Here is a 115,343-nt window from a genome sequence, read left to right as displayed (position 1 = left end):
GTAAATAATGTGGTCTTCACAGACGCCCTTCCTGCCGGCACCACCTTTGTGACAGGCAGCGTGCTTGTGGACGGTGTGCCTCGCACAGGAGTTAGCCCAGCTATTGGAGTGACCCTAGGCAGCATAGCACCCGGTGTAACCGTAACTGTTGCTTTTACCGTAAATGTAGTTTCACTGCCGCCTACTGGATTGTTAAATAATCAGTCAACAGTCAGCTTCACCTCAGGTGTTGTCTCAAATGTAGCCTTCTCAAATATCGTCACGACGCCTGTCTATCTGCCTATCCTTGCAGCAGCAAAAAGCTCCAATTCAGTCAATGCTACCGTTGGGGATACGATTACTTATACTATAAATGTGACCAACACAGGTAACTACGGAGCTTTAGCAACCCTGAGTGACACCATTCCAGCGGGTACAACGTTTATTCCAAACAGTGTACTCATTCAAGGCGCTCCTGCTCCAGGAGCAGACCCAGCTGCCGGGATCTCACTGGGGGTAATCTCCGCGAATGGAAGCCTGTCTGTAATGTTCTCAGTGCTTATCACAACATTGCCGGCAAGCCAACAGCTGCTCAATCAAGCTTCCGTCGCGTTTGCATACACACTTCCAGATGGACGGACATTTAACAATTCGATCAATTCCAATACAACAACAATCTCAGTATCCTCACCGAACGTTATCGTCACTAAATCTTCGACAGCTACCGATGCCGTTGTTGGGGATACCATCACTTATAACTTCACTGTTACCAACAGCGGAATAGCAAATATCAGTAACGTTAACCTCAGTGATCCAATACCTGCAGGCTCTAGCTTTGTCGCTGGCAGTGTGACCGTAGATGGCACTCCACGCCCTAGCGCCAACCCAGCGAACGGGATCTCGCTCGGTACACTTGCACCGGGAGCATCTTTCCAAGTCTCGTTCAACACGATTGTCAATGTGCTTCCTAATCCTGCAACGCTTAGTAATCAGGCTTCCGTCAGTTTCACCTCCGGCGCATTCTCAGGATCTTCTTTCTCAAATACACTTGTTATTCTGGTATATCAACCTATCATTGTAGTTGTCAAAGGGGCGGACAGAACCGCCGCAACTGTCGGAGATACGATTACTTACTCCTTAAATGTGACGAATACTGGTAACCTCATAGCAAATGTAGTTATTACCGATACCATTCCGAACGGAGCTGTCTTTGTTCCAAACAGCGTGCTCGTGAATGGGGTACCACAACCAGGATCAGATCCATCTACTGGCTTAAGCATTGGGGCGGTAGCTCCGGGAAGTACAGTAACAGTAACGATTACCTTACAGGTTACTATTGCGTCCCTGCCTTCACCGCAGCAGTTGGTCAATCAAGCTACAGCAAATTTCACATTCACACCGCCAGATGGACGTTCACTCACGGGCTCCTCTGTCTCAAACGTCCTCATTATCCCTGTATCTTCTCCGGACGTAAGTGTGGTTAAGAGCACTACTTCTATTGATGCGGTTGTTGGCGATATCATTACCTATACGATAGTTGTCACCAACTTAGGGATTTCACCAGTCAATAACGTCATCATGGTTGACCCTATTCCAGCTGGCAGCCAGTTCGTAACGGGAAGTATTACCGTAGATGGAGCCCCTCGTCCTAGTGGCAGTCCGGCTTCGGGAATCGTAATTGGTACAATTGCTGCAGGTGCTTCTTCAACCATTACCTTCCAGGTTCAGGTAGTAGCGTTATGATTCCCGGCTCACGTACCCAACCTGTCGTAACCAATCAATCCATGGTACTCTTCAATTCGGCAGCGGGTGTTGACGGAATTGTCTATTCCAATACCGTTAACACCCCGGTCGTGGGCCCCGTGCTTTCATTGCTGAAGAGTACAGATAAACTCCACGCCTCTTTAGGCGACACTTTGGTGTATACCATTACAGCCAGTAATAATGGAAATACAGATGCTTTTTTGACGGTGTTTGACATTCTTCCAGAAGGTGTATCCTTTATTTCCAACAGTGTGCTCAGAGACGGTGTGCCTCTTCCGGGGGCTACACCGTCTTCAGGCATCCCCCTTGGTTCTATTGCACCGCAGAGTCAAGTGAGCATCGCCTTTCAAGTCGTCATCATTTCCCTGCCGTCTTCCCTAGTGCTGCAAAATAAAGCGCTAGGCCGTTTTTCTTTTTCCACTCCGGAGGGAAGAACCGTTAAGGGTGAGCTTGCGTCTAACTCTGTACTGGTTTCTTTACGCTCCTACCAGCTCTCGACCTCCTTGTCTGCAAGTACTCCGACTTCTTTTATAGGGGATGTAGTCACTTACACCTTGCGGCTTACAAATGAAGGCAACAGCCTTTTAACTCAAATCAACGCAATAATTTCTATTCCGGACGGGGCGGTGTTTATACCGGGGAGTGTCATTGCAGGTGGGATTTATTACCCAGAATCGGACCCGGCGCAGGGGATATTACTCGGTTCGCTGGACACAGACCTAAGCGTTGATATTACTTTTCGTGTCCGAGTAACAGAGTTTTCTCCCTCGTTGGCCTTAACCAACAACGCGGTTGTCACCTATTCAGTCGATGAGCATACAATTATGACCGAAAGTAACACTGCGGTTGTCTCACTTGTCCAAGCGGGGGTCAACATTAGTAAAAAAGTGGATCATGTTACAGCAGCTCCGGGCGATAATTTGAGATATGAGCTTACGGTAACGAACAACGGGAATCTGGCTGTAAATGCAGTCCTAACAGATGCTATACCTTCAGGTACTCTTTTCGTATGGGATAGTGTTCTCTTAAATGGAGTGTTGCAAAAAGGTGCACGACCAGCGGAAGGCATCCAGTTAGGTACTTTAAGAGGCGGAACTACAGCAGTTGTAGTATTTCAAGTGAGTATACCTGCAGCCATTAACATTCATGAAATCGCAGCCGTACAAAACCATGGTAGTGTTCAGTATACCTTTGTGCTTCCAGACGGACGGACCGTACGACAAACCTCTCGTTCCAATACAGTTACCACCTTAGTAGTCACACCTGTCATTTCACTCGTAGTCCATGCAAAACCAACTATTGTAGAAGCAGGAGAGCGAGTCCAATGCTGGATCTCACTAACCAATAGCGGAAATTGGCCTGCGGAAATATCTCTGAATCGGCTAACCCCGGAAAAATGTTTTCTTGATCCCAACAGCATTGTGATTGATGGAGTTCCGAATCCACAATCTTCATTTGCCGGCACCTTGCCGCTGGGGGTAATTAATGCTGCATCTATGGTTAACATTCATTATTTTGTCCAGGTAAGTGAACAGGTAATGGGTCGTTTCCTTAAGGGCTCCGTGAATGCTCAATACTCTTTCAATATGGATGGACGTGACTACTCTGGCGAAAGTCAATCTAACAGTTATGTGCTGACCGTAGATGAGATCAGTGAATAAGAAATCACATATCCCTCATCCCCATGAATATACTTTAGTTACAACCCCAAAACATCCCCACAAGGTGAGGCTTTGCTCTCTATGCGTACTCAGGTACTTTGCGGGGGATCCAAATATATGCTTTGCAAAAGATTTCTTCAATCAACATTCATATTCCATGGGAGGTGGTCATCCTGTCGCAATCATCCGGTCCCTTTTCCTTCGTAGTCTCAAAAGAAGATTGGTCCCTTCATCGTAAAGGTCATCAGGATCAGGAACGCCATCAGCAAAAGGTCAGAGAAGCCATCAAGGATAATTTGCCTGACCTCGTTACCGAAGAGAATATTATTTTGTCAGGCGGTAAGCAGATTGTGAAGGTTCCGATTCGCAGTCTGGATGAATACCGGATTATTTATAACTTCCGTAAACAGAAGCATGTAGGACAGGGGGACGGAGAAAGCCAGGTCGGAGATGTGCTTGGGCGCGATTCACAATCGGCACAGCCAGGCAAAGGAGAAAAAGCAGGCGATCAGCCCGGTCAAGACACCGTGGAAGCAGAGGTCAATCTGGAAGACCTGGAGGACATTCTATTTCAGGATATGGAATTACCACATTTGAAGCCTAAGAATAAGGAAGAGATCGAGGTCAAATCCATTATTTTTAACGATATTCGTAAAAAAGGGATGATGTCCAACATCGATAAAAAACGTACGCTGCTGGAGAATCTTCGGCGCAATGCAAGCAGCGGCAATCCCGGCATCCACAGTATCAGCCCAGATGATCTGCGCTACAAAACATGGGATGATATTAGAACCCCTCATTCCAATGCGGTCATTATTGCCATGATGGATACGTCAGGTTCGATGGGTTCATTTGAAAAATACTGCGCCCGCAGCTTCTTCTTCTGGATGACCCGTTTTCTGCGCCGCCAGTATGAGAAGGTAGAGATTGTCTTTCTCGCCCACCATACGGAGGCTAAGGAAGTCAGTGAGCATGATTTCTTCACCCGTGGCGAAAGCGGGGGAACGATTTGTTCCTCGGCATATCAGCGAGCGATTGAAATTATCGATAGCCGCTACCCGCCTGCGCAGTACAATATTTATCCATTTCACTTCTCCGATGGTGATAATCTCACCTCCGACAACGAACGTTGCGTGAAGCTGATCGGAGAACTGCTGAAACGAAGCAATATGTTCGGCTACGGTGAGGTGAACCAATACAATCGAAGCAGTACCTTGATGTCAGCTTATCGCCATCTGAAACATGAACAATTCATGCATTACGTCATTAAAGACAAAAAAGAAGTGTATCAGGCGCTGAAGACCTTCTTTAGTCCAAAGGGTACGGTTAATTCTTAATCCCCCACTCCAAAACGCGGGTATCCCAAAAGCCAAAAATGGCTGATGGGACATCCGCGTTTTTGGCGTTGCTCCTTCTTGAACAAAACAACAAACTTCGTAAATTGCGTCATCTAAGGCGAATCGCTTCATCTGGGTCCGTAAGATCGAGGGATGGACGAATAGCGTCACCTGGGTCCGTAAGATCAAGGGATGCGCAGAGTAGTATATTAGGGCAACTGAGGGATTACTGGGGGATCGGCGCTTTCGGACACAGATGACCTTATAAGTAGCTTTAGCGCACATTTGGATTGCTATCGGACCCCATAGCTGCTATAGGCATGAAAAACACCAAAAACGAGCCTCATTCTGAGCAATAGCTGCACTGGGGTCCGATAATACGCTCCAAAGGCGATAAATTGCTAAATAGCGTCATCTAGGTCCGCAAGTATCGGGGGATGGGCAAATAGCGTCATCTGGGTCCGAAAGTACCGGGGGATGGACGAATAGCGTCATATGGGACCGCAAGTATCGGGGATGGGCAAATTGCTCATCTGAGTCCGTAAATATCATAGAATGTAGGGCAACTGTGTGGGATTACTGTAGCGCTCGGCGCTACGGTATAGATTAAAAAATAAGCCAGTGAAATTAAACTAACTTTCTTTTTTCAGTTACATAATAACTCCTACTATACACCTAATTTCACAATTTGGATCGGCACCGATAAACTTGTACTCCCCACCCATGTCAGCTTGTTATCGTAAGCTATGACTGCTGTTTTGTTTTTCCCCGCTTAGATTTCCACCATGCAAATAACCTCCAATCTCAAACTCTGGAATGCGGAGGTTATTTATAGTTAAAAAGCTTTCAACGCTACAGCCTAATGAACCTTCTCTCTATCCTTGCCTTTATCAGACTCACCAGCATTTTTGTTCGCTGCTTCCCGGTCCTGCATCATCTCATCCACCGTCTTCACCTTCAGGCGAGCAGCGCCCTCGTTGTTAGCGTTCGTTGGGATAAGCTCTCCTGAAGCCAAACGTTCCTTGGCCCTAGCAATAGCTTCGCTGTATTGAGGCAGCCACTGTTCCCCTGCGACGAGCATCTCATCGACCATCTGCCAGATTTCTTTTGGATTACATACAGCACCAACGAGTGGGTCCATCATAAATGCCTGACGCAACAGCTTATCATCGCCGTGTACAGCTGCTTCAACCGCCAGACGTTGCACTGAAATGCTCACGTTACATACGGCGGCAGGCCCAAGCGGCAATTCACCTACCAATGGCATGGAGATCCCGTTCCGGTCTACATATCCCGGTGCTTCGATAATGGCGTCCTCTGGTAAATTAGAGATTACGCCATTGTTCACTGTATTAAAGTGCCCCCGGTACACTCGTCCCGTTTCCAATCCTTCTATAATATAAGAGCCGTGCTCTTCCCCGCGATTCTCCTTCGTATACTCCAATGCCGGGTCTTTCATCCAGTTTGGAAAATCGGTCTCGAACCAATTCCGACCTTCCGTGCAGACACGCAGATAACCGCCTGTTTCTCCGTTAATCCAGCTCCCCAGATCGATCCAATCCATAATTTCATCACTGCGTTTACGATACCATGGCACGTACTCACTTAAGTGTCCATTGGATTCTGTACTATAGTATCCAAAGCGACGAAGCATATCGATGCGCACTTTTTCCGTACGGCTGAATTCCGGATGTTTCTCAAAAGCCTCTAAAAGACCTTCGGTCAGATCCTTCCCCTCATGACTTGCTGAAATATACCAGGTCTGGTGATTGATGCCCGCACAGATAATATCAACTTCGGATTTCTTAAGCCCATACACATCCGCAATTTGTTGGTGCCCATGCTGTACACCATGACATAGACCGATGGTCCGAACACCACCATATTTATTGCAGGCCCAGGTCAGCATAGCCATCGGGTTCGAATAGTTAAGCAAAAGCACATCCGGTGCTGCCATCTCCCTAATATCACGGCAAATATTCAGCATCTCCGCAATTCCGCGTTGCCCGTACATGATACCTCCCGCACACAGAGTATCTCCCACACACTGATCGACTCCGTATTTTAAGGGAATGTCCACATCCGTAGCAAAGGCTTCAAGCCCACCCATCCGAATAGTACAAAATACGTACTTAGCATCCTTCAGTGCTTCTCTGCGATCCGTTGTCGCCTGAATTTGTATATTTAAACCATTCTCCTTAATATCACGCTGGCATAGCTCCGTGACCATCTCCAGATTGTGGCTGTTAATATCCATAAATGAGACTTCGATATTTTTAAATTCCGGTACAGTTAGTAAGTCCCGCAACAATCCACGGGTAAATCCAATGCTGCCTGCCCCTATAAAAGACACTTTAAATGACATGGTTATCATCCTCCGGTAATGAATTGGTTGTTCCTGTCCATTGTAGCAAGGGACCTGAGGAAAGCGTAACCAATATCATGACCTCTTTTGAAAGAAGGTGTCAAAAATCCTAACCTATCTACTAAAAATCATGCTCTTCATAACTCCAGGCGTGACGCTCAATGGAATTGCGGAATTCTACAGGCGTGCAATCGGCGTATTTTTTAAAAAGAAGGTGAAAATATTGCCTGCTGCTAATTCCTACGTAATCTGCAATTTCAGCAATCGGGATGTCGCTCTGCCCAAGCAGCATCTTCGCCTTCTCCATTCGCAGCATATTCAAGTAATCGCTGAGTGTCCGACCCGTATGGCTCTTAAAAATTCGATGCAAATATCCGGGATGCAGATTTACTGCGGCAGCGATGTCCTTAACCTGAATGTTCTGGTCATAGTTCTGATGCAGAAATTCGATGCTCCGGCGCACATAAAGCTGCGAGGGCTGTTGGCTGGTATGAAGCTGCTCTTGCCGAAGTCTGGATAATCGCAACAGAAGCTCACAAAATAATAAATCAACCATACTTCCCCCCTTCCCGCCGCTCTGATCAAGCTCTAACACAAGTCCCTTTAGAACATGATAGATTTCCTCCGGATCAGGCATTACTAAACTGGAAAAAGGAAGCTGCAGCATTTCTGCGAGCGCCGTTTCTTCACGGGCTAGCTTGCCGACAGAGGGTGCAACCCCTCTATATTCCATGAAGCCAAATTCCACATTTAGCATCCGACAAGGTGCCCCCTCTTCAACAATCAGCCTATGCGGAACATTCGCGTCTAGGATGATCAATTCTCCCCGCTTCAGCCGAACTCTCTCTTCTCCTCCTGAGCTTGGACGGACATCTACGATACAACTTCCTGAGATCAAATACATGATTTCCGTTGAATTATGCTGATGGTAAGACATATTGTAGTTATTCCACTGTTTATAATAGTAAGCAAAAAAATGAGGACTATAATCTCCCTCGATTAAAACCTGCTGAAAAAGACTCCCGCTGGGGCTCAGATTTAAGTTCGTCAATGGATCACTACTTTCTTCATTTATTACTTAATACAAGTGTATCTCTTTAGCCACTTCGAAGACAAGATAACGTCCGATAGCAATCAAATCAACAAAAACGAGCAACTCTCCATTATATTGGAAAATTGCCCGTCTCTATTAGAATAATATTGTCATACTTGAAAAGAAACCAAAGAGTGCTTAAGATCGGCTGCCAAACCCTCCAGCTTTTCCGATAGGGCAACCAATTCCTCACTAACCGTGAATTGCTGAGATGACATAGAAGCTACCTCCTCCGTCGAAGCAGTGGTTTGCTGGACGATGGAGCTTACGCTGGCCATGGATTCACCGAGTTGACGCTGGAACTCAATCAGTTCGAGGACAGAAGCAGAAGATTCACTAATATGTTTCATGAAATGTTCCATTTCCTCTTTGACACTCGCGAATATCGTTGACGACTCTCTTACAGAAGAGATTTGTTCACGGAACTTAGGAGCGGCTTCATTGATATCCTTAACGGTGTTCTCGATATGTAGACCAATCTCTTCCGTGATCTTGGAGACCGATTGAATCGATTCATTCGACTGGTTAGCGAGCTGCCTGATTTCATCAGCAATCACTATGAACCCTCTACCTGCCGCACCTGCTCTAACTGCTTCTATGGTAGCATTTAGTGCCAAAATATTGGTCTGCTTATTCACAGCAATCATAGGGCTGAGTATACTGCGAATTAAATGAGTGCTTTCTCTGAGCTTAGTAGAATTATCTTGAATTCGATTGATCACCTCTACCGTAGACTCACTCTGCTCTACCAGCAGCTTCATCAGCTCTGTACCTTGATTGCTAACCTCAATGACCCGTTCTGCTGAATGGTCCATCACTGTATTTATTTCCGTCACTTCACTCATTTTGTTGCCGATAATCTCAACATTGTGATAACTGCGTTCGGCTTCAACAGCGAGGCTGGCTGACCCCGCTGCAATCTCACCGGTAGCGGTCGCAACCTCTCTGGCATGGAGGGAGATTGTACTTGATGCTTGTACTAATTGTTCCGAAGTAAGGAGGACCTCATCTGCCGAATTCCCGCTCTGCCTTGCAAGTAAGGAGATCTGCTCCATCATTTTGTTGAAGCTTTGACCCAAGCGGCCAATCTCATCTTTGCCCTTGAAATTGGTTCGTACCTGTAGGTTCCCACGCTCTCCTTCCTCCATCAAGATTGCCAGCTTACCCAGCGGGCGCCCTACCAATCGAACAAGAATATAACCAATTAGCAGTGCTATTAAGGCTGCCGCCAGCACCACAGAAAATGTGATATATAAAAGCTTGTCCGCAGACTTAGTAAAATCACTGACAGGAGCATACCCCATAAGCATCCACTTGGCAGTCGCCAGGGGCTGGTATACAACAAGCTGAGAACTTCCGTTCTCATCCTCCGCTGTAAATGAATGATTTTGCTCTTTCCCTTGTTCTTCTGAAACTTTTATGTAAGAGGATTGACCCAGCTTGGCATGATCCGCACCATACACAATGCTGCCATCCGCACTCAAGATACGAATTTCACCGGTCATCCCAATCTGAAGGTTAGACAGCATTTCAGTCATGGCCTTCCCTTTCACTTCGATTAGCATGTAATACTCCGCTTCGGGATGTAAAAGATTACGTAGCAATCTCCCCATAGTTAAGGATGGCTCAGTATAAGCATCAAAAAAGCCTTTCTCACGAACGGGAAACCAGACTGGCTCTCCTTTAGCTGCGGCAATTTGCTCTAATCTTGCGGAAATGCCTTCATCACTACGAATCCCACTTATGCCAGCAGACTTATAAGATTCTGAGTCTACCAAGCTCTTGGATACCAGCCTGACGCCATACATCCGCTCATCAGACCCTTTTACCAAGTCCAGCTTTCTGCGAATCCGATCTTCAGCACCGGCTTTGTCCACAGTTGTAAGCTCGCCACTATTTATTTTTTCTAAATCACCCTTTAACACAGAGTCGAGTGCAAACTGCCTTGATAGTGCCTCATACTCTGCCAGCACAAAATCCAGCTTGTCCGCTGCCTGAACTACAGATTGTGTGGAGGCTGCAGCAACCTCATTCGTAATGATATTTTTAGCGGCAAAATAGGAAGTCAATCCTAGCACGGAGGATAAGAGAACTATAGAACTAAATAAAATAACGAACAGTTTAACTCCAACAGATTTAAAATATAGAGTCCAGGACTTTTTCATTAAGTTCACTCCCCGTGACGAAATAAGGGTACAGCCCTCCATTTCTGTATAAAGGCTGTACCCTGATCATTTATTAGCATGAAGCGAGCGAATGGGTTTACCCCTTACTAGCTCCTGCTGTCAAGCCATCTACTAGCAGACGTTGCAAGAATACAAACAAAATCATAATTGGAATGGAGATCAAAACCGCACCCGCAGAGAACAAGGTAAAGTTCGTGTTTTGGTTCGTGTTAACCATATCCCACATTCCGACTGCGACCGTCCAGTTCTCCTTCGTCCGCAAAATAAGTCTGGCGAAAATGAAATCCACCCAAGGACCAACAAACTGAGTCAGCGCCATGTAAGTGATCATAGGACGTGACAAGGGTAAGATGATCCGCATAAATATCCCGAAATTACTCGCCCCATCTATTCGAGCCGCCTCATCCAAAGAACGAGGAATCGTATCCAGGAACCCTTTAGCGATAAAGGTCCCACCCAGCGGTGCCCCCGCCGCATAAACGATAATTAACGCAATATGTGTATCCAGCAAATTAAACTCTTTAAGCAGCATATAAATAGCGATCATACTCATAAAACCAGGGAACATACCAAGAATCAATACGGTGGATAACGCTGTTTTACGCGCTTTAAACCGGAATCTGGATACGGCATAACTGGTTAACAAAGTAAGAACTACCCCGATAAGCATCGAGAACACAGCTATTTTCAAGGTATTGGCATACCAAGTCCCAAACATATAGCTGGGTGATGTGAACAATTCTCTGTAATGTGATAAAGTGAATTGCTCGGGAATAAACGTTTTGCTGTACAATGATTTACCAGGTCGGAAGGAAGCTAAGAGAATCCAAAGGGCAGGATAGAGTGCAGCTATCGACAAAGCAATCAAGATAATATAACTACCTGCTAAGCGAATAATGTTCGCGACTTTTCTGCTCATTGGATCATATCCTCCTCTTTAAATGACTTCGTCCGGCGGTAATTGTACAGGGAGAATGAAGCGACAATGATAAAGATAATAATCCCTATTGCCGAAGCCATGTTGTTTTTATTCTGATCAAGCGTTAATTTGTATAACCAGGTTACTAGCAAGTCCGTAGAACCGGCATATTGATAGTCACCATTTACCGGACTACCCCCAGTTAATAGGAAGATTGCGTTAAAGTTGTTGATGTTACCTGCAAACTGCGTAATCAAGGTTGGTGCTGTGGAGAATAATACCATCGGCAACGTTACGATACGGAACTTCTGATAACCCGATGCTCCATCCACCTCAGCAGCTTCATACATATCCCGTGGGATAGTAGTCAGAACGCCCATGATAAGCAGCATAGAAACAGGAATACCTACCCACATATTAACGATAATTACGGTAACCTTAGCCCAGAATGGGTCAGTCAGCCACGGTAATCCATCCAATCCAAAATACCCCATGTATTGATTGATAGGCCCGAATTGACCGTTAAATAAGTTGCGCATGAGCAGAAGCGAGATTAACTGTGGCACCGCGTAAGGCACAATCAGAATTACTCTCCACATTCCTTTGAAGCGAATGCCCTTCTGACTCACCAGCAAAGCGACCAACAGTCCTCCGAAGTATGTAGTAATGGTTGAAAGAACTGCCCATATAATTGTCCATGTTAATACACCATAAAAAGTGTGGCTCCATGTCTTAAGGACCAATAAATTACGAAAGGTCTGAAATCCAACCCAGTCCACCAATTTGGCGGGTGGAAGATGATCAGGTGCGGAATAGTTCGTAAAGGCCAACAGGATCATGAAGATAATAGGCATAATAGTAAAGAATAGAACACCGATACCCGGCAAGACTAGAAACGCTTGAGCAAACTTGTAATCCAGGATATAACGAACACTTTGTTTAAAAGTGTTTGCCTGAAGACCGTTATCACGTTTTTCTCCAATCTTGTAAGCATCTCTGATATTCAAATACCACGCGATAATCAATAGAATAAGAATAAGGATGGTGATCAAGCTTTGGATCATAATATAAATCGAGTGATCACCGGTAACCATCTTGGCGATCCCCTTCACTTTAACCAGACGACTCGGATTCTCTCCTAGTGTTACAATGCCCCATAAGGAGTTGGCAAGATTCTCAATAAAATAAAAAACGGCTACAGCTTCTACGGCTAAATATAATATTCCTTTAACGAATTGGCGGTTATATATTTGTCCCAATCCCATAAAAATCGTCGACAGTATTGCGGCCCTCGTGCGATGTCGTTGCATTTCGCTTCCGTTCTCCTCTCCGAGTGAAAATAAGAAGCTGCCAGCCGCTAAACATGCGGCGGGCAGCTTGATTCACTGTATGCTGTTAAGACAGTGAATTATGATCCTTATTGAGATGCACTGTTATTCAAATCTTTGATTTGTTGTACAGCTTTGTCCATTGCTGCTTTTGGATCCCCATTTTTATCCCAAATTTCTGGAAGGGCAGCATTTACTGGACTCCATACGTTACCCATTTCAGGGATAGAAGGCATCGGTTGGGAGTTCTTAGCTTGTTCTGCAAAAACGGACACATAAGGATCGCTAGAGATCTGTGGATCAAGAAGCGCCTCGTTGTTTGTAGGAACCGAACCAATCGTTTTGTTCAGTAACAGCTGAGCGTCTTTGCTTGAAGCAAAATTCGCATACAATTTAGCAGCATTCGGATATTGAGTAAACGAGTTAACTGCGAAAATTTTAATACCAGAGAATGTAATTGCTGTTTTGCCATTCACTGTAGGGATTGGAGCAATACCAAGGTTGTCACCAAGAGCTTCTTTGTATCCTCCAAGCTCCCATGGACCTGTGATATCCATAGCTACATCACCAGAGTTGAACAAGCTGCGTTTGATATCACTGTTGATATCACCACTCTTAATTGGCAATGCTTCCTTCAATTTCACAAATTCTTTAAGTCCTGCAATTGCGCCATCGTTAGCAAGACCGATATCATCTTTATCCGTACCATCCTTACCGAAGAGGTATCCGCCATCGGATGCGATAAACATGTAGTTGAAGTACACGTTTCCTACTTCCCACATAATTCCATATCTATTTTTCGATTTATCCGTGAATGTTTTGCTGAATGCAAGAACATCATCGAATGATTTAGGTGCTTCTTTAACAAGCGATTTATTGTAGAACAATGCATAAGTTTCTGCTGCTCTTGGGTAACCATACAATTCGCCTTCGTACGAAGATCCGATAATCGAAGCTTCAGTATTGTTAGCTTTTGTTTCTTCACCGAAGACATCGTTAGGAAGAACCAAGCTCGCGCTTGCCGCTTTACCTAAGTTATCGTGAGGGATAAGAATAACGTCTGCCGCTAATCCTGAAGGACCATCTTGAGTAAGCTTAGTTACTTGATCCGGGGGTGCCAATTCTTCAACCTTGACTGGAACGTTATATTTTGCTGTGAACTGTTTAGCAATCTCATCTGCAAAAGGTCTTTCTTCTTTACTTTCCCATACCACTAGAGTTGCGCCATCTTCAGGTACGATTTCATCTGTTACTGCTGCATCTGTGCTCTCTGGCGCTGCAGTCTCTGTAGTAGCGTTGTTAGTAGCTTTTGCTGCGTTGTTGCCCCCGTTATTCGTACTGTTGTTGTTCGAACCGCATGCTGTAACGGACAGAGCCATTGAGAAAGCTGCGGTGATAACCATCATTTTTTTCAATTTCATTACTTTAACCCCTCCCAATTTTTAAAAACGTAAGATGGAAAATAGTAGTGCTGCAATCTGCGCAAACGATTTCAGAAAGGCTAAAAAAAAAGTTCTTCTTTTAGCTTGCTCCTTCTGTATCTGCATTTCACAGGTACGAAAGCGCTTCATTCATGAGTACATCATACAACAGTAACGATTGTTTTTAAAAACGTTTGCATATACTGTATTGGGTCATTTTCCATTAATTGATATACATTATAGGCATATATCTCCATTTTTCACATGATATCTTTTAATTAGTCGATAATTCATGTGTTTAATATTGGAATATCTATTTTATTTGCCCCTAATATGCCACATTTTCTCTATTTCAAGAGATTTCTCATAAATTAACGTTCACAATGCTCGTTTACTTTAGTGAAATTTAGTGCAATGGTTTGAACAAGAGTATTGAAAGCCCTTTTATTCCATGCTATAATCCAAAACGTTAAGAGGCTGTCCAGCATGAAGCACAACATCTCTTGTCTGCCTCCTGTTCTATACAATTAAAAGGCAATGTTACTTATCAAAGGTACAACCTCGGGCAAGCTACTTCGCGGTGGCTGTGCCTCTTTGTTATGTGCTACTCTGCTACTGATTTAGTGCATGTTGCATAAAAAACTGTGCAACCAATAACAATAGCGACATTCTACATTCCACGCGCTCTGTGGAGTATCGTCCGGGAATAGTTTATGCTTTCGATGCGGTTTTGCCGAAGTGTCCGAGGAAGTAGCGCTAACAAAACTTAGCCTATGCTTTCGATGTGGTTTTGCCGAAGTGTTCGAGGAAGTAACGCTAACAAAACTTTAGGAGGATTTATCATGTTACTGGAAGCAGTGTATCATCGTCCGCGGTTAAATTGGTCTTATGCCTATAATGAAAGTACGATTCACCTGCGTCTACGCGCTAAAAAAGGGGATTTAACCGAAGTGTTCGCCTTTGCTGGAGATAAATATGCTTGGGATACCACAAAAGAGCTAATTCCCATGACCCTCTTCACCTCCGATGCTATGTTTGACTATTGGGAATGTGCTTCAGTACCTCTCTACCGCCGCTTGAAATACGGCTTCTTACTTCAAAAAGATAACGAACGAATTTGGATGACCGAAAGTGACTTTCAAACGGTGCGGCCGGAAAACCCAAACAAGCTGTTCGAATTCCCCTTCATTAACCGCGTTGATGTATTTGCTCCGCCTGCCTGGGTAAAGGACGCTGTTTTTTATCAGATCTTCCCAGAACGCTTTGCAAATGGTGACCCGAGCCTTGATCCGGAAAATGTTCAGCCATGGGGCTCCGAACCAACACCAACCAATTTTTTTGGCGGCGACCTGCAAGGGGTTATTGATCATTTAGATCATCTTAACGAGCTTGGGATCACTGCTATTTATTTCACACCTATCTTTGATGCAACTACTAATCACAAATACGATACAGAAGACTATATGAAAGTCGATCCGCATTTTGGAGATATTGAGACTTTAAAAAAGCTCGTCGATAGCTGCCATAAACGTGGGATTCGTGTCCTGCTAGATGCCGTATTCAATCATTCTGGCAGAACCTTTGCCCCTTTTGTGGATGTTCAAGAAAAAGGAGAGGCTTCCGCCTTTAAAGATTGGTTCCATATTCGCAAGTTTCCACTTCAAATTGAAAACGGTGTCCCTACTTATGACACCTTTGCTTTTGAACCGCTAATGCCAAAGCTAAACACAGAACATCCTGAAGTTAAACAATACTTACTGAAAGTCGCAGAATACTGGATCAAAGAAGTTGGGATCGATGGCTGGCGTCTGGACGTTGCCAATGAAGTGGATCATGATTTCTGGCGGGAATTCCGCAAGGTGGTTAAACGTGCTAATCCTGAGGCTTACATATTGGGAGAAATCTGGCATGAATCTGCACCTTGGCTAGAAGGCGATAAATTTGATGCCGTTATGAACTATCCTTTCACTGACGCTGTCCTTGACTTCTTTGTGCATGGCACTCTTGATGCTGAAGAATTCGCTAATTCCATTGGCAAACAGTTATCGCGCTATCCGCTGCAGGCAAGTGAAGTTGCTTTTAATCTGCTGGACAGCCACGATACTCCACGACTGCTTACGCTGGCTGCTGGAGACAAAAACAAGATGCGATTAGCAGCACTGTTCCAATTCACCTTTATGGGCACTCCCTGCATCTATTACGGTGACGAGATCGGCATGGACGGTGAAGGTGACCCTGGTTGCCGCAAATGCATGGAGTGGAACCCTGAAAAGCAGGATCGTGAGCTCTTCGAGTTCTATCGTCAGCTTATTCAAATACGCAACGATCACCCTGCTCTCCGCACAGGTACATTTACCTTCCTTGAGGCAGGACAACAAGGCAGCAAGCTAGCCTATGAGCGCCGGCTGGATCTGCAGACAATTGTCGTACTAATCAACAGTGAAGAGACCGCTCAGACCTTCCGTATTGACGTAGACGAGCGGGATTGGGAGAACTTGTTTACAGGCGAAACACTGCGCACAGAACGCAGCAAGCTGAACGTGAAGATGCCAGCCTATGGATTCGCAATCCTAAAGGCAATCATCTAAAAGACTTCTTTTCTTCCCACTGCTCAGCCATATAGCATAACAAAACAGGGTATCTCGCAAGCGATAATCGCTTCGGGATACCCTGTTTTCTTTTGGAGAATACTAAAATGCTAACCGCTGCTCTAACTAAAGGGTGCCAGAGTTCAGCACACCTTAGTTTAGCCTACTTGCTCAGCAGCGTATAAATAACCTGTGCGCTTTCTGCGCGGGTCATCCATGCTTTTGGAGCGAATCGATTGTTCTCTCGGCCTTGCAGGAGTCCTAAGTCTGCTGCAGTCTTCACATAAGCTTCCGCCCACTTGCTAATACTTGAAGCGTCAGTAAATGCCGTAGAGGCTGCTACAGGTTCAAGCTTCTTACCAGACTTCACTTCAAGTGCGCGGATCGCCATAACAGCCATTTCCTCACGGGTAATTGATGCATTCGGCGCAAAAATATTATTACTCCGTCCACTAACAATACCCAGCTTAGCAGCTGTGGCTACATATGAGGCATACCATGCATCTGACCTGATGTCAGTAAACAGGACCTGCCCTTCCGCTTTTAAGCCAAGTGCACGTACTAGTAGTGCTGTAAATTCCGCACGGCTAACATTACTTTTCGGATCAAACTCAGAGGTAGTAACCCCTGACACAATTTGTTTGGCGGCAAGTGATTGAATCGCCTTAAATGCCCAATAGGTTGCAGGAACATCTTTGAACGACTTATCGATTTCAAGCACAGCATACTTACTGAAGTGTGTGACTTGTGCCGTGATCACCTCTCCATTCAGCTGTCCTCCCACGTACTCTAACCCGCCATTATCACTTAAATAATAGATTCCGATTAAGTCTTTGTTGAATTGCCCTTTAATCTTAAATGAGATCGTAATCGGCTCATCGAACTGCTTAATTACAATCCGAGTACCGTCTTTCATCAGCACGCTAAGTCTGAATTCAAATACATCGGAAAGAGAGCTAGCATGAGCACTATCATTGTTTAAACCGTCTACTATGGCTTTCGCAGCAGACTGCGCCAGTGGCTTCAGTTCAAGCAAGATTTGGGCACCTACCCCATCAATACCTGAAGCTAAACTTGGCATTGTACTTAAAAGCTGGCTAGGGATAGTAACTAACAGATCTCCCATTTTAAATACAAGATCATTAGTTCCTAGTATTTGTGCAGCTTGTAAAGGTAAGCGTACCGCTGTCTTACCGGCAGCAACATCAATTTGCACCTTGCCTTCTTTACCATTCTTCAAGCTATCCTCATTCACAACCTGAGTATCCGCTGGCGGTGTAGGGCTAGGGTTAACAACAACTCCAGAGGTTGGTGCCGCTGTGGCTTCTGGCGTTGGTGTCACCTCAGGCGACGGTGTTACTTCTGGTGCCGATGTTGGCGTCGATGTTGGCGTCGACGTTGGTGTTGGCGTTGGTGTTGGTGTCGGTGTTGGTGTTGGTGTCGGCGTTGGTGTTGGTGTCGACGTTGGTGTCGGTGTTGGTGTCGGTATAACATCCGATACCTCAGCCAAAATAACCGTACCTCCATCATCTCTACCTGGCAGATCAATATTTACCTTTTGATCCTCGGAAACCATGTATGTTTTACCGCTGTATTCATCGGTTACCGATGAATTAGCAGCAAACGGTACTGGAATCGTTACAGAACTCTCACTAGTTTTAGTATTGATTACCGTCACTACGTTCTCATCTTCATAAGATTTGTTGAAAGCCAAATAACCTGAATCATCTGAACCTGCGAGCTTCGTGCGCGCACCTTTGGAATACACTTTGGAGTACTTCGCACGGATATTCAACAGCTTTTGATAATGGTCATGTAGTGGCTTCTCTGCCGTCAATTGATCCCAAGGCATATCCTTACGGTTCTCACTGAATTGACCTTCAGACATATTTCCAGCATTGCTGCCTGAATTACCCAGTTCTTCTCCGTAGTATATTACTGGCTGTCCTTTGGCGGTAATTTGCAGAGCTGCAGCAATCTTCAGCTTGCCTTTATCGCCTCCCACATAATCAGACAAGAAACCATTCTCATCATGACTGCTCAGGAATTGAGCCATCATCTTCGTATTGTCGATCTTCAATTCACGTTCCTGCAGATAAGCATCCACACTGTTTACCTTACCATTTGCAAAATCTCTGGCTGCATCTTTAAATCCAAAATCAAGCAGCCCATCCATCTGGCTAGTTTCGAGCATTCCACCATTGTTATCAATGGTTCCACCGAAGTATTCGCCGGTCATTTTGAAGTTTGGATCCATCGCTGTCAGTGCATTTTTAAAGGCTTTCCAAGTCGTATCGTCCACGTGTTTGACCGTATCCACACGGAAATAATCAATCGTGTCTCCACGTTCCGTACGTGCGTTGTCTAACCAGCCTGTTTGCCAAGCGATAATTTTTTCACGAACGGCTGGATCTTCCGTCTTGAAATCTGGCAGGAAGGCAAGTTCACCCTTAATTGGATCTGTATCTGCGGATACACCATCCGTGCGCAGCATCCCTTCGAAACGTGCTTTATCCTCAGCTGTAATTGTCGGATAGGTATCCTCAGCTTTCAGACCGTAACCCGTATGATTGAGTACAACGTCAACCATGATCTTGATCCCTTTGTCATGCGCCTTTTCGATCAGCTCCTTGAAGGTGGCCATATCGCCAAGATGCTCGTCGAGCTTGGTGAAATCTTTTGCCCAATACCCATGGTATCCATATTGTTCGCTGCCAAAGTCAACGCCTTTGTTAAAATCAATATTATCTACGATTGGCGTGATCCATAACGTGTTAATTCCTAGCTCTTGCAAATAATCGAGATTGTCGATCATCCCCCGGAAATCTCCACCATGATAAGCTTCCAGATGATTTTTATTCACATTCTCATTATTCGTTGGGTCACCGTCTTTAAATCGGTCTGTAAGCGCGAAATAAATTCGAGCCTCATCCCAATCAAAATCCAGCTTATCCCCTGTATAGGTTCTTGCTTTTACCTCAAGTGTAGCCTTTTCCTTATGTGCATTGCCGTATTGGTCTACGAGCGTAATCGGAATATCCTTGATGCCCGCTGACACCGTGTCTTCCACAGCAACCGTTTGTTTCAAGAGTTCCGTATCCAGCTTAACTTTGCTAGGGCCCCCAAGATTAGTTAAATCCATATATGCTTCAGAGTAAGTTACTTCTTCCGAAGAGGAAGCGTGGATGGTTACAACAGCATTCTGATTGGATGTGACTGCCTCTGGACTTACGGATGTCGCAATCTTAACGACAGGTTGATGATAATCAATAACAGATTCATCATTCACCGTATTCTTTGGATCTGTAATTTCGGTAGTGACGCCGTCTTTTGTAATCAAGAAAGTATATTTATACATACCTTCTTTTAAATCAGCCAGTGTGTAAGTGAACCACTCGTTAGCCGGATCATAGATCATTGGATACGAAGTGCCGTTCACTTTTACTTTAGCAGCTGTTATTGCGTCCATATTTCCATTACGGAACAAAGCGTCGTCGCGGTATCTGAAAGTAATCGTTCCATCTTTTAAAATAGGGCCGCTAATACTTGGTTTGATATCAAGCTCTTTAACCATACTGGTTACATACACCTTAGTGAACGGTTCACCAGGGGTCAACGGAATAACACGATCGTCTGGGTAGTCTAGTTTCCCCGTGTTCCAATCCGTACCTTTGCGCAGGACAAATCCAACGCTTGTTGCATTCTCCGCAACCTCAATCAGAACGCTCGCTGTGCCATTCTTAAAGGTTGTGAAATCAATCTGGTCATTTTTAGCTCCAGTGTTCCAAACCCAGATATTCCAATCCTTATAGTCCTTATCGCTACGGGTATAAGTGAATTGAACATATCGTTTGTCAGTAACATTAACAGTGACGGTTGTAGAAATACCTTCATAAGAAATAGTAAGGGTTGCCGTTCCTAGCCCAACCGCTTTGACTAGACCTTTATCAGTTACTGTAGCTACTTCAGGTTTATTGGAGAGGTAAGTAGCCTTCTTAGTAACATTACTTCTGCTATTGTCATCATATTTCGCAAAAACAGCGGTTTGATGCGTATTTCCAGCTGCCAGCGTGTAGCTTGCACTATCTGTTTCCAAAGAGTTCAGCGTAACTGGTGCAGCTTCCTTTTGAATAATCACGGCCGTCAAAGGCTCTAGTGTAATTGAATTTGCTGTCAAAATAAAACCTGACTGCTGTGCAGCCGGTATCGCTGTAACACCAGCTTCATCGTTGTCCACAAGCACCTGACCGCCCGTCAAATCCTCAGATAAGGTCAGTTTTCTAGTTGTGCTGTCACCATTCATGAAGACATAATAGATGCCAGTGCCATCTGTTGCTTTGTTGGAATAGCCGATGACAAGATCGTTATCCTTCATTTCTGGAGCAGGGATCAGGTTAATGTTAGAGTCAACCAAATCCTTATCGCCCAATCGGAAGGCATCCGTTGATTTTCTCAGCTCCATCAGACCCGACGTATATTTTCTTGTCGTGTTCTGTACTGGGAACTTAGATTCATCTGTTGCTTTGGTCCAATCAAACATGTTAACTGCATCCGATGAATCGTAAGAATCATGAATGAAATAGCCAAACGATTGGTTGTTGTTGTCGAACATCTCTGTGAATTTATCCTCAGGATCCGTTGTGCCCTTCCACTGCTTAGTCCGCCCATATTCCTGACCGGCATGGATAAAGGCTGTACCTTGAGAAGTTAATACGAGCATATTTCCTAATCTGATCCGCTGCTGAATTTCAAGCTCATTCTCAGCAATATCCGGATCCTTCTTGATCGATTGTGCTATGACATCATGAAGTGTCAGATTATCATGAGCTTCGATATATGGGACGATATCACCCGGATCATCTGCTGGTGTATTCGAAGGTTGAGCTTTGATATTGTCCAGGATTGTAGCGATCGGACGTGCTCCACCTGTAATAAATCTAGGCTGACCTTCGGAACCATAACCAGACTTCAATTCATTACGGAATTCATCGGAGAAAACACCGACACTATCCGTTTTATCCATCCAATCCTGATCTGCACCTTGCCCAGCGAGAGAAGGATCAGCCGCGGCGCCGCCGAATGTTCTCCAGCCTTCACCAATAAAGAGTGCCTTCGGATTCACTGCTGCTGCGGCATCATAAGCATGCTGAACAGCATCAGCTGTCGCATCGCCCATCATATCCCAGCGCATTCCATCAATCTTGTACTCTTCAAACCAGTATTTTACCGAATCAACCATCAGCTTCTCAGCCATTTTATGGTTGGTGGCTAAATTGTTGCCGAACCCCCCGATAAAGTTACCGTTTGCATCTTGGAAGGCATAGTAATTAGGTACGATGTCGTTTAAAAATTCTTTTTTAGCCATATGAGTATACACTACGTCCAGAATGACACCCATTCCAGCTTCATGCACGGCATCAATCAAACCTTTTAATTCTTTAATCCGCTCTTCTGGATCGGCAGGGTTCTGTGAATAGGCCCCGTCCGGTGAAAAATAGCTGTGAGGATCATAACCCCAGTTGTATTCATTGTTTTTTGCGGAATAATCCGGCTCTCTAGTCCCCATCTTCGTCTCATCCCCGTAATACCAAGCCATCACAGGAAGCAACTGAACATGCGTTACACCAAGAGATTTAATATAATCAAGTTTCTTTTCAAAAGCGCTATAAGAACCCCATCTTTCCCCACTCAGACTATCCTCGATCGATACATCCGATGTAAAATCTCTCACGTGGACTTCGTAGATGATGGCGTCCTCACGTTTTTCGTAGCCTTTTATATCAGCATACCCAAAGGTATCTGGGTTCGTCTGGCTTAAATCAACAATAGCCGCTTTGCCCACTGTATCCACGCCAGCACCAGCAGCACCTGTGGTATCCACAGTAAATACCGCCATTGATTTAGCATAAGGATCAAGAACCTTATGGGTTACACCGTCATTCGTTACTTCGTATTGATAAAAGAAGCCCCTTACATCTGTTGCCGTTGTGCCTGTCAAATCAGCTGGCTTCAGCTGGACTGACCAAACCCCTTGCTCGCCGAGCGTTAAAGCAACACTGCCCACTTGCACGTTAGAGTCATTCTTATCGTAAAGATTCACAACGACCGAGCTTGCTTTAGGTGCCCATAATTTCAATGTGGCTGTTTTGTCAGCATTATACGTAGCTCCAAGATCGTCTCCTGTATAGTTGTACATTTCATCAAGCATTCTCCAGCCACTTGCGGCTGAGACCGTTTTACCTGAATAGGTAACGCTAAGCGGAACTTTTTCCAGATCAAATGCTTCTGTATCCACTTCGATTGAAGTTTTGCTTGTAAGGGTTACAGCAGTAATCGGGATTGCAGCACCCTCTTTATCCTTAACTGTAATTGCTGTCTTTAAGGCTGCTGGATCCAAACCGTCAGTCAGTGTGAAGCCGAGAAGGATTTTGCTCGTCGACAGCACCTCTGCGGATACTAAGCCAATAGGTGTCTCACCAAACGGAGAAACATAAACATTGTTGTCTCCTTCTTTAACCCATAGCTGATTGTATCGATCCAGCAGGCTAAAGGTTTTATTGTCACCGTCCTTATCACCGTTCGAAGGTTTCATCACAATAAAGCCGATTTTCTTCGCATTCTCAATAAGCGGAACATCAACATATGCACCATAACGATCTGTTTGATCTGCTACAAAAGGAGTAGCTCCAGACGGCCAATTTTCGGATGGGGCTACGACGTCATCCCACAGCCACAGTCCATATTGATCATGATTTGTATCAGCTCTGGTATAGTGAATTCGCACTGTATTAGGAGCAAGTGTAACTGGTTCATACGGTGTTACATCATTTGAACCCTGCTTGATCCAAATTTCATTCGCCTCAGGCGTGTTAATGGCAAAGAGTTTATCCCCTTCATCCTTGGCCTGAGTGACTCGGTTTACCACAAGGAACGAAATTTTCTTAGCTCCATCCTTCACTGGCACGTCAACATAAGCACCATAAGAATCGATTTGCCCTTCAGGAAATGGAGTTGCACCTGTAGGCCAATTTGCGGAAGGGGATTGAGCATCATCCCATGTCCATAATCCCTGATTTTCATAGTCACCAGCTGTCCGATTGTAGTGAATACGGATGTGTCCAGCCGGAACAGGAGTAACCTCAACAGGTTCAGAAGGAATTTTATATTCTGCTGTCACACTGCCATCCAGTGGATTAAATTTAAAGGTAACCAGAAGATCTGAAGGAAGACTCAGATTATTAGCAGTTTCGGGATACAATTGATCCCCGGCTTCACCGTCTCCTGGAACAGAAACTTGGTAGGTGTAATCTCCCTTAGGAAGGGTAGCCACCGTACTGTAAACATCATCAAAATCAGGATCAGATAATACGGTAAGTGCTTCTGCCGGCAGGTTTCCTGTCAATCTTGGTAGTTTAGCGGAAGCAATCGGTGTGTAATACGTGGAATCAGCTATTTTATGAGTTAAGTCATTATAATAAAAGGTTACGGCAGTCTCTGTTTCCAGCTTGATATGGATATTCTCCCCATCATTTGTTCCCTGAGGATTGGTGTAACTTGTGAATCCATAGTTCTCGTCCCATAAATCATTAAGAGTAACCTTGTAGTTATATTCTCCTGCCGGCAGAGTGCCTGTAAAAGAATATAGGCCATTATCTGAATAGGTCATTTGGGTAACTACTGATGTCTCATCCCAATCCTTACCCGGCGTTTCCGCACCTGTCGATGTAAATTTAGACTGCAGATCCCCAACCAATACAACCTTCGTCGTTGCTGCTGTAACATTAACAGGATGTAGTCCAAGACCAGAGAACACGAGAGCAATAATCATAAAGATCGCAAATGCCCTCTTCCCCCATAAAGTTATTTTCATTTTTGCAAAACCTCCCATAATTATGAATTCCCTTTTTGCAAGCGGATACATGATTTCACAAACCCCACCAATTTATGAGATTATAAATCATGCTATTCCTTCTAAAGTTGGAGAAGGTCTATATGTATGGCTCGTCAAGCCAATTCAACGCTGTCACCATCCTTTTATCAAAGTAAAAGCTTGATACATCATGTCGAAATTAGTGCAATCGTTTGCAAAAAGCTATGCACAAACACTAGTCCATAAAACCCATTCGTTAGTGCAACTGGTTCAACCTAAAAACGCCCAATGAAAACGCTTGCTGTATTTTGATTTACATACTAATGCCGAATTTGCGGTATTGTCAACCAGTATTTTCTAAAATAAAAGCTCAATTTAAAGCCGCAATAAAAACGAAACTTGTTCTTCCCTTCCTTTCAGCTAAGTTCTTGCATCATTTAAGCCATACGTTTGCATTCAGCGAATACTCTTTTCGCAAAATCCAGACCGCATTTATACATATTAAGATCAAAATTCCCGAATCATTCATACTTTTTTGGTGAAAAGCAACAATATTACATTGAAATTTCTTGTGTTCCTTCCAAAAGTAGCAATTTCCCCCTTTTGAATGACTTTATCTATTTACAATTTAGAACTCTTAGATTAATATTACTGTGTAAAGCAAACGGTTCCATAAGGAGGTTTCAATGACAGTTACCATTAAGGATGTGGCCAAGAAAGCGGGAGTATCTCCCTCCACGGTATCCCGGGTATTGTCCAACCATCCCAGAATCAGCCTGGAAACTTCCCGCAAAGTTAAAGCTATTATGGAGGATATGGGCTATACCCCTAACATGATGGCTAAGAGCTTGGTGTCGAAAACTACTAACAGCATCTGCTTCAGTCTTCCTAAACCTGCTGAAGAGCTGTTCTCTAATCTATTTTTTATGGAATTAATTCGCGGGATCGTTACACAAGCCAGCCGTTCCGGTTACGATGTGTTAATAAGCTCCGGAGCGAACGAGAAAGAAGAACTGGAAGCCGTTTCACGACTTCTGAAGGGTCGCCGTGTTGACGGCGTTATTCTGCTTTACTCTCGTACGGATGATGCCGTTATTGATTTTCTAGAGAGCAACGATTATCCATTCGTGCTTGTTGGCCGAAGTGATAAATATGAGAATATTTTATCAGTCGATAATGATAATGTGATGGCAGCGTACGATGCTACGAACCACCTCATTTCCATGGGGCATAAACGTATTGGCTTCGTAAGTGGACCACCTAATCTAATCGTTTCTCGTGACCGTCTCGCCGGATATCGTAAAGCATTGCAGAATAGCGGTTTAGAAATGCGGGATGAATGGATTGTAGAAGGTGAATTTCTACAGGATAGCGGCTATAGAGCGATGTCCTTTTTCATGAATTTGCCGAATCGCCCCACTGCGCTGGTAGCGGTGGATGACATGGTATCGTTCGGAATTTTGCGCGGGTTGAATGAACTGAAATACAAGGTTCCAGACGATCTCGCCATTGTAAGCTTTAACAATATTCCATTATCTGAATTATCTAGTCCTCCGATCAGCAGTATTGATATAGGAATTTATCATCTTGGCTACACCGCATCACAAGTACTTATCCAAAATATCAAGAGTCCGGATAACGGTTCAGGTCATACCAACCGATTTGTTATTCCCCATCGTCTGATCGTGAGAGAGTCATCCATGCACTCTCTGGCAAAGCATAAAACCGAATGAATAAGTGAAGCGTTTAACCGCTTCATTTATTTTTTGAAAATCTGTACAAACGTTTGCGCTAAATCATACAATACTTATTGATCCAGTTCTTTATGGGTGATTTCTAGGATCTTAGGTTAGGATAAACTTACACATCTTAATCAAAGTTTAAACGGTTTAATAAGATTCTAATACGGCATCCGCTGGATCACGACGCTGTCAAAACTTTTAGGAGGTACTACAATGTCGGAAATTAAAGCCTGCTTGTTCGACTTGGACGGAGTAATCGTCGATACAGCAAAATACCATTATATTGCTTGGAAAGAGCTTGCAGATGGACTGGGGTTTCTATTCACAGAACAAGATAACGAACGCCTTAAGGGAGTCAGCAGAACGGCTTCACTAAATATTTTGCTGGAAATCGGCGGACTAACGATTGACGAAGAAGAGAAAGCTAAGCTTGCGGAACAGAAAAATAATCGTTATGTCGAATATATTGCGAAAATGGACAGTTCTGAGATTCTGCCAGGTGCGCTTGATTTCCTAAAAGAGTGCCGTGCGAATGGCATCAAAGTTGCTCTCGGTTCTGCCAGCAAAAACGCTATGACGATCTTGAATAATACCGGATTAACCCCTTACTTTGATGCAATCATCGACGGCACACACACTAGTGCTGCTAAACCAGATCCGGAAGTGTTCCTATTAGGAGCCAAAGCACTGGATGCCGCACCTGAACATTGTGTAGTCTTCGAAGATGCAGAAGCGGGAATTGAGGCCGCTAGCCGGGCCGGTATGTTCAGTGTTGGCATTGGTTCGCCGGAAACCCTGAGTGCAGCGAATATTGTTGTCCCATCGCTTGCTCATATGAGTGTGTCCCTGCTCAAAGAATCTTTTGCATAAGTTTATTGAACATAATTAACTCAAATAGTACTGATTTGAGTTGTTGTGGACATTCCAACCAAAGATTAAATGAACTAATAATTAATCGTTAGCCTTCTGGTGATGAAGTGACGGAGAGGAATTTTGGAACTATAGAAGCATAACGTTCGCCTTTATAATCAGATTTCATCCGCAAAATGTGATCGAAAGTCCAAAGATTCCGCGCAGTCACTTTTATATCACCGAAAGTTTAACAAGGGATTTGTTCATTTTATATATCCCCCTAACATATTTAAAGGAGCGGTTATCGTGAAACAATATTTAACAATTGATGAATGGTCCATTATTGAGGAATCCTTTGATCCACAGACGCAAGAAATTTCTGAAAGCGTATTTAGTCTTGGTAACGGATTTATGGGTGGCCGGGCCAATTTCGAAGAGCAATATAGCGGTAACAGCCTGCAAGGCAGCTACATGGCTGGCGTCTACTACCCTGACAAAACACGTGTCGGCTGGTGGAAAAACGGCTATCCTGAATATTTTGCCAAAGTACTTAACAGCACGAACTGGATCGGTATTAACATTGAAATCGAGGGTACACCCCTTGATCTGGCAAAGTGCACCGTTTCCGAATTCCGCCGGGTACTTAATATGAAAGAAGGAACGCTCTCCCGTAGCTTCACTGCCACACTCGAAGATGGTAAGGAAGTTAAAGTAGAAAGTATCCGGTTCGTAAGCATGACTCGTCAAGAAATCGGCGCGATTCGCTATTCCATCATTCCTGTCAATTTCTCAGGCAAGATTACGATTACTCCTTATCTTGATGGTGATGTGAAGAACAAGGATTCCAACTATGACGAGAAATTCTGGAATGAAGTTGAGAAACAAGCGGGACCTGATCATGGACATCTCACCCTAAAGACTAAGAAACTCGACTTCCATGTCACCTCTGCTATGGCTTTTGATATCCTTGTCAATGGTGAAAAGGTAACTGCCGAAGCAGAAGTCATCGAACAAGAGAAATATGTAGCCAGCAAACTGGACGTAACCGCACAAGCGGGCAATCAAATCGTCATTTATAAATATGTAGCCAATGTTACTTCTCGGAATCACGGTCTGGGACAATTGGTCGACGCCGCCCAAACTGCTCTGCAAGCTGCTAAGGAAGCTGGGTTCGTAACCCTTTTGACTGAACAAATTGAAGCTTGGAGAGAAAAATGGAAAGAAAGCGACATCATTATTGAAGGTGACGTTTCGGCTCAGCAAGCGATTCGCTTTAATATTTTCCAACTCAATCAAACCTATAATGGTGAAGATGACCGCCTGAACATTGGGCCTAAAGGCTTTACCGGTGAAAAATACGGCGGCAGCACCTACTGGGATACAGAGGCGTATTGCGTTCCCTTCTATCTCAGTACGGCGGACTCCTCCATTGCCCGCAATTTGTTGATCTACCGTTACAAGCACTTAGAGAAAGCTAAAGAAAATGCCCGTAAGCTTGGATTCAAAAAAGGTGCGCTGTACCCAATGGTTACTATGAACGGTGAAGAATGCCACAACGAGTGGGAAATTACATTTGAAGAAATTCACCGGAACGGTGCCATTGCCTACGCCATTTACAACTATGTGAACTACACCGGAGACAAAGCTTATCTGGGACAATATGGCCTTGAGGTTCTCGTGGAAATCTCCCGCTTCTGGGAAGGACGTGTTCACTACGCATCACGTAAAGACAAATACGTAATGCTCGGCGTAACGGGCCCGAATGAATACGAGAATAACGTTAATAATAACTGGTATACAAACCGTATGGCTTCGTGGACTATGGAATACACCATGGAAGCACTGGCATACTTGCAAGAGAATGAGCCTGCTCGTTATGCAGAGCTAGTTGACAAACTAGGGCTGCAAGAGAGCGAAACTACAAAATGGAAAGACATCATTGCTAAGATGTATTATCCTGCGGATGAAGAGCTGGGTATCTTCTTACAACAAGATGGCTTCCTGGACAAAGAGATCATTCAAGTCAAAGATCTGGAACGTGAGCATCTGCCACTTAACCAAAAATGGTCATGGGACCGTATCCTGCGTTCTTGCTTCATTAAACAAGCAGACGTTCTGCAGGGATTATATTTCCTGGGTGACCGTTACGATCTGGATACAAAAAAACGCAACTTCGACTTTTATGAACCGATCACTGTTCATGAGTCCTCCCTTTCCCCTTGTATCCACTCCATTCTAGCCAGTGAGCTGGGATATAAGGATAAGGCCTATGAAATGTACTTGCGTACTTCAAGACTGGATCTTGATAACTATAACAATGATACAGAAGACGGGTTGCACAGCACTAGCATGGCTGGTACTTGGATGTCGATTGTACATGGTTTCGGCGGACTCCGCGTACATGACGGCAGACTGACACTGAGCCCATCTAACCCAGGTCACTGGACTGCTTACTCTTTTAAAATTATGTTCCGCGGCTCCCGTCTGAAAGTAAGCGTTACGGATGCACAAGTTACTGTTACGAATGAAACTGATATCCCTGCTTCTATTACTATCTACGACAAAGAATATACCGTAAACGGACTAAGCAGCATCACTGCTGATAGCAATTCCGTCACAGTATAAAACTTACACCCAAGAGACCCTTGAAGCTTAAAGCTTTTGGGGTCTCTTTATTTTTTAGGAAGCTAACTTATAAAAGGAGTGATTATGAATGAACAGAACCTTTTGGAAAGAAGCCGTTGTCTACCAAATCTATCCCCGCAGCTTTCAAGATAGCAATGGTGACGGGATTGGAGATCTGCAAGGAATCATTTCACGTCTGGATTATTTGCAAAAGCTAGGTGTCGACGTAGTTTGGCTGTCACCTGTATATAAATCGCCAAATGACGATAACGGTTATGACATCAGCGATTATCAAGATATTATGGATGAGTTCGGCACATTGCAGGATTGGGAAGAATTACTGACTGGATTGCACGCCCGTGGCATAAAACTGATGATGGACCTTGTAATCAATCATTCCTCAGATGAGCATCCTTGGTTCGTAGAATCCCGTTCTTCAAAAGATAATCCATATCGTGATTACTACATTTGGCGTCCGGGTGGACCAGATGGTGAGCGCCCCAACAATTGGAGTTCTGTATTCAGCGGCCCGGCTTGGGAACTGGATGAAACTACTGGTGAATACTATCTGCATCTGTTTTCGCGCAAGCAACCGGATCTCAACTGGGAGAATCCGCAGCTGCGTGAGGAGTTATACAAGATGATCACCTTCTGGCTCGACAAGGGTGTGGATGGTCTACGAATGGATGTAATCAATATGATTTCCAAAGTGGAAGGTCTCCCTTCCTCCCATAGAGACGGCCTCGCTCCCGGGGAACTTGCCTGGGGTGGCGAATATTATATGAATGGACCACGTGTTCATGAGTTTTTACATGAAATGAATGACAAAGTGTTATCCAACTATAACATTATGACTGTCGGCGAAACTCCTGGCGCTACAGTTGAAGATGCTATTCTTTACACGGACGAGGAACGCAAAGAGCTGCAAATGGTGTTCCAGTTCGAGCATATGGATGTGGACTCGGGTCCTGACGGCAAATGGGACGTAGCCCCGTGGACGTTGTCGAAGCTGCGCGATATTCTTCATAAATGGCAAGTGGGTCTGGCGGATAAGGGTTGGAATAGTCTTTATCTTAACAATCATGACCAGCCACGTATGGTCTCAAGATTCGGGGATGATGGTAAGTATCGCGTGATCTCTGCCAAAATGCTCGCTACCTTACTGCACACGCTGAAAGGGACGCCCTATATTTATCAAGGCGAAGAAATCGGGATGACCAATGTAAAGTTCACAGCCATTGAACATTATAAAGACATAGAAATCCTCAATATGTATCGCGAAAAGGTTACCGAAGGCGGCGCTGATCCTAACAGCGTTCTAAACGCTATTCATATCAAAGGCCGTGATAATGCGCGCACTCCGATGCAATGGGATGATTCTGCGAATGCCGGCTTTACTGAAGGGGAGCCGTGGCTCAAAGTTAATCCGAACTACAAGGAAATTAACGTGGAGCAGGCGCTGGCTGATTCGGATTCTATCTTTTATTATTACCAAAGGCTGCTTGCTTTGCGCAAAAAAAATCCGATCATGGCTTATGGCGAATACAAGCTACTTTTGCCAGAGCATGAGGACATATATGCCTATACGCGTACTCTGGATGACGAGAAGTGGCTGGTGCTGCTCAATTTCAATGAGGTTCCACAGACTGTTGATCTTTCCGCAGAGCTAAGTAAGGCTACGGAACTTATTATTGGAAATTACCCTGATGATGCACCCACACGGGAATTATTACGACCTTATGAAGCAAGAGTGTATCGATTGAAAGACTAACTTTGTCTATCTTCCTGAGTTATACTATTTAGGATGATTTTTTATGAGATTATCCTTCTGCCTGCTACCTGTCATTAGAGAGCACGGAATAACAGGATTTTGCAAATGCAGCCTGATAGTATGAACTTAAAGGGAGATGACGGACTTGGAATGGCTTATCCGCATGAAAGAAGCTTTAGATTATATGGAGAGCAAGATGGAGGAATCTGTGACGATTGAAGAAATCGCCAAGGTTGCTTACTCCTCCCCCTTTCATTTCCAGCGCATGTTCAATATGCTTACCGGAGTATCTATTAAAGACTATATCCGTAAGCGCAGATTAACTCTGGCTGCACAGGAGCTTGCTATTTCTAAAGTTAAAGTGCTAGATGTTGCACTGAAATACGGATATGACTCGCCCGAGTCGTTTGCCAAAGCATTCCGCAAGGCACATGGAATTACTCCTTCTGCTGCGCGGGAGTCAGGGGTACAGCTCAAGGCTTTCCCTAGACTCTCCTTCCATCTATCACTGAAGGGAGATAAAGAAATGGACTACAGAATTGAGAAAAGAGACGCCTTTAATGTTATCGGACTAGTAGAGGAAATGACAACGAAAGATGGGGAGAATCTGCGCCGCATCCCTCAGTTGTGGATAGAAGCTAATGAAAATGGTACGTCGGATAAGCTGATTGAGCTCGGTGGAGATAAGGATTTATTAGGCATCTGCTCTGACATGAACCATGATAAAGAAACCTTCTCCTATTGGATCGCTGTCGAAGCTACTCCAGAGACTGATGCACAGGGCTTTGCTTCTACAACAATCCCAGCTGCAAGTTGGGCTGTGTTCACCTCAGTAGGGCCGATGCCTGATGCTATCCAGCAGGTATGGGCACGCATTTTCCAAGAGTGGTTCCCTTCCACAGGCTACGAGCATACAGGCGGGCCTGAGTTTGAGCTATATCTTCCGGGGAGACCAGACGCAGAGGACTATCGCTGTGAGATATGGATCCCTGTTACGAAAAAAGAATAGAACTAGAAAGACTATCGAAACCTCGATAGTCTTTTTTCTTGTGATTGCCTACTATTTCATTTTGAGAATTGGCATAGTCTTGGTATAATAAATAGATTATATAGTTCTATAATGATTATTGATTATTGTCATCCGAATTATCGGTGAAGGAGAATTTCATGTCTACTGTAAAAATATTTTCAGACAGCACTTCCGATTTACCTCAAAACTGGAAGGATACTTATGACATCGGCATCGTTCCTCTTTATGTAGTATTTGAAGAAGGTACCTACAAAGATGGTGAAGATATTACACCCGAGGAAGTGTATCGCCGTGTAGCCGCTAGTGGAGTATTGCCGAAAACGGCAGCACCTTCGCCAGCAGATTTCATTGCTGCATTTCAACCCGTGATTAGTAGCGGACAAGATATTGTATATATCAGTCTCTCCTCCTCACTATCCTCTACATATCAGAATGCACTTTTGGCTGCCGGGGAATTTCCTGAGGGACGCGTACAGGTCATAGATTCGCAAACCTTGTGCGGAGGCATTGCCCTCCTTGTTATGAAGGCTGTCAGAGCTGCTGAAAAAGGCCACACTGCCGTAGAGATTGCAGCCATGCTGGAGCACAGCCGCAACCTTGTGGAAACTGAATTCGTTGTGGATACGCTAGATTACTTATATATGGGTGGACGCTGTTCAGGCATGCAGAACTTCATCGGTAGTCTACTCAAAATCCGTCCTGTTCTTAGACTGGTAGATGGAAGCATCATACCTACTAGCAAAATCCGTGGCAAAAAGGAAAAAGCTGTGGAACAAATGCTCCAGAACGCTTTGGTTCACATCGATCGAATGGATAAAGAGTTGCTCATCGTTGTCCATACCTTGGCGGAAGAAGATGCACTCTATCTGGAGTCAGCACTACGAGAGAAAACTCAAGTTAATGAAATAGCAATTCTCCATGCTGGTTGTGTAATTGGCAGCCATTGTGGGCCGCATACTGTAGGTCTCATGTATATGCTTCAGGACTAATAACACACAAATCTCCGGCCATTGCTTCTTAAGCAAATGGACCGGAGATTTGTGTGTAACCCCCCTAGTTTGAAGTTACTTCCAGCTCTATATCTTCTGCTCTGCAAGGCAGCATAAAACGAAACGTAGAACCTTGATTCTCTTCACTTTCTACAAAGATCGTCCCACCCATCAGCTCAACGAGCTGCTTGCAAATCGCCAGTCCCAAACCTGTGCCTCCATATTTACGGTTTATGGACGGATGCAGCTGTGAGAAAGATTGAAACAACAGATTGAGTTTGTTACCGGCAATTCCTACACCTGTATCCCGCACTGAAAATTCCAACAAAAATTCTTGTTCATCAGATAGTGGAATGTTCTTCACCGATAGGGTCACGCTCCCACGTTCAGTGAATTTCAGCGCATTGCCTACCAGATTCACGACAATCTGCCGCAAGCGGATCGGATCAGCAATGATTATGGTTGGAACGCTAGTATCCATCCACCACCGTAATGCCAGCTTCTTCTCTTCCGCTTTCGGTGCAAATAAATCAATGACGTCTGAGATCATTTCGCGGAGATCAAACTTCTCGGATTGCAGTGACATTTTACCTGCTTCCATTTTGCTGAAATCAAGAATGTCATTCAAGATCTGCAATAACGTATAACTACTGCTGCGTAAAATCTCGGCATAACCTCGCTGCTCTTCTCCAAGCTCAGTATCCAACAATAGATCAGCCATTCCGATCATCCCGTTCATCGGCGTCCGAATTTCATGGCTCATCATCATTAAGAAATCAGATTTGGCTTGCGCTGCCTGCTCTGCTGATTCTTTGGCACGAATGATTTCTCGCTCATTCGTAATATCACTGAAGGCAATAACCGCACCTGCGATCAGCCCTTCATCAATAAGAGGTGCCACCCGGTAATTAACAAAAAAACTGGTGCCATCCTTACGCCAGAAGATCTCATCATCTTTTTTACGGATGATTCCATCCTCTATCGTAAGACTAATCTGGCAATCAGGCGTCGAATAGCGCGAACCGTCACCTTGGATATGATGGATATAATCCATAAGCTTCAGACCCATCAATTCTGTAGGTTGATAGCCTAGCATATCTGCTGCCTCACGGTTAATAAAAAGAGTTCGCCCCGTTGTATCGAGCACAAAGATTCCCGCAGAGACAGAATTCAGAATGAGACTCGATTGTTGATCCTTCACAGCTACTATTGAGGTATCTTTGGAGCTTACCTCCGCTTCTCCCTTGGCAGGTATTTCAGTGTCCAAGGTGTCTGCCAATTCATCCAACCAGTCTTGTAACAATTCCGCATGTAAAAGAGCGCTTCCGTTAGCTACTTTGGTAATCGCGAATACCCCGGCGATCCCTTCTTCCGTTCTGATCGGTAAAAGTTTAACGCCTACGCAATTCGAGCCTTTTTTGGGATTCTCTAAATCTTGTAGCTCAAAGCTTGAGGAGTTCCCCTGCAGAGCAGCCTCAAAACTAGCAATATTGCCAAGTTTTTTTCTCTTTGCTGATATCGGACTTGTATTTTGAAACTGCGCTTCTGCGCCGGAGCCTAGATGGAACGTTAGGTTGGTTCCTACGCAGCGACCTTGTCTATCCAGAACGAATATCAAATCAGGATGATGGTCATATAACGATTTATAAGCGCTCTCTTCCGAAAGCAACCGTCTCAGAATGGACGTCCAGTCTTTATCCACAGTTCACATCCCCTCAGGCTCTCTCATCCATTATCATTACCCCTAAACGGGCAATGTTCATCTAAAATTTAAAATATATTTCATATCTATTATATCAAAATTACGGAAATCAGTCGTAGATAAACGTCAAATCCCCCCTTTATAACCCCAATCACGATGCTTTTTCATCGTTACAAAAGGGTTATAAAAGGGTTATAAAAGGGTTATAAAAGGGTTATAAAAGGGGGGAATTCCGAAGCTATTAGGCGATATCTTTATGTTCAATGTTGCGAATGGCCATATAGGCAATGGCTGCTCCTAGCAAACCAAGTGAGATCGACACCGCCGCTAAATTACCTAAACGCGCTTGATCAAATCCCCCAGAAATTAGGGAGGTAACTAACACAGCTGAGACGATGGTGGCCGGGACTGATTTCTTCTTCATCCCAAAGTACAATGGAATTAGAGCGATACCCGCGGCATAAAATGCGTTTGCGCCTAACTTAATCAGCTCTGATGTGATTACATGAAGGGTCAGTTCACCCGGAATTAGCCCTGCAAAGGAATTGAATCCTATTAGGATAGCGCCGACTACAATGTCTGCCACGATAATGGCAACAAATGTGAAGGCGAACACTATCAATATTTTCGCAGTCATTAGCTTTTTACGTGAGATAGGATACATGAAGAGAAGAGTAATGGTGTTGTTCTTATACTCATCAATCACCAGCTTGCTAATAATAACCGAAGCGAAAATAATATAAGCAGCCTTTACAAAAACGAACACACCCTCAAACAACTCTGCATAAGAAGCAAACGACGGTTCGCTCTCATTTTGATCAACGAATAAAACCATAATCATAAAAGCAAGAATCGCAAGATTAACGATTGCAGCACCTGTAAGAAGCGTTTTTAGCTTATTCTTCCGAATCTCCAAAGATATTAATTTAAGCAATGCTTTCACCCCCAATCAATTGCAGAAAATGATCTTCCAGCGTATGTTGTTTTTTGCTGATACTCTCAATTTCCACATCTGCTAGCACTAACGCCTTATTCAGATCACGCTGTGAGATTCCATCGTCATATATTCTTACTGTAATATGGTCCAGCACTTTGAAATTATTAAGCCCAAGCTTATGCTCCAACACATACACTGCTTTATTAATCTCGTTCGTAACCACTTCGATATATTCAGTATTTTGGCCACGAATGGAATCCATCGCCACTTCTTCTACCAGAGCACCCTGCCGGATCACACCGATCGTATCAGCAATCTGCTCTATTTCCCCCAGAATATGACTAGATACAAGTAACGTCATTCCATATTCACGGCTAAGCATCCGGAACACTTCACGCATCTCCTTGATTCCCACAGGATCAAGCCCGTTAATCGGCTCATCCAAAATGAGCAGCTCAGGTTTCGTCATGAAGGCTCTGGCAATACCCAGTCGTTGCTTCATCCCAAGTGAAAATTGCTTCACCGGCTTTTTATCGACACCTGTGAGCTTTACGAGCTCCAGCGCTTCACCAATCGCTTGCGGATCATAATAGCCCATGTACTCTCCGTGCAAAATCAGATTTTCCTTGGCTGTCAATTTATCATAAAACACGGGATATTCAATGATGCAGCCCATCCGCTTCAGCATTTCGTAAGAATGCTCTGTCATTTTTTCATTAAAAAATTCAATTTCTCCACTCGTAGGTTTAACGAGGTTCGTGACCATTTTCATCACGGTAGTTTTGCCAGCACCATTGGGTCCAAGAAACCCGTAAATTTCACCTTGCTTAATATTCATATTCACATTGCTTACGACTTCTTTACCTTGATAGGTTTTCGTTAAATTTCTTGTCCGAAGTATTGTAGTCAATTCCGCGCTCCCCTTTGTTTTCGTCTCGTCTTCCTTAGTTCTTATTGTACACAGCAGAATTTTCTTTTTTATTACTCGTTTCTTACGAAAATCTTAAGCTGCGCACAATTCTATTCCTTAGAAGCGTAATCTGCGAAAAGAAAGGGTAAACACCGTTCTCACATACGGCTGACTAACCAGTGTAATCGTTCCATTCATTTGCTCCGTTAATCTTTTGGTGATCGTCAGACCTAGACCGCTGCCTTGATAAGCCCGGTTTCTTGAATCCTCCAGCGTATACAGACGCTCAAATACTTTATCTTGGTGTACTTCACTAATGCCCTTTCCCCGGTCCCACACCTCTATGTATACTTTGTTCTCATCACTATAGAGCTTTAATCCTAATACGCCCCCCGCGTCGCCATAAGAAATTGCGTTCGACAACAGATTGGACAATATTCGATCAAGAGCCTCTTCATTTCCCATGAAGTAAACAGCCCCATCCGGAATCTCAATCTCCACCTCACTGCCCTTAGCACTGAGGATATCATAGAAAGAAAGGATGTTGCGTCTGCATACTTCACCTGCCTCAACTCGCGAAAGAGCAACTTCCCGATCTCCTGATTCCAGCTTGGACAAATCAAAAAACTTGTTCATCAGCTGGATCACTTCATTGGCTTTTTGATGAATCATCTTCATCATCCGTTCCCGTTCCTCAGCCGGCAAATGCTCATCCTGCTGAATGGTCTCAATATAACCAAGCACAACCGTTAGCGGAGTCTTAAGATCATGAGAAATATTAGACAGCATATTACGCATGGATTTCTCCAGCCTCACACGCTCAATGCTTCCTTTATGATTGATATCCAGCAGCCGGTTCAGGTCAATCAGCACGTTTTGCAGCTCCAAATTACCGCTGAACAGCAGCAATCTTTCATGTGAGCCTTCTTCCATAATGCTGCTTAACTTGTCATGCATATATCGCAAATCATTAGAAGCTTTACGCGAATTCTGATATTGCCACACAATGACGGCCAGTAAGAGCACAATGACAATACCTAGCACCGCAATCATTATAGCTGTTCTCCCAGCTTATACCCGATGCCCCATAACGTCTTAATGTATTCGGGATGGGAGGGGTCGTCTTCTATTTTTTCACGCAATCTTCTCATATGTACATTAATGACGTTCTCATCCCCGAAATAATCATCCTCCCATACGCTCGCATAAATCTGCGCTTTGGTAAATACTCGGCCCGGATGTGTCACAAACAGCTTAAGAATATGAAATTCCTTCGACGTTAGCTTTACTTCTTCCCCATTCTTCAACGCAGAGAAGTTATCTAAATCTACAGTCAATCGGCCAATGGAGATCATTTGCTTCACCGGAGCTTGATCTTCCACTTGGATACTGGGAGATGCATAACCTGCACGACGGATCGCTGCCTTCACCCTAGCCGCTAGCTCAATCATAGAAAAGGGCTTCGTAATATAATCATCTGCCCCAAAGCCTAACCCAAGCGCTTTATCTACATCACTGTCTTTGGCGGACATGATCAACACTGGAACCAGACTCCCCGCACGGATAGTCTGAAGAATGTCAGTCCCGCTACGCTTCGGCAGCATAAGGTCTAACAGTACAAGATCAAATGGACCCCCGGTCCGAAATGTTCTCTCCGCTACTTCACCGTCAAATACAGCTTCAATCTCATAACCTTCTTTTACCAAATAAGACCTGACCATTTCACTGATTGCTTCGTCGTCCTCAATCAGCAGCACACGCTGTGGCATGTCCAAACCTCCCCGTAGTCGAAAACCTCTTCGTTAAATTATACCAATTTCCCGGAGCGCTTACTATTTCAGTTTTTATTTCAGTTTCATTAAAGGTAGCCCAGGTATTATGGCCTTAACAACTTACAAAAAGAGGTGATGCTTCAATGTTGAACAAGAGAAGTAAACAAGCCTGGAGCTTCAAACGAAAACTGCTGATCGTCATGATCATTGTCCTCCTGCTTCTCGGCACAGTGATATATAGTCTGGCAGATCGTTACTTAATCGAACATGTCGAAGTCGTGGTTGCGGATGATGCAGCTACAACTAGCAGCTCAGGAGCTACAGCCGTTACAGCTGCCGAAGTTAATGCAACCTCTGATGACTGGAATTACTCCAGCGATGATATTCAGATCCAGGTCGATCAAGTGCAGACCGGTTCCGGATCAGACCAAATCACTTATTTTGTCGCTGATGTCGTCCTCAAGGAAGCGAGCAGCCTGCGCACTGCCTTTGCCGACAACAGCTTTGGAACAAACATCACTGAGGATACCTCGGACATTGCTTCCGCGAACAATGCGATATTTGCCATCAACGGGGATTACTATGGCTTCCGCAATGACGGAGTGATTATCCGTAACGGCACGGTGTATCGTGATGATCCTGTGCGGGATGCAATGGCGCTGTTCGATGATGGGACAATGCAAACCTATAACGAGGAAGAGATTTCTTCCTCTGAACTGCTGGCGCAAGGGGCCACCGATACCCTTTCCTTTGGTCCGATTCTGATTCAGGACGGGGAGATTGCCAGTAGTTTCAGCAATGTCAAAATCGATACCAACTTCGGCAACCATTCCATCCAGAATGCGAATCCCCGCACCGCAGTTGGTATGATCGCACCAAACCATTATGTGTTTGTCGTAGTTGACGGGCGCAATGAAGGGTACAGCCGTGGGATGACCCTTACTGAGCTAGCCGATGTAATGTCCGACCTTGGCGCCACAGAAGCCTACAATCTGGACGGCGGTGGTTCATCCACTATGTACTTCATGGGACGGGTCGTAAATAATCCGCAGGGCAAAAACAAGGAGCGGGGCGTCAGCGACATTCTTTATATCAAGGAGGGTGCAACATCATGACTATACTGATCCCAGCCTATGAGCCAGATGAACGACTGCTCGATTTGATTTTACAGCTGCATAATTTCCAGCTTGAACCTATTGTTCTTGTGGATGACGGCAGCGGCCCGCACTACCGTGGAATCTTCGATATGGCCGAAGCATTCGGCTGCACTGTCCTAACCCATGAAGTCAACCTCGGAAAAGGACATGCTCTGAAGACAGGGTTCCAGTATATTCAGGAGGTTGGGATGCCGGACTATGTAGTCTGCGCGGATAGCGACGGCCAACATCTGCCTTATGATATTAGCCGAATTGTTGAATCTCTGCGGAACCAGACTACCCCGGGAATCGTACTCGGCAGCCGCCGTTTCACCGGAAGCATTCCACTGCGCAGCCGCTTCGGCAACTCGGTAACCCGGACGGTCTTTTCCTTAACTACAGGCACTAAGATTTATGATACACAGACTGGCTTGCGCGGCTACCCCATATCAATGCTTGATTGGCTATGCCATATTCCCGGTGAACGGTTTGAATATGAAATGAACATGCTGCTGACCGCCCATAAAGAGGGGTACACCATTACGGAAGAGTACATCGATACCGTCTATCTGGACGATAATAAATCATCCCATTTCCGGCCTCTGATGGACTCCTTCCGGATTTACCTGCCGATACTAATGTTCAGCACTTCTTCGCTGCTGTCTGCCCTGCTCGACTTCACACTCTTATTCCTGTTCCAGAGTCTCAGCCATAACCTATTCCTGTCCGTCGCGGCCGCGAGATTGTGCAGTTCTGTCTTCAACTATTCTATGAATCGAAAATATGTCTTCACGGGCAGCAAACGCTCCAAGATTCAGGCGTCGCTTCCCAAATATTTTGCGCTGGTGATCCTCGTGTTGTTGTTCAACTATGGGCTACTCTATTTCTATAATGAAAAGCTGATTATTCCGCTTGTCGCCGCCAAGCTACTGACCGAGGCTTCAATCTTCTTATTCAGCTATTGGGCGCAACGGAGGTTTGTGTACTGAGGGTTTGTGTATCGAGGGTTTGTGTACTGAGGGTTTAGGAACTCTGGGGAAGGTTACGTTCTCTGAACCGCTTATGCTCGTGTGGTGAGCAATCGGGAATTTGTGAAGCACTAATTGGACATTTGTGGAGTACTTTTCGAACACTTATGGAGTACTAATCGGATACTTGTGGAGTACTATGGGTACCTATGGAACTGCTCCTCGAACTCATATGGAGCTTCTATCGGATACCTATGGAACTGCTCCTCGAACTCATATGGAGCTTCTATTGGGCACCTATGGAACTGCTCCTCGAACTCATATGGAGCTTCTATTGGGCACCTATGGAACTGCTCCTCGAACTCATATGGAGCTTCTATTGGGCACCTATCGGACACAGATGACACTAATCGCAGTATTATTCCACTTTTGGTATGCTAACGGACCCCATAGCCGCTATTGGCAAGAAAGACACCACATATGAGCCTCTTTCTGTGGGATAGCGTCTGTGGGGTCCGAAACCCTGTTCAAAAGGCTGGAAATTTGCAAATAACGTCATCTGAGTCCGAATTCACCGAGAAGGGTACCGTTGATAGAATCGCATACAAAAAAAGCTAGTGCGTCCTTCCAATAATGTATGCAAAATCACATTATCTTTGCTCAGAAATTCAGAACGTCATACACTCATCTACTCTCCCATATATATAAATGGAACAGTCCCGGACGTTGTCGCGGAACCTTTGCAGCCTTGTCAGAATAGGTTGCAGCATAAGCCCAAGCTGGAGGGAGAGAAAGATTCATGCCAAGCGAAGAAATTAATGCGCTAGAGCGGGCAATTGCCGAGATTACGGAAATAGCCACTGGCTTCGGTTTAGATTTTTATCCCATGCGTTATGAAATATGCCCCGCAGATATCATTTATACATTCGGCGCTTATGGAATGCCTACACGATTTGGACACTGGAGTTTTGGAAAAACCTTTCATAAAATGAAATCCCAATACGATTTCGGACTGAGCAAAATATACGAGCTCGTTATTAACTCCAACCCTTGTTATGCCTTCCTGCTGGATGGAAATTCACTGATTCAGAATAAGCTGATTGTTGCCCACGTGCTAGCGCACTGTGATTTTTTCAAAAATAATATGCGTTTCTCCATGTCCAACCGAGATATGGTCGAGAGTATGTCAGCTACAGCAGATCGGATTGCCGGTTATTCTGTAACCTACGGAACTGATGCTGTGGAGAGCTTCATCGATTCAGTGCTGGCTATCCAAGAGCATATAGACCCCAGTCTGATCCAACCACGCAAGCTGGGCAAAACTCACCTGCTGGAAGCTAAGATGAAGGAGCTCAAAGATGCCCCTCCAGGTGGCTCGAAATCATCCAATCCTTATGACGAATTATGGAATCTAGATAAAAGCACTACCGGTCCGCAGGAAGCACCCTCTGGAAATCGTGCTTTCCCCCCAGAGCCAGAAAAAGATATGGTCTGGTTCATTCAGCAATATTCCACTGTTTTGGAGGATTGGCAACGTGACATTATGACGATGCTCCATGATGAAATGCTCTACTTCTGGCCACAGATGGAAACAAAGATCATGAACGAAGGCTGGGCTTCGGTCAGCTAAGGTGCTTACGCAAAAAGGCTCTCCATGAACGATATACATCGTTTTGGAGAGCTTTTTAATGGCCAATATTCTGGTACAATAAGAGGACAAACCCGATTGGAGGTGCCAGCCATGCAATGGGAAGAGGTTCGGAAGATTTACCCCAATCAATACGTCAAACTGCAAATTCTTGCATCACATACCGAAGGCAACACCAAGTATGTGGATGAAGTCGCACTGATTCGTGCTATTCAGGACCCGAAAGAAGCAACCAAAGAACTGCTTCAATCTAAGGATGGCGTGATTGTGTCACACACCGCAAACGATGAACTGAAGGTTGAGATTCGTACTCTTCGTGGCTTGCGGGGAGTAGTCCAGCATGAGAATTGATTACGTCGATGGACTGCTGCAAACGTCCCTAACCTTGATTTATAAAGGACAAGCTCTGACTATCGACAAACTTGTCATTGATACTGGGGCGTCTCACACCTTGTTATCCGCTGATGCTGTAGCTGATATTGGCGTTTTCTTTGAGAATGGAGATGAAATTATTACTGCGTTTGGCATTGGCGGGGAAGAAAGCTGCTTCCGCAAAGCATTCGATTCTATTTAGTTAGGTGACATTAGAATTGAGAATGTTAAGCTAGATGTTGGTTCGCTTCATGAGAAGCTTGCAATCAATGGCCTGCTGGGACTGGATCTGTTGATGAAAGCTAATATTGTGCTGGATTCGCAAATGAAAAAGATTAGGTTAAGGTACCTAATCTCTCTGCTTTGCTTGATTTAAATTCTGTAAACAAAATATTAATAAAGAATTAGTCCTTATCACTTGATCAGGTTATGAGTAAATTGAAGCACTTCTTCTAACCTTCTTAAAATACGTTTTTGTTCTTTAACTGGTGGAATTGGAATCGGCATATTTTGAAATTCATCGAATTTCAAACTGTCTACAGTTGTTACCTGCTTCCTATATTCCTTTAAAATATATACTTCCATCGCTTTTAGCGTGTAATAAACATACTCAACAAGTGAACTATCGTACAAAGTAAACGCCTTTAAATCCTGATTTATTGTACTATTTACTGTTAATATCGCGAGTGGAAGCTGCCTTTTTAATATCCCGCTTCTAACAACCATTAACAAAGTTCCAACTGGATAAACTGTCATCTCATTGGCAGCCTTTTGAGTTATATTCATTTCAGAGCTGTTAATATATTTACGTTTCATATCTTTAGATGTTACCCAAGGAAAATCCCCATTTTCCCAATAATCTGTTTTGGACATAGAAGGGGTTTTACCACTACTAAACCACCCTAAATCACGCAATCTTATCCACTTCCAACTATCAGGAATGTCAAACGGTATTTCATCCTCTGTGATTGCTGGCAGTGGTTTTTCCTTCTTAAGCTTGCCTTCCTTAATCAGCTTAACTTTTTCTTCTTGAATCTGCTGATATAGTGCTTCGGCAGTACCCTCGTCTACTAGTTGTTCGACCAATTTTCCTTGGATAGCATATTGCAAAATGGACTTCTGCATATCCTCTGAAAACTTCTTATTAAACACCTCTAATTTAGAATGGGCTTCACCATACTTTTCAACATAAGGTAGTAATTCTTCTATCTTGGCTACAATTCGCTTTTGTTCTTCAAGCGGGGGAATTGGTATAATCATTTTTTGTAAATGAGTAGGACCATAATGCTTTATTGTGCCTCCCGATTTCTGTTCATTGATTTGTTTCGCATAAAAACTCGATTTAATAAAATATTTAAAATAGTTTTTATTTATATTTCCATACATTTTAAATCTTATTTGACCAGTGTACGGTATAGAGCCAACTGTCTTCTCAGTCACTTCACATATTTTGTCCATAGATGCACTAGTGCTAATTAATATATCCCCTATATCTAGTTTATAATGATCCCATTTTCTTTCGACCATTTTAAAATCTAAATAATTGCATCCTTCTAAACTTAACTCCTCTCCTTGCATACCAGAAATTCTAATCAACGGAATACCAGAATCTCGAAAGTCGACAGCTAGAATACCTGGGCCTTCTTGAAAATATGACATTTCAGGAATCCTCATCCACTTCCAATTTTCAGGTATTTCAAATGGTATCTCATCTTCCGTAATTTCAGTCAGTGGTTTTTCCTTTTTAATTTTTCCTTCCTTAATTAGTTTTGCTTTTTCTACAAATATCTGTGGATAAAGTTCTTCGGCAGTTCCCTCTTCCCTTCTCTGTTCAACCAATTTCCCTTGAATCGCCAGCTGGAGAATGCTGTTTTTTAAATCCTGTGCATTCACCTTAATTACCTCCAATCAAAGAAGTAATCTGCTCTAGTACATGATCAATTTCAGCATTTAAAGAAGCTCTCTTTTCTTGATAATGATGTATCAAATCCATTGGCTCTAAAATCACTTCTTCCTTTTGGGCAAAACCGCATAAGTCAATGTTATAGTTCAAAGCTGCGATCTCATTAACTGTATATTTCTTAGTTTTTGGAAAGCCGTCAACTTGGACTTCTTCTCGATTTTCCCACCAATTTAAGGCTGGTTCAAAATGTTCCAGCTTCATTGGTTTTGTCTTCGAGAAGTTTTTATAACCTTCTGGAATATCCAGGCGATAAAACCAAGTTTCCTCTGTTGGGTGCGTGTTATCAAAGAATAAAATGTTTGTTGTAATTGTGGTATATGGTGCAAATACGCTACGTGGTAATCTCATAACCGTGTGAAGATTGAACTCCCCGAATAATTTCTTTTTGATATTAACTTTGGCATTATCCGTACCAAACAGGAATCCATCTGGAAGGATGATGGCACATCTTCCGTTTTTCTTGAGTCTGTACATGATGATATTCATAAACAAATCAGCAGTCTCAGAGCTTCTAAGGTCTGATGGAAAATTGACTTTAACGCTTTCCTTTTCATTGCCACCATATGGCGGATTCATAAGGACTACATCAAACTTCTCCATCTTTCTGTATTCCTTGTAATCCGTTTCTAACGTATTGCCATGAATGATGTTTGGGTTGTCAATATCATGCAGCAGCATGTTGGTAATACATAGAATGTGCGGAAGCGCCTTCTTCTCCACTCCATAAACAGAGTTACTGTAGACCTCTCTGTTTTCAAGGGAGTTGCCCACCTGCTTCTCCAGGGAATTTAGAGCAGAAACTAAGAAACCACCTGTACCACAAGCAAAGTCCCCAATTTTTTCACCTAGAATCGGCTTAATCACTTCTACCATAAAATCGGTTACCGCTCTTGGTGTATAGAACTCCCCTGCGTTACCTGCACTCTGTAGGTCTTTCAGGAAAGATTCATAAATTGTACCAAATGCATGACGTTCTTCATATTCTGTAAAATCAATTTCACCAATGATATTTATAACTTGCCGCAGTAACACGCCATCCTTTTGATAATTGTTGGCATCTTCAAATGCATATTTCACAATGACCTGATTCATTGGCGTTTCATCATCAATTTCAAGATTTTTAAGGGTCGGGAAAAGCGTGTTGTTAACAAAGGTTAACAAGGAATCGCCAGTAAGTGCTTGACCATCTTTCTCATCTACAGCCCAATCTCTCCACTTTAAGCCCTCGGGAATGATTGATTTGTAATTATCATCGTACAGTTCCCATGCTTCTTCTTTTGCATCATAAATTTTTAGGAATAGAATCCAGACGATTTGTTCGATCCGTTGAGCATCGCCATTAATCCCTGCATCATTTCTCATAACGTCTTGAATTCTTTTAACAAAATTAGTTACTGCCATTCTTGTTTACCTGCCTCGTCGTGTTAGTTTATGGTGTTATGCGTAATAAATCTCGTTCTCTAATTCCTGAACTGCCTTTTGATAAGCCTCTTTTCCACCAAAGGCTTTAACTATTTTCATCGGGCTGCCAAACTTGGAAAATTCCTTAAGTTGGAGTACTTTGGTTTCTTCAATTTCCTTGATACCTTCATCGGCATACTTATCAAGCAATGTTTCTAATACTTGCTGTGCTAATTCAGAATACTTATAAAGATAATGACGTTTTTTTACGTTGTTTGCTCTTTCAGCTTTGGTGAGCGGAGGTTTATCATAGGCTAAATGACAGATTAAATCGAAATCATCCAGTTCAGTTTTACCTAATTCTTCTCTTACCGCATCCAACAATACGCCTTCATCTTTTAATTCGTCAATGATGGCTTGTTTTTTTTGAGCTTCTGTCCATGTTTTAAGAAAATCATCTAGCCTTGCGTACTGTTGCAGGATATTTTTCTTAGTATAATCTATAAGACTTTCGGTAATAAGCTTACCATCCTTATCCAGGTATTGAACCCTTTCTGAAAGGACTTTTACGACAATATCACCTATATAATACTTTTTAGGTTTGTCATTATCATTAAAAGCATCCGTATTATAATCCCCTCTTGTTTCAATGATGCCACTTGCATGACTGTGACTCTCTGTTTCATAAAAATCCTCTTCAATTATTGGCTCGATTACTGGCTCATTGCCATTTATCTCTAAGACGACTTCTGGCTTTCCATCAAATGCGGGGTCAGCAAATAATCTACTGGCATTACGAAAATCCATGATCGTGAAATATGTCTTTCCGTATTCTTCGAGAAGCCTTGTTCCTCTTCCGATAATTTGTTTAAACTCAGTCATTCCATTATCACCAAAATTGTTGTCGAGCACAATCAATTTACACATTTTCGCATCCACACCAGTAGTCATTAACTTGCTAGTAACTGCAATAACAGGGTATGTACTTTCTTCGTCGATGAAATATTCCAGTTGTGCTTTTCCTTCATCATTATCCCCTGTTATACGCATGATATATTTATTATTTGCAGCATACAAATCCTTGTTTGCATTAATCAGAGCTTGTCGCATTCGCTCCGCGTGTTCAATATCCACACAGAAAACAATCGTTTTGCTAAATCTGTCTGTCTTCTTTAAAAACTCAGTAATCTTGGCTGCAATCACCCTCGTCCTGTCATCAATAACCAAGGTTCTGTCGTAATCCTTGACATTATATTCTCTATCCTCAATTTCAAAGCCATATTTATCGACTTTCCCAATCTCTGGTCGATACCCTTCAAGGTCCTTATCAAGGCCAATTCTTATCACTTTATATGGGGCTAAATAGCCATCATTAATCCCTTGCTTTAAAGAATACTCATAAATAGGCTCACCAAAGTAAGCTTGGCTTGAGGTTTCCTTCGTTTCAATAGGTGTAGCAGTACATCCGACATGGGTGGCTGATGAAAAGTAATCCAAGATTTTTCTCCATGCAGAATCCTCTTTTGCGCTGCCTCTATGACACTCGTCTATAACAATCAGATCGAAGAAGTTCGGTTGAAATTGCAGATAGGCTTCTTCTCCGTCATCACCTGAAAGCTGCTGATACAGAGCAAGATAAATCTCATAGGAACTGTCTAGGGTTCTGTTCTCAACCTTTGTCATTTTACCGCCAAATGGCTTGAAATCACCTGATATCGTTTGGTCTACCAATACATTTCTGTCCGCTAAAAATAATATTTTCTTCTTTAAGCCAGCCTTCCAAAGTCTGTATATGATTTGAAATGCCATAAAGGTTTTACCCGTTCCAGTGGCACATACCAATAATACTCGATCTTGTCCCTTTGCTACTGCATCCACAGTTCGATTAATAGCTATACGCTGATAATATCTAGGGATCTTGTAATTAGGCACATAATAATAAGGTTCGAGAAGCACCTTTTCTTCTGCATCGGTTACATTCTTATCATTTAAGTATCGTCTATATAAGTCCTCTGGCGAGGGGAATTCTCCAAGGCTTAGTTCACTTACTTCACCCGTGATTAAATTTTGCTCAATAAATCCATCCCCATTGGAAGCATATACATAATAGATGTCGAGTGCTTTTGCATAGGCAATGGCTTGCTGCAAACCTGCACCAACTGAATGATTGTTATCCTTTGCTTCAATGACAGCTAGAGGAAAATTGTTTTTATAGAACAGAACATAATCCGCTCTTTTCCTCTTGCCTCTGGTTGTGACATTACCACGAAGTATGATTCTGCCAGCCGTAAAAGCATATTCCAGACGAATTTGTTTTTTTATATCCCATCCTGCATTAGTGATTGCTGGTGTGATATATCTGGCTTTGATATCTTCCTCAGATAAATTTTTCTTTGTCATCTGCTTAGTCCTTTCCATCTGATTTTATCTGGATGAATATTATGAGTTCTTATCAAACGTGGTTATGTATACAAGCTAACTATCAGAATTGGTTCACGCTGATCACTACTATAATCCAGTTTGAATTTAGTTCTATGGACTTGATCCACATCCCGACTAAAAAAACTTTTATTTGACAATGATTCCTTGCTATTCGTCATCTCTCACCTTTGGAGAATTAATCTTAAAATGCAAGATAATGCATGGGTAAATATTCCTAACCCTATATTAACATGTATAAATACATGGGGATATAAAAATGAGGACTCAAGTTGAGTCCCCTACATTTGTTTCATCTATACGTCTTAGCCAGGCATCGAAATAACTTCTGCTGAGGTTCTCCACCCAATGATTACATAATAGATAATCATAGCCATAGATCGAATACGGATCAGCGTAGAATCTTGGACGTCCGTTTATATTCCGCTGTTCGGTCAAGGAAAAGGTTGGGTCGACCTTCTTCAATATGGGGTACGTGATGTTGAAGGTTCTTTTGGTATAGTCTAACCGCTGCAACCGCTCAATCTCTTGCGCAGTTAATACATCATTCGCAATCAAGCGTTCAAAACTGGATTTAACAAAAGCACCAATCTTTATTTCCTCAGATCCTTTAAAATCGGCTGGCATTTTCTCAATCTTAACTGTGCTTATCGATTGCCCTATACTCTGCTTATCCTCCGCAAAAAGATAATACAGTTGTATACTTCGCATAAACAGCTCCGAAGTATCAGAAACAGAATTGGATAAGGCTGTAACCACATTGAAGATTTTCTCCTTGAAGTCTTCATTGCACAGAAGCTCAAAACGAAAATCTAGACCGTTTGCATGGAACAGCTCTTGAAGTTCGGCTATGTAGAGTTGCAACGGTTCACGTATTGCACCATATATTTTCGGAGCAGCAAAAATAATAATTCCAGCATTCAAATTGAAATACCCATGAATCGCCATAGCAGTACGAATCATTTTCTTCAGTACTCTGGAAATTGTTTCTTCCTTGGAGCCGTAATTCAAGCCATTCTCATGAAAAGCTACATCTATACCGTATATACTCTCAACACCATTTAGCCCTCCAACTTCCATACCCAAAGCATCAATCTCAGCCTGTTGGAGTAGTTGGGAGAATGAACTGTTCTGCTTAAACAAATCAAGGCTGTATTTCTGTTTAAAATATAGGTCTGAATCTTTCATCATACTCTCGACGACAGCTTCGTTATGAATTTCCCACGACTTCACCGATGGCTTCCAGTTCAACTGAACAAGCTGACAATTCTTTGCATGTCTCAGCCATGAGAGCATCAAGGATTCTCCGATTTCTATTTTCAACAGAGCTACACCTCATCACCAATTTTTCTGAATGCAGTCTTTTCTCCAAGTGTGACTGAATCCACTTCCCAACCAGCGTGCAGCCATGACTTAGATTGTGTATTCGTCAATGCATTAGCCCACCACGGACGATATTTACTCGCAGATGCAGGCAGTGCGAAACCTAGTATCGCTTCGATTTGGCCTATAGTCATAATCACTTGCTTTCCTTCAGCACTCAGTAAATATCGATAAAGTGAAACGTATTTCCCAACGATATACTCCGTAAGATTCTTCGGCTGATCTCTATGTTTTTTCAATGTGCGCTGTATAATAACTTCAGACGGTGACTCCAGAGAATCTCCAGATATCGCCCCTTGTCCTTCCAATGCTCGGGTCAACTTTTGCAGCATATAGCCAATCCCCGTACAATCACTTAGAGGAAAAAACAATTCCTGTCCTTGATTAAATACAGTCTTAGCTCGATCCGCATAATGCTTGCCGCCCAGCACCGTAATCTCCTGATATTTGAATAATCCCTTGCTTTCAGCCTGCTCTTTCAATTGAGCGATAAGAATGGTCTCACTGGAAGGCTTAATGAAGGACACGTTATAGTCCTCTGGAATGATATCCTCAGGATATAGAAAACCATATTTTGCAGACAGAATTACCCAATGATCGAAGAAGGTTTTAGCATACCTTTGACAGGCCACCGCAAAAACACCAGTATAAACGTTCTGCGCTTCTACAGGTCCAATTGAAGGCTGTTTATCCCAAATCTTCGCGGCACCGCAGGGAATAATACAAAGTGATTTATCTCGATTCACTAGCGAGCACCTCAATTCTGTAAAAATCTTGGTTATTCAAAGGTTCTTTATACAACTCGTTCACTTGCCAAAGTCCACTTCTTCTTATTTTTTCATGGGGTGACGACATCCCAAGCCATTGAACAGAAGGAGTGCAATCATCACATAATGATAGCGTAGATATGAGCCTGGATTCCAAGGATAAGCGCTCTGTTTTATCTTCAATAGCCAGCACACAAAATGAGAAATGCTTCTGAATATATTCACTGACCCTGCTCTCGATATTTGACTGATATGCTAGATCTATTAAATGACCATTATTAAGCTTAGCTTCCCGAGTTGTAAAATCGAGTTCCCATACACTTGCGTATGGATCTTTGTCTCGGTTCAACAGGCACCTACCTATGTTCTTGCGAAATATACTTCTATCCTTATTCTCCTGAACAAAATGCTGCTTCAAACGCGACCTAAGTTGATTAGGGCCTGTGTGGGTACCAACTCGAACGATCCGATCTGTGTCATGCCCGTATTCCCCCGTTTCAAAAAGCAAATAGACCCCATTTCTGGGGATCAAGTTGTCCTCGAAGGGAAAATGATGCCGAGTCATTTTATTGACGATCTCATGTAAGCCACAACAGTGTTGGCTCATACAGATTAGCCCCCTTAAGATCTAAAAAATAATGATATTCAAGTGTTAATAAATGTAATCTTAACACAATAAGATTGCTAATGGTTTATGATATAATGAGCGAAAGGAAGGTGAGCAGGATGTCCATTTCCAAGGAACAATTGGAACAGAGCTTTCAGGGCAAATCTTACGTAGACCTTAAAGACTTGGTCCAGCTAATTGAAGAGAACTTTGGATTTAACGTTACGTTGCAAAGAAAAGATGGGCAGCCTACATTTACTGATGAACAGAAGAAGCGAATGACTTCAGTCATTTTTAAAGATGAAGATGTTCTGTCCCAACTGCAGCTAGCTCAAAAGGATCGTAATGATGGAATTTCCACATACAGTGACAGCGAAGAGGAGTTTGCACAATTACTGAAAGAGGACCAGAATGAAATCTGACCGATTCAAGGTTCTCTGGACCACCTACGCATGGGTAGCTCTTGCCAGAATGAAGGAATATAAAGTAGATTCCATGAACGTCTTCAGACGTTCTAAGTCTGTATTAGCCGATGAGCCGAAATACAAAGCTGATGAAGTCTCTGATTTCCCTGGTTTTGAGTTTAACGGGTACTTCTGGGTGCTAATCGGCAATGTGATCATTATATACAGGATTGACGAGGATCTTCGTGAAGTGTATGTCGATGCTTGTTACTTTGCCAATACTGGGATGTCCCATTATGTATTTTGGGAATCGACCCAGATGAAGAATAGCCTAGCCCACAATGTAATTACACATGGGCTAGGCTATCTTTTGTCGTATAATTCTGCTTTCTCAACAAGCCAGATGCTGATCTTCTGTTCGGTAATTTTTCCTAATGCCGAAGAATTCCAATTGAGACAGCATCTTGTTATAAGGAACACTAATTATTATGTTCTGGCAAAGCTACATAAGGTCTGCTGACTGAATATTTATCTAACTCGTGATTACCTTTTTCAAAAAATTCTATCACTTCATCGTTCCAATATCGTATAACATTATCATCCTTTAAATATTGCAGAGACCTCATTATTTTGGAGGGTTTATACATTGAAGTCTCTGGCACATACTGTGATGTTTCTATACTTGTAACATTCAGATTCTCCCTCAACTGCAAAGCCGTTTCAGTGCCAGCTTTTAGAAGTTTTTCGTAATTTCTATGCAAATCGGGCCGTTTTGCTTTCAATAAAGCTTTAATATTTTCGTATTCATACTTGTCAATTATGGATTCAGCATAATATGGCTTCACTGTTCCGTCTTTAAGGTCTAAATATACATGATTAAAGAAATCAATATCAACAATACAGCCATGGATATTGCCAGACCCGCCAAATGCTTTTATGCTATTCGATATTGAATTTAGTGCTTTGTAATAATCCGTGAATATTAACTTAATAGCATCAGAATAAAAGTTCATCCTTTCAAAATAATACTCTATGCCACTATATTCTAATGATTTTATTGCACCTCCGTTCAATAAACTCAATTTTCTATTCTTGTTATTTTCAAATATGAAACAATAAATACCAGATCTTTTGAGCATGTGGATTTTACCGTTTGTTCTATTAAAGGTCATATTGATCCCTAAAACCCTGTTGAAATCGATATATTGCTCCCGTGTAATAGTATGAATCCCATCTGGATGATACAGAAAAATATCACATTTTCCAGATAGTGCAAAATACTTCAGTCCAGCCTTTAGACCCTTATATCCAATTTGATTATCTGCATATACTGTATGATCTCCAGAACAACAATACTCATTTCGATGCGTATGACCACTTACATATATCCATTGAGAATTGTAGTCTTCTCTATTCCAGTCTTCTTTTGGGTTATGGGTTAGAACAATAATCGGCTTGATACTTATAGCGTTATTTAATATCGTATAGATTGTTTCAAAACGTTTGGTTTGCTCAATATCCTCTGCCAAAGAGGTAATCGTATTTCTGTAGATTCCATTCGTTGCATTAAAACTTGAATTATATCCTGAAAAACCCAATCCCCCGAAGATGTTAAGCGAACTTTTCAAACAAGTTTCTTTCAGTGTTTCTGCTGGTAATGTTAATAATTCTTCTTCTTTAATGACTACCTGCTGCCCATCCTTCAGTATTAATAACTCGTTATGCAAAAAACAGATATTTAGCGCAGAGAATAGCTCCCGATATTTATAAACAATATCTTCTAAACTCTTGCTATAATCATCTGGTTTACCATTTCGGTTAAAATCCCATAATTCATGATTTCCAAGCACAACTACAATATGACTCGGATTCCATAGCTTCGCCAATTCCTCATAAAAAATAGCTGAGACTTCATAATTAAAAGAAACATCCCCTGCTAGCAACAAGTAATCAGCTGAAGATTTCTGTGTAGCCGTATTAACCATTTGACGTACTAATTTCCTAATAAACCATACTACTTCCTGCTTTGTTGCACGCTTTGGAAATTTTCTAATAAGTTTATGATCAATGTGTATGTCGCTTACATAGTAAATCTTTCTTCTGTCATCATTCAGAGTAATATCAATATCGGAATCATGCAAAATGGCACTAGCTTTAACAACCTCATTTTTAGCAGATAGCATCACACCAAATTCTTCATTATACTCTCTGAATGCGGCATGATAAAATGAGTCATCATAAATCTGTTGCGCCAGCAAGACATCATTGCGAATCAAAGCTCCTTCTATGTTAAAGTCGGACAGATTGACATCTAAAAAATCACAATCATATAAATTCGCATTTTCTAAATCTCCGCCTACATATTCATAGAAATGTGCAAAAGATTCAAACTCTACAGTTTCACTTTTTTCTCTATAGTGGATTTGTTCTTCTACTATAAATTTTTTGATTTTTTTCTTGTAAAATTTCAGGTTTATTGTTCGTACCTCTATTTGTCGTTCCAATTCAATGATCCGTGGATCTTTGTTAATTTTTTCTGGAAAGCGTCTAACAATTGCTCTGATATAAGTACGATCACTAGATGACATTTCTGCGTGATCGAAATATTTACGATTAAGGCTTTCTAAAAAGAATACACACGCTTGTACCGAAAACACACTTTCCTCTACGTACAAATAAGATCGCCAATTTTTATGTACCGCCAATTCACAAAGCTCTTTTGATTTAAAATGATCTGGCACATATTCTAATGCTAATGCATTATTATCAACTGCTTGAGCACATAATGTTTCGCTTTTATGACTGTCTGGCACAAACTCTAAAGCCAAACCATTCTGCTCAACAGCCTTCTCGATAATTTCTTTTGAAATAAGTGTGTCTGGCACATATTCTAGCGCTTTACCATTTTGTGAAATAGCTACTGCACAAAGGTCTTTTGATCTTTTTTCCTTAGGGATACGGCGAAGAGTTAGTCCATTTTGTCTTACCGCTTCTAGATATAATTCACTACTACAAAATTCATTTGGTATATGAAGTAACGCCATTCCATCATTTTTAACGGCTTCCATACAGATTTCCGTATTCATTAGGTCTGCTGAGATACATCTAATCACCCTACCTTTCTGTTTCACAGCCTCTAAGCATAATTCAGGAGTATGCATAGTCTTAGGAATCACCTGTAAGGCATAGCCTGTCTGCTGAACCGCAAGCATACACCTTTCTGGCGTTTTTTCTACTCTTTCAATATAAAAACCATCTTTTCGAATCTCCGAGAGGATATCTTCTTCATTGTTTCTGACAACCAAATTTGACATTTTGTTTTACACTTCCTTGTTATGTATTATTTCACACTTGTTTCAAGCATAATTTATACTATATTCAATGAAGCTTATCACTTATAGGTTAAGAGTTATCTTTCTACGTGCTGAGTGCTGAATCCTCTATACTCAGAAGAACACTCGTTCACCCCAAAAAGAGGTCTTGAACTCAATGTTCAAGAACCTCCTTTTCAAATCCAACATATTGCTCGATTAGTTTCATTAATTCTTCACCGTTAACAGTCAGAATTGATTTATTTTCTGCACATTCTAATGCCTGCTTAGTGAATTCACCTGTTGTTATATAGAATCCTTCAACTGCATTGAAATCAATTATCGCGCTGTGGAATTTTTGAATATCTGGTCTGCCTACCTTAGGAGATGTGTATCTTTTGCACTCCACTAATCGTACTTCCCCATTTCTCCGAAGAATAATGTCTTTGCCACCATCTCCAGTACGCTTAGTTACCTCGCTATCAAAACCAGCACAACGAAATACACGTGCCATATACTCTTCAAATTCAAAAGGACACATTTTTTTTAGATAATCCAAATTCCTCAAGAGTGATATCTGCCTTTTCTCTTCCTGCTCACGTTCCATTTGAAGGCTAATAAGTTCCAACTTTCTTTTATTTTTTACTTCATGAATAATCCAAACCGATAACAAGCACAAACCTACCAAAGCTATAATAAAGGCTGTTTGAACCAGAGAATTTTGCTTTGAGAAAAACGATTCTATATTTTGAAAGGCCGATACAATAGCCTTTATTATGCTGAATGCTACAAAGATCAGAAATGCTATCAATACCAAGATCACTTCTGAGCTTCCTTTTTTGCTTCTGTAAGATCTGCTGCGTCTTCTTCTTGCCATTATAACACCTCCCTGACGGGCAATATTATTCCCTACAGATAACGGATTTAGTACAAGTGACAACATAACTGAGAAGACTTCACCATAAATATAAACAAAGGAATGAATAGAGGGGGATTAACAATGGGAAGCAATGAGCCTGTTTCATCAAAACAATTTCTGAGTAAAATTGAAGAAGGTCAGGCCAAAATGTACTACGACATTGGAAAACGAGTACATAGTTATTTCGAGGATACATTTAAAGAGGTGAAGCAATACCTACAACAATTCCCCCCACAAAATGGAGGCGCATTTATCGAAGAGGCTGAATCAAACAGTCAATTACCTCATAACTACGAATTATTGCAGCAGGAAATTCAGAAACTCAAATCCATCAACGTAAATCAGAAAGCTCAGATCCAAAAACTCAAAGAAGAGAATGCACAACTTTTACGTAAAGCAGCAAAACCAAGTTCAAGAAAAATGAAAGATAAAAGTGAACTGGAGACGGATACTTTAAGCAACCCCGACGAAACAGAGCCCAAAACGAGAAAAACAAGAACTCCGAAAAATACGAAGTCACTTGAAACCTTAACGTTAGAAGACTCAACACGTGAAAATCAGTCTGAGCCTTGGGATCATGAATCTCTGGACCAGTACAATGATCAGGTTAGTAAAGACAATAAAGAAACCTCAGAACTAGATGAACCCTAACAATTATACACTTACCGTAATTATAAATTCCATCATACACACTTGCCGAAAGGAATTGATCAGTTTCCTTGTAAAGGATACTGTATCTGTTCTTTTTTTTGTAATAAACGCTGTTACGGCAATGATTTTGTCTTTATCTGTTAAGGTAAGCGTATAGGGTTACGATCGGTCCCCTATACGCTTACCTTAATATTGTTACAAATGACTGATTGATCCTGATACACTTACCGAGAAACTTACCACAATCAACCTTTAACTCACCGTAGCTTAAACATTACCTTTATCATGGAGCATATCTGCTATCCCTTTGAGTTTGTATAAAGTTTTCAAATTGGATGAAGCGCTCATCAGCAGAACGACCGTTTTCTCGTATGTATTTGGAAACGCCGATTCAACTCCAAAATGAATTGCATTGCGAGAATCCCTGACGACATCAGACCAATAAAGTATTTCCTTTATCATCGGTATTGAAACTTTTGATTCTTTTATCAGTTCTCCGAACAAATCATGTCTGCCTTCATATAGCTTCACAACCTGCTGAACTCTGTTCATAAAATTAGTTTCATTTCTTAATTTCTCAATAAGCCAAAAGAATAATCGAATCGTTCACATGCACTTTACTCATTACTTGAACAGAAAACCTATTCCCGTTCATCATTATTCTTCATTTCACATTCATTATTTTCTCATATTTTATTTTTCGTGATCTTACAATTTAATCCTTCAACACAACAAAAAACCGCCTCCAATATAGAGAACGGTTCACAATAATTCTGACTTAATCGCGTATTCAATTTTCCCGTTCTGATCAATAGTCAGGTAAGCTAGAGCAAATTGCAGTAATTGTTTCACGTCATGGACAGGTAATCCTTCATGATCACTTTTTATTATGTTCATAAGCTTCTCTGTCTCTTGAATAACCATCTCCTTATCTTGTTTTAAAAAATCCAGTTTATGTGTGTAGCGTGCATACATTTTCTTAGCAGCCAATAAGTTTTTCTCATTATAGGCATTAGCTAAACTGAACGCCTCGTAGACATCCCTATCTTCACTTTTCATCTTTCCATACTCTTCAATCCATGATTCGTAATGCACTTTGTTGTTTGAGAATTCTTGAATTTGCTTTTCATAAATTTCCGTTCGATGCTGTATGCTAGCTACTTCATTTTGAAATCGAACATATACAACTTCCGAAATCCTCGTAACGTCGACTGACCGCTGGGTTTTTCTCCATATGGCTTTAATAATCGGCAATAATTTTTCCGACCCTACCTTATAGTTACACTCCTTGCAGATATAAAAAATATCACCGTAGACCTTCCCGCTGTCTTTATTCTCGGAGGTCATATCTTTACATTTCAAACGTTCGTTGCAATCTGCACAATACAGCAGTCCATTCAATACATTCTTTGTGACATAGAATTGAGCAAATTTAAGCCCTGCGTTCTTCAAAGATTCTTCACCATCATAATAATCTCTACGATTTTTATAAATGAACCAGGTTGTTTTCCACTCCTCAAGTGTCACAACGGGTTCAATAGAAGTATTGGTTCCTTGTAGCCACTCCGTTATTTCTTTATTTACGGTTAAATGAGAAATGGAATTGCGACGATTTAACGTCAATACTCCCGCATAAAAAGGATTCGTTATAATCTCTTTGATATGATTCCACTTCCAGTCCCGCCCTCTTCTTGACTCTTTGGGCAACATTCCTGCAATTGCCCTGAAACCCAAATTCCCCTGTTTGTAGAGAGAGAATATATTTTCCACATGTTCTATTTCATCAGGAATGGTCTCAAATTTCTTCGTATCCTTAAGATACCTATATCCATATGGAGCTGTGCCGCCCGTCCATTGCCCTTCTCGATTTAATGTTCTCATCGCTCGTTGTGTATCTCCAGCAATCTTGTCCCCCTGATACTGTGAGAAACTGTCGCGAATAGTTTGCGATAATAACTCACCTTCGTCATAACGGGTATTATTGTGAAGCACATATACGGGAATTTTATACTCCAGAAATTTCTTGCGAATTTCACGGTGTTCTCTAGTATTTCTTGCCAACCGATCTTCAGCCCATACCAGAACAAAATCAAATACCCTCTTCTGTGCATCATCAAGCAATCTTTTTAACTCTGGCCGTTCATTCAACTCCTTCTTTCTTGCCGATACCGCACTATCTAAATAACTGCCCATGAGACTTAATTCATACCGCTTTACGAACTCCTCACAAGCACTTTCCTGGGAATCCATTTCTTGCTTATCCGTCGAATGCCTTCCGTAAAATGCACCCTTCATTCCAGGTTTTATAAAGTCAGTTATAATCAAATATCCACCTCCGTGTATTTACTTTGACCATGACTCCATTCAATTCTCAGTATTTTGGTATTTGCCATAATCCCTGCACTCATTGATATAAGAAATTGGATTAACTCGTCTCCCTCAAATTCCAATAATCTGGATTCCAGAACAAACTCGGCCGCTTTCAAATTAGGTGATGAAGCGTATTTCACCATGCCTTTAAACGTTTCAATTTCACCCTTAATGCAACTAATATCCTCCTGTATGAGATGATATCTATGCTTTATCATTTTTAATTCATCCTTATTGCTATTCGACTTATCAAGCATATAGTGCTTGGTTTTTGTTATTAACGAAGAACCGATGGTACTGAGATCGAACTTTAACTGAAATAGTCTGTTTTCTAAATCTGTTGTTTTTCCAGCTACATATTTTGGAAACCGTTTGTCTAATTCCAATGGTAGCTCACTTAAGAGAAACTCCTTGGCTGCTTGTAAATAGCCTCCTTCAACTTCCTTCTTCTTAATCCTAAGACCGTGCTTCTTGCATACGTATAACCCCTCAACGTCTTTATAACTATAATTTTGGGTTATCATCATATCTCCACATATTGAACAGGTGATTTTGTCTTTAAGTAGATATACGACATGATGTTTGACATTCGTCCGTCCAGTTGAGTAAGTTGCGAACTTCTCCTGAATCTTCTTCCAGTCTTCATCTTCAAAAATACGCAGGTGAGGAACCGCTGTACGCACATCCCCATAACTCAGATATCCATTGTAATACTGATTACCGAACATCCCACGTACCCGAGAATCAATCCATTCCTGGGGGATTATTCGTTGTGATTTTAAGTACTTCACATAATTAGCGAATGACTTGAAATCTTGAGCGAGAAATACATTGAACATATTTCGGATCACTGCAATCTGCTTTTCCTCTTTCTTCATTATTCCAGAGCCACTTTTATCTTCTGCTTTGATTAAGCTGTAGCCATAAGGCGTTTGGCCTCCTGGGTTCCCTCCCTTCTTCGCTTTTGCTCGTTTACCCGCTTTGATCCCTTCAACAATCTTATCCCCCTCCAGCTCGTTCTTCGCTCCGAAGATGGCCTCAAGAATTTCCCCTTCCTCGGAATAAATCATTGGAGGTTCGCTTTCCTCCGAGAAGATAACTCTGATCTTGTACTTTCTAAAAATATCGTAAATCTCAAGATGCTCACTCAAATTGCGTGCCAAACGACAACGTCTGCTAACAATCACATTCTGCACGATGCCCGTCTGGATATCAGACAATAGTCGATGTAACTTAGGTCTCTGAAATCTGCTATTGCTGCGCGCCGAAACTTCGGGATCAAGGTATCTTTCATCGATAAATAATTTTTGTTTGAACGCGGCAAGTTCTCCTTCACTAATCTGTGACCTCATTGAGGTTTTTTGGATTTTTTCATTTATTGAATGTCTTGCATACAACGCCGTCTTCATTGAAGCTCCTGATTGCGCTTATTCATTTCTTCTTCAACAATTCGCTGGATGACCTCAAGAAACAAATCGTGATATTGTTTGGCCGCTGCGGGATCATTCACGTATTTCACGGAATGAATTTGGGCATCCTGAATCTCTTGGTACCTTTTTTTCATAGGTTCAATCCCTTTCTAGTATTTGAATTTAAAGGAGGCTGCGTATGCAGGAAATCGGTCAACAAATTCGTCAGATCCGAAATCGGAAAGGCATTAGTCTTAACGCTTATGCGAATGAACTCGGCGTTTCCTCGGGCTATCTTTCCAATCTGGAAACAGGTAAAACTCAAAACATAACTCTTAGTGTTCTGGAACAACTTCAAAAGGACCTTAACTTAATCCCGTTTCCTGCGGACAGCGGAGATGAGATTCAGATGCGACTTGATCGGGTATACGAACTTCTTGTAAATTTGCAAAACTATAAACCTGATGCCGTTGAATATTTGCTTCGATGTGTCGAAGAAGGAGCCGAGGCCTTTCTGTCTCATTACACCTCCTCACCTCGGTAATTGGTAATATGTGCTTCTTTAAGAAAAAGTATTCATAACCATGAACAAATATTTACCATCGTGAAGAGAACTAGCTTCATACTCATAAATATGCGTTTATAGCCGTGAATAATGATCGAACTAAAGGGGAGTCTAACCAGCAATAGGTTAGCTCCCTTTTTGCTTGCATTATCAGACTCATTGCCATGCAAAAAAAGGAGAGTCTATCCCACCTCAGGAAGACTCTCTTCTTTATGAACAAAGCTAATTTGATACCCACTAGCGTGTTCTGAGCCAATGGTCTCAGTAAGTAGATGTGCAGCTGCTCTTTCTTTTAGCGTCTTCTCCCAAGAAGCGAAGTGTTCCGCTAACTTCTCAAATGTTTCGGAATGTTCGATTTCCTTAAGATTGCCAAAACAGATCTGCTGCGAAGGAGTGTTGACAGTAAAACGGATCTTCAGGTCCATCGTGCCTTCCCCCTTTAATACAACCTATGTAGAGGAACGACGAGGACAACCCTATAATCGTAAATCTAATTTTTGGCGCATAGAATAAAGGACCAGCCCTTCAGGAGGATCAGCCAATGAATGTAGAGAGCACCACAAGCCGTTTTGTGGCGATTTATTGCCGCGTATCCACCGATGAGCAAGCACGTGAGGGTGTTTCCTTGGATGAGCAGCAGGAGCGCCTTAAAGCCTATTGCAAGGCCATGGGCTGGTCAGACGAGGTAATGTTGTTCATTGACGATGGCTACTCTGCAAAAAGCACAGATCGTCCTCAGCTTAAGCGGTTGATGACATACATAGAGAATGGTGAAATCTCAAAAGTTATGGTGACCAAACTGGATCGGATGAGCCGCCGACTGCTCGATTTGCTCACGCTGATTGATATGTTCCAACAGCATCAAGTCGCGTTTATCTCGATCAGTGAATCGTTTGATACGAATACACCATCAGGTCGTTTGACACTTCAAGTACTAGGCGCTGTCGCAGAATTTGAACGTGAGCGTATTCGGGAACGTGTCCTGGACAATATGTTCCATGCAGCTAACCAGGGGAAATGGCTGACCCAGAGTCCCTACGGATATCGCCTTGAAGACAAAGTCCTTGTCATCCATGAACCAGAGGCAAAGAATGTGCGTCAAATGTATGAACTATACCTCAATCAAGGAATGGGATTCTTCGCAATTGCCAGACAACTGAACGAAGAAGGTATCCCTTCCAGGCACAACAAAGAATGGTCGATTCGTTCCGTTAAACTGTTGCTTACCAACCCTGTCTATAAAGGTACTTTTGTATGGAATCGTGTGGATTCAAGCAAGAAGAAAAGAACCATAAATGACGATAAAGATTGGATTGTCATTGACGATTGCCTACCTACTATTATCGACAAGAACACTTGGGAAAAAGTGCAGACCAAAATGAACAGACCAAGCATCGCCCCCCGCGCCCAGACCAGCCCTCATCTTCTCGGCGGCATACTGAAATGTGGAAACTGCGGCTCAGGAATGAGCATTGGTTGGTCAGGATCACGAGACAGACGTTACCGCGTCTACCGCTGTTCTGCTAATAAGAACAAAGGAACCTGTACAAGCAAGCAGTACAAAGCCGATGAAGTGGAGTCCTGGTTTTTGCAGGGGTTAGCAGGTTTATCTGATTCACTTAGCCTTGAGTTAGTTCCTCATCTCGTTGAGAAAGCCCGTAGCAACCACAGCAGCCGTGGCGATCAACAAATCACAGCAGCTAAAAGTCGTTATAAGCGGAAGGTCGAAGCCTATACCGCTGGACTGATTGAATTGCAGGATCTTAACGAGGAGAAGCAGCGGATGGAACAGATTATTCAAGAGAATCAAAGTTCGAATGAACAGGGAGCGAAAATACAGGTGGAAGAGCTGAAGGAAATGCTTGAGAGCAAGATTAAGACGGTTCTGGATGCGATAAAAGCGCTGCCTGTTGAGGAGGCTAAGGTGCTGCTTCGAACGCTGGTATCGAAGGTGACTGTTTTGGGGGAGGAGGAGTTGGATGTTGAACTGCTATTTGTTTAATCGAAGGATAATCAGACAATGAGGGTAATAGTGTGCAACATATATTGTCTAAAGGTTCAAGCATATGATAATAATGGTGATTACAACCAAACTAAGGAGGTAAATATTATGGCTTTCTGTGATTATTGTAAGGAAGGAATTGGCCCAAAAAATAACTATGAAATTATTATTCATGATTTAGGTGCATTTGGAACTCATGATTATTGCAAAGATCATATGTTATATAGATTAGCAAAAATAAACAAAGAAAAAACCCTTGATAAGAATCAAGGGAATATTGAAAATTAAAAACCATATTTACGCTCGCGTTTTTCAAAAGCTTCCTGGCCACCCTCAAGTATTTCACATACATGTTCTTTTATCCCTTTTTTATAGAGCGTACCAACAGCATTATCATCAATAAAGGCACATTCTAAAGCTCCAGAAACATACTCAAACCTATACTTTTCATTTTCTTTTTCAACCTGTTGTCCTGCTTGATTTGCAACAATAACTTGTTCCGCATCCGTTAAAACTACAAGATTAGCATTATGGGTAACGATTATAATTTGACGATTATTTTTTTTACTTTTAATAAATCCATTTAACTCAGTATAGATAGTTCGATTATCAAGATTGTCTTCTGGTTGATCGATTAATATAGGATGTGTAGAATTGCTAAGATGCAAAAAAAGCTGTAATAAAATCATTCCTCTTTTACCAGGAGACATATGAATAAAAGAATCATTTTTCTGACTAAGATTAAAATCAAAATAATAATAATCAGAAAACAAAGCAAGTACAGCTGCTTTTAATTCATATGTACTTTTAAGTTTCAATTCATTATTAGTTAAAATATTCAGAAAAATATTCTTGATTTTCAATTCGTGTTCACCCAATGTTGTAAAGATAATTTCATCATTTTCATCAAAACATCCAGGTAAACCTTTATATAACTTTTTCTGCCTGTTAAACATTTCAGTAAATTGTTTAAAGAATTTTTTTGTGTCAAATAAATTTGTTGTAGTTAATTTCATGTCCTCAGAGATACTATTATATTCTGATTTATTAAGTTCTTGTACTACCTCTTCACGTTTATTTATAATTAATGAATATTCTTCAATTATACGACTGATTTGTTCTTCATACTTTTCTTTTTCTAAGACTAATTGTTTCTCACTTTCGGTTATAGAATTTAATAAATCCATTTGATAGTCCAGACTCTTTTGAAGTTCTTCTGCCCGAGATCTATTTTTAAACTTCGCTAAAAATGGAGATAAATCCAATTCAATTATCTCACTTAGTTTATTGGCTTGAGAAATCAATAAGTTTATTTCATCATACTTTACATGCTTAGATATTTCACTCATTGTAGGATGAAGCTTAGCTTCTAATTCATCAACAATTACTTTTACTAATGAATTATTTTTTTCTTCGAACGTGGTTTGTTTATTCAATTTATCGATTTCTTGTTGAATTTGCATTAAATAAATAGATGTATGATGTTTTACTTCCCTTTCGAAAATTGTCAACGACTCTAGCACCCAATTTAAATGATACATTTCCGTGGCATTATCATTTCTAATTTTCATCAAATTTTTATATTGTTCTTCTTCCTTTTCTGAAAATCCAGAATTAAACCTCAATTCATTTATTTCACTTTGAATTTTATGGATTTCCATAATGATTGAATTTTTATCACCCATTTTACTAATTTCTTCAGTTTTGTTTTCAATATCTTCTTTACTAATGAATAATGAAATTATTTCTTGTTCTATATTTTTAAAACTCCTTGCTATATCCTCCATTTTATTATGGAAAAATCCCTTAAATAAATCATTTTGAAGTAAAATATCTAAAATTATATCTCTTAAATTACCTTGTCCCTCTTCATCTGCCAATTGATGTATATATAATTGAGGTATATATGTAATCTGATGCATTGCTCTACTGTCATCCTCGTCCTTCAAAAAGTTCGTAGTACCATCAGCCCATTTAACTTCAAAATTAAAGCTTTCATTTTTTTCAAAATCGTACAACTCATTTCCCAACTTTTCCTTTACCTGCTTGGGATCAATAGTCTTAGCAATATAATGAAGGAGCAAGGACTTACCTGAAGACTTTCCTCCAATTATTACATTAAGTCCATCGTTTAGTTCAATCCATTGATCGCTAAATTCTTTTGTTTGGCGGGTATCAGAAAATCTAATCTTATCGATAACCAAATACGATATCTTCTGATTTGGTTTATTTTCTGATATACATACACGGGTTTCTGGTTCATGAATAATTTGTCTCAATCCATTAAAATTAGGATCAGCTTTTATCCACGTCATTTTATTGCTCGGATATATTCCGTATTCCGAATATTTATGGGCATCGCTACCTGCAATTCCAGGTTTATGTGCATTATTCAATGCCGCTTGAAAATCTTTAATGAAGTCAGCATTTTCAGACGTTTGTTTACCAATAAAAAGGTCTACCGTTTCTTGTTTTCTTGTCTCAAATATATGAGCTAGTCCTAAAAAAAAAGTATCTGATATAGGAAATGTCTTCCAGTCTAATTTACTTAATCCATCACTTGTATCATAAGGAAGAAGAACATAGCCCTGGTTTTGAGGTATGCTGCTCATTGCTGATACAAAAGACTCCTTTGTTACCTCAGCTACCATTGACCCAAACTTTAATTTATCTGCTTCATCCATATTATCTGGATCTTTAAAGCCACGTGCACGTTTCTTATCAGCACCTAGATGGTCTGAAAGAGATATCAATGCTTCGTTTGATATCTGCCTATTCACAACCCCTAGCTTTAGATGGGATTTGAAATCATACAATTGTTGTTCTGTTAAATAATTTGAAAGTATAACATGAATATTCAACCTGTAATTCGTAGGTGACTCAATTCTGAGTTCCATACCAGGTAATACTGTTTTCTTTAATTCCCATCCTTCCAAATTAACTTCCTTCATAAATTCTAAATAACCATCAAATGTCCAATAATCCATTATACCGAATACAGATACATCCGAATCGTTAATTGTGTTAAGCATAGTTTTAAATGATGCTTTTCTTTCATCCTGTGTCATTGTTGCAAATCTTTGACCCTTCCAATGAAAAGAAGCAGGAGTATGTACATGTAAATCCCATTTTCTCCACTCAGAACCTTTAGGAAACAAATATCCTTTCATACTATCCCCACTATCTTTCAGTATTTTAACAGTTAAATTCGACTTTTAATGGCAGAATCCTCCTATTTCTCTTATGAATCACTTTTATTTCACAATTACTCGTAAGCACCTTAGCAATACGAAGGCTGGGCTTCCTACTGGCATCAGCGCATCGTTCGCGAACTAGATCTGACCGAAGAGGAAACAGTGGAATACGCAAAACTGAATTCATCCGTCGTGCAGCCCTCACGGCAAAGCCTGAATCCTTACTATCTGGGGCTGAAAATCTTTGAAGACATCGAACGCCGCTGGGACCGCGAGAAAATCTTTGAAGTACGTGAGCTGGAATCCGATACCTCTTTTATCCGCAGCTATCTATCTAAGGAATTGGTGAACGACCTCGATCTTTATGTTTTTGAGAAAAAAGGCCCCGAATGGAAAATCACCGATAAAGCATGGGAAAATGTACGCGATCAACTGGTGCTCGCCCGGGTCAATGGGGGGTCTCCTTACTTGGTCATTGAGGATGCAGACTTCGAGAAGAATGGTGAATTATTTATAACTCATCGCTATGAAAGCATCGAGCTGGATCTGAAGTACCTGGAGCGCACACTCCCTCACATCTACTCTTTATGGGGGCGGACGGTTCATCTACAGACGGTTGTGGAAGACAAAAAGGCGCGTTTTTCATACGATGGCAAAAAGGTGCAGCGGAAGTTTATTTAGAATTAAAAAGCGGCAGACCTAAACGGGTATTAACACCCTGGTCTGCCGCTTTTTGCTTTGGCTAAAATGAGGATTCAGATTCTTTTAACGACTTCGAGAAATATTTTGGAGCCTCAACAAATCCTTGCCGAGCATAAAATCTATGCGCATCAGTTCTTCTGGAATGACAATGTACCTGAATGTTATCACAGTTTCTTTTTCTAGCTAATTCAGCGCAATACTCCTCAAGCTTACGTCCAATTCCTTTGCTCCTAATGGCATTACTCACCACAAGATAACTTATAATTGCAGTCTCTCCTACCAGACCTAATTGGGGTATGTAATGCATGGAAATACAAGCTACCACTTTATCATCTTCCTCAAAAACCAATAATTCCTCATCCGGATGTAGGATTAGCTTTTCTATTTTTTCTTGCATGAACATTTCTGTATTCGGATATCCCAACTGTTCTAATAATTCCTCTATGTCTTGCCAGTCATCTGCTCTCGCTTCTCTAATCATCTGCTTCACTCTCCGTTATTTTCGAATTACCTTATTAATTGACTCTATTAAACTACGGAAGATCATACTCGTCAAACGTATTAATTTCGATGTATAACTCCTCCAAGGTATCTACGTTTCCCATATGGGAATTCCTAAAAAAGAAGGCCCGCAGCGGTAACACGCTGCGGACCTTCATCGACACCCTCATATCGACTTAATAACTGCACATGGCAAATGCCCAGGTGAACGTAACGTAAGGAAGTTTAAAAATGTAGGCGCGTAGCGTTCGCCTTTGTCAGCGACATAAAGTCCAAACATTTCAGAAATTACAATTATCACCGAGCGGTATTTGCCCTTATCGACTATTCAGTCAACTTTTTCACAGGAACGTAAATCTCCATCACTGTATCTGGCCGCGAATGGCAGCGTTCATCGTAAAACTCAAAATCCAGCTTAGTCTCGTCATAAACGTAACCACTATCCTTAAACCATTCTTCGAAGATGTACTTCCAGCTGCTTTTTATGACTTGGGCAAACTGTATTTGCTCTGTATCCGTTGAAGTATCCACCGGAGGTGTTGTAAACACGGCATATTCGGCTTCTGGCACATCCATCGTCAACATATCAGCTTCTACCTTGGAGTAGTCCTCAACAATAACACCCAAAAGATAGGTGGCATTGCCGTTATCTGAAGACGGAATACATAAACCAACTTCTCCGTGTTTAGGCGGGTTTAGTATTTTATACATTTTGGACTCCAGGTTTTCACCCTCATAATGGCTCCAAAAAGAAGCAATATCCTTAGTGTACATACTACCCGCAACATTAGTTTGGATACCATAACCAGCCACCTTAAAAGCAGGCTTACGAACAAAAACAGGATTCATAATATAACCTCCGATATCAAATATTGAATTTCCTTTACTAAACCCATCCATCCGCGCCGCATATTGTGTCGGACTATAACCAAAGGTTTTGCGAAAAGCTTTAGTAAAGCCACTTTGTGTTTCAAAACCATAGTCCAGCGCAATATCAATGATCTTTTTTCCAGCAAATAATTCAATTGAGGCTAAGGATAATTTTCGGCTCCGCACATATTCCATCACAGACATTTCCTTGCACAAGCTGAACACTCGGCAAAAATGATACACCGAATATCCGACCTCAGTCGCTATTTCTTCCACCGTTATATTTTCTTTGATATGAGCTTCTATATATTCAACACATTTTTCTATATCTTTACTGTAATTCAAGTGCAGCACCAGCCTTCCCCCGTACGGTGATTTCATTATATCAACTGCGCATGAGATGGACTGTTCCTGTTTTGCTGAGCTGCATTATTGCCTGTATAAAAAAACAGAGCAGCGTGCCCCTCCATTTACAGAAGGATCACAACTCTGCGTATTCTTAGTCACCATCATTTTGGTTAAGCCTCGAAGTAGACAACGCTGGATTCACGTAACCTACTTACACTTCAGTTGCTCCCTACGACTGACTAAAGGACCCAGATGACGTTATTTTCCAAAATATCGCCTTTTGAGCGGAGTTTCGGACTCCAATGCAGCTATTACTCAAAAAAAGGCTCATATTTAGGGTTTTTCCTGCTAATAGCGACCATGGGGCCCGATAGCCTGCGAAATATGCTCACAATCTACGTTTAGGGTCTCCTGTGTCCTTTAGCAACTTCCTACGCACAACAGCCAAATTAGTCAGATGGGTGGCGGCGTTTAGATCAACATTAGGAGGGTAAAAGGAGGCAGATAAAACATGGAAGGACAAAAAAATGAGTGCTCCACAGCCATTTTCATGGCTTTTGGAACACCCCGCATAAATGAACTCTTTTTAACGGTTTAGTAGACTTCCCACGTATTTCAGCAGCTCGTTGGCGCAGATTGGGCAGTAGTGATGTCCATCAATAAGTCTGGCGCATACCTCATTGATTCGTTTGAGCTGACTTTCATCAGGTGTTTTGGACGAGGTGGTGATTTTGACGATATCTTTGAGGTCTGTGAACAGCTTTTTCTCAATCGCTTCCCGCAGGCGGTCGTGGTTGTTGTACTCGAATTTCTTCCCTTTGCGTGAATACGCGGAAATCCGGATCAGGATCTCTTCACGGAACGCTTTTTTTGCATTCTCAGAGATACCAATTTGCTCTTCAATCGAACGCATTAACCGCTCATCCGGCTCCATTTCCTCATCCGTCAGCGGATCACGAATTTTCGACCAATTGCAGAAAGCTTCGATATTATCTAGATAATTTTCAAAAAGTGTCTTTGCAGATTCCTCAAAGGAGTAGACAAATGCCTTTTGTACTTCGCTTTTCGCTAAAATATCATATTCCTTGCGGGCAATGGAGATGAAATTCAAATAACGCTCCCGCTCCTCTTTTGTAATCGATGGATGCTGATCCAGGCCATCCTTTATCGCCCGCAGAACATCCAGTGCGTTCATGCACTGCAGATCTCCTTTGATCAGAGCGCTGGAAATGCGGTTGATAACATAACGCGGATCAATTCCGGACATGCCCTCATCTAAATACTCCGTTTGCATCTCCTTAAGATCGGCCTCTTTATAGCCCTCGACCTCTTCACCATCGTACATCCGCAGCTTTTTGATCAGATCCATACCTTGTTTTTTGCTTTCTTTAAGACGGGTTAGGATGGAAAAAATAGCGGCGGCACGCAGCGCATGTGGCGCAATATGCACATGACTCATATCACTCTGGGCGATCAGCTTCGCGTAGATTTTTTCCTCTTCCGAAACTCTGAGGTTATACGGAACAGGCATAACAATCATACGGGACTGGAGCGCTTCATTCTTTTTATTAGAAATAAACGACTTATACTCGGTTTCATTTGTATGAGCAATTATCATTTCGTCCGCACTTATCAACGCGAAGCGGCCAGCCTTGAAATTGCCTTCTTGCGTCAGTGACAGCAGGTTCCATAAAAACTTTTCGTCGCATTTGAGCATTTCCTGAAATTCCATCAGCCCACGGTTAGCCTTGTTCAACTCACCATCAAAACGGTAGGCACGCGGATCAGATTCCGAACCAAATTCAGTAATGGTCGAAAAATCAATACTTCCTGTCAAATCAGCGATATCCTGAGACTTCGGATCAGATGGACTAAAGGTACCAATCCCTACCCGCTCTTCTTCTGACAGAATAACACGCGTCACCTTAACCTGCTCAATGTCACCAGCATAATCATTTCTCAGACGCATCTGGCAGGATGGGCACAAGTTGCCCTCAATACGTACACCAAGTTCCTTCTCAATCTCCGGACGGAGCTCCAGCGGGATCAAATGCAGCGGGTCCTCATGCATCGGGCAGCCTTCTATTGCGTATACCGCACCCGCATCTGTCCGCGAGTACTGTTCCAAACCACGTTTAAGCAGCGTGACCAGGGTCGATTTCCCCCCACTGACAGGTCCCATCAATAACAAAATCCGTTTGCGAACATCAAGCCGACGTGCTGCAGAGTGAAAATATTCCTCGACCAACTTTTCGACTGCACGATCAAGTCCAAAAATCTCCTGTTCAAAAAACTTATACCGTTTGCGTCCGTTTATGTCCTCTACGCCGTGCGACTTAATCATGTCATAAACGCGGGAGTGAGCGGTTTTTGCGGGAGAGGGGTCTTTTCTCAACAGTTCTATATACTGCTTGAAGGTGCCGCTCCACGCCAACCGGTCGTTCTCAGCCCGATACGAAGCTATACGCTCAAAAATGTCCATTGCTCGCTGCCTCCTCTTGCGCTCCTACTTGCTCTTCTACTTGCTCTCCTATAGCGTTAAAAAGTGTATTACATACCTATGCGGCAAGCGCGGAATAGTTGACCTCTTTTTTACTGTGCTATAATAGAGAATCAGAAAATGGCTGTAAAACCTTATTGAGAAACCCGAAAATAAAGGCCTACGGGAGTGACAAGATGGCGGTACGACATGAAACGGAGCTGTACGCTCCTTTGAAGATTTTTTTTGAAAAGCAGGGTTACAGCATCAAAGGTGAGGTCCGGACCTGCGATTTGGTGGGGATTCGGGAGGACGTTGAGCATCCTCTGATCGTGGAGATGAAAAAATCATTCAATCTCGCCTTGCTGCTGCAAGGGGTAGAACGGTTGAAGCTCAGTCCCATCGTCTATCTCGCAGTGGAACGTGTCCGTGATAAAAAAGGTGCGGTGAACCAGCGCTGGGGCGAGCTTAGCGGGTTATGCCGCCGGCTCGGTCTTGGGTTGATCACCGTTATCTTTTATAAGACCAAAGCACCGCTGGTCGAGGTGCTTGTAGAGCCAGACGAGAAGCCGCCTGCGCAGCGCAGCAACAAGCGGCGGCGCGAGCGCCTGCTCTATGAGTTCCGCGAGCGCAGCGGAGACTACAACACCGGCGGCAGCACGCGCGTCAAGCTCGTGACGGCCTACCGTGAGAAAGCGCTGCGTGTCGCGCTTTCTCTGCAAGCAGCGGAGGCGGACGCCGCCGCCGCTGCAGAGAAGGCAGCTGCGAAGGCTTCGCTCGCAGCTGCCAAACGTTCAGCGGCGGGCACCGCTGAACAGGTTCCGGCGCTGAGCTCAGCGCCGGAGAGCCGTGCTGCCGGGGACGCGGCAGCACGGGGGGCAGCGGCGGCAGGCACGCGAAGCGGTGCCCCTAGCGCTGCCTCAAGCACACTTCCTTCGGCCGTATTGGCCGTAGGAAGCGCTCCCCGCTCAGCCGGCATCACTCCGGCCGAGCTGCGGAAGCGTAGCGGCGTACCCACCGCCGCCGCTATACTTCAGAACAACTACTACGGCTGGTTTCACCGGGTAAGCCGTGGGCGTTATACCCTAACCCCAGCCGGTCATGCGGCGCTGGTTGAATATGCCGCGATAACAAGCGGCGTACCCAATAACAGCAATCATCCCAGTAATTAGCTAACCTAACCTGGACAGTACATCAATCGAGCACCTCTTTTAGTCGGGTTCTAATCTTTTACCTCGGTTCTAATCATTTACTCAGACTTTAAACTTATTATTCTGATGCACACATAACATATTAAATAACGCCAAAAAGCATCCCAACTACGGGATGCTTTTTCGTATGTCTAATCTTATTTGAATCTTATCTCTGTACATTCCATGTTCTTATCTTACACATAACACATTAGTATCTGGTGCGTACCACGCTCTTACTATACTCATATCACATTTAGATTACATTTTTAATACACTAGTATCTCATCCGTATCATGTCTTATTTCACACATATCTCATGAGTATCTCATACGTATCACATTCAGACTGCATTCTTAACATACTAGAATCTCGTTCGTACCACGCTCTATCTCATACGTACCACATTCGTATTTCATTCTTACCGCGTGCGTAACTCGCTTTTCCCACGTTCGTAAATCACTCTCATCACATTAGTAACTCATTCATACCACGTTTGCATTTCACTCTTACCACGTTCATATCTCTGCGTACCTCATCCAGCTCTACTTGACTGTACTTAACTAACTTATTTACAATCTTCGAATACGAGCGCTATTTATTAATTACTATTTTCTCTACTCTTGCTTAAACATGCTACTCTTGCTGATTTATTCACATTAGAACCCCTATGCTACATTCAACATCCACTAATACTAAATCATTCAAAGCAAAATAAGCTTTAAAAACACCATTCCGAAAAAGGCACACTAAGTTATTAGGGAAATCCTCCCTAATATTCTTCGATTCACACGCTAAAAACCGCATTTTAGGGAATTACTCCCTGATTTTCGCCAGATTTACCCCTAAAACGGGGCATCCCTTGATTTTTTAGGGAGAAATTCCCTAAACAGTCCATTTTAGAGTTCAGATCGACCAGTTTTAGGGAGGATTTCCCTAATTAATCTCACATCACGCACTTCGTCTTGCCCGATGAATAATTCTGTCCTTGTTGTAGCTCTATGAGTGTCTTGTATTATTTTTGTTCATCCGTCAGCACATCTGTCAGTCCATATATCTGTCTGCTAGTCTATCTATACATCTGCCCACGTATCTGTCTGTTCGTCTATCCATACATCTGTCCACGTATCTGTCTATTCATCCACCTATGCAACTTCCTCAGTCCGTCTATTCATCTCTACGATAAATCCTCAATCGTCCTGACGCTTTTTTATTTCATTCATAAATCCATCATTTCACTCATACTCCATCATTTCATTCCCATCTTCGCCATTCATAACTCCATCATTTCATCCACAACTTTCATTCCACTACCTAACTCCGTGCCGTGAACTCCTTAACCGCTTCGCTCATCAGGTTCATGCCAAGCAGCAGCTCATCCCGGCCGGGATGGCTGAAGTTAAGGCGAAGATGATTGCTGACTCCATCTACACTACATAACGGACCCGGCAAAAAAGCCACTCCCTTACCTAGCGCACATTTGAGCAATGCCATAACATCCATTCCCTCTGGTGGTGCGACCCACAGGAACATGCCTCCTGATGGAAGATCATAGGAGCTGCCCTTCCAAGCAGGCCGCTTGAGCAGTTCCACCATAAGCTTCAGACGGGTGTTATACTCTCGATTCAGCTGCGCGATATGCTCACGCAGATCAAACGCAGACACATCCAATAAATGATGCAGCAGCCGCTGATTTAATGCGCTCGACTGCCAATCGGCCATCTGCTTAGCCGCAGACATCATTCTGATCAAGACTCGGCTGCCTGCCGCCCAGCCCGTCCGCAGCGCGGGCGCAACGGTCTTGCTGAACGAACCGATATAAAGCACATGTCCGCCATCGCTGATATTTTCCAGTGCATACAAAGACGGATATCTTTTAGCCTTTTGTTCACCCTGCTTCTGGAAGTGCAAATCCCCATAAGAATCATCTTCCACAATCAAGATGTTATATGCGATACATAAATCCAATACTGCGCGGCGTCTCTCCAAACTCCATAAAATGCCGCTTGGATTGGTAAAGCTAGGGGTTGCGAACAGCATTTTCGGCTTATGGAGCTCGATCTGGCTCCGCAAATGCTCCGGATCAAGCCCGTCCAAATCACCCTGTACAGGAATAATAACGGCCCCCTGCATCCGAAGAGTCTGCAAAAATCCTGGAGAGGTTGGATTTTCTACTAATACACGATCTCCTGGATCAATATACACCCGCGACAACAAATCAATGGCTTGCTGGCTACCCGTTGTTAGCAGAACTCCACCCTCAACAACATTTACCCCTTTTTCTTTAAGCCAATCCCCAGCAAGCCACTCCCGAAGCGGTCCGTACCCGGCAGGATCACCATATTGCAGTGCTCCCGCATCTGCTGAAATCACCGTAGATGCTGCTTCAGCAAGCAGTGACAATGGGAATAGTTCTTCCGCTGGTAATTCTTCAGCTAGCGATATCATGGAGCTTCTCCGTGTTTGGGTGCGGATACTAAGAAGCGATGACGACAACAATGTGTGTGCGCGAGCAGAAAATTCGTAAATCATGCGAAATCCCCCTTCCCTGTTACCAAGTAGAAACGGCTTCGTCATCCTCATCCAAGGACGGGATGGTTACCCATTCAACATGATATTCTTACTTCTACTCCAAGAATATTCCACCCCATACGTCATTATGTCGTAAAGCGTGGGTTAGGCGTAGATTTGCCTGTTTTGTCTTGAGAAGAGCGCGAATTTCTCAATCGCTTGTGCCCGGGTCGAAACATCGAGCTTTACATAGATTTTGCGCAAATAATTATCAATGGACCGACGGCTTACCGCAATTTCAAGCGCAATTTTATCGTAGGTAATCCCTTGAACGATTCGCTCCATGATAAACATCTCTGTCTCCGTCAGTTGCAGAACATCATCTAATCCTTTAAATGTCGAAATCGGCCAAGCTCCTTTTTCAATCCATTCCAACGGCATTGAAAGAAAACCCTCCCGTAAACCCAGGATCAGCTGTAAAAGCTGACGGGGAGAAGCTCCCTTCGAGAATATCCCGCTGGCTCCTAGTTCTACGAGGGGCTGAAGCAGTTCTCGCCCGTCTTCATCTGTCATCACGACAAAATGTGAGTTTGGTGAGCTTTTTTTCATATTTAACAGCACACTCTCAATATTCCCCTCAGGCATATGATAATCTACTAGCACTAGCTCGGGATTTTTTTCCCTTACGATGGTAGCGCCTTCGTCCCAAGTGGAATACATTCCCAGAACCTTAAGCCCCTCTTCCTCTTCCAAAATCAATTTTGTCCCCAGCATACTTGTAGGATGACACCCCACAATGACCACCTGCCAAACCTTCATCATTAATGCCCTGACCCCCTGCTCTATATATAATCATCTAGAAAGGAAAGCGCCGCAGCGTTTCCGGTTAAAACGCAAGCAAGGCTGTATGATGACTTGTCTGTATAATCTCTAGCTGGTTACCTTGTGTACGTCTATCAGAATTCCAATCTATAGAAATTGTATCGCAGTAGTTTAATAGGATGCAATTACTTTTTCTAGTTTTCATACTCTCTTACATTTTTGCGAATCTTGTCAAAGTCTGATAGAATGGGGACTTGAAAAAAAGACCAACCCGAGGTGATAAAATGCAACCGCTAGCGGAAACGTCCCCGGTACGCTCGCGCTCTACTACTGCGAGAAACGGCCCTTCCGTAAAATGGTTTTTACTGTTCTGGATTATGATGATCGGACTCGGCGTATATGCTGTATACAGCTACACGAACCATCTGAAGCAACAAGTGCTAACCGAACTTAGTACTCAGAGCCAGCAGCAGCTTACCGTTTTAAAGACCGACTATGAAGCAAAAATTGCCGTTCTCTCTGAAGAAGTGAAGGAATTGCAGAATACAGTGCAAAGCTTTAACGAACTATTAACCTTCACTAAAGATAATGCTAGTGCCAAGACAGATAACAGCAACAAGCTATATACGCAATTGAGTGAGGTAAGCAAACAGTTAGAAGCTTTGAAGAAAGAAATGGATCTGATCAAATGATGACGCCAGTCAAAAGAGTAAATCGCTTCTTCATGCTTCTAACTGCACCGTTCATAGGCTTGTTTATATGTATGTCGTGGTATCGACCACCGCTACAGCTAGACCTTGATGTAGGACAATTCACACCAAGCGCTGGGCCAGTGAATGAAACAGCTTCCTTAAAAAAAGAGCTGACTCTGGCAGAGGCCTCCGCAGCTTACACCATTGATGCTGTCAGCGCTAGTGCCAAGCTATATAAAGAGACTACCACTACGATGAATAAGCTGGTCGAAACAGCAAAGACTCAGGCGAACCGGCCTGAACTGATCTATAACCGCAGGATTTCAGCCAAGCTTGGTATACCTTCAGAGATTGTTACCAGCGACCGTATAAGAGTTGAGTTATATCGATTGAATCCAGGAAACTACAAAGCTTATGCGTTGAAAATCAAATTGAAGGACCCAACCGCTATGAAGATGAGCTTGGCGGAGACAGCCTCCGGTGCGGAAACTACTATGCATGCCGTACAGCGTAATGGTGCCATTGCTGGTATTAATGCGGGCGGCTTTGCAGATCAATCCGGAAAACGTTATCCCTTAAGCACAACTGTAGTGGATGGAAAGTATTTATACGGTTTTGAGCCAACGTACAAGGACCTAAGTTTTGTTGGGCTGAACAAATCCGGGCAATTAATCGGCGGGAAATTCTACAGTCGCGCACAATTAGATCAGCTAGATCCGGTATTCGGCGCCACCTTTGTGCCTGTCCTCCTTAAAAACAACATTAAAACACCAATACCCGAAAAGTGGAAAACATCCCCTAATCGGGCACCACGTACCGTGATCGGCAAATATAAAGATGATCAGATCCTGCTTTTTGTAGCAGATGGATATAATGAGTATGGCAGCTCTGGTGCACAGCTGGAGGAGATTCAGAATAAATTATCGAATATGGGCCTCGTAGATGCTTATAATTTAGATGGTGGTGGCTCTTCCTCATTGATCTTTAACGGAAGAGTTATCAATAAACCATCCGATGGAAATCTAAGAGCTGTGCCAACGAATTTCCTGTTTTTTAAATAATATAGTAAATTGTCTATGTAACATATCACATTTGCGTTTATTTTTATTAAATTGCAGGTTATAATCTTGATAACGAATACATTCGCTATTGGAGGTGCCAGTATGTCGTTCTCATTAACCTTTTGGATCGTAATGTTCGTATTTGTGTTATTTACGGTCGGCATCCTTACCTCATCTTACAACGACGACAAAACAAAAGGCCTATAAAGCCGATATGTCCCTGCACCCACTTGGTGCGGGGGCATTTTTCGTATACATAAAAAAACTGCCCCCAAGTAGAAGAGTTCTACGAAGAGGACAGTTTTTTTATAAGCTCTTGGCTGTCAAAATTCAAAATATGTACTTCTTAGGCATGTCTTGGCAATTGAGTCATTTCCGAAAGGCATGCAGAACAAATATAACGATCTTTATATTCGCTTACACCATCCATTGATCCACAGAAAACACATTTTGGACGGTAACGCTCCAAGATGATATGGTCACCCTGTACCAAAATTTCAACCGGGTCGCCTTCATTCATCTGATACCTTTTACGCAGGGACTTAGGCAGAACAATTCTACCCAACTGATCCACTTTGCGAACTACACCAGCAGGTTTCATAACTAACGTACACCTCTCCTGTTCAAGAAAAATTATTTAGTAGCTACTACTTATTTCGGCTCTTTCAATATATTTCGTTACCTAATTGTCGAATCCTGCTGAAAAAAATAAAAAATTTGTCTTTTTTTAAATAAGATTAGGGAAATCCAATTGTCGAAGCGCCTCGTACACAATAATAGCTGCCGAATTGGATAAATTCAGAGATCTCACAGCATCACTCATTGGCATGCGCATTTTTGTTTCTTTACCTGCTTCTAGAATCTCTGCAGAAAGCCCCTTCGTTTCCTTGCCAAAAACAAAAAAATCGCCATCTTGGAACTCAAAGTCGCTGTATCTTTTCTCTGCTTTCGTCGTTGCGTAAAAGAAACGCCCCTCGCTATATTTCTCCAAAACCTCAGCAAAGGAGTCGTGATATTCAATAGTAACAGCATGCCAATAGTCTAATCCTGCTCTTTTTAATGTAGCATCGTCTGTACGGAATCCGAGTGGACGAACCAAGTGAAGATGAGTGCCTGTAGCGGCGCAAGTACGCGCAATGTTGCCAGTATTGGCCGGAATTTCCGGCTCGACTAATACGATATGGAGTGCCATTATATGGTTCCTTCCTCTCTAAAGGCTTAATAGCCAGATGTTTTACTCTAGTGCCTAACCATAGCTTCTCCAAACAAACTGAAAACCTTCCACCAAGAAGGCGGAAGGTTATAGATAGAATTCATTAACCTTGAGTTTGCCGGAAATGGTTCATGAAATCGGACAGTGCTTTTACACTTTCGTAAGGAACTGCGTTGTAGATGGAAGCACGCAAGCCCCCAACACTGCGGTGACCCTTTAAGCCGACAAAACCTTCCAGTTCAGCAGCTTTGACAAACTGCTTTTCGAGTTCTTCTGATTGCATCCGGAAAGTAACGTTCATAATAGAGCGGCTGCCTTGTTCTGCAACGCCACGGTAGAAACCGTCACTTCCATCGATGTGATCATATAACAGACCCGATTTTTCAAGGTTCTTAGAATGGATGCCAGCTAAGCCGCCTTGCTCCTCAATCCATTTTAATACTTCGTTCACCATATATACAGAGAAAGATGGAGGTGTATTGTAAAGAGAGTTATTCTTATAATGAGTGCTGTAACGCATGATCGTAGGAATGTTAGAAGGTGATTCTGCAAGCAATTCTTCTTTCGCGATAACTACAGTCACGCCTGAAGGTCCAAGGTTCTTTTGTGCTCCGGCATAGATCATTCCGAATTGGTTCACATCGATTGGACGGCAAAGTATATCACTAGACATATCCGCGATTAACGGAATCGAGCCTGCATCCGGAAATTCTGCATATTGCGTTCCTTCAATGGTCTCGTTGGAAGTAACATGAAGGTAAGCAGCATTCTCCGCAGCTTTGATCGAACTTAATTCAGGAATAGCCAAGAATTTCTTATCTTCGGAAGAAGCAGCAACATGAGCGCCTCCTACCAATTTGGCTTCTTTATAAGCTTTATCCGCCCAGCTACCTGTCATTACATAGCTACCTACTTGGCCTTCGGAAATCAAGTTCATAGGGATCATTGCAAACTGTGTGCTTGCTCCGCCTTGTAAGAACAATACCTTATAGCCCTTCGGATTGCCGAGGAGCGAAAGCAGACGTTCCTGCGCTTCATTATGCACGGATTCGTAAATTGCACCACGGTGCGACATCTCCATGATAGACATTCCACTTTCCCGGAAATCAACAAACTCCGCTTGTGCGCGTTCCAGTACCGTAAGCGGCAATGCTGCCGGTCCGGCATTAAAATTGTATGCTCTCTTATTCAAAACTGCTCCCCACCCTTTCTCTCCTATCAATATGGATATGGTTATGATAGCAATATTCTCCCGCACCAGCAAGTATAATTATTCACATAAAAGGTTAAAACGGTACTCATTTCGCAGTGAAAAACCGGTAAGATCGGCGCCAGCTCTTGCTTTGACGCGGTAAAAGACTAATGTTCACAAATACTTCAGGAGAGACTACATGACCCTCTCCCCAAAGGGCCATACGTTCTATTGGAAAGTCCCCACTCTCTCGCACGCCTGTTCCACTAGGCTTATGAACCAACTCCCAGGTGAACTCAGTTTCCTGACCCTCCCAACCGCTCAACTTGCAATAAAAGGGTTTATCCGGTTCCTTTGACCAAGTAAGAGTATTCCCAGATACCTCTAGCAATTCTTTCGTATAGGAGGATTCTGGTTCTACTACCTTGAGTTCCCTCGGGAGACGCAGTTCGAAATCCTGTCCAATATTCAACCCATCGATTCCGATGAAGTTGTGAATATATTCCTCCGTACGGAAAGGCTTTTGCCCTTTGTTATGCAATTCATATGCAATTATTAATTGATCCCCCTGTAAAGAAATCGTTTTAGTTAGCTGCACAGCATATCCGTTGCTTTCCATTGGGTAGATCGTATATGTGACAGCATCATTCCCTGCTTCGACATCCTTACTAAAAGAGGTTAAGGGGAACTCCTCATTGAAACTGTATAATGGGGAATTTCCTTTTTGTAACAATCCGACTCCGATTTTTGGAAACCAGCCTCCGATTGGTGCTTCATCATATCCAATTGCCCGGGAAATGCCAAACTCATTACAAAGCCCCTTGCCCCCAGTTCCTTCGCCTGGCTTCAAGCTTTCCGGCACACAAAACGTATGTTTCCCCTCTTCTAATGTCACCTGTGTAATAAATCCTGTCCAGTCAAAACGAGTGCCCTTATACTCTCCGATATCAGCGATATCGACAGTTAATATGCCATTTGACAGTCTGCAACCCATACCTAACGCGCCCTTTCGTTCATTGTTACAATGAATAAATATTCATTATTGAAAAAAAACGTCTGCAGCCGCTATGAATAACGGTGCAGACGTCTTAAAATATCGTATAAAGCTACGCCAATGTCACTTCAATCAAGTGGCATTTCTCTGTCTGCAGAGAGAGCAACTCTTCACGCGGAATAATCGCACTTCCTGAGCCGCGCTGCAGCGTCACCTCGCTGCCATTCAGGGTAACAGAGTGTATTTGGTACTCCCCGTAGTTTAAGCTTCCTGTGGCTTTATAGACCACTTCAAACTCGCGATCCGCGAAGATTGTCTTAATAGAGGCTTTTCCCTCGGAATCAAACTGCTCTTTAACAAGCTTCGGTTCCAACAAAAGATCACCTAGCTTACCTTTTACACCAAATACTTCAGTAACCATAGTTAACAGCAGCCAGCTTGCGGATCCTGTTAAATACGTATACATCCCTCTGCCTTGCTCGTTAATATACTCAGGAATTCCTGGGTATATGCGGGCTTTTGCAAAGTCAGTACTTAAGCTATACAGAGATTCTAATACTTTATGTCCTTCTTTCACATATCCGCGTTTATACAACGCATTGCCATACATGATGGTCATGTGACTGAACATAGCACCGTTCTCTTTATGTCCAAAGGCAAAGCCAAAGGCACGACCCAGATTCTGCTGGATCCCTCCGAAACGGGAATTAAGTCTGTACCCAATTTTGTCATCCAGTAGATTACGATCCACGGCGGCAATGATATGCGGAATTTGCTCTGGTGCAGCTGCATGGCCCATCAGCGGGAATACTTGACCCGTAAGCGTCATTCGAACGCCTTCTGCGAATTCCCCTTCCACTTGTTCCCCATCATTATTATAATAACCGTTAAACCAACCTCCACCGTGTTCACTTTCCACCCACTCATTGCGGCGCAAGTGATTAAAGATCCACTCTGCTTTTTGTTCCAGATCGTCCGCTACTGTCTCTATGTCGAGTGCTACACGAATACCGCTGACTTTGTTCGGAGCGGCAGCATAATATTGATTAAGTCTTTCATGCTTGCCTGATACAGATTCATAATCCACTTGCTCACCAAGCGAATCTAGCAATAGTTTCATTTCTTCTGCCAATTCAACTGTCTCTTGCCCTTTAGAAGTCTTTAGCGTACGTAGCACACGAGAAATATCCAATAAGTTACTTGCGTAGAATGCTGTGAAAGCTACACTCTCACCCCGGTCTGCGCCCATATCAAGACCATCATTCCAGTCTGCGCCCTCCAGCAGGATATTATTGTGCTCTCCAACATTAAAGAACGGAACCAGATTTTGCAGCAGGATATGCTCCAGAATCGTACCTTTATAAACCTCACCAGAAGTAGTTCTGAGATCACTTCCCAGCGAGGTATCCCATGAATTATCGCGTTCCTTACAGCGACTCATAAAGGTATCGCGGAAATACGTCTGTTCCTGCAATAAGAAATCAAGATCACCACTCTGATCCAGATATAACATAGTCGTTAAGAACGGCCAAGCTCCATGATCCATCCACACCCGCGGGATGTTGTTACGGTCGGCAATAAATTCACCAGGCTGTTGACCGATAATAGTGGCATTACTACCATCTATTCTTACCCCGGCGTAGTTGTTCAGCAGTAAGCTGCGTACTTCAGCCGGTTCCATAATAAGGAGTGCTAGACAATCCTGCCAAAGATCCCGCCAGCCACGTCCGCCCCTTCCATAATCATGATAAGGCAAGAAGGAGTTACCATAAAGTCTTCTCAGCACGGGTTGAATCGTAACCCATTTCATCCATTGGTCAGCATCTGAATCACCGGTATGAAATTCTACCATATTCACTTTATCTGCCCAGAAGGCTTTAGTTTCCTCAAGCAAATGATCAAAAGCTTCAGATGTACCATATTTGTTCATCAAGGCATCCACGTCAATTCTCTCATTATGGATCGCCATAACTACTATATAAGAATGGCTGTCACCAGGAGACAGATTAAGCGCCTCGTAACGAAGACCCCCGATAGCCTCATATCCCTCTCTTTGTACACCTCCACCCGTGCCAATCTCCGGCGTGTTGTTCAGGATAACAGCTTCTGGCCAATCCAGACTTCCACCTTCTCCAATGAACTCCTCCTGCACTGGAAAGAAACCAGCAGGTTGACTGCCGTCACCCTCTGCACCAAATACTCCATAAGAAGTGTGATTGATGCGGTGTCCCCGCTCATCAAAGGAGAGCGCAGGCTGAACCTCAACACCATAAGGTGAAGTATAGATCCGGTTAAGCAAAGAGGTTACATGTCTATGATCGCGCAGATCATCTGCCGAACGCGCGTAGATCGGAACTACCGCTGTCGGTGTCAGCGTAATAACCTCTGCTATTGTATTCGTCAACGTAACCTTCATTAGTTCGACCTTATCATTACCGCTTGGCACAAAGCTGGTGATTTCAGCTTTAACACCCATCTCTGCGTTACAACGCGTTACGCGTTGCCACAGGAAACCAGCCTCTAGTACTGCTTCATCAGTAGACGATGTATAGAAATCGGCATTTTGCTTAGCGGAGTTCCCCACTGCCGACCAAGCTCCCTTGCCTTCTACGTATACCCAGAAGTTACGGGAAGCCCGCGAATTATGCAAATCTTCAACAGATAATGGCGGTGTCAAAAATGTATTATGACCTGTGGTAACCTGACCATGAAGTTTTGGAGTTACCGTCGACATCATTCCCCCTTCATTCACTAGAGGGAAATATAGAAAACTGCTGCGATCCGGTTGCTGAAGCCTGAATTCCCCATCATTTCCGGTGAATTCGAAGCCATGAATTTTATTACGATCCATTCTCTCCATCCTCTCATTTACACAACTACTTAAGCTTTAACCGCACCTGCCAATGCACCGTCAACGATATACTTTTGAATGAAGGTGTATAGGATGATAAGCGGTGCAGATACGATCATGATCCCGCACGCCAACATAGGCCAGTTGTTCCCGTATTGACCGCGGAATTCTTTAAGCCCGAAGGTGATTGGATAGTTTTCTGGACTCGGTAAATACATGACCGGCCCCACGAAGTCATTCCAGATACTAATTGCTGTTAGAATAACACCTGTAGCAATTACTGGTTTCATAAGTGGCATGATGATCTGGAACAAATAACGCATATATCCAGCGCCATCCATACCTGCTGCTTCATCCATCTCCCGGCTAATTCCTTTGATGTAACCTACAAACATCATGAACACGATACCCGTTCCGCCTGTTTTAAGGAGAATGTAACCCAGCTTCGTGTCATAACCTACAAATCCTAGCTCCTGTTTCATGGTAAGCATCAGCTTGAACTGTGCGACCATTGGATTCGGCAGGAACTGAGACATCAAGAAGAACAAATAAATAAATCCGCTCCACTTCACATAATTTCTCGCCACCGGGAAGGCCCCGAATAACGAAACAATTAGGGTCAGCACTGTTGCCACAGCTGTATACAGCAGACTGTTTAAGAAATAATTAGAGAAATTACCCTGTAGCCAAGCTTCTTTATAATTATCCCATTGAATACTTTTTACGAGACCGATAGGATCTAACAGATATTCTGTAAAGGACTTGAATGAAATATTGATTACAAATAACAACGGCATGATATACAAAACAAGCAACACTGCAATCAGAATATAAGAGAGAGTTTTGGCGGTTTTGGAATCCTTCATTAATATTCCACCTCTCTCTTACGCATTTGTTTCACTGCAAATACTACAAACACCAGAATCATAAGGAATTGAACCACGGAAAGCGCGGAAGGAAGTCCCATCTGTAGAGAACCACGGAACGTCTCTTTATAAACGTCATATGCCATCGTTCTTGTGTTAAAGCGACCGTCCGTAGTTGCGAGAATAATATCAAAGGTGGACATCGCACCGATAATAGACAAAATAATGTTAATCGTAAAGGATGGAGCGATAAGTGGGAATGTGATATTTTTAAAAGATTGCCACTTCGTAGTTCCGTCTATATATCCAGCCTCATACAAATCTTTCGGTACGGATTGTAGTCCCGCAAGGAAAATCAACATCGAATAACCCATATACATCCATATTTGCGTAAATATAATATAACCGAACGCATGAGTGAAGCTTCCAAAGAACATATCTTTATAACCGAACAAAGAATCATACAGTTGGTTAACCGGACCACTCAGCGGATCGAACATCATGCCCCATACCAGTGCAACTACCGCTACACCAAGCACAACCGGTAAAAAGAATACCGCGCGATAGAAATAATCGCCTTTCAGCTTCTGATTGATAACTACGGCCATAAGCAGACCGACACCGTTCTGTACAATGGTTACAATGACCATGAAATAAATAGTACGTATAATGGAATCCCAACGCTCGCCTGAATTTCCTGAGTAAAATACATCATAATAATTGTCAAGGCCTACAAAACTCATCTTGCTTCCAGGAACGTTAGTGATATCTGTAAATGAATAGATAACCGTCATCATAGATGGGCCAAAATAGAAAATTACATACAATGATAATGGAATCATTAGCAGCAGAAGCGGTATATATCGTTTAATACCTTTCCCGAACGGATACATTTCTCTCACCTACCCAATCCTAATTCAATAAAATGATCGGGGCCTGCACAAAACAGACCCCGAAGTTGTAAAACATGTTTGGTGTACAGTATGTTGTAGATTCTTTTTATTTATCGGGATAGCTACTTATTTAGGTGCTGCTGCTTCCCATTCTTTTTGTTGTACATCTGCAAGCTCTTTAGCGGTTTTAAACTCGCCGCCTGGTGCCAAATATTCAGTGTGAACGCCTTCAGCTGCAATGTGCTCACCAACGTTATCACGGTTAATCATCATAATTTCATAAGCAAGTTCGAAATCTCCAGTCATGTATGGAGCAAGTTCTTTGTCAATAAAGTCACTTTCAGTGGCAATATTGTCTTGTGTAGGCAAGAATCCAGCTGCTTTAACATATTCTGTGTAGTTTTCTGGTTCAGAGAAGAATTCCAGCCATTTCAAAGCGCCTTCTTTGTTCGGGCCTTTTTCTGCTGCATACCAAGTTACATCGTATTTACCGACAAGAGAATTATTCTTAGCAGCATCTTCTGTAGCTGGGATTGGGAAGTAACCAAATTTCACATCTGGATTTGCTGCCGCGATCGTAGGAGCATCCCAAGTTCCGTCAGCAATCATAGCTGCTTTTCCTGTTGCGAAAAACGAAGGTGCTGTTGCATAGTCGATACCCAAGAAACCGTCGATGATGTAGTTATCTTGAAGCGTCTTCATTTTCTCCAATACTTCTACAGCCTCAGCATCGTTAAACGCCGAAGTTCCCTTCCAAACCCCTTCAATCCATTGTTGTTGGTTGCCGCCACCCAGAATCTTGGCTTGCAAACCGAACACTGGCAATTTCAATGGCCATACATCCTTACCAGCCACTACGATTGGAACAATACTCTTAGCTTTCAATGTATCTAGAACACTAATGAACTCTGTCCAAGTTGTAGGTACAGTCAGCCCGTTTTGTTCAAAAATTTCTTTATTATAGAAGAATCCTGACATCGCTACTTTACCGGTTGGGATTGCATACACTTTATCTTTATAAGTGCCGGCTTTAGCAATATCATTCGCATTGTAGTTTTTAACGAAAGCTTCGCCGCTCAGATCAGCAATCAGTCCGGAATCAATCCATTGTTGCCAGTCTGGCACTTTCGCACCTGGTGTCCAATCTTTCGGAGACAATCTCATACCGGATAGATCGGCAAGTACATCTACGTCACCAGCTGTAATTCTTGCTCTTTGTGCTTGTTTGAATTCATCATCCGGACCAGTGGTTGTGTACTCCACTTTGTATTCCGGATATTTTTCTTCAAACTTTTTATTAATTTCTGTAATGACCTTGTTAATATTCTCTTGTTTCCAGTGTAAGATCTTAATCACTTTCTTATCACCAGATGCAGGCTTGTTTGTTCCGCTGCCCGGAGTAGCCTCACCATTCGCGTTGTTATTGCCGCTTCCACATGCTGCTAATGAGAGCACTAGCGCTGAGCTCAACAATACCGCAGAAAGCTTCTTTACCATTTTGTTACCCCCCAGATAATTTGTTATGACCCTTTAACGAAACCACATGCTAATTTCTGAAAATCACGAAACAGTAAGGATGATATCACAGAAAGCGGTTTCGGTATTTTCATTATTGCATCGTTATTTGTCTTTGTAAAGTCTTTTTTCATTGTTCATTTTTGAACGTTTTTTGAACCAATCATTCAAAAAAACCTTTAATATCAAGCATAATCCTAGTTTAAGAGTAAACATTCCATTGACTATAATCTTATTGAACTATAAAATAAGTAACGAAACTATTTCGTAAATCATAAATTCAAGTCATAAAAAAATAGCCTTGAGTAGATTTTAAACATATATTACGGAACATTTTTCACTATAAGGGGGACTTAATTTGGCCTACAGCATCAAAGATATAGCGAAAATTGCTGGAGTTTCTGTTTCGACAGTATCCAAAATCATTAATAACTACAGTGATATTTCGGAAGATACCAAGACAAGGGTTCAACAAATTATAAAAGAAACTGGATATACCCCCTCCAATTCAGCTAAAACATTGGCTACGAAATCGTCCAATCTAATCGGAGTGATTTTTGCCGGAATGCTGAATGTCGACTTTACCCACCCTTTTTTCATCGAGGTGCTAAATTCATTTAAAAAACAAATGGGACTACTAGGTTACGACCTTATCTTTTTTTCCAATGAAAAATTCCAAAGTGGCGATACTAACGATTATCTTGCCCGTTGTCAGCATTTTAATGTAGATGGGTGTGTGCTTCTATCCGGACAGGAGCTAGAAACCTCTATCAGCGAATTAGACAACAGTGCAATTCCATGTATCGGCGTAGATTTAAAACTAACGGGTGACAACTCTGGCTTTATCATGTCGGATAATTTCAAAATGTCCTCCAAAGTGGTAGAACACTTTTATTTACTGGGCTATCGAGAGCTTGGCTACATCGGCAGTTCCTCAGATTCAGACATCTCCAATATGCGCGAAAGTGGTTATCGCAAAGCTCTTGAAGATTTGGGGCTGCCTATTAACGAGAATTGGTTCTTAAACGGAAGTAACTTCTTTGAGGCCAGTGGGTATGAGACGATGCGTAGAATGATTGAGAATGGAAATTTACCTAGAGCGATCTTCGCGGCGTCCGATCAGCTTGCTATAGGGGCGATGCGTGCCCTTAAAGAGGCTTCTATCGCTGTTCCTGAAACTGTTGCAATTATTGGCTGTGATGATATTGAGGCCTGCAATTATACAACACCCCTATTGACTACCATCCGCCAAAATAAAGATAAGATCGGTCGCCTAGCAGCACTAATGCTGTATGATCTAATAAACAACCAATCAGGTACGAGTTCTTTCAGCGTAGAACCAGAGCTTATCATTAGAGAGTCCTGCGGCGCTCCTGAACGGGGGCTAGTGTAGCCTTTCTCGGAGAATACACGAATAGCAAAAAGGGGCTGTCCCAAGCAGCCATTTTATGGCTTGGTGACAGCCTCTTTTATGTTCTTAACACTACTTAATGTCCAAATGGATTCTATGGGCGCACCTAGTGTTGCTCCGGATGATGCAATAAGTGAAGCACTTATAGAATAATTGGGGAATTTCTCCCTAAAAATCAGAGATTTCTGTTCATCGGACTTATAATTAGGGAAAACTTCCCTGAATTTTGGCCTATTCAGTAACTAATTAAGAAATCACCCTGATTATTAGGGAGGAATTCCCTGATTTCGTTCATTTAGAGCAAATATCGGCTATTTTTAGGGAGTTTTTCCCTAATTAGTTTAAATCCACTTTGTACATCACATAAACACAGAACGCATATCGCTCACCGTACATAGTCCAGCGTCACAGATACCACAAATCATATACTGCAAGCCGAACGGAAATCACACATAGCAGTCACCTACCGCCCACCCCAATAACATAGAACACTACTCATGGCTTAGAACACTATGCGTGGCACACATTCATAAGGTACAATAAAATCCATTACTTTCCCAATTCAAAAAAAGAAGCTGCCTCCAAGTAGAATCACTACTTTTGAGACAGCTTCTTTTATTATAAAGATTATAATAGCAGGAATCTTATAGATCGAAGTACAGGGCATATTCATGTGGATGAACACGAATCGCTACCTCTTGTGCTTCAGAACGTTTCAGAGCAATATAGTTATCGATGAAGTCCTTAGTAAATACGTCGCCTTCTGTTAGGAACTCGTAATCAGCTTCCAAAGAATCAAGCGCTTCGCTCAGGCTGCCTGGAACGCTGCGGATTTTTTCTTTATCTGCATCAGACAATTCATAGATGTTCTTATCCAGAGGACCATAACCCAGTTCTTGCGGGTTGATCTTGTTCTTGATTCCGTCCAGACCTGCCATCAGCATTGCGGAGAATGCCAAGTAAGGGTTAGCCGTGGAATCCGGTGTACGGAATTCGATACGACAGCCTTTTGGTGTCACAGCTGCTACTGGGATACGAACTGCTGCAGAACGATTTCCTTTGGAGTAAACCAAGTTAACCGGTGCTTCGTAGCCAGGAACCAGACGCTTAAAGGAGTTGGTGCTTGGGTTAGTCAAAGCGATCAATGCTGGTGCATGGTACAAAATACCACCGATATAATGAAGAGCCATTTCGCTCAGGTTAGCATAAGCGCCTTTTTCATAGAACAAAGGAGTATCTCCGTCAAAGATCGATTGATGCACGTGCATTCCGCTACCGTTATCACCAAACAGCGGTTTTGGCATGAAGGTTGCTACCTTGCCATACTGACGTGCAGTGTTTTGTACAATATATTTATAAGTCATGAGATTATCAGCAGTTTTCTTCAAGGTATCAAAACGGAAGTTAATTTCCGCTTGACCTGCAGTGGCTACTTCATGGTGATGACGTTCAATGCGTAGTCCAACTTCAGCAAGCAGACGGCACATCTCACTACGGATATCCTGTTGGGAGTCAACTGGTGCTACAGGAACATATCCACCTTTAACGCCAACTTTAAATGCCAAGTTGCCGCCCTCTTCTTTACGACCCGTATTCCAAGCCGCTTCTTCAGAATCTACGAAGAATGAGGATCTGTTCATGCCACTTTCGTAACGAACATCGTCAAAGATAAAGAATTCTGATTCAGGTGCGAAGAATGCAGATGTACCTACTCCGCTTTTTTGCAGGAATTCTTCTGCTTTCACAGCAATACCGCGAGGATCGCGCTCATAACGTTCGCCATCAGGAGTGAAAATGTCGCACATCACGTTCAGCGTTGGATGAGCTGTAAACGGATCTATGAACACACTATTCGGATCAGGCATCATAACCATGTCTGATTCTTCAATACCACGGAAACCTTTGATGGAAGAACCGTCGAATGCTACCCCATTTACAAAAGTTTCATCTTCCACTTCAGAAGCTGGCAGAGAGATGTGGTGGGCACGACCACCTAAATCTACGAATCGAAAATCTACCCACTCGATATTGTTCTCTTTAATTGTTTGCAACACTTTTTCAACCGACATGAATTTTTCCTCCCCCAAGTTCCGAACATTAGGCCGCTCACAGTATGCAAATGTTCTTGTTTTAATTTTTTTTGCTGTCGTAATTATAAATCTCATACCTAACATCGTCAATGCTTATGTCAGGTATTTCTTTCAGCAATGTAAGATATTCTAACGCTTTCGTGAAATCTGTTATTTTCGCATATTTTCATGTCACATTTATTTTATTCAACTCCAAAAAAACCCTCTTTTCCCACTAGGTCGCGGGTTAAGAGGGCTTCCGAGGAAGCTCTTAGATTGAATTTTATAGCGCCGAAACCGTTTCTGGCGAAGTAGAAAACTTACGTCCAACAATTGGAGCCAGCTTTTCCAGATCTTTAAGCAGGTTATCAAACTGATCAGGGAATAACGATTGAACACCATCACCTGTCATGGAATTGTCCGGATCTGTGTGCATTTCGATAATTAGCCCGTTTGCACCAGCAGCAACAGAAGCTTTGGCCATAGGCTCAACTAACTCACGACGACCGGTTCCGTGACTTGGGTCAGAGATTACTGGAAGATGGCTTAAGCTTTGTAGAACTGGAATAGCCGATAGATCCAGTGTGTTACGAGTGTAGGTCTCAAATGTGCGAATACCGCGCTCACAGAGCATTACATCCTTATTACCGCCTGCCAAAATGTACTCCGCTGCATTGAGCAACTCATCATAGGTCGCACTGAAGCCACGTTTTAGAAGAACAGGTCTGCCACAGGTACCCAGCTTGCGCAGCAAATCAAAGTTCTGCATATTCCGTGTACCCACCTGCAGAATATCCGCATGCTCCGCACAGATATCAACATACTCCGGTGTCATAACCTCTGTAATCGTCAACAGGCCATGACGCTTTCCTGCTTCAGCCATCATAGTCAAACCTTCCACACCTACGCCTTGGAAGCTGTACGGTCCTGTGCGGGGCTTAAACGCGCCTCCACGAAGTACCTGAGCACCAGACGCTTTAACAAGCCGGGCGATCTCATCAATCTGCTCTGGAGACTCAACGGCGCAAGGTCCGCCCATGATCACCAGGTTTTCTCCACCAATCTTCACACCCTTGATATCAATAATCGTATCCTCAGGATGGAAATCCCGGCTGGCCAGCTTGTAGGATTTGGAGATCTTCACGACGTTCTCTACACCCTTCATTTGCCGCAAATGCTCGGCGAGCTTAGGAGTGACGCCTCCCACTAAACCTATCACCGTGTGATCTGCTCCTCTGGAGAGATGCACCTGCAAACCTTCTTTTTCGATTACGGCAATTATATCTTTAACCTGCTCTTCCGGTGTTTGATTTGATGTAATGACGATCATATTTATAACTCCCTCTCTACACTTAAAATTTATAATAATTCCGCTAGATACTATCGCGCTACGACGCGTGTTCGCTTTTAAGCTTTTATGCTTTTAATCACTAAAGCAATTCTACCTCAAAAAGCGATTATAGTCAATCTATATTCTAGATTCCTATGCTGGAAGCGTTCTTTCGATAAAAAAGAGCACTTAACCTCGACTGACGAAGTTAAGCGCTCTTGTTGCAGCGTTCATAATATATAAGTTCGAGCCTAGCCCATTACATTAAGTAGTACTTGCACTCTTATTCTTAACCGGTGGCAGCAGCTTCGCCATATTCACAGTACGTTTAATCTCCCACGTCTCCGGATTAGCCGAATCATACTGATCTAAGTAGTTAATCACTTCTTTGGTGATAGGTGTAGGTGTGGATGCGCCAGAAGTGACCCCGACGATATTCACACCCTCTAACCATTCTGTTTGGAGTTCAGACACATCAGAAATACGATGGGCAGGAACCCCAGCGATTTCTTCCGACACCTGTGCCAGACGATTAGAGTTGTTGCTTCGCGGATCACCGACAACAATCACCAGATCACATTGCCCTGCTTGTTCCGCTACAGCCTCTTGACGTACCTGGGTAGCCATACATATCTCATTATGCACTTCAGCACCTGGGAAGGTCTCCAGAAGCTTTTTCATGATATGCTTAATATCCCACTGGCTCATAGTAGTCTGATTCGTAATGACGATACGTGAAGAAGGGATGGATAACGTAGCAATCTCATCTTCTTTTTCAATCAGATGCACATGCTCAGGGGCAATACCCACAGCACCCTCTGGTTCCGGATGGCCTTTTTTGCCGATATAAATGACCTCATAACCATCATCTACTTTTTCCTGAATAAGATCGTGGGTCTTCGTGACATCAGGACAGGTTGCGTCGACCGTAGTCAGACCCTTGTCCCTTGCCATCTTGCGCACCTCAGGAGAAACCCCGTGTGCAGTGAATATAACAGTCCCACTATCCACTTTATCCAGAATATCCAGACGATTATGTCCGTCCAAAGTAATAATGCCATCATCTTCGAACGAATTCGTGACATGACTGTTATGAACAATCATACCCAGTATATAAATCGGCCGGGGAAGATCGAGATTTTGCGCAGCCTGCCGTGCCATAACCATTGCATCGACAACTCCGTAACAATATCCCCGGGGAGAGATTTTAATGACTTCCATGAGTTCACCAGCTTTCTGCTTTCATTGACCTCTGTAATAGGACACTTCTAAATTATACCCTATTCCAGCGGCGGAGCAAAGAGAAGCGGCAACCAGATGACAAAAGTAGTACCCTCACCTTGGCGTGTAACAACCTCCACAGACCCACCATGCTCGTCAATAATCCACTTAGCAATGGATAGACCAAGCCCAATCCCTTCCGTAATTCCACGCGATTCATCCGCACGATAGAAACGATCGAAGATATATGGAACCTCATCTTTATCCATACCAATACCTGTATCAGTGATCCGAATACCAACCTGATTCTGATAGAAAAGGGTATCCAAACTCACGATGCCAGAAGGCGTGTACTTAAAGGCATTATCAATAAAAATAAAGAGCATTTGCTGTAGATAATCTTTATTCCCAACTATATATTTGCCATTTAAGACTGACATATCACCTGTAACCCACTCGGCTTGACGCGGCAGGAAAGAGGCGCGGCGCGCAATCTCATTCATCATCGGTTCCAGTGCCACGGGCTCTATATCAAAAGTACGTCCAGTATCCGCACGCGCGAGCGAGAGCATATCCGCTACCAAGCGGCTCATACGCTTAGACTCGTCTGCGATATCCTGCACCGATTCAAGCGATAGCTGGCGAATCTCAGCTTCACTCATCTTCCCTTCTCCGGGTTCCATCTCCCAAACCTTTTGCAGCAGATCAATATTTCCGCGAATCGTAGTGAGCGGTGTCCGAAGCTCGTGTGAAGCATCTGAAACGAAACGGCGCTGAGCCGCATACGAATCCTCCAGCTCTGTGTAGAATCCTTCCATACGCCCAAGCATACTGTTAACGGTCTCAATAAGTCTTCCTATCTCGTCTGGCGGCCCATCGTATTCAATACGCGAGCTTAAATCATTCCCCGTCTGAATCCCATTCGCAGCTTCAATTACTTTGCCGATTGGACTCATGGATTTGCGCGCTAGGAACAAGCCGAAGGTAAATGCCGCGATCAGGGTAGCAAAAGAACCTACGAGCAGGATAGTTTTTAAACGCTCCAAGAGCTTATTCTGTTCACCTACATAGGTAGCCACTTGTAACACAGCAGCAGGATTTTTTTTATAATTTTCCAATAGAATTGGCCGTTCATAAATCAGAAATTGATTGCCTTCAATTACAACATTACGAAATCCCTGTACAATTTTATCCCGCTCGGGATAATCAAATGCAAGATTACCATTTCTCATGTTTGTCGTTCGCTGCATAACCTTAGTATCATAAACATAGATCTGTGTATACGTATTAGAATTCTCAGGAGTTCTGACCCCATCCATCATTAGTTCACCGCTGTATAAATTGATACTGAAAAATGGAATGGTCTGCTCAGCTTGCACCTGGAGGCGATTCTTCAAGTCCCCATAAGTATTAAAATAAACAAAACCGTAAATTGCGGCTGATAAGGCCAGCAGCATAACGGCCAAAATCCCTGAATACCAAGCAGTCAGCCGCAATCTTATAGACATGTTAGTTGTCACCTCTTAGAATGTAACCGGCACCCCGGATCGTTTGAATGAGGCGTTTACCGCCATGCTCCTCCGTCTTTTGACGTAGCATAGCTATGTATACCTCAAGCACATTAGATTCACCGCTATAATCATAACCCCATATTTTATCCATGATCAGATCCCGTGAAAGCACACGTTTCGGATTTTGCATAAAAAGATGAAGCAGCTCAAACTCCTTCGCTGTTAACTCCAGTCTTTTACCGGCACGGGTAACCTCACGTGAATCCACATCCAGCGTAATATCTTCATAAGAAACCGCTTGCTCCCCACCTTCACTTTGCTCACTCTTACGCCGAAGCAGCGCACGTACACGTGCAAGCAGTTCTTCCAAGGCAAAAGGTTTAACCAGATAATCGTCCGCGCCCAGATCAAGCCCTTTCACACGGTGCTCAATTTCATCCTTCGCGGTAAGCATGAGAACAGGAACATTACTGCCCCCTTCCCGCAAGCGGCGACATACTTCAAAGCCATCCACCTGAGGCATCATTACATCCAAAATTACCACATCCGGATCACTGCTCAAGATTGCCCGTAATCCATCCGCTCCATTCACCGCTGTTTTCACATCGTAACCTTCAAAAGCTAAACCTCTACGCAGCATAGAAATAATCTTTTCGTCATCATCAATAATTAGAATATTCGGTCGCATCAAGCAGCCCCCATTGTTCAGTTCTTTTTATATATTGTAGCAGTTTACATCACAATTAGACAAAAACGGAAGGGTCGCCCCTTCCGTGTGACTTACCGTCCGGTATTATTGCTGCTGACTTTGTTGTGTAGTCGTTGTATCAAAATCATTTTTGTTACCGATGGTAACTGAAAGATCCATGGTTTTACCATCGCGCACAACATTTAATGTTACTTTGTCTCCAACTTTTAACGTTTGAATGAAGGTAATCAGATCTTGGTTGGTTGCATACTTCGTTCCATTCGCACCGGTAATGATATCGTAAGGGCGCAGGTCAGCGGTATACGCTGGGGATTTATAGATAATATCTGCAACCACAGAACCTTCTTTAATATCCGTACCCATTTGCTTAGCAACCTCATCTGTAATCGTCATAAGAGTTGCACCAATGAAAGGTACCGGCTCTTTCGGAATGGCTTGGTTGGCTTCCAGTTTATCTACGACTTCTTTAATCGTATTCACAGCGATTGCGAAACCAATACCTTGAGAATCCGTGCTGACGGCTACGTTCATCCCGATTACCTGTCCGTTCATGTTAAGCAACGGACCCCCTGAGTTACCCGGGTTGATAGAAGCGTCGGTTTGCAGCAGATTTTTGTAATTACGTGTTCCACTGCCATCTTCTTCGTTAATATCAATACTGCGTCCTTTTGCACTAAGAACACCGGAAGTTACAGTATGGTCGAAGCCTTGTGGGTTACCGATAGCAACCACTTCTGAACCTACCTTTATGCTATCCGAATCTCCAAGTGCTACGGTAGGGAAATCACTATCTCCTTCAATTTTAAGCACAGCCAAATCCAGATCTTTGCTAGAACCTAGCAGCTTCGCTTCATAAGGCTTGGTTACGCCATCGACGGTTACTTGGATTACATCAGCATTGTCAATTACGTGCTGGTTGGTCAAAATATAGCCGGATTTCTCATAAATGAAGCCTGTTCCAATTCCATAAGGGATAAGCTGTGATGAAGAATCCGATCCTGATTTGGAATCCTGTTCATTTTGTGAAGAACCATTTCCACTGTATTGATCCCCGAAGAAAAATTGTGAGAAGGGATCACTCAGATTCGGGCTGGATGAGCTTCCATTACGCGAATTAGTTTTCACTAATGTCTCAATCTTAACGACTGCTGGTCCCACTGCATCAACAACACCTGTCACATCACGAGATCCAGTCACCAAGGATGTAGTAGAAGTAGAAGGCGCAACACCTGCACTCTCGCCCGTTGTCTTCGCCGTTCCATTCGTTCCGGAGCTAGTAGCAACCGTTGTAGCTGTATCTCCCGTAAACCAGTTACCTCTGTCTGCCATATACATTGAGCCCGAGAGAACGACCATACCGGCTAGGAATGATACCAGCACTGTTTTTAACGAGCTTTTTGGTTTTTTATTATATTGCCAGCCGCCGCCACCTTCAGAACCGCCACCGCCATTTCCTCCGCGGCCACCACCATTGCCATCATAGCCAGTGGTACGAAGTGATGTGTTATATGGTAAGGGCTTTACAGGCTGTGGAGGTGTAACCTCGACCCGTTCTGGCTCCATCCGATTGTAGTGCTGCGCGCCTCCGTCAGCGTTATTCTCATCTTTGTTCAAAGATTTAAAAGGTCCGTAAGAATAGTAGTAGGATGATGATCCTGTTTCAGATGAAGTATTATTATTGCTGCTATTGTTATTATTGTCCCATTCCCGATCTGGTGCTGGTCCATTGTCGCGATTGAAGTTGTTTTTGTTATCGTCCATGTTTATCTTTCCTCCTGCTTCCTGTCGCCGTGACAAGGATTAATTTGTTTTCATGTTCTTATTTTGTACTTTAAACCTTAAGGTCACATTAAAAACAATTTAAGCGCAGATAAAAGATATAGGCAAATGGGAGGAGATTATACAGGGAAGCAGAAAAAAGAAGCTCGGGCGCGAAAAAGGTCGCGGCCCGAGCTTCTAAAACCATTTCAAATAGTAATGCACCTTAGTCTACAAGTCCTACCCCTGAGCCCAGCCCTTTCGATGAGCGTAAATAGCCAACTGGGTACGGTCATCAAGCTCGCATTTCATCAACAGATTGCTGACATGCGTCTTCACTGTCTTGATGCTGATATGTAGCTCCTCACCGATATCCTTATTGGTCTTGCCCTCAGCTATAAGCAGCAGGACTTCCTTCTCACGCTCTGTTAAACCGGAGGAATCACCTTGCACGGTGCGCTGGCGTATACCACGGGTCAGCGCCTGTGACACATCACCCGTCATGACGGGCATGCCGCGGTAAGCCCCTTGTAGTGCGTAGATTAACTCTTCTGCCGACACTGTTTTGAGCACGTAGCTGACAGCACCAGCCTCTATAGCATCTACAACAAGATCATCCTCCAGAAAGCTGGTGAGGATCACGATTTTGAGGCCAGGAAATTCAGCCAGCACTGCTCTTGTGGTCTCGGCACCATTCATCACAGGCATCATCAAATCCATCAGCACGAGGTCAGGCAGACCTTCATGTCCACCAGCACGCAGCATCTCCAGCGCCTCTTGTCCATTCGCCGCCTCACCGATGACCTCGAATGTAGGCTCCAGCATTAGATAAGTTTTGAGGCCCATCCGTACCATATCATGATCATCTACGAGCAACACTTTTATGACACTCATGCTCTACTCCTCCTCGTCCTGTGTATCTGTTCCTAACGATCTATTCTGCTCTAATTCTGGGTTCCCTTGAACAAACTTAGGAATATGTACACGGATCGTCGTTCCCGCACCCTTGCGGCTAATAATCTCCACTTGCCCACCCAGTTTCTCCGCGCGTTCGCGCATGGTGGTGAGACCGTAGGAGCCTTGTTTTTGCTGCACATGTTCAAAACCTTGACCGTCATCACTAATACTCAGCACAACTTGTCTTGATCCTTCACGCAGTGATAGGCTGACCAGTCTAGCTTCAGCATGCTTCACAATATTCGCCATCGCCTCTTGAATAATTAGGAACAGCTGATGTTCGATCGCTTCCGATAACTCGCCCTGAAGTTCGAGCTCCTTCATTCCTTTTAAGCCATTCTGGCGACAATAATCGGGAAACCATTTTTCCAGCGCCTCGAACAGATTTCGACCTTCCAGCTCCACTGGACGCAGTTGTGCAATTAATGCTCTCATTTGTTTTTGTGCCATCTGAGACATTGTAATCAACTGGTCCATGACCATTTGACCTTGAGCTTCATTGACCTTCAGAACTTTAGGCAGCGAAGAAGCGGACATATGGATGGCAAAAAGCTGTTGGCTCACCGTATCATGCAGATCCCGGGCCATACGCCTTCTTTCCTCCAACACCGCACTCTCCGCTGCCTGTTCCTTCTCAATAACCTCTTGTTCACCCAATCGCTGTAGAAGCTGCATCTTATTCTCAACCGTATCCATCATGACATTAAACTCGTGATACACTCGGGCAAAAGACTGATCGTCACTTTCTGGCATCCGTACGGACAGATTTCCTTTGGCTACCTGCAGCATATTCAGATCCAGATGATCAATCCGGCGCTGAATCCGCTGGCCTGCCATGTAGCCGATAACTACAGTGAACAACACAATCCCGAGACATAAGTACAGCCACATCCGATAATCCTTCACTTCGATATAACCAAGGCAAGTGCCTGCATACATCAATCCAGCGCTTACCGCTCCAGTGAGCAAAAAGTAAAACAACAGCAACCATTTGGTATTACTGAAGATTGTCCCCATCTAACCCACCGTTTTAACTTTAATGTCACCTATAAATGCACTTACATTTATACGGACTTTTTTGCCTGCTTCTTTATAATAAGGAGTCTTGCACTGTACACTGCTCATAAACCCACTGCGAGACTGATCCAGAACTTCCATATCCCCGATAAAAGAACTGCTGTTCACCGAGATGCCAAGATCCATATCATTCGGAATGTACACTTTAATGTCGCCTATAAAAGCGGAAATATTAATCCTCGTTTCGCCATAAGCAATTTGTGCATTCGTCAGATCCAGTACGGTATCGCCGATAAACTGCGAGATATTCGTGTTCTTCAGTTGGAAATGCTCGCGCCCCATGTGGACATCTCCGATAAAAGCAGAGCGATTGGTCGATTCCTTTTGATTATTTGATTCATGGAATTCCTCATGCCATTCACCATGTCTACGAGCATGACGCTCATGACGTTCCTGACGTCTGCGCTCGTGTCGTTCCTGCTTCTCTTGCCAACGTGCTTCAGCGCCGGACTTATAAGATCCTGTTTCGTCCTCATCGTCTTCTTCATCTTTTTGAAGATAGTCCTTCCAGTCGCGTTGACCAGAAGCCTTGCCGAATTTTTGCTCAAATTGTTCATCAAGTGTGGAATCCAGCGGTTTGGGCGGCTCCACATCTAGTGAGCTTTTTCCTGAAGGAAAGTGATCTGGTGGTGACGGTGGAGCTGGTGGCACAGGTGGTACTGAACCGCGTGGTTTAAAAATCACATAAAGTCCGCCGCCAATCAACATGACTGGAATGAACATTTTGAAAAAATCCCCGGCCGAAATATCAAACCAATCTAAATTCCGTCCAAGGAAAAACACTCCGATCGCCAGAAAGAAAAAGCCGCCGATAGGTGAAGAACCTTTTGATTGCTCCTCCCCTGTACCTAAAAGCCGTTTCATTCCCATTAGGATCAAGATAACCGGCCAATAATTCGAAATCAGGTAACCTAAGCTGAAATCAGTGTAACCCAATTGTCTCAGTAGAAACATAGCTCCAATCCCTATCAGGATCAGGCCGCCTAAAACCTGGCTGGTGAACCTTCTTTTCATGACTCATTTCCCCTTTAAAGTAGTGGAACGCTCTCTTCTTCAATCTTATAGCCTTAGTCTACAGGAATGAAGTGCTGAGAAACAGCGGCGAGAGAAGGAACTTCCCCTCAGTCTCTAGACTGAGATGAATGGGATAAAATTCTATTTACTTCATTATATATGAAAAAAGACTGTCCCTCAGTAATTAACTGATTTGGACAGTCTCTTTTTTTCAGCAGTCTTCTGCTTCAGTTAGCGCATTATTGTTGCGGTTTCTGAGCTGGTTTAGAAGTATTTCCACTTTGCTTAGTAGCGCCGTCATTCTCAACAGCAAACTCAGCATTGTATTTTTCATTTGGTGTTTTGTAATTTTCTTGTACTTTAGATTTCTTGTTATTGGCCACGGAATTCACCTCCTTTTCTCTTATGCAGCATAGAATATGCTTACTAAGAGAACATCTCGGAAGAGGCAATTGCTTTGCCCCAGTCCGTATTATGGCAAGGTGATGTCACTATTATGCATGACCAAGTGAAAATAAGTTCAATCCCATTAAATGGATTCTTCGAGCAGGGATTGCGGCACTGCTTTGTAAGTCTCAATCGCTTGGCTCAGCTTCTTCAGCATGACTTCCGTGCAAGTCCCGTTACCACGCTTAATGAGTTGAACTACAACCGATTTTTTGCCCCATTCCTTATACACCTGTTTCGTAGTAGCAAAATACAGATCAATCTTCCGCCCTTTAATAGCCGAGCCCGTATCAGCAACTATGGCGTATCCATAGCCCGGTATATAAAGAATACTACCCAGCGGCAAAACCTTAGGGTCAGCAGCAATGGTTGAGACTGTATTCTTATCTCTGCGCACTTTTACACCTGAATAGGTGATTCCATATTCGGGATGCTTAGATGTTTTACCTGTAGATTCATAACCCGCAGTATAGCCAGTCGCCATTACTTTCATTGAAGTAATAATCTGGTCTTCCGCAGGAGCGGCTACAGGAATAGAATTTGGTAACTGTTTTGAGGATCCGCTGCCACCATTTGTTTTAGTGGTTGGAGCTTTGGTGCTCTGCGGTGCCTTTGTCGCTGCTGGTTTATTTTTTGTTGTTGCAGGTAATACAGGTGCGACGGAATGCGCCTCGTTTGACATTAGTGTGGCGCGGCCAGTCGCAAGAACGACCTTATCATCTGTGGTTCTCATAAACACAGAATTAGCTTTGGTATATTGCAACTCGTTCGATAGCGTTTTGTTAATACCCGTGTGCTGTAAAGTGTCTCCTGTCCCAATGGCCCCTACTGCCTGTTGCTTAGATTCTGGAATGATTCCAGCAGCGGTCAATAGCAAAACGATGGTGACAAAAAGACACCAAAACCTCTGAAATATGCCCATTTTGTTCATGTGATAAACCTCCCCCTTATTAGCGAAGGTTTCCCGATTCACAAAATTTTATACATGAAGATCAGAAGTTGATCCTCATGGGCATATAACAGAGGTCTTATTTAGACGTAATTTTGGTGTTGTTAATTACAAGAAATTAGGAAATCACACGATCAGCAATTTCCTGAGACAAGAGCTCAATCACTTCTTGAAGCGGCTTAGCTCCAATGTCGCCTTCCCCGCGTTTACGGATGGAGACCGTCTGAGCGTTCATCTCATTCTCGCCAACTACGAACATGTATGGCAGTTTCTCAAGCTGAGCTTCGCGGATCTTATAACCCAGCTTCTCATTGCGGAGATCTGCCTCAGCAGAGATACCACGGCGACGCAGCTTGTCTGTAACTTCCTTGGCATAATCGTCGAACGCTGTCGATACAGGAATTACTTTAACCTGCTGTGGAGATAACCAAAGCGGCAGCGAGCCCGCAAAGTTCTCTAACAGGAAGGCAACGAAACGTTCCATAGTACCCAAGATTCCGCGGTGCAGAACGACTGGACGGTGTTTTTGACCATCATCACCGATATATTCCAGTTCAAAACGTTCAGGCAGCAAGAAGTCGATTTGTACAGTAGACAGAGTCTCTTCTTTACCTAATACAGTTTTAATTTGCACATCAAGTTTAGGACCATAGAATGCAGCTTCGCCTTCTGCTTCGTAGAACGGCAGTCCTGCTTCCTCTACTACCTCACGCAACATCCGCTGTGCAGTTTCCCACATTTCGTCATTCGCATAATATTTCTCTGTATCCTTAGGATCACGATAGGACAACCGGAAACGGTAGTCATTAATACCAAAGTCACTGTATACCTGTTTAATCAATTCGATTACACGAATGAACTCGCCTTTAATTTGGTCCAGACGGCAGAAAATATGGGAGTCATTAAGAGTCATCGAACGTACACGGTGTAATCCAGTCAATGCGCCTGACATTTCATAACGGTGCTGGATACCAAGCTCAGCAATACGGATCGGCAGATCACGGTAGCTGTGCATCGAGCTCTTATAAATCATCATGTGATGCGGGCAGTTCATTGGACGAAGAACAAATTCTTCATTGTCGATAGTCATCTTAGGGAACATATCCTCTTGATAGTGCTCCCAGTGTCCTGAAGTTTTGTACAGTTCAACATTACCCAGAACTGGTGTGTATACATGCTGATAGCCAAGACTTGCTTCCAGATCTACGATATAACGCTCCAGAATACTGCGCAATTTGGCACCCTTAGGCAACCAGATTGGCAAGCCTTGTCCTACCAATTGATTAAATGTAAAGATTTCAAGCTCTTTACCAAGCTTCCGGTGGTCGCGTTTCTTCGCTTCTTCAAGCAGGCGAAGATGCTCATCAAGCTGAGCTTTTTTAATCCAAGCTGTGCCGTATACGCGTTGAAGCATCTTATTCTTGCTGTCGCCACGCCAGTAAGCACCAGCTACATTCATCAATTTAAAGACTTTGATCTTGGCAGTCGACGGCACATGCGGTCCGCGGCATAGATCGAAGAATTCACCTTGTTCATAGATAGAAATCACGCTATCTTCAGGCAATGCCTCGATCAATTCCAGCTTGTAAGGATCACCTAGCTCACCGAAAATTTCAAGTGCTTCCTTGCGGCTAACTTCTTTGCGCACGATCGGCAGGTTCTCCGAAATTATGCGGTCCATTTCCTTTTCGATTTTGAGCAAATCTTCAGGATTTAGAGGATGTTCCAGATCCATATCGTAGTAGAAGCCATCTTCAATGACCGGACCTACACCAAGCTTAACTTCTTTTGTTCCGAACAAACGTCTAACCGCTTGAGCCATCAAGTGAGCTGTACTGTGACGCATAACCTCCAGACCTTCAGGTGAATCCAAAGTTACGATCTCTACCAGTGCGCCCTCTTCAAGGGGAGTAGATAAATCTACAACGATACCGTTCATTTTCCCCGCTGCTGCATTTTTGCGCAGGCCACTGCTAATAGAAGCTGCTACATCATCAATACTGCTACCCTCTGCGTATTCACGGACAGAACCGTCCGGAAGCTTAATACTTACTGACATTGCTAATTCCTCCTTCATATAATTAAGCCTAACGGCCCTTTAACCTTTGCGGAACAATAATATCCACGCACACAAAAAAACGCCCGTCCCGCAAAGGGACGAGCGATTACACCCGTGGTTCCACCCAAATTCGATTCTCTCTAGCCTCCCTTGAAACCTCAAGCGGAGTGAAGATAGAATCCTTCGTAAGCATGGAGTAACGACCATGAACCGGCAGTTCTTACTATCCCATTGCAGGGAGTTCAAAACGGCAGCTACAAAGGGGTAAATCGAAAGCAGGATGCCGGAGGAAATTTCAGCCTAAGTTTCCTCTCTCTGAACGGTCCAGAACAATCAACTCATATCTTCGTCAATGCTGTTAACGTGAATTATGGAGTAATTATAAATCTGTCCTCTCTGACAGTCAAGTCAGAAAAGGGTCCAAAATGATAGAAACTCAGGCAGAAGACACACATAAGGACTGTTCTGGCAGCCAATACATGGATGCCGAAACAGTCCTTTTGTGGTTATTCCTCTCGCCGTTTTTTTTCAGGTAAGCGGCCTGCACGTTTCAAAGACTCACGCAACAAGTATTCGATATGTCCGTTTACGCTGCGAAATTCCTCTCCCGCCCATCGTTCCAGCGCCTCATGCAGATCCGGATCGATCCGCAGTGGAAAGCTTTTCTTGGCCGCCATGATGCACCGCCTTAGTACAACGAGCCGGCGTTAATGACCGGACTCGCTCCGCGCTCCGACACGATCGCAACCATCAGATTATTGATCATCGCCGCTTTGCGTTCCTCATCAAGCTCAACTACGCCGCTTTCTTTAAGCTGTTTAATCGCCATATCGACCATGCCTACGGCGCCTTCAACAATGATTTGACGAGCGGACAGAATTGCAGATGCTTGCTGACGTTGCAACATTGTACTGGCAATTTCTGTGGAATAAGCCAAGTGTGTAAGCCGCGCTTCAATGACCTCCACACCAGATATCGACAAACGTTCTTGCAGCTCGGTTGCCAATTCTTTAGCAATCTCATCTGCATTAGCCCGCAGGGACATGCCCGATTCATTGAAGTTATCATACGGGTATTTACTGGCTACATGACGCAGCGCTGTTTCACTTTGGATTTCCACAAACGCCATATATTTATCTACATCAAAAAGCGCTTTTGCAGAGTTAATTACCTTAAATACGATAACTGCAGCAATTTCAATCGGATTCCCTTCCACATCATTAACCTTCAGCTTGACACTGTTAAAGTTACGCACGCGGAGGGAAACCGTCTTGCGCAAACTGAACGGAATGACTGCAAACAAGCCACTTGTCACGATAGTCCCTACATATTGCCCGAAAAAGGTAACTACGACCGACTTATTGGGCTGCACAACCGTAACACTTGTACATAATACCCCAGCTACAACGAACAGAATGACTGGCACTGCGACATACTCTTGAACTGCACCATAAATTCCCCCAGCTAAACAAACTGCAATTAAGGCGAGAACCCAAAATCCACTGACAGGACGAAGCGTTTTCTCTTTCATAAAAGCACCCCCAATAGATATTCTTTTGATATGATTATGATATCACTTTTGGAAAATAATGTGAATAGGTAAAAAGAAATAAAAAATGAATTTATGTTCACATTTATATAAAGTTTCGTTTAAAAAGGCGTACTCCACACCAACCTTAGTTTGTGTAGTTAACCTTAGTTCATAATGTTCGTATACCTCAGCTCTATGGACACTAATGCTCTTATACGCCACATTTTCCGATATCCCCCATGCTATCGGACCACACAGTCGCTATTGCGCTAAAAACCAGCCTATATGAGGCTCTTTTCAAGGATACCGTCGCTGGGGTCGAACACCTGCTCAAAAGACGCTGAATTTACGAATTAGGTCCGCTGGGTCCATACGCCTAACGGATGATATAACAAGCGAAGATTCAGATGTGTTCTGCAATGAGGCTTGCTAATGATCGTAATCCTAACCTTACAAAAAAACGCTTGATGCTCATTAGTCCACTGAAGGATTAACAAGCATCAAGCGTTGATTAATTAATATATATTAGTTCTGCATTACAAAATCATTATCAATCTTCGCATTAGGATCATCGAACACCCGCAGAATATCATAACGTGTATTCCGCTGCGCTGGAACTTTGCCTGCTTCGCGAATCAGCTGAGTAATCGACTCGATGTTTACCTTGTAAGTCGCACCCGCCGAAGATACTACGTTCTCTTCAATCATTGTGCTGCCGAAATCGTTGCAGCCATATTGCAAGGAGAGCTTGCCGACCTCTGGTCCCATAGTGACCCATGAAGATTGGAAGTTCTTAATATTATCCAGCACAAGGCGACTGATCGCCACCGTCTTCAGATACTCCTCAGGCGTTTGTCTGTCCAGCTTCAGGTTGGTATTGTCCGGCTGGAATGTCCATGAGATAAAGGCCAAGAAACCTTCAGAATCATATTTGTTGGCAATACACTCATCCTGAGCCTCACGCACACGTAGTAAGTGCAAAGCACGTTCCTCCATACTTTCCCCAAGCCCAATCACCATTGTCGCTGTGGTATTCATACCCACTTTATGTGCCGTCTGCATTACATCCATCCACTCGCGCCACGAGCCTTTTAGTCGGCTGATTTTGCGGCGTGTACGGTCATCAAGAATTTCTGCGCCTCCGCCTGGCAATGAATCCAGACCCGCAGCATGAATTTCACGAACCACTTGTTCCAGTGGTAATCCTGATACTTCTTTCATCTTCATAATCTCCGCAGGAGAGAAGGAGTGCATTGTAATCTCAGGGAACCGTTGCTTAATTCCGCGCAGTATATCTGTATAGTAGCTAAATGGAAGGTTAGGATTAGTTCCACCTTGCATAAGAATTTCTGTACCATTAACAGCAATTGTTTCAGCAATTTTTTGATAAATCGCCTCATCTGGCAGCACATAGCCTTCATCCGAGCCTGGTCTGCGGTAAAAAGCGCAAAAACGGCAGTACACATCACATACATTCGTATAGTTAATATTACGGCCAATTACAAATGTGGCTAACGGGTCCGGGTGCCAGCGTTCCATAATAGTGTTTGCAGCAGCACCCATTTTCTCAATTTCGTTGCTCTCGAATAGTCGGATGGTATCTTCCAATTGGAGACGGTCGCCCCGCAGGGCTTTATCCAAAATAAGATCTATCGCACTCATCGTTCGCATCCTCCTTTTAAACCCTTAGGGATATGGTAGATTCACAAAATCACAAGAAAAAATAACGTTGTCGTCCTTTAGAGATAACAACCGTTTCTCGTAGTAACATAAGGATAAAGTAAGTATGTAACTTATACCTTATATTTTAATAAATGAACAGTTCATTTCCTCATCGTATCACAATCTGAACAGCTTGAAAAACTTTTTACTTTCTCAGCAAGATACCATCCAGCAGAAAGAGTCCTTACATTGCTGCCTGCACCCGTTGAATCAAAATTCCCTGAGGCTGTCGGACACAGATGACGTTATTTGCAAGTTTTTAGCCTTTAGAGCATAGTTATGGACTCCAGTGATGCTATTCCATGAAAAGAGCCTCATGAAAGCTGTTTTTTAGCGCAATAGCTGCTGTGGAGTCCGTTAACATTCCAAATGTGGAATAATGCTGCGTTTAAGGTCAGCTGTGTCCAATAGCGAAAAGTCCAAAAAGAAGAGCTATCCCAGCAGCCAATTCCCGGCTTATGAGACAGCTCTATTTCATCCTCAGTCTAACACCAGTTCTAAATCAACGGTGAGATAGATCCTCGATATTTCCCAGCAATTCGGTGCCGATCTGGGTTGCCGTTACTTTTACTTCGTTTCGATTTCCGCCCGCGCAGCCTCCAAAGCATGACCCAGATCAGCAATTAGATCCTCCGCATGTTCAATGCCCACCGAGAAGCGCAGCAACCGATCATCTACACCCACCGCATTCCGAATTTCCACAGGAATGTCCGCATGCGTCTGTACTGCAGGATAGGTCATTAACGATTCAACCCCGCCGAGGCTCTCAGCGAAGGCTATAAGCCGGATATGACGAAGCAGAGGTTCTACGTATCTGGCATCTTTTAATTTGAAAGAAAAAATTCCGGTATTGCCCGAGGACTGGCGATTCTGAATTTCATATCCCGGATGATCCGGCAGGCCTGGATGGAACACTTCCGCAATCGCCGGGTGCTCTTGTAGATAGCGGGCAATTGCTAGTGCATTACTCTCGTGCCGTTCCATACGCAGAGCCAGTGTCTTCATGCCTCTCATCAGCTGATAACTGTCTGTTGGCCCAAGCACAGCGCCAATAGAGTTATGTAGAATCGCTATTTCAGCGGATAATTCAGCCCCTTTAGATACAATAAGACCAGCAAGTATATCATTGTGTCCGCCCAAATATTTGGTAGCACTATGGACTACAATATCCGCACCTAATTCCAGAGGACGCTGGAAAAATGGAGTCAGCAGTGTATTGTCTACAATTGTGAGCAGCCCATGATGACGAGCCCAAGTAGCAACGGCTGCAATATCCGTAACCATCATCAAAGGATTCGTTGGCGTTTCAATAAATATCGCCTTTGTATTTGGAAGACGGGAAGCCTCAAGCGCATCCAAATCATTCGTATCTACATAGGAAGCAGTGATTCCAAACTTGGACATAATTCGTTCCAACAAACGATAGGTCCCGCCGTAAAGATCCAGCGAAACGATCAAGTGATCGCCTTGCCCAAACAGGGTAAATATGGTTTGAATAGCCGCCATCCCAGAGCTACAGGCAAAACCTGCATCACCAGACTCCAATTCCGCAGCCGCATTCTCCAGTACGGAACGGGTCGGACTTTTGGTACGGCTATAATCGAAACCTGTGCTCTGCCCAAGCTTCGGGTGACGGAATGCCGTAGCATTATAGATAGGAAAATTAATGGCTCCGGTAGCCGGATCTTCTTGTGAACCTATTTGTGCCAGTCTGCTTTCAATCCTAAGTTTGTCGTCCATGATAAATGCCTCCTAAATTATAATGTAGCGCTGATCTTAATAAACAATCGGGTCGATATCGTAAGGTGTCTCTTGATATACATAGTAATTGAGCCAATTAGAGAATAATAAGTTGGCATGTGCACGCCACACTGCAGGAGGTGTCCGTTCTGGATCATCTTTAGGGAAATAGTGTTTCGGCAAGGCCATCTCCATGCCCCTCTCCAAATCACGATCATATTCCCATTTCAGGGATAGAGGATCGTACTCGGAATGTCCGGTCACAAATATTTGTTTGCCGTCGGTCGTAGCTACTAGATACATACCAGCTTCTTCGGATTCTGCCAGAATCTGCAGATCTGGATTGCTCTCAATATCTTCGCGGGAGACATCGGTATGACGGGAATGCGGTACATGGAATACCTCGTCAAAACCGCGCAGCAATTTAATGTTATTTTGATTAATCGTATGGGAGAATACACCAAAACATTTTTCAGGCAATGCCACTTTACGAACACCAAAATGATGATACAACCCTGCCTGTGCCGCCCAACAGATATGCATGGTCGAGGTCACATTATCCTTGCTCCATTCAAAAATCTCTTTTAGCTCTTCCCAATAGGATACTTCCTCAAACTCCATTTGCTCTACGGGTGCTCCTGTAACAATAAGGCCATCCAAACGGCGGTGGCTGATCTCGTCAAAAGTTTTGTAAAAGCTTCTCAAATGCTCAGCAGAAGTATTCTTAGAAGTATGTGAGCGTGGATGCAGCAAGGTAACATCAACTTGCAGCGGTGAATTTCCTATTAAACGCAGCAATTGAGTCTCCGTCGTTTCTTTAGTCGGCATGAGATTCAGAATAGCAATCCTTAGTGGACGGATATCCTGATGGAAAGCCAAACTATCATCCATCACAAAAATATTTTCTCCGGATAGTACTTCTTTTGCTGGTAAACTGTCGGGAATTTTAATTGGCATTGTCTTTCCACTCCTTAACTGTATTTAGGTTATGTTGTCACATCGCGGCTTTCTGAACAATAAAAAGACCTTTCTCGGAAAACGAGAAAGGTCATATCTACAGTCATATGCGCCTCTCTCATCTGCCAGAAACTTTTGGACGGGGTTTAGTCGTCAGCAAAGTTCCGCAAGAATTAGCACCGTGCGTTCACACGCCGGTTGCCGGGTTTCATAGGGCTAGTCCCTCCACCTGCTCTTGATAAGATTTAGCTGTATTCAATTAAATTTCTTTAAAATTTACTTTAAATCATGAACCTCCTTTTCGTCAAGTCCATACAATGCTGAAGTAGCCTTAAAGTAACAATAAATTTGCTTGAAAGAGGCATACTCCGTTGTTATACTAGACAAGTATTTCATACCTGAACGAAAAGAAGAGGTGAGAAGAAGAATGGAAGGCGACCCGAGCTCGCAATTAAGTGTACAAAATGAGCAACCACACAGGATAATCATCAGCTTGCCGGCGGCGGGAGCAGTTCTTCTTCATGCCCTCGAATCGTCATTCGGCCTCTTGTATTGATTGTAACGCCGGCCAAGCTGATTTTTTTCTCTGTGCTTAATTAGCAGTCCCTGGTGAAGACCCGGGGATAGAAGGAGTGGAATCAGATGAAAATCCGGCTGGTGAATGCAGGGGTTTTTACACCTATTGATGAAATTGATGAAACATTGACACCCCCAACAGAAGGGTTCTATTGGATTGATGCAGATGTGGAGGATTTGGAGCTGCTTCAGCCCCTGTTCAACCTGCATGATCTCGCTGTTGAGGATTGCCTTAGTGAAGAGGATCAACGTCCAAAGATCGAAATATACGAAAGTCATTACTTTATTGTTGTAAACAGCATCCGCTTTGATGATGAGGAAATTTTCCTGCGGGCACTCAATATATTCTTGGGCAGACATTATATTATTACTGTAACGAAACAAAAGATCCACGAGCTGCGCATCCTGAAGCCCATGTTATGGGAGCAAGAGGTTAGCGAACCAGACCAATTCCTTTACCTGCTTATCGACCTTGTCGTAGATAATTATTTCTCCGTAGGTGACCGAATTGAAGCCCGGATTGAGAAGCTTGAAGAGGATATCCTAATGCATACCAAGAAATCTCATCTGAGTGAGATTATCGGTCTGCGAAGTGAGATCTTATGGTTAAAGAAGATGCTGGGACCACAGAAAGAGGTTATCAATACCCTGAACAAAAAAGACCTCCGTCTGATTGATGATCAGCTGCAGAAGTATTTTAGCGACATTTATGAAAATGCAGTTAAAATATCCGAAACCTTTGAGACGTACCGCGATCTCATGGGCAACTTACGTGAGGCCTACCAATCCAGTATCGCCAACCGCGCCAATGAAATTATGAGAGTATTTACCGCGATTACAACGATATTCATGCCTTTGACCGTAATTACCGGAATCTATGGGATGAACTTTGATCATATGCCTGAGTTGCATACGAAATACGGCTATTTTGCCGTTATAGGTCTAATGTTGACGTTAGGCTGTGGGATGCTGTATGTATTCCGCAAGAAAGAATGGCTATGAAAATAAACGGACGAATAGGCAAGACGAAGGCCCTTTAACCCTATGGTGTAAGGAAGCCTTCGTCTTTTTGATATGAGGAAAAGCTACTAGAAACTGGTCGCCACGCCCACTTTAGGAGCTTGCTCCCGCCGGAAACGAATGCGGATCAGCCGCAGACGTTCATAATAGCTATCCAGCCCTTCTGCTGCTGAAAAATCCTCCCCATACACCTTATGCAGCACTGGCTTTAGAAAAAGATCTCCTGCCTCTACATAGGCATTCCATATCGCTTCCTGTTCATTCTGCGGCATATTTTTCAGTTCTACCTCGATCAGTTTCTCCACGCAATAACCTTCTCTTTCCAGCTCCTCTACCGCTTCAATCAGTTCGCGACGGTTCACTCCACTGTTCACCTTAAGCTGTTCTAACCCTAACCCATTCTCGATCCCTTGCAGCAGAATTCGCCGTAATCGCAGTCTTTCTAGCTGTTTCTTATATTTGACCTCTTTCTGTTTATAGAGCCAGGATACAAAAGAGTCCTCCTCAATTTCTTGGTGAACCCAATTCAAAGGAAAGGAATGCTCCCTTGCAGCCGTAGAGGTTATAGCCAACCAATCCGTGCCATATTGGGCTACCTTTCCTTCCCCTACACCAGGGATCTGCAGCAGCTCCTCTGGTGTATGCGGCAAGAAAGTGCTTATCAAACGTAACAAACGATTGCTGGCAAGAATGTAAGGGGCTTTCCGTTCACTAGAAGCTCGGCTGCGGCGCCAAGCACATAACTCCTCATAAATAGCTTCGTTCCCATTATATTCACTGTAATATTGCAGCCTTAGCTGCTCCTGATTGCGCCCAGTAAGGCCGTCTTCTTCATGAAATACGCCATCAATCAACGGCCGATAGCCATCCCCCATCTTCACCGCCAGCTCATGCCTGTAAACACAGAGCATTTCATTCCAAGAACCACCCGCATACCACAAATGCTCCTGCGTCTCCTCACCGTCTGAAAAATCACGCCAGCCCAGGCTCCACACTCCTTCTTCCTCTCCAATCCATAGCTGAGCGAACACCTCTTGATCCACCCCAGATATTCTGGATAAGCGATTCATAAATACAATTTGCATATTCATCCCTGCCTTTCTAGTCTTCAGCAAGCACTATACCTACCGGGTCTGAGCTACTCTTCGCTGGTGTGAATCCCACACTGTCAGACTCGGAAAACGCAAAAAAGCACCACTCTCACGATAAACGTGAAAGAGGTGCTCCCTCATTAAATGCTATACTGTTAGATCCTACAATACCATATATTTCCTAACAGTCAATATCTTTTTATACTAGTTTCTTGCCAAAGCTAAGGTTGCCAGTCCAATCGCACCTGCAAGTCCTGCATTATCTCCAAGCTGCGGTGGCACAACGTAATTATCAATATCGGTATTGAGCGCTGGATGCTGAACATAACCTTTAAGCAGCTCCTGCAGCTTGGTACGGATTAGCGGGAACAAGTGGCTTTGCTTCATGACCCCACCGCCCATTACGATTTTTTCGGGAGACAGAATCAGCACGTAATTCATAAGTGCATGTGCAAGATAATGAGCTTCCATATCCCAAGCTGGATGGTCAACAGGTAGCTCGCCTGCTGGTTGTCCCCAGCGTTTGCCAATCCCCGGACCTGCGGCTAACCCTTCAAGGCAATCGCCATGATAAGGGCAGTAGCCCTCAAACGTGTCCTCTGGATGTCTGCGAACTAGAATATGTCCCATCTCAGGATGAGACAATCCATGCACCATCTGACCTCCAACAACTGCTCCCGCTCCAATACCTGTCCCAACCGTAATATAAAGGCAGCTGTCCAGACCTTTAGCCGCTCCCCATTTACTTTCCGCAAGCGCTGCACCATTCACATCCGTATCAAAACCGATCGGCACGTTAAATTGCTCAGCCATTGTGCCTACCAGATTATATTGTCCCCAGTGAGGTTTTGGTGTCGTTGTTATGTAACCATAAGTAGGGCTGTCCAGCACGGGATCAATCGGTCCAAACGATCCAATACCAAAAGCTTCTACATTCTTCCCATTAAAATAGTCGATTACGAGTCCCATCGTTTCTTCCGGTGTTGTTGTCGGAAAGCTAACTCGGTCCAGAATGGTACCGTCCTCATAACCAATCCCGCATACAAACTTCGTTCCGCCTGCTTCAATCGCTCCCAATAACTTCATAGCAACTATCTCCCTTCTCCAATAAGCAATAATCCGCCATCCAGTGTGAAAATAAAAAACAATATAAAATAAAACAATCAACAGCCCTTATTATACGTTGGATGAAGCGCTATCACAATAATAAAACTCCCTTCATGCTATTTTGCATGAAGGGAGACTATTGTTGTTTAATTATTTAAGTCATCAAACATAGAGCCTTTTACCGTAACCTCAATTTGATCCAGCGGCTTAATGCCGACAAGCTTGCCCAGTGATTTGTATGCGTTGGTACTCTTGGAGAGCTCCACATCTGCCAACCAAGCCTTAACATAGTACTTCCCATCTGGCATTTCAGCTGTAGTATAGACAGGAATATGGTCCTTATTAATCGTAATCGTCACCGTAGACTTTTCCGTGATCTTGTACATATTCTGATTCAAGCCCACATATTCACGGTATTTGAAATTGTCGAAGCTTCCCAGTGTACTAGACTGTGAGTAACCCTCTAATATATTCTTCCAGAATTCATGGGTGCCATTATCACTTTCTCTTTCTTGTGAATATGGGATCTCTTCCACATCTTTAGTAAAGCTGTTCTCCACCGTCAACAATTTCGCATCATTCACTCCGGTGTTATCCTCTACGGATAAAGCTGCTGGCTTTCTTGCAAAGTTATTCCCGTTTTTGCTCAGTGGTTCATTCCGCAGATTGACCGCAACTTTATCATTATTGATATACATAAGATCAGTTTCATATCGGAAAGAATTCGTAAGCTCCTCAACAAGATCCTTATGGTCCTTCGTGTCTTTATCCGTATCTTTAAACGTAACTGTCTCCAGTGTAAAGGTATACGTTCCAACAGGATTAAAATAATATCCGGATTTAATCGGATAATCATACCCTTGAAGTTGCTTATCCGTCGCAAACACGGCGGTATCATAATTAGATTTGTCGTTAAGCATTTTTTTAGCGGTAGCTCTGGCTTTCTTATAAGCTTGAGCCATGCTATTCTCTACCTTCCAACCGATGTCTCCGCTTGCCTGTTGTGTGAAGATTCGTTCGAATTGCCCCTTTACTTTCGTCCAATCCTGTAAGTTCTTATTCTCATCTTCATGAGCCATCCAGCGGATTACATTATAATTGTAAGGCTCGCTTGTCCAGAGGAGCTTTCGAATCAAAGAATCCGCTTTATTCTTGTCTATTGAATTCTTGTACAGCTTAGGTGCTATTTGTTTGGCCCCGTTATAAATATAGGTCCGAATGGTTTTGACATCCTCACCTGGTGTAAACGGAGCTGAAGTGCTGCCGCTCTCCGTATACGTTTGACAAGATTCAACATCTTTACCTTGCCCGTTCTTAGTTGTGCTGCACACCTGATAATTACGAGTGAAATTTCTGCTCACAGTACCCTGGAAACTGATATTACCTGACTTTTGATTAGGTGTATACGGAGCCGGATTAATGTACCACTTACCGTTAACAGGATCATCACCAAAATCAGGACGCTGCAGACTAGCTATGATGTCAGGTTGCCTAACTATAGTACTGGCGGCATCGTTAACCAGCGGATTATTCTCCACACGGAAATAACGATAGATAGTATCCGAATTATTGATTACTTCCAAAGCGCCTGTAGCATTCCCACTCCAAGTAAAATCAGAATATTGCGGTTGTAGAACAGCCTTTATAGCAGCACCATCGGCTAACCCGAATTTCACTTTTTTCGATAACACATTATAATCCAGATCAAAAGAGCCTTTAGTTGTTGGCATCGAGTTGACCTTCTTTATCCATCCGTAAATCTCATTATTTCCGTAAAAGACTTCATTAGGTGACTTCAGCCTGTTCAGATTAAACTGGATGTATACGTCCTCATCAGGCATTGTAAATGTCGCGAAAAGAATATTGTCAGCCGTATTAGCCGCAAGCATAATTTCACCTGCTAACGTTGACGCATGACCATGGTATCTTACAGGGATTTCCTTTCCGTTACTCGTGATCTTCCAAGCGTAATCTGTTGTTTTCTGCGTGGCGAAGCTGGATCTGAGTCTGATTCCAACGGTTACCTCTTGTCCAGCT

At 43.1% G+C, this 115,343-nt stretch carries 84 protein-coding genes, 2 pseudogenes and 1 riboswitch (2 of these 87 only partly in view); of the genes and pseudogenes, 27 read left to right on the top strand and 59 right to left on the bottom strand.

Annotated elements, in window-relative coordinates:
- The 3 genes from NSQ66_RS08825 to yhbH form a co-directional block, all read left to right on the top strand.
- Positions 1-1,722: the 3' end of a DUF11 domain-containing protein gene (locus NSQ66_RS08825; RefSeq protein WP_141118489.1), read on the top strand. Its footprint begins 5,016 nt before the window's first position; 1,722 of the gene's 6,738 nt are visible here — the last part of the coding sequence; its start codon lies beyond the left edge, outside the window; it ends in the stop codon at positions 1,720-1,722.
- Entirely contained in the window at positions 1,719-3,404 is a 1,686-nt protein-coding gene (locus NSQ66_RS08820; protein WP_076141392.1) for a DUF11 domain-containing protein, read from the top strand. The genes NSQ66_RS08825 and NSQ66_RS08820 overlap by 4 nt, the downstream gene beginning before the upstream one ends.
- Before the next feature lie 173 nt (positions 3,405-3,577).
- Complete coding sequence (yhbH, locus tag NSQ66_RS08815) at positions 3,578-4,741, top strand: sporulation protein YhbH (RefSeq protein ID WP_036684553.1); 1,164 nt, start codon at positions 3,578-3,580, stop codon at positions 4,739-4,741.
- Positions 4,742-5,600: 859 nt separating this feature from the next.
- Here yhbH and NSQ66_RS08810 read toward each other — a convergent pair.
- From NSQ66_RS08810 to NSQ66_RS08785, 6 genes are all read right to left on the bottom strand, one after another.
- A complete protein-coding gene (locus NSQ66_RS08810) occupies positions 5,601-7,106 on the bottom strand; it encodes an alpha-glucosidase/alpha-galactosidase (protein WP_038569578.1) in 1,506 nt (501 codons plus the stop codon).
- Positions 7,107-7,227: 121 nt separating this feature from the next.
- Complete coding sequence (locus NSQ66_RS08805) at positions 7,228-8,142, bottom strand: AraC family transcriptional regulator (RefSeq protein WP_036684557.1); 915 nt, start codon at positions 8,140-8,142, stop codon at positions 7,228-7,230.
- A gap of 167 nt (positions 8,143-8,309) precedes the next feature.
- Positions 8,310-10,364, bottom strand: coding sequence for a methyl-accepting chemotaxis protein (locus NSQ66_RS08800; protein ID WP_051491335.1), 2,055 nt, complete (start codon positions 10,362-10,364; stop codon positions 8,310-8,312).
- Between the two features lie 97 nt (positions 10,365-10,461).
- Positions 10,462-11,304 (bottom strand): sugar ABC transporter permease, encoded by an 843-nt coding sequence (locus tag NSQ66_RS08795; RefSeq protein ID WP_036684372.1) that lies wholly within the window; start codon positions 11,302-11,304, stop codon positions 10,462-10,464.
- A complete protein-coding gene (locus NSQ66_RS08790; protein WP_036684375.1) occupies positions 11,301-12,614 on the bottom strand; it encodes a sugar ABC transporter permease in 1,314 nt (437 codons plus the stop codon). The genes NSQ66_RS08795 and NSQ66_RS08790 overlap by 4 nt, the downstream gene beginning before the upstream one ends.
- Before the next feature lie 107 nt (positions 12,615-12,721).
- Complete coding sequence (locus NSQ66_RS08785; protein WP_036684378.1) at positions 12,722-14,053, bottom strand: maltose ABC transporter substrate-binding protein; 1,332 nt, start codon at positions 14,051-14,053, stop codon at positions 12,722-12,724.
- A gap of 842 nt (positions 14,054-14,895) precedes the next feature.
- On the opposite strand from NSQ66_RS08785, the gene NSQ66_RS08780 reads away from it, so the two are divergent.
- Positions 14,896-16,641 (top strand): alpha-glycosidase, encoded by a 1,746-nt coding sequence (locus tag NSQ66_RS08780; protein WP_036684381.1) that lies wholly within the window; start codon positions 14,896-14,898, stop codon positions 16,639-16,641.
- A gap of 163 nt (positions 16,642-16,804) precedes the next feature.
- On the opposite strand, the gene NSQ66_RS08775 is transcribed toward NSQ66_RS08780, so the two are convergent.
- Positions 16,805-24,511 (bottom strand): pullulanase, encoded by a 7,707-nt coding sequence (locus tag NSQ66_RS08775; RefSeq protein ID WP_339192837.1) that lies wholly within the window; start codon positions 24,509-24,511, stop codon positions 16,805-16,807.
- 686 nt (positions 24,512-25,197) lie between these two features.
- On the opposite strand from NSQ66_RS08775, the gene NSQ66_RS08770 reads away from it, so the two are divergent.
- From NSQ66_RS08770 to NSQ66_RS08745, 6 genes are all read left to right on the top strand, one after another.
- Complete coding sequence (locus NSQ66_RS08770; protein WP_036684387.1) at positions 25,198-26,244, top strand: LacI family DNA-binding transcriptional regulator; 1,047 nt, start codon at positions 25,198-25,200, stop codon at positions 26,242-26,244.
- A 222-nt stretch (positions 26,245-26,466) separates the two neighbouring features.
- On the top strand, positions 26,467-27,123 hold the full coding sequence (gene pgmB, locus NSQ66_RS08765) for a beta-phosphoglucomutase (RefSeq protein ID WP_076141390.1): 657 nt from the start codon (positions 26,467-26,469) through the stop codon (positions 27,121-27,123).
- A 288-nt stretch (positions 27,124-27,411) separates the two neighbouring features.
- The gene (locus NSQ66_RS08760) at positions 27,412-29,730 is read left to right on the top strand and encodes a glycoside hydrolase family 65 protein (RefSeq protein ID WP_076141389.1); all 2,319 of its coding nucleotides are present in this window, start codon (positions 27,412-27,414) and stop codon (positions 29,728-29,730) included.
- A gap of 88 nt (positions 29,731-29,818) precedes the next feature.
- Positions 29,819-31,501: an alpha-glucosidase gene (locus tag NSQ66_RS08755; protein WP_036684397.1), complete on the top strand. Its 1,683-nt coding sequence runs from the start codon at positions 29,819-29,821 to the stop codon at positions 31,499-31,501.
- A gap of 145 nt (positions 31,502-31,646) precedes the next feature.
- Positions 31,647-32,510 (top strand): AraC family transcriptional regulator, encoded by an 864-nt coding sequence (locus NSQ66_RS08750; protein ID WP_170914210.1) that lies wholly within the window; start codon positions 31,647-31,649, stop codon positions 32,508-32,510.
- A gap of 158 nt (positions 32,511-32,668) precedes the next feature.
- Entirely contained in the window at positions 32,669-33,520 is an 852-nt protein-coding gene (locus tag NSQ66_RS08745) for a DegV family protein (RefSeq protein WP_038569572.1), read from the top strand.
- A gap of 64 nt (positions 33,521-33,584) precedes the next feature.
- Here the strand turns inward: NSQ66_RS08745 and NSQ66_RS08740 are convergent, their stop codons facing one another.
- From NSQ66_RS08740 to NSQ66_RS08720, 5 genes are all read right to left on the bottom strand, one after another.
- Positions 33,585-35,222, bottom strand: a complete 1,638-nt coding sequence (locus tag NSQ66_RS08740) for an ATP-binding protein (RefSeq protein ID WP_051491336.1) — start codon at positions 35,220-35,222, stop codon at positions 33,585-33,587.
- A gap of 241 nt (positions 35,223-35,463) precedes the next feature.
- Entirely contained in the window at positions 35,464-36,165 is a 702-nt protein-coding gene (locus tag NSQ66_RS08735; protein WP_249267707.1) for an ABC transporter permease, read from the bottom strand.
- Positions 36,149-37,069: an ABC transporter ATP-binding protein gene (locus NSQ66_RS08730; RefSeq protein WP_036684408.1), complete on the bottom strand. Its 921-nt coding sequence runs from the start codon at positions 37,067-37,069 to the stop codon at positions 36,149-36,151. The genes NSQ66_RS08735 and NSQ66_RS08730 overlap by 17 nt, the downstream gene beginning before the upstream one ends.
- A 117-nt stretch (positions 37,070-37,186) precedes the next feature.
- Positions 37,187-38,122 carry a sensor histidine kinase gene (locus NSQ66_RS08725; protein WP_036684411.1) on the bottom strand — a complete coding sequence of 312 codons (936 nt, stop codon included), beginning with the start codon at positions 38,120-38,122 and terminating at the stop codon, positions 37,187-37,189.
- On the bottom strand, positions 38,122-38,838 hold the full coding sequence (locus NSQ66_RS08720; RefSeq protein ID WP_036684414.1) for a response regulator transcription factor: 717 nt from the start codon (positions 38,836-38,838) through the stop codon (positions 38,122-38,124). The genes NSQ66_RS08725 and NSQ66_RS08720 overlap by 1 nt, the downstream gene beginning before the upstream one ends.
- 146 nt (positions 38,839-38,984) lie before the next feature.
- Between NSQ66_RS08720 and NSQ66_RS08715 the strand changes: the two genes are divergently transcribed.
- The 5 genes and pseudogenes from NSQ66_RS08715 (at position 38,985) to NSQ66_RS08695 (ending at position 43,167) form a co-directional block, all read left to right on the top strand.
- Positions 38,985-39,956: a phosphodiester glycosidase family protein gene (locus NSQ66_RS08715; RefSeq protein WP_036684417.1), complete on the top strand. Its 972-nt coding sequence runs from the start codon at positions 38,985-38,987 to the stop codon at positions 39,954-39,956.
- Complete coding sequence (locus tag NSQ66_RS08710) at positions 39,953-40,966, top strand: bifunctional glycosyltransferase family 2/GtrA family protein (protein ID WP_036684419.1); 1,014 nt, start codon at positions 39,953-39,955, stop codon at positions 40,964-40,966. Before NSQ66_RS08715 ends, NSQ66_RS08710 begins: the two co-directional genes overlap by 4 nt.
- A gap of 778 nt (positions 40,967-41,744) precedes the next feature.
- A pseudogene (locus NSQ66_RS08705) lies at positions 41,745-42,566 on the top strand (SpoVR family protein); the annotation flags it as partial.
- A gap of 33 nt (positions 42,567-42,599) precedes the next feature.
- Complete coding sequence (locus NSQ66_RS08700; protein ID WP_339279657.1) at positions 42,600-42,944, top strand: hypothetical protein; 345 nt, start codon at positions 42,600-42,602, stop codon at positions 42,942-42,944.
- Positions 42,934-43,167 carry a hypothetical protein gene (locus NSQ66_RS08695; protein WP_081384380.1) on the top strand — a complete coding sequence of 78 codons (234 nt, stop codon included), beginning with the start codon at positions 42,934-42,936 and terminating at the stop codon, positions 43,165-43,167. The genes NSQ66_RS08700 and NSQ66_RS08695 overlap by 11 nt, the downstream gene beginning before the upstream one ends.
- A gap of 212 nt (positions 43,168-43,379) precedes the next feature.
- Here NSQ66_RS08695 and NSQ66_RS08690 read toward each other — a convergent pair whose 3' ends face one another.
- From NSQ66_RS08690 to NSQ66_RS08665, 6 genes are all read right to left on the bottom strand, one after another.
- Positions 43,380-44,858 carry a restriction endonuclease subunit S gene (locus NSQ66_RS08690; RefSeq protein WP_076316678.1) on the bottom strand — a complete coding sequence of 493 codons (1,479 nt, stop codon included), beginning with the start codon at positions 44,856-44,858 and terminating at the stop codon, positions 43,380-43,382.
- A gap of 1 nt (position 44,859) precedes the next feature.
- The gene (locus NSQ66_RS08685) at positions 44,860-46,329 is read right to left on the bottom strand and encodes a class I SAM-dependent DNA methyltransferase (protein ID WP_076316679.1); all 1,470 of its coding nucleotides are present in this window, start codon (positions 46,327-46,329) and stop codon (positions 44,860-44,862) included.
- A gap of 36 nt (positions 46,330-46,365) precedes the next feature.
- Positions 46,366-48,729 (bottom strand): DEAD/DEAH box helicase family protein, encoded by a 2,364-nt coding sequence (locus NSQ66_RS08680; protein WP_076316680.1) that lies wholly within the window; start codon positions 48,727-48,729, stop codon positions 46,366-46,368.
- Between the two features lie 306 nt (positions 48,730-49,035).
- Positions 49,036-50,091 carry a hypothetical protein gene (locus tag NSQ66_RS08675; RefSeq protein ID WP_339279655.1) on the bottom strand — a complete coding sequence of 352 codons (1,056 nt, stop codon included), beginning with the start codon at positions 50,089-50,091 and terminating at the stop codon, positions 49,036-49,038.
- Between the two features lie 5 nt (positions 50,092-50,096).
- Entirely contained in the window at positions 50,097-50,897 is an 801-nt protein-coding gene (locus NSQ66_RS08670; RefSeq protein ID WP_076316682.1) for a DUF6884 domain-containing protein, read from the bottom strand.
- Positions 50,884-51,525 carry a hypothetical protein gene (locus NSQ66_RS08665; RefSeq protein ID WP_076316683.1) on the bottom strand — a complete coding sequence of 214 codons (642 nt, stop codon included), beginning with the start codon at positions 51,523-51,525 and terminating at the stop codon, positions 50,884-50,886. The genes NSQ66_RS08670 and NSQ66_RS08665 overlap by 14 nt, the downstream gene beginning before the upstream one ends.
- 119 nt (positions 51,526-51,644) lie before the next feature.
- On the opposite strand from NSQ66_RS08665, the gene NSQ66_RS08660 reads away from it, so the two are divergent.
- Positions 51,645-51,947 (top strand): hypothetical protein, encoded by a 303-nt coding sequence (locus NSQ66_RS08660; RefSeq protein WP_076316684.1) that lies wholly within the window; start codon positions 51,645-51,647, stop codon positions 51,945-51,947.
- Positions 51,937-52,449 carry a hypothetical protein gene (locus tag NSQ66_RS08655; RefSeq protein WP_076316685.1) on the top strand — a complete coding sequence of 171 codons (513 nt, stop codon included), beginning with the start codon at positions 51,937-51,939 and terminating at the stop codon, positions 52,447-52,449. The genes NSQ66_RS08660 and NSQ66_RS08655 overlap by 11 nt, the downstream gene beginning before the upstream one ends.
- Here the strand turns inward: NSQ66_RS08655 and NSQ66_RS08650 are convergent.
- Both NSQ66_RS08650 and NSQ66_RS08645 read right to left on the bottom strand, forming a co-directional pair.
- Complete coding sequence (locus tag NSQ66_RS08650) at positions 52,409-55,243, bottom strand: DUF4116 domain-containing protein (protein ID WP_076316686.1); 2,835 nt, start codon at positions 55,241-55,243, stop codon at positions 52,409-52,411. The genes NSQ66_RS08655 and NSQ66_RS08650 overlap by 41 nt on opposite strands.
- A 172-nt stretch (positions 55,244-55,415) precedes the next feature.
- Positions 55,416-56,117 carry a restriction endonuclease gene (locus NSQ66_RS08645; RefSeq protein WP_179088413.1) on the bottom strand — a complete coding sequence of 234 codons (702 nt, stop codon included), beginning with the start codon at positions 56,115-56,117 and terminating at the stop codon, positions 55,416-55,418.
- A 123-nt stretch (positions 56,118-56,240) separates the two neighbouring features.
- Between NSQ66_RS08645 and NSQ66_RS08640 the strand changes: the two genes are divergently transcribed.
- Positions 56,241-56,810 (top strand): hypothetical protein, encoded by a 570-nt coding sequence (locus tag NSQ66_RS08640; protein ID WP_076316687.1) that lies wholly within the window; start codon positions 56,241-56,243, stop codon positions 56,808-56,810.
- A gap of 267 nt (positions 56,811-57,077) precedes the next feature.
- Here NSQ66_RS08640 and NSQ66_RS08635 read toward each other — a convergent pair whose 3' ends face one another.
- From NSQ66_RS08635 to NSQ66_RS08620, 4 genes are all read right to left on the bottom strand, one after another.
- Entirely contained in the window at positions 57,078-57,362 is a 285-nt protein-coding gene (locus NSQ66_RS08635) for a hypothetical protein (RefSeq protein WP_076316688.1), read from the bottom strand.
- 210 nt (positions 57,363-57,572) lie between these two features.
- Positions 57,573-59,135 carry a recombinase family protein gene (locus NSQ66_RS08630; protein WP_076316689.1) on the bottom strand — a complete coding sequence of 521 codons (1,563 nt, stop codon included), beginning with the start codon at positions 59,133-59,135 and terminating at the stop codon, positions 57,573-57,575.
- Positions 59,132-60,589 (bottom strand): recombinase family protein, encoded by a 1,458-nt coding sequence (locus NSQ66_RS08625; RefSeq protein ID WP_076316690.1) that lies wholly within the window; start codon positions 60,587-60,589, stop codon positions 59,132-59,134. The genes NSQ66_RS08630 and NSQ66_RS08625 overlap by 4 nt, the downstream gene beginning before the upstream one ends.
- Complete coding sequence (locus NSQ66_RS08620; RefSeq protein WP_179088414.1) at positions 60,586-60,744, bottom strand: hypothetical protein; 159 nt, start codon at positions 60,742-60,744, stop codon at positions 60,586-60,588. The genes NSQ66_RS08625 and NSQ66_RS08620 overlap by 4 nt, the downstream gene beginning before the upstream one ends.
- A 44-nt stretch (positions 60,745-60,788) precedes the next feature.
- Here NSQ66_RS08620 and NSQ66_RS08615 point away from each other — a divergent pair, with 44 nt between their 5' ends.
- Positions 60,789-61,133, top strand: coding sequence for a helix-turn-helix transcriptional regulator (locus NSQ66_RS08615; protein WP_076316691.1), 345 nt, complete (start codon positions 60,789-60,791; stop codon positions 61,131-61,133).
- 203 nt (positions 61,134-61,336) lie between these two features.
- On the opposite strand, the gene NSQ66_RS08610 is transcribed toward NSQ66_RS08615, so the two are convergent.
- Positions 61,337-61,579, bottom strand: coding sequence for a hypothetical protein (locus tag NSQ66_RS08610; RefSeq protein ID WP_076316692.1), 243 nt, complete (start codon positions 61,577-61,579; stop codon positions 61,337-61,339).
- Between the two features lie 116 nt (positions 61,580-61,695).
- Here NSQ66_RS08610 and NSQ66_RS08605 point away from each other — a divergent pair, with 116 nt between their 5' ends.
- Both NSQ66_RS08605 and NSQ66_RS08600 read left to right on the top strand, forming a co-directional pair.
- A complete protein-coding gene (locus NSQ66_RS08605) occupies positions 61,696-63,156 on the top strand; it encodes a recombinase family protein (RefSeq protein ID WP_339279651.1) in 1,461 nt (486 codons plus the stop codon).
- Positions 63,157-63,264: 108 nt separating this feature from the next.
- Entirely contained in the window at positions 63,265-63,444 is a 180-nt protein-coding gene (locus tag NSQ66_RS08600) for a hypothetical protein (protein ID WP_076316694.1), read from the top strand.
- Here NSQ66_RS08600 and NSQ66_RS08595 read toward each other — a convergent pair.
- The gene (locus NSQ66_RS08595; RefSeq protein ID WP_076316695.1) at positions 63,441-66,326 is read right to left on the bottom strand and encodes a TrlF family AAA-like ATPase; all 2,886 of its coding nucleotides are present in this window, start codon (positions 66,324-66,326) and stop codon (positions 63,441-63,443) included. The genes NSQ66_RS08600 and NSQ66_RS08595 overlap by 4 nt on opposite strands.
- A gap of 120 nt (positions 66,327-66,446) precedes the next feature.
- Here NSQ66_RS08595 and NSQ66_RS08590 point away from each other — a divergent pair.
- Positions 66,447-67,031 (top strand): annotated as a pseudogene (locus NSQ66_RS08590) (SpoVR family protein); the annotation flags it as partial.
- Between the two features lie 61 nt (positions 67,032-67,092).
- On the opposite strand, the gene NSQ66_RS08585 reads toward NSQ66_RS08590, so the two are convergent.
- The 3 genes from NSQ66_RS08585 to NSQ66_RS08575 all read right to left on the bottom strand — a co-directional run bounded on the left by NSQ66_RS08585 (position 67,093) and on the right by NSQ66_RS08575 (position 71,253).
- Positions 67,093-67,533 (bottom strand): GNAT family N-acetyltransferase, encoded by a 441-nt coding sequence (locus tag NSQ66_RS08585; RefSeq protein WP_076141388.1) that lies wholly within the window; start codon positions 67,531-67,533, stop codon positions 67,093-67,095.
- 344 nt (positions 67,534-67,877) lie between these two features.
- The gene (locus tag NSQ66_RS08580) at positions 67,878-68,804 is read right to left on the bottom strand and encodes an AraC family transcriptional regulator (protein ID WP_235219505.1); all 927 of its coding nucleotides are present in this window, start codon (positions 68,802-68,804) and stop codon (positions 67,878-67,880) included.
- Positions 68,805-69,357: 553 nt separating this feature from the next.
- A complete protein-coding gene (locus NSQ66_RS08575; RefSeq protein WP_036684429.1) occupies positions 69,358-71,253 on the bottom strand; it encodes a PrkA family serine protein kinase in 1,896 nt (631 codons plus the stop codon).
- Between the two features lie 194 nt (positions 71,254-71,447).
- Between NSQ66_RS08575 and NSQ66_RS08570 the strand changes: the two genes are divergently transcribed.
- A complete protein-coding gene (locus NSQ66_RS08570) occupies positions 71,448-72,422 on the top strand; it encodes a DUF2161 family putative PD-(D/E)XK-type phosphodiesterase (RefSeq protein WP_249267706.1) in 975 nt (324 codons plus the stop codon).
- 1,332 nt (positions 72,423-73,754) lie between these two features.
- Here the strand turns inward: NSQ66_RS08570 and NSQ66_RS08565 are convergent.
- On the bottom strand, positions 73,755-74,972 hold the full coding sequence (locus NSQ66_RS08565) for a PLP-dependent aminotransferase family protein (protein WP_076103987.1): 1,218 nt from the start codon (positions 74,970-74,972) through the stop codon (positions 73,755-73,757).
- 144 nt (positions 74,973-75,116) lie between these two features.
- Positions 75,117-75,773, bottom strand: a complete 657-nt coding sequence (locus tag NSQ66_RS08560) for a response regulator transcription factor (RefSeq protein ID WP_036684433.1) — start codon at positions 75,771-75,773, stop codon at positions 75,117-75,119.
- 284 nt (positions 75,774-76,057) lie between these two features.
- Between NSQ66_RS08560 and NSQ66_RS08555 the strand changes: the two genes are divergently transcribed.
- On the top strand, positions 76,058-76,465 hold the full coding sequence (locus tag NSQ66_RS08555; RefSeq protein WP_036684435.1) for a hypothetical protein: 408 nt from the start codon (positions 76,058-76,060) through the stop codon (positions 76,463-76,465).
- Positions 76,462-77,526, top strand: a complete 1,065-nt coding sequence (locus tag NSQ66_RS08550; RefSeq protein WP_111503170.1) for a phosphodiester glycosidase family protein — start codon at positions 76,462-76,464, stop codon at positions 77,524-77,526. The genes NSQ66_RS08555 and NSQ66_RS08550 overlap by 4 nt, the downstream gene beginning before the upstream one ends.
- A gap of 346 nt (positions 77,527-77,872) precedes the next feature.
- Here the strand turns inward: NSQ66_RS08550 and NSQ66_RS08545 are convergent, their stop codons facing one another.
- From NSQ66_RS08545 to NSQ66_RS08510, 8 genes are all read right to left on the bottom strand, one after another.
- A complete protein-coding gene (locus tag NSQ66_RS08545) occupies positions 77,873-78,127 on the bottom strand; it encodes an AbrB/MazE/SpoVT family DNA-binding domain-containing protein (RefSeq protein WP_036684437.1) in 255 nt (84 codons plus the stop codon).
- Positions 78,128-78,253: 126 nt separating this feature from the next.
- A complete protein-coding gene (gene trmL, locus NSQ66_RS08540) occupies positions 78,254-78,718 on the bottom strand; it encodes a tRNA (uridine(34)/cytosine(34)/5-carboxymethylaminomethyluridine(34)-2'-O)-methyltransferase TrmL (RefSeq protein WP_076135879.1) in 465 nt (154 codons plus the stop codon).
- Between the two features lie 124 nt (positions 78,719-78,842).
- Positions 78,843-79,931: a 3-phosphoserine/phosphohydroxythreonine transaminase gene (gene serC / locus NSQ66_RS08535; protein WP_076141387.1), complete on the bottom strand. Its 1,089-nt coding sequence runs from the start codon at positions 79,929-79,931 to the stop codon at positions 78,843-78,845.
- A gap of 106 nt (positions 79,932-80,037) precedes the next feature.
- On the bottom strand, positions 80,038-80,925 hold the full coding sequence (locus NSQ66_RS08530; protein WP_076141386.1) for a hypothetical protein: 888 nt from the start codon (positions 80,923-80,925) through the stop codon (positions 80,038-80,040).
- Between the two features lie 112 nt (positions 80,926-81,037).
- Complete coding sequence (locus NSQ66_RS08525; RefSeq protein ID WP_076141385.1) at positions 81,038-83,776, bottom strand: cellobiose phosphorylase; 2,739 nt, start codon at positions 83,774-83,776, stop codon at positions 81,038-81,040.
- Between the two features lie 29 nt (positions 83,777-83,805).
- Positions 83,806-84,642 (bottom strand): carbohydrate ABC transporter permease, encoded by an 837-nt coding sequence (locus NSQ66_RS08520; RefSeq protein ID WP_036684447.1) that lies wholly within the window; start codon positions 84,640-84,642, stop codon positions 83,806-83,808.
- On the bottom strand, positions 84,642-85,535 hold the full coding sequence (locus NSQ66_RS08515; RefSeq protein WP_036684449.1) for a sugar ABC transporter permease: 894 nt from the start codon (positions 85,533-85,535) through the stop codon (positions 84,642-84,644). Before NSQ66_RS08515 ends, NSQ66_RS08520 begins: the two co-directional genes overlap by 1 nt.
- Before the next feature lie 126 nt (positions 85,536-85,661).
- Positions 85,662-87,032 (bottom strand): extracellular solute-binding protein, encoded by a 1,371-nt coding sequence (locus NSQ66_RS08510; RefSeq protein ID WP_036684451.1) that lies wholly within the window; start codon positions 87,030-87,032, stop codon positions 85,662-85,664.
- 376 nt (positions 87,033-87,408) lie between these two features.
- Between NSQ66_RS08510 and NSQ66_RS08505 the strand changes: the two genes are divergently transcribed.
- A complete protein-coding gene (locus NSQ66_RS08505; protein ID WP_076101584.1) occupies positions 87,409-88,443 on the top strand; it encodes a LacI family DNA-binding transcriptional regulator in 1,035 nt (344 codons plus the stop codon).
- A gap of 662 nt (positions 88,444-89,105) precedes the next feature.
- Here NSQ66_RS08505 and glnA read toward each other — a convergent pair.
- The 17 genes from glnA to metA form a co-directional block, all read right to left on the bottom strand.
- A complete protein-coding gene (gene glnA / locus NSQ66_RS08500; protein WP_036684454.1) occupies positions 89,106-90,530 on the bottom strand; it encodes a type I glutamate--ammonia ligase in 1,425 nt (474 codons plus the stop codon).
- Between the two features lie 283 nt (positions 90,531-90,813).
- Positions 90,814-91,860, bottom strand: a complete 1,047-nt coding sequence (gene aroF, locus NSQ66_RS08495; RefSeq protein WP_036684456.1) for a 3-deoxy-7-phosphoheptulonate synthase — start codon at positions 91,858-91,860, stop codon at positions 90,814-90,816.
- Positions 91,861-92,124: 264 nt separating this feature from the next.
- Complete coding sequence (locus tag NSQ66_RS08490; RefSeq protein WP_036684457.1) at positions 92,125-93,081, bottom strand: 4-hydroxy-3-methylbut-2-enyl diphosphate reductase; 957 nt, start codon at positions 93,079-93,081, stop codon at positions 92,125-92,127.
- 59 nt (positions 93,082-93,140) lie between these two features.
- Positions 93,141-94,589, bottom strand: a complete 1,449-nt coding sequence (locus NSQ66_RS08485) for a HAMP domain-containing sensor histidine kinase (protein WP_076141384.1) — start codon at positions 94,587-94,589, stop codon at positions 93,141-93,143.
- A 1-nt stretch (position 94,590) separates the two neighbouring features.
- On the bottom strand, positions 94,591-95,280 hold the full coding sequence (locus NSQ66_RS08480) for a response regulator transcription factor (protein ID WP_036684461.1): 690 nt from the start codon (positions 95,278-95,280) through the stop codon (positions 94,591-94,593).
- A 105-nt stretch (positions 95,281-95,385) separates the two neighbouring features.
- A complete protein-coding gene (locus NSQ66_RS08475) occupies positions 95,386-97,062 on the bottom strand; it encodes a trypsin-like peptidase domain-containing protein (protein WP_076141383.1) in 1,677 nt (558 codons plus the stop codon).
- Between the two features lie 237 nt (positions 97,063-97,299).
- On the bottom strand, positions 97,300-97,953 hold the full coding sequence (locus tag NSQ66_RS08470) for a response regulator transcription factor (protein ID WP_036684464.1): 654 nt from the start codon (positions 97,951-97,953) through the stop codon (positions 97,300-97,302).
- 3 nt (positions 97,954-97,956) lie between these two features.
- Entirely contained in the window at positions 97,957-99,033 is a 1,077-nt protein-coding gene (locus NSQ66_RS08465) for a sensor histidine kinase (RefSeq protein WP_036684466.1), read from the bottom strand.
- Complete coding sequence (liaF, locus tag NSQ66_RS08460; RefSeq protein WP_036684468.1) at positions 99,034-100,107, bottom strand: cell wall-active antibiotics response protein LiaF; 1,074 nt, start codon at positions 100,105-100,107, stop codon at positions 99,034-99,036. It lies immediately after the preceding gene.
- A 239-nt stretch (positions 100,108-100,346) separates the two neighbouring features.
- Positions 100,347-100,490, bottom strand: a complete 144-nt coding sequence (locus NSQ66_RS08455) for a hypothetical protein (RefSeq protein WP_156113077.1) — start codon at positions 100,488-100,490, stop codon at positions 100,347-100,349.
- A gap of 146 nt (positions 100,491-100,636) precedes the next feature.
- A complete protein-coding gene (locus NSQ66_RS08450) occupies positions 100,637-101,485 on the bottom strand; it encodes a 3D domain-containing protein (RefSeq protein ID WP_235219506.1) in 849 nt (282 codons plus the stop codon).
- Positions 101,486-101,621: 136 nt separating this feature from the next.
- A complete protein-coding gene (gene thrS, locus NSQ66_RS08445) occupies positions 101,622-103,562 on the bottom strand; it encodes a threonine--tRNA ligase (RefSeq protein ID WP_036684469.1) in 1,941 nt (646 codons plus the stop codon).
- Between the two features lie 506 nt (positions 103,563-104,068).
- A complete protein-coding gene (locus NSQ66_RS08440) occupies positions 104,069-104,239 on the bottom strand; it encodes a toxin-antitoxin system HicB family antitoxin (protein WP_036684471.1) in 171 nt (56 codons plus the stop codon).
- Between the two features lie 11 nt (positions 104,240-104,250).
- Positions 104,251-105,093 carry an SPFH domain-containing protein gene (locus NSQ66_RS08435; RefSeq protein WP_036684473.1) on the bottom strand — a complete coding sequence of 281 codons (843 nt, stop codon included), beginning with the start codon at positions 105,091-105,093 and terminating at the stop codon, positions 104,251-104,253.
- Between the two features lie 525 nt (positions 105,094-105,618).
- Complete coding sequence (mqnC, locus tag NSQ66_RS08430) at positions 105,619-106,755, bottom strand: cyclic dehypoxanthinyl futalosine synthase (protein ID WP_036684474.1); 1,137 nt, start codon at positions 106,753-106,755, stop codon at positions 105,619-105,621.
- A gap of 627 nt (positions 106,756-107,382) precedes the next feature.
- Entirely contained in the window at positions 107,383-108,555 is a 1,173-nt protein-coding gene (locus tag NSQ66_RS08425) for a PLP-dependent transferase (RefSeq protein ID WP_076141382.1), read from the bottom strand.
- Positions 108,556-108,591: 36 nt separating this feature from the next.
- The gene (metA, locus tag NSQ66_RS08420) at positions 108,592-109,512 is read right to left on the bottom strand and encodes a homoserine O-succinyltransferase (protein ID WP_076141381.1); all 921 of its coding nucleotides are present in this window, start codon (positions 109,510-109,512) and stop codon (positions 108,592-108,594) included.
- Positions 109,513-109,627: 115 nt separating this feature from the next.
- A riboswitch (SAM riboswitch) is annotated at positions 109,628-109,757 on the bottom strand.
- 397 nt (positions 109,758-110,154) lie between these two features.
- On the opposite strand from metA, the gene corA reads away from it, so the two are divergent.
- Entirely contained in the window at positions 110,155-111,090 is a 936-nt protein-coding gene (gene corA / locus NSQ66_RS08415; RefSeq protein WP_038569550.1) for a magnesium/cobalt transporter CorA, read from the top strand.
- An 86-nt stretch (positions 111,091-111,176) separates the two neighbouring features.
- Here corA and NSQ66_RS08410 read toward each other — a convergent pair whose 3' ends face one another.
- The 3 genes from NSQ66_RS08410 to NSQ66_RS08400 form a co-directional block, all read right to left on the bottom strand.
- A complete protein-coding gene (locus NSQ66_RS08410; RefSeq protein WP_036684572.1) occupies positions 111,177-112,193 on the bottom strand; it encodes an HRDC domain-containing protein in 1,017 nt (338 codons plus the stop codon).
- 210 nt (positions 112,194-112,403) lie between these two features.
- The gene (locus tag NSQ66_RS08405; RefSeq protein WP_051491338.1) at positions 112,404-113,285 is read right to left on the bottom strand and encodes an ROK family protein; all 882 of its coding nucleotides are present in this window, start codon (positions 113,283-113,285) and stop codon (positions 112,404-112,406) included.
- 167 nt (positions 113,286-113,452) lie between these two features.
- On the bottom strand, positions 113,453-115,343 hold the 3' portion of the coding sequence (locus NSQ66_RS08400; protein ID WP_076141380.1) for a hypothetical protein. The gene runs 836 nt beyond the window's last position; 1,891 of the gene's 2,727 nt are visible here — the last part of the coding sequence; its start codon lies off the right edge, out of view; the stop codon is at positions 113,453-113,455.

The organism is Paenibacillus sp. FSL H3-0329 (genome assembly GCF_037963285.1).
GTDB classification, from domain to species: domain Bacteria; phylum Bacillota; class Bacilli; order Paenibacillales; family Paenibacillaceae; genus Paenibacillus_AQ; species Paenibacillus_AQ odorifer.
The sequence above is the reverse complement of the archived record's forward strand: the minus strand, read 5'-3'. Positions and strand labels throughout refer to the sequence as shown.

Excerpts from the sequence above, each read along its gene's own strand:
- NSQ66_RS08585 (WP_076141388.1), bottom strand. The coding sequence starts at position 67,533 with ATGATTAGAGAAGCGAGAGCAGATGACTGGCAAGACATAGAGGAATTA.
- NSQ66_RS08470 (WP_036684464.1), bottom strand. The coding sequence starts at position 97,953 with ATGAGTGTCATAAAAGTGTTGCTCGTAGATGATCATGATATGGTACGG.
- NSQ66_RS08650 (WP_076316686.1), bottom strand. The coding sequence starts at position 55,243 with ATGTCAAATTTGGTTGTCAGAAACAATGAAGAAGATATCCTCTCGGAG.
- NSQ66_RS08410 (WP_036684572.1), bottom strand. The coding sequence starts at position 112,193 with ATGCAAATTGTATTTATGAATCGCTTATCCAGAATATCTGGGGTGGAT.
- NSQ66_RS08435 (WP_036684473.1), bottom strand. The coding sequence starts at position 105,093 with ATGAAAGAGAAAACGCTTCGTCCTGTCAGTGGATTTTGGGTTCTCGCC.
- NSQ66_RS08450 (WP_235219506.1), bottom strand. The coding sequence starts at position 101,485 with ATGAACAAAATGGGCATATTTCAGAGGTTTTGGTGTCTTTTTGTCACC.
- NSQ66_RS08575 (WP_036684429.1), bottom strand. The coding sequence starts at position 71,253 with ATGGACATTTTTGAGCGTATAGCTTCGTATCGGGCTGAGAACGACCGG.
- NSQ66_RS08520 (WP_036684447.1), bottom strand. The coding sequence starts at position 84,642 with ATGAAGGATTCCAAAACCGCCAAAACTCTCTCTTATATTCTGATTGCA.
- NSQ66_RS08785 (WP_036684378.1), bottom strand. The coding sequence starts at position 14,053 with ATGAAATTGAAAAAAATGATGGTTATCACCGCAGCTTTCTCAATGGCT.
- NSQ66_RS08795 (WP_036684372.1), bottom strand. The coding sequence starts at position 11,304 with ATGAGCAGAAAAGTCGCGAACATTATTCGCTTAGCAGGTAGTTATATT.
- trmL (WP_076135879.1), bottom strand. The coding sequence starts at position 78,718 with ATGGCACTCCATATCGTATTAGTCGAGCCGGAAATTCCGGCCAATACT.
- NSQ66_RS08680 (WP_076316680.1), bottom strand. The coding sequence starts at position 48,729 with ATGACAAAGAAAAATTTATCTGAGGAAGATATCAAAGCCAGATATATC.
- NSQ66_RS08820 (WP_076141392.1), top strand. The coding sequence starts at position 1,719 with ATGATTCCCGGCTCACGTACCCAACCTGTCGTAACCAATCAATCCATG.
- NSQ66_RS08660 (WP_076316684.1), top strand. The coding sequence starts at position 51,645 with ATGTCCATTTCCAAGGAACAATTGGAACAGAGCTTTCAGGGCAAATCT.
- NSQ66_RS08530 (WP_076141386.1), bottom strand. The coding sequence starts at position 80,925 with ATGGGTTGCAGACTGTCAAATGGCATATTAACTGTCGATATCGCTGAT.
- NSQ66_RS08755 (WP_036684397.1), top strand. The coding sequence starts at position 29,819 with ATGAACAGAACCTTTTGGAAAGAAGCCGTTGTCTACCAAATCTATCCC.
- NSQ66_RS08645 (WP_179088413.1), bottom strand. The coding sequence starts at position 56,117 with ATGGCAAGAAGAAGACGCAGCAGATCTTACAGAAGCAAAAAAGGAAGC.
- NSQ66_RS08405 (WP_051491338.1), bottom strand. The coding sequence starts at position 113,285 with ATGAAGTTATTGGGAGCGATTGAAGCAGGCGGAACGAAGTTTGTATGC.
- corA (WP_038569550.1), top strand. The coding sequence starts at position 110,155 with ATGAAAATCCGGCTGGTGAATGCAGGGGTTTTTACACCTATTGATGAA.
- mqnC (WP_036684474.1), bottom strand. The coding sequence starts at position 106,755 with ATGAGTGCGATAGATCTTATTTTGGATAAAGCCCTGCGGGGCGACCGT.
- NSQ66_RS08615 (WP_076316691.1), top strand. The coding sequence starts at position 60,789 with ATGCAGGAAATCGGTCAACAAATTCGTCAGATCCGAAATCGGAAAGGC.
- aroF (WP_036684456.1), bottom strand. The coding sequence starts at position 91,860 with ATGATCGTCATTACATCAAATCAAACACCGGAAGAGCAGGTTAAAGAT.
- NSQ66_RS08480 (WP_036684461.1), bottom strand. The coding sequence starts at position 95,280 with ATGCGACCGAATATTCTAATTATTGATGATGACGAAAAGATTATTTCT.
- NSQ66_RS08595 (WP_076316695.1), bottom strand. The coding sequence starts at position 66,326 with ATGAAAGGATATTTGTTTCCTAAAGGTTCTGAGTGGAGAAAATGGGAT.
- NSQ66_RS08625 (WP_076316690.1), bottom strand. The coding sequence starts at position 60,589 with ATGAAGACGGCGTTGTATGCAAGACATTCAATAAATGAAAAAATCCAA.
- glnA (WP_036684454.1), bottom strand. The coding sequence starts at position 90,530 with ATGTCGGTTGAAAAAGTGTTGCAAACAATTAAAGAGAACAATATCGAG.
- NSQ66_RS08605 (WP_339279651.1), top strand. The coding sequence starts at position 61,696 with ATGAATGTAGAGAGCACCACAAGCCGTTTTGTGGCGATTTATTGCCGC.
- pgmB (WP_076141390.1), top strand. The coding sequence starts at position 26,467 with ATGTCGGAAATTAAAGCCTGCTTGTTCGACTTGGACGGAGTAATCGTC.
- NSQ66_RS08665 (WP_076316683.1), bottom strand. The coding sequence starts at position 51,525 with ATGAGCCAACACTGTTGTGGCTTACATGAGATCGTCAATAAAATGACT.
- NSQ66_RS08555 (WP_036684435.1), top strand. The coding sequence starts at position 76,058 with ATGCAACCGCTAGCGGAAACGTCCCCGGTACGCTCGCGCTCTACTACT.
- NSQ66_RS08725 (WP_036684411.1), bottom strand. The coding sequence starts at position 38,122 with ATGATTGCGGTGCTAGGTATTGTCATTGTGCTCTTACTGGCCGTCATT.
- NSQ66_RS08710 (WP_036684419.1), top strand. The coding sequence starts at position 39,953 with ATGACTATACTGATCCCAGCCTATGAGCCAGATGAACGACTGCTCGAT.
- NSQ66_RS08610 (WP_076316692.1), bottom strand. The coding sequence starts at position 61,579 with ATGGACCTGAAGATCCGTTTTACTGTCAACACTCCTTCGCAGCAGATC.
- NSQ66_RS08620 (WP_179088414.1), bottom strand. The coding sequence starts at position 60,744 with ATGAAAAAAAGGTACCAAGAGATTCAGGATGCCCAAATTCATTCCGTG.
- NSQ66_RS08810 (WP_038569578.1), bottom strand. The coding sequence starts at position 7,106 with ATGTCATTTAAAGTGTCTTTTATAGGGGCAGGCAGCATTGGATTTACC.
- NSQ66_RS08655 (WP_076316685.1), top strand. The coding sequence starts at position 51,937 with ATGAAATCTGACCGATTCAAGGTTCTCTGGACCACCTACGCATGGGTA.
- NSQ66_RS08570 (WP_249267706.1), top strand. The coding sequence starts at position 71,448 with ATGGCGGTACGACATGAAACGGAGCTGTACGCTCCTTTGAAGATTTTT.
- NSQ66_RS08560 (WP_036684433.1), bottom strand. The coding sequence starts at position 75,773 with ATGATGAAGGTTTGGCAGGTGGTCATTGTGGGGTGTCATCCTACAAGT.
- NSQ66_RS08515 (WP_036684449.1), bottom strand. The coding sequence starts at position 85,535 with ATGTATCCGTTCGGGAAAGGTATTAAACGATATATACCGCTTCTGCTG.
- NSQ66_RS08720 (WP_036684414.1), bottom strand. The coding sequence starts at position 38,838 with ATGCCACAGCGTGTGCTGCTGATTGAGGACGACGAAGCAATCAGTGAA.
- NSQ66_RS08475 (WP_076141383.1), bottom strand. The coding sequence starts at position 97,062 with ATGGACGATAACAAAAACAACTTCAATCGCGACAATGGACCAGCACCA.
- NSQ66_RS08775 (WP_339192837.1), bottom strand. The coding sequence starts at position 24,511 with ATGAAAATAACTTTATGGGGGAAGAGGGCATTTGCGATCTTTATGATT.
- NSQ66_RS08550 (WP_111503170.1), top strand. The coding sequence starts at position 76,462 with ATGATGACGCCAGTCAAAAGAGTAAATCGCTTCTTCATGCTTCTAACT.
- NSQ66_RS08790 (WP_036684375.1), bottom strand. The coding sequence starts at position 12,614 with ATGCAACGACATCGCACGAGGGCCGCAATACTGTCGACGATTTTTATG.
- NSQ66_RS08635 (WP_076316688.1), bottom strand. The coding sequence starts at position 57,362 with ATGAACAGAGTTCAGCAGGTTGTGAAGCTATATGAAGGCAGACATGAT.
- NSQ66_RS08800 (WP_051491335.1), bottom strand. The coding sequence starts at position 10,364 with ATGAAAAAGTCCTGGACTCTATATTTTAAATCTGTTGGAGTTAAACTG.
- NSQ66_RS08525 (WP_076141385.1), bottom strand. The coding sequence starts at position 83,776 with ATGGATCGTAATAAAATTCATGGCTTCGAATTCACCGGAAATGATGGG.
- NSQ66_RS08695 (WP_081384380.1), top strand. The coding sequence starts at position 42,934 with ATGAGAATTGATTACGTCGATGGACTGCTGCAAACGTCCCTAACCTTG.
- metA (WP_076141381.1), bottom strand. The coding sequence starts at position 109,512 with ATGCCAATTAAAATTCCCGACAGTTTACCAGCAAAAGAAGTACTATCC.
- NSQ66_RS08565 (WP_076103987.1), bottom strand. The coding sequence starts at position 74,972 with ATGATTTACGAATTTTCTGCTCGCGCACACACATTGTTGTCGTCATCG.
- NSQ66_RS08700 (WP_339279657.1), top strand. The coding sequence starts at position 42,600 with ATGAACGATATACATCGTTTTGGAGAGCTTTTTAATGGCCAATATTCT.
- NSQ66_RS08640 (WP_076316687.1), top strand. The coding sequence starts at position 56,241 with ATGGGAAGCAATGAGCCTGTTTCATCAAAACAATTTCTGAGTAAAATT.
- NSQ66_RS08715 (WP_036684417.1), top strand. The coding sequence starts at position 38,985 with ATGTTGAACAAGAGAAGTAAACAAGCCTGGAGCTTCAAACGAAAACTG.
- NSQ66_RS08510 (WP_036684451.1), bottom strand. The coding sequence starts at position 87,032 with ATGGTAAAGAAGCTTTCTGCGGTATTGTTGAGCTCAGCGCTAGTGCTC.
- NSQ66_RS08600 (WP_076316694.1), top strand. The coding sequence starts at position 63,265 with ATGGCTTTCTGTGATTATTGTAAGGAAGGAATTGGCCCAAAAAATAAC.
- NSQ66_RS08440 (WP_036684471.1), bottom strand. The coding sequence starts at position 104,239 with ATGGCGGCCAAGAAAAGCTTTCCACTGCGGATCGATCCGGATCTGCAT.
- NSQ66_RS08425 (WP_076141382.1), bottom strand. The coding sequence starts at position 108,555 with ATGGACGACAAACTTAGGATTGAAAGCAGACTGGCACAAATAGGTTCA.
- thrS (WP_036684469.1), bottom strand. The coding sequence starts at position 103,562 with ATGTCAGTAAGTATTAAGCTTCCGGACGGTTCTGTCCGTGAATACGCA.
- NSQ66_RS08490 (WP_036684457.1), bottom strand. The coding sequence starts at position 93,081 with ATGGAAGTCATTAAAATCTCTCCCCGGGGATATTGTTACGGAGTTGTC.
- NSQ66_RS08780 (WP_036684381.1), top strand. The coding sequence starts at position 14,896 with ATGTTACTGGAAGCAGTGTATCATCGTCCGCGGTTAAATTGGTCTTAT.
- NSQ66_RS08685 (WP_076316679.1), bottom strand. The coding sequence starts at position 46,329 with ATGGCAGTAACTAATTTTGTTAAAAGAATTCAAGACGTTATGAGAAAT.
- NSQ66_RS08770 (WP_036684387.1), top strand. The coding sequence starts at position 25,198 with ATGACAGTTACCATTAAGGATGTGGCCAAGAAAGCGGGAGTATCTCCC.
- NSQ66_RS08745 (WP_038569572.1), top strand. The coding sequence starts at position 32,669 with ATGTCTACTGTAAAAATATTTTCAGACAGCACTTCCGATTTACCTCAA.
- liaF (WP_036684468.1), bottom strand. The coding sequence starts at position 100,107 with ATGAAAAGAAGGTTCACCAGCCAGGTTTTAGGCGGCCTGATCCTGATA.
- NSQ66_RS08485 (WP_076141384.1), bottom strand. The coding sequence starts at position 94,589 with ATGTCTATAAGATTGCGGCTGACTGCTTGGTATTCAGGGATTTTGGCC.
- NSQ66_RS08465 (WP_036684466.1), bottom strand. The coding sequence starts at position 99,033 with ATGGGGACAATCTTCAGTAATACCAAATGGTTGCTGTTGTTTTACTTT.
- NSQ66_RS08580 (WP_235219505.1), bottom strand. The coding sequence starts at position 68,804 with ATGAAATCACCGTACGGGGGAAGGCTGGTGCTGCACTTGAATTACAGT.
- NSQ66_RS08545 (WP_036684437.1), bottom strand. The coding sequence starts at position 78,127 with ATGAAACCTGCTGGTGTAGTTCGCAAAGTGGATCAGTTGGGTAGAATT.